105 protein-coding genes and 2 tRNA genes (2 of these 107 cut by a window edge) are annotated in these 113,455 nt (G+C 64.8%); 35 read left to right on the plus strand and 72 right to left on the minus strand.

Translation table 11 applies throughout. From position 1 onward, the window contains the following. Positions 1-1,129: the 3' portion of an oxidoreductase gene (locus tag NDK18_RS12890; RefSeq protein WP_250627980.1), read on the plus strand. 890 nt of this gene lie to the left of the window's left edge; the window shows 1,129 of its 2,019 coding nt (coding positions 891-2,019); its start codon lies beyond the left edge, outside the window; it ends in the stop codon at positions 1,127-1,129. A gap of 13 nt (positions 1,130-1,142) precedes the next feature. Here NDK18_RS12890 and prpC read toward each other — a convergent pair whose 3' ends face one another. Both prpC and prpB read right to left on the minus strand, forming a co-directional pair. Next, a complete protein-coding gene (gene prpC, locus NDK18_RS12895; RefSeq protein WP_250623918.1) occupies positions 1,143-2,291 on the minus strand; it encodes a bifunctional 2-methylcitrate synthase/citrate synthase in 1,149 nt (382 codons plus the stop codon). Positions 2,292-2,321: 30 nt separating this feature from the next. Further along, on the minus strand, positions 2,322-3,209 hold the full coding sequence (gene prpB, locus NDK18_RS12900; protein WP_250623919.1) for a methylisocitrate lyase: 888 nt from the start codon (positions 3,207-3,209) through the stop codon (positions 2,322-2,324). Between the two features lie 115 nt (positions 3,210-3,324). On the opposite strand from prpB, the gene NDK18_RS12905 reads away from it, so the two are divergent. Then, positions 3,325-4,638: a dicarboxylate/amino acid:cation symporter gene (locus tag NDK18_RS12905; protein WP_250627981.1), complete on the plus strand. Its 1,314-nt coding sequence runs from the start codon at positions 3,325-3,327 to the stop codon at positions 4,636-4,638. 56 nt (positions 4,639-4,694) lie between these two features. On the opposite strand, the gene NDK18_RS12910 is transcribed toward NDK18_RS12905, so the two are convergent. Together NDK18_RS12910 and NDK18_RS12915 are read right to left on the minus strand one after the other, a co-directional pair. Then, the gene (locus tag NDK18_RS12910) at positions 4,695-5,678 is read right to left on the minus strand and encodes a malate dehydrogenase (RefSeq protein WP_250627982.1); all 984 of its coding nucleotides are present in this window, start codon (positions 5,676-5,678) and stop codon (positions 4,695-4,697) included. Between the two features lie 26 nt (positions 5,679-5,704). Next, positions 5,705-6,904: an aminotransferase class I/II-fold pyridoxal phosphate-dependent enzyme gene (locus NDK18_RS12915; protein WP_250627983.1), complete on the minus strand. Its 1,200-nt coding sequence runs from the start codon at positions 6,902-6,904 to the stop codon at positions 5,705-5,707. Positions 6,905-7,020: 116 nt separating this feature from the next. Here NDK18_RS12915 and NDK18_RS12920 point away from each other — a divergent pair, with 116 nt between their 5' ends. Continuing rightward, a complete protein-coding gene (locus tag NDK18_RS12920; RefSeq protein WP_250623923.1) occupies positions 7,021-7,272 on the plus strand; it encodes a GlsB/YeaQ/YmgE family stress response membrane protein in 252 nt (83 codons plus the stop codon). Positions 7,273-7,335: 63 nt separating this feature from the next. Here the strand turns inward: NDK18_RS12920 and NDK18_RS12925 are convergent, their stop codons facing one another. From NDK18_RS12925 to NDK18_RS12935, 3 genes are all read right to left on the minus strand, one after another. Further along, positions 7,336-7,788, minus strand: coding sequence for a YidB family protein (locus NDK18_RS12925; protein ID WP_250627984.1), 453 nt, complete (start codon positions 7,786-7,788; stop codon positions 7,336-7,338). A gap of 96 nt (positions 7,789-7,884) precedes the next feature. Next, a complete protein-coding gene (locus tag NDK18_RS12930) occupies positions 7,885-8,394 on the minus strand; it encodes a peptidylprolyl isomerase (protein WP_250623925.1) in 510 nt (169 codons plus the stop codon). A gap of 103 nt (positions 8,395-8,497) precedes the next feature. Then, positions 8,498-10,207: a D-(-)-3-hydroxybutyrate oligomer hydrolase gene (locus NDK18_RS12935; protein WP_250627985.1), complete on the minus strand. Its 1,710-nt coding sequence runs from the start codon at positions 10,205-10,207 to the stop codon at positions 8,498-8,500. Between the two features lie 163 nt (positions 10,208-10,370). Between NDK18_RS12935 and typA the strand changes: the two genes are divergently transcribed. The 3 genes from typA (at position 10,371) to NDK18_RS12950 (ending at position 13,459) form a co-directional block, all read left to right on the plus strand. Beyond that, positions 10,371-12,200 carry a translational GTPase TypA gene (gene typA, locus NDK18_RS12940; protein ID WP_250623927.1) on the plus strand — a complete coding sequence of 610 codons (1,830 nt, stop codon included), beginning with the start codon at positions 10,371-10,373 and terminating at the stop codon, positions 12,198-12,200. A gap of 70 nt (positions 12,201-12,270) precedes the next feature. Then, positions 12,271-12,957 carry a Dph6-related ATP pyrophosphatase gene (locus tag NDK18_RS12945; RefSeq protein ID WP_284691718.1) on the plus strand — a complete coding sequence of 229 codons (687 nt, stop codon included), beginning with the start codon at positions 12,271-12,273 and terminating at the stop codon, positions 12,955-12,957. Beyond that, on the plus strand, positions 12,950-13,459 hold the full coding sequence (locus NDK18_RS12950) for a mismatch-specific DNA-glycosylase (RefSeq protein ID WP_250627987.1): 510 nt from the start codon (positions 12,950-12,952) through the stop codon (positions 13,457-13,459). Before NDK18_RS12945 ends, NDK18_RS12950 begins: the two co-directional genes overlap by 8 nt. Position 13,460: 1 nt before the next feature. Here NDK18_RS12950 and NDK18_RS12955 read toward each other — a convergent pair whose 3' ends face one another. Then, positions 13,461-14,693 carry a c-type cytochrome gene (locus NDK18_RS12955; RefSeq protein WP_250627988.1) on the minus strand — a complete coding sequence of 411 codons (1,233 nt, stop codon included), beginning with the start codon at positions 14,691-14,693 and terminating at the stop codon, positions 13,461-13,463. 4 nt (positions 14,694-14,697) lie between these two features. Further along, positions 14,698-15,411 (minus strand): c-type cytochrome, encoded by a 714-nt coding sequence (locus NDK18_RS12960; protein WP_250627989.1) that lies wholly within the window; start codon positions 15,409-15,411, stop codon positions 14,698-14,700. A gap of 101 nt (positions 15,412-15,512) precedes the next feature. Here NDK18_RS12960 and NDK18_RS12965 point away from each other — a divergent pair, with 101 nt between their 5' ends. Further along, a complete protein-coding gene (locus NDK18_RS12965) occupies positions 15,513-17,099 on the plus strand; it encodes an amidase (protein WP_250627990.1) in 1,587 nt (528 codons plus the stop codon). Here NDK18_RS12965 and NDK18_RS12970 read toward each other — a convergent pair. The 7 genes from NDK18_RS12970 to NDK18_RS13000 all read right to left on the minus strand — a co-directional run bounded on the left by NDK18_RS12970 (position 17,021) and on the right by NDK18_RS13000 (position 24,742). Beyond that, a complete protein-coding gene (locus NDK18_RS12970) occupies positions 17,021-18,826 on the minus strand; it encodes a hypothetical protein (RefSeq protein ID WP_250627991.1) in 1,806 nt (601 codons plus the stop codon). The genes NDK18_RS12965 and NDK18_RS12970 overlap by 79 nt on opposite strands. An 88-nt stretch (positions 18,827-18,914) precedes the next feature. Further along, positions 18,915-19,559 (minus strand): rhomboid family intramembrane serine protease, encoded by a 645-nt coding sequence (locus tag NDK18_RS12975; RefSeq protein ID WP_250623935.1) that lies wholly within the window; start codon positions 19,557-19,559, stop codon positions 18,915-18,917. 24 nt (positions 19,560-19,583) lie between these two features. After that, positions 19,584-21,236, minus strand: coding sequence for a hypothetical protein (locus NDK18_RS12980; RefSeq protein ID WP_250623936.1), 1,653 nt, complete (start codon positions 21,234-21,236; stop codon positions 19,584-19,586). Then, on the minus strand, positions 21,170-21,598 hold the full coding sequence (locus NDK18_RS12985; protein WP_250623937.1) for a DUF3574 domain-containing protein: 429 nt from the start codon (positions 21,596-21,598) through the stop codon (positions 21,170-21,172). The genes NDK18_RS12980 and NDK18_RS12985 overlap by 67 nt, the downstream gene beginning before the upstream one ends. A gap of 92 nt (positions 21,599-21,690) precedes the next feature. Further along, a complete protein-coding gene (locus NDK18_RS12990; RefSeq protein ID WP_250623938.1) occupies positions 21,691-22,395 on the minus strand; it encodes a C40 family peptidase in 705 nt (234 codons plus the stop codon). 227 nt (positions 22,396-22,622) lie between these two features. Continuing rightward, positions 22,623-23,321 (minus strand): YggS family pyridoxal phosphate-dependent enzyme, encoded by a 699-nt coding sequence (locus tag NDK18_RS12995; protein WP_250627992.1) that lies wholly within the window; start codon positions 23,319-23,321, stop codon positions 22,623-22,625. Next, positions 23,318-24,742, minus strand: a complete 1,425-nt coding sequence (locus NDK18_RS13000; protein ID WP_250623941.1) for a M20 family metallopeptidase — start codon at positions 24,740-24,742, stop codon at positions 23,318-23,320. The genes NDK18_RS12995 and NDK18_RS13000 overlap by 4 nt, the downstream gene beginning before the upstream one ends. Positions 24,743-24,913: 171 nt before the next feature. Between NDK18_RS13000 and NDK18_RS13005 the strand changes: the two genes are divergently transcribed. The 4 genes from NDK18_RS13005 to NDK18_RS13020 all read left to right on the plus strand — a co-directional run bounded on the left by NDK18_RS13005 (position 24,914) and on the right by NDK18_RS13020 (position 26,863). Continuing rightward, the gene (locus NDK18_RS13005; protein WP_250627993.1) at positions 24,914-25,201 is read left to right on the plus strand and encodes a ComEA family DNA-binding protein; all 288 of its coding nucleotides are present in this window, start codon (positions 24,914-24,916) and stop codon (positions 25,199-25,201) included. Between the two features lie 105 nt (positions 25,202-25,306). Next, positions 25,307-25,768 (plus strand): SET domain-containing protein, encoded by a 462-nt coding sequence (locus NDK18_RS13010; protein ID WP_250623945.1) that lies wholly within the window; start codon positions 25,307-25,309, stop codon positions 25,766-25,768. A gap of 19 nt (positions 25,769-25,787) precedes the next feature. Next, a complete protein-coding gene (locus NDK18_RS13015) occupies positions 25,788-26,324 on the plus strand; it encodes a GNAT family N-acetyltransferase (protein WP_250623946.1) in 537 nt (178 codons plus the stop codon). After that, positions 26,321-26,863, plus strand: a complete 543-nt coding sequence (locus NDK18_RS13020; protein WP_250627994.1) for a HutD/Ves family protein — start codon at positions 26,321-26,323, stop codon at positions 26,861-26,863. Before NDK18_RS13015 ends, NDK18_RS13020 begins: the two co-directional genes overlap by 4 nt. Before the next feature lie 6 nt (positions 26,864-26,869). Here NDK18_RS13020 and NDK18_RS13025 read toward each other — a convergent pair whose 3' ends face one another. The 6 genes from NDK18_RS13025 to NDK18_RS13050 form a co-directional block, all read right to left on the minus strand. Then, positions 26,870-27,766, minus strand: a complete 897-nt coding sequence (locus NDK18_RS13025; RefSeq protein ID WP_250627995.1) for a hypothetical protein — start codon at positions 27,764-27,766, stop codon at positions 26,870-26,872. Then, positions 27,763-29,985, minus strand: a complete 2,223-nt coding sequence (locus NDK18_RS13030; protein ID WP_250627996.1) for a M1 family metallopeptidase — start codon at positions 29,983-29,985, stop codon at positions 27,763-27,765. The genes NDK18_RS13025 and NDK18_RS13030 overlap by 4 nt, the downstream gene beginning before the upstream one ends. 78 nt (positions 29,986-30,063) lie before the next feature. Further along, positions 30,064-31,041: an FAD:protein FMN transferase gene (locus NDK18_RS13035; RefSeq protein WP_425600644.1), complete on the minus strand. Its 978-nt coding sequence runs from the start codon at positions 31,039-31,041 to the stop codon at positions 30,064-30,066. 68 nt (positions 31,042-31,109) lie between these two features. Beyond that, positions 31,110-31,919: a DUF4198 domain-containing protein gene (locus NDK18_RS13040; protein ID WP_250628043.1), complete on the minus strand. Its 810-nt coding sequence runs from the start codon at positions 31,917-31,919 to the stop codon at positions 31,110-31,112. 18 nt (positions 31,920-31,937) lie between these two features. Further along, a complete protein-coding gene (locus NDK18_RS13045) occupies positions 31,938-32,450 on the minus strand; it encodes a DUF2271 domain-containing protein (RefSeq protein WP_250627998.1) in 513 nt (170 codons plus the stop codon). A 17-nt stretch (positions 32,451-32,467) separates the two neighbouring features. Beyond that, complete coding sequence (locus tag NDK18_RS13050; RefSeq protein WP_250623954.1) at positions 32,468-33,091, minus strand: PepSY-associated TM helix domain-containing protein; 624 nt, start codon at positions 33,089-33,091, stop codon at positions 32,468-32,470. A 150-nt stretch (positions 33,092-33,241) separates the two neighbouring features. Between NDK18_RS13050 and NDK18_RS13055 the strand changes: the two genes are divergently transcribed. The 6 genes from NDK18_RS13055 (at position 33,242) to NDK18_RS13080 (ending at position 38,156) form a co-directional block, all read left to right on the plus strand. Further along, positions 33,242-33,928, plus strand: a complete 687-nt coding sequence (locus NDK18_RS13055; protein ID WP_250623956.1) for a response regulator — start codon at positions 33,242-33,244, stop codon at positions 33,926-33,928. A 4-nt stretch (positions 33,929-33,932) separates the two neighbouring features. Next, on the plus strand, positions 33,933-35,336 hold the full coding sequence (locus NDK18_RS13060; RefSeq protein WP_250623958.1) for a sensor histidine kinase: 1,404 nt from the start codon (positions 33,933-33,935) through the stop codon (positions 35,334-35,336). A gap of 63 nt (positions 35,337-35,399) precedes the next feature. After that, a complete protein-coding gene (locus NDK18_RS13065; protein ID WP_250623959.1) occupies positions 35,400-36,227 on the plus strand; it encodes an alpha/beta hydrolase in 828 nt (275 codons plus the stop codon). 9 nt (positions 36,228-36,236) lie between these two features. Next, positions 36,237-36,593, plus strand: a complete 357-nt coding sequence (locus NDK18_RS13070; protein WP_250623961.1) for an EamA family transporter — start codon at positions 36,237-36,239, stop codon at positions 36,591-36,593. Further along, positions 36,593-36,973 carry a DMT family transporter gene (locus NDK18_RS13075; protein ID WP_250623962.1) on the plus strand — a complete coding sequence of 127 codons (381 nt, stop codon included), beginning with the start codon at positions 36,593-36,595 and terminating at the stop codon, positions 36,971-36,973. The genes NDK18_RS13070 and NDK18_RS13075 overlap by 1 nt, the downstream gene beginning before the upstream one ends. Beyond that, entirely contained in the window at positions 36,957-38,156 is a 1,200-nt protein-coding gene (locus tag NDK18_RS13080; RefSeq protein ID WP_250627999.1) for a DegT/DnrJ/EryC1/StrS family aminotransferase, read from the plus strand. Before NDK18_RS13075 ends, NDK18_RS13080 begins: the two co-directional genes overlap by 17 nt. On the opposite strand, the gene NDK18_RS13085 is transcribed toward NDK18_RS13080, so the two are convergent. The 4 genes from NDK18_RS13085 to NDK18_RS13100 are packed head-to-tail and all read right to left on the minus strand — an operon-like array spanning position 38,153 to position 42,181. Further along, positions 38,153-39,010 carry an arginase family protein gene (locus NDK18_RS13085; protein ID WP_250624440.1) on the minus strand — a complete coding sequence of 286 codons (858 nt, stop codon included), beginning with the start codon at positions 39,008-39,010 and terminating at the stop codon, positions 38,153-38,155. The two genes, NDK18_RS13080 and NDK18_RS13085, sit on opposite strands and share 4 nt — an antisense overlap. Further along, positions 39,010-40,041, minus strand: a complete 1,032-nt coding sequence (locus NDK18_RS13090) for a GNAT family N-acetyltransferase (RefSeq protein ID WP_250628000.1) — start codon at positions 40,039-40,041, stop codon at positions 39,010-39,012. Before NDK18_RS13090 ends, NDK18_RS13085 begins: the two co-directional genes overlap by 1 nt. Positions 40,042-40,064: 23 nt before the next feature. Then, the gene (locus NDK18_RS13095; protein ID WP_250623965.1) at positions 40,065-41,468 is read right to left on the minus strand and encodes an aspartate aminotransferase family protein; all 1,404 of its coding nucleotides are present in this window, start codon (positions 41,466-41,468) and stop codon (positions 40,065-40,067) included. Further along, positions 41,465-42,181, minus strand: coding sequence for an HAD-IB family phosphatase (locus NDK18_RS13100; protein ID WP_250623966.1), 717 nt, complete (start codon positions 42,179-42,181; stop codon positions 41,465-41,467). The genes NDK18_RS13095 and NDK18_RS13100 overlap by 4 nt, the downstream gene beginning before the upstream one ends. Positions 42,182-42,312: 131 nt before the next feature. Here NDK18_RS13100 and NDK18_RS13105 point away from each other — a divergent pair, with 131 nt between their 5' ends. Continuing rightward, positions 42,313-43,083, plus strand: coding sequence for a MipA/OmpV family protein (locus NDK18_RS13105; RefSeq protein WP_250628001.1), 771 nt, complete (start codon positions 42,313-42,315; stop codon positions 43,081-43,083). On the opposite strand, the gene NDK18_RS13110 is transcribed toward NDK18_RS13105, so the two are convergent. From NDK18_RS13110 to NDK18_RS13140, 7 genes are read right to left on the minus strand one after another with little or no spacing between them, the layout of a single operon-like run. Then, a complete protein-coding gene (locus tag NDK18_RS13110) occupies positions 43,057-43,830 on the minus strand; it encodes a CPBP family intramembrane glutamic endopeptidase (RefSeq protein ID WP_250628002.1) in 774 nt (257 codons plus the stop codon). The two genes, NDK18_RS13105 and NDK18_RS13110, sit on opposite strands and share 27 nt — an antisense overlap. A gap of 52 nt (positions 43,831-43,882) precedes the next feature. Then, positions 43,883-44,197: a non-heme iron oxygenase ferredoxin subunit gene (locus NDK18_RS13115; protein ID WP_250623969.1), complete on the minus strand. Its 315-nt coding sequence runs from the start codon at positions 44,195-44,197 to the stop codon at positions 43,883-43,885. Then, positions 44,194-45,447 (minus strand): aminotransferase class V-fold PLP-dependent enzyme, encoded by a 1,254-nt coding sequence (locus NDK18_RS13120; protein WP_250628003.1) that lies wholly within the window; start codon positions 45,445-45,447, stop codon positions 44,194-44,196. Before NDK18_RS13120 ends, NDK18_RS13115 begins: the two co-directional genes overlap by 4 nt. A 9-nt stretch (positions 45,448-45,456) precedes the next feature. Further along, positions 45,457-46,785 (minus strand): Fe-S cluster assembly protein SufD, encoded by a 1,329-nt coding sequence (sufD, locus tag NDK18_RS13125; protein WP_250628004.1) that lies wholly within the window; start codon positions 46,783-46,785, stop codon positions 45,457-45,459. Then, entirely contained in the window at positions 46,782-47,567 is a 786-nt protein-coding gene (gene sufC, locus NDK18_RS13130) for a Fe-S cluster assembly ATPase SufC (protein WP_250623972.1), read from the minus strand. Before sufC ends, sufD begins: the two co-directional genes overlap by 4 nt. Positions 47,568-47,585: 18 nt before the next feature. Beyond that, positions 47,586-49,046 carry a Fe-S cluster assembly protein SufB gene (sufB, locus tag NDK18_RS13135; RefSeq protein WP_250623973.1) on the minus strand — a complete coding sequence of 487 codons (1,461 nt, stop codon included), beginning with the start codon at positions 49,044-49,046 and terminating at the stop codon, positions 47,586-47,588. A 27-nt stretch (positions 49,047-49,073) separates the two neighbouring features. Next, a complete protein-coding gene (locus NDK18_RS13140; RefSeq protein WP_250623974.1) occupies positions 49,074-49,508 on the minus strand; it encodes an SUF system Fe-S cluster assembly regulator in 435 nt (144 codons plus the stop codon). A gap of 237 nt (positions 49,509-49,745) precedes the next feature. Between NDK18_RS13140 and NDK18_RS13145 the strand changes: the two genes are divergently transcribed. Both NDK18_RS13145 and NDK18_RS13150 read left to right on the plus strand, forming a co-directional pair. After that, positions 49,746-50,087: a P-II family nitrogen regulator gene (locus NDK18_RS13145; RefSeq protein ID WP_250623975.1), complete on the plus strand. Its 342-nt coding sequence runs from the start codon at positions 49,746-49,748 to the stop codon at positions 50,085-50,087. Next, positions 50,074-51,390 (plus strand): ammonium transporter, encoded by a 1,317-nt coding sequence (locus NDK18_RS13150; protein ID WP_250623976.1) that lies wholly within the window; start codon positions 50,074-50,076, stop codon positions 51,388-51,390. Before NDK18_RS13145 ends, NDK18_RS13150 begins: the two co-directional genes overlap by 14 nt. Before the next feature lie 77 nt (positions 51,391-51,467). Here the strand turns inward: NDK18_RS13150 and NDK18_RS13155 are convergent, their stop codons facing one another. The 3 genes from NDK18_RS13155 to NDK18_RS13165 are packed head-to-tail and all read right to left on the minus strand — an operon-like array spanning position 51,468 to position 53,967. After that, the gene (locus tag NDK18_RS13155) at positions 51,468-51,959 is read right to left on the minus strand and encodes a RidA family protein (protein WP_250623977.1); all 492 of its coding nucleotides are present in this window, start codon (positions 51,957-51,959) and stop codon (positions 51,468-51,470) included. Then, complete coding sequence (locus tag NDK18_RS13160; protein WP_250623978.1) at positions 51,956-52,393, minus strand: c-type cytochrome; 438 nt, start codon at positions 52,391-52,393, stop codon at positions 51,956-51,958. The genes NDK18_RS13155 and NDK18_RS13160 overlap by 4 nt, the downstream gene beginning before the upstream one ends. After that, positions 52,390-53,967 (minus strand): flavin monoamine oxidase family protein, encoded by a 1,578-nt coding sequence (locus NDK18_RS13165; RefSeq protein WP_250624441.1) that lies wholly within the window; start codon positions 53,965-53,967, stop codon positions 52,390-52,392. The genes NDK18_RS13160 and NDK18_RS13165 overlap by 4 nt, the downstream gene beginning before the upstream one ends. A 162-nt stretch (positions 53,968-54,129) precedes the next feature. Between NDK18_RS13165 and NDK18_RS13170 the strand changes: the two genes are divergently transcribed. The 3 genes from NDK18_RS13170 to NDK18_RS13180 all read left to right on the plus strand — a co-directional run bounded on the left by NDK18_RS13170 (position 54,130) and on the right by NDK18_RS13180 (position 56,254). Further along, positions 54,130-55,140 (plus strand): aminoglycoside phosphotransferase family protein, encoded by a 1,011-nt coding sequence (locus NDK18_RS13170; protein ID WP_250623979.1) that lies wholly within the window; start codon positions 54,130-54,132, stop codon positions 55,138-55,140. Next, positions 55,137-55,802, plus strand: a complete 666-nt coding sequence (gene murU, locus NDK18_RS13175) for an N-acetylmuramate alpha-1-phosphate uridylyltransferase MurU (RefSeq protein WP_250628005.1) — start codon at positions 55,137-55,139, stop codon at positions 55,800-55,802. Before NDK18_RS13170 ends, murU begins: the two co-directional genes overlap by 4 nt. Positions 55,803-55,885: 83 nt before the next feature. Further along, a complete protein-coding gene (locus tag NDK18_RS13180) occupies positions 55,886-56,254 on the plus strand; it encodes a response regulator (protein WP_250633270.1) in 369 nt (122 codons plus the stop codon). On the opposite strand, the gene NDK18_RS13185 is transcribed toward NDK18_RS13180, so the two are convergent. From NDK18_RS13185 to NDK18_RS13250, 14 genes are all read right to left on the minus strand, one after another. After that, the gene (locus NDK18_RS13185; RefSeq protein ID WP_250623982.1) at positions 56,251-56,604 is read right to left on the minus strand and encodes a response regulator; all 354 of its coding nucleotides are present in this window, start codon (positions 56,602-56,604) and stop codon (positions 56,251-56,253) included. The two genes, NDK18_RS13180 and NDK18_RS13185, sit on opposite strands and share 4 nt — an antisense overlap. Before the next feature lie 115 nt (positions 56,605-56,719). After that, complete coding sequence (gene motB, locus NDK18_RS13190) at positions 56,720-57,757, minus strand: flagellar motor protein MotB (protein WP_250623983.1); 1,038 nt, start codon at positions 57,755-57,757, stop codon at positions 56,720-56,722. Then, positions 57,757-58,611 carry a flagellar motor stator protein MotA gene (gene motA / locus NDK18_RS13195; protein ID WP_250623984.1) on the minus strand — a complete coding sequence of 285 codons (855 nt, stop codon included), beginning with the start codon at positions 58,609-58,611 and terminating at the stop codon, positions 57,757-57,759. The genes motB and motA overlap by 1 nt, the downstream gene beginning before the upstream one ends. Before the next feature lie 89 nt (positions 58,612-58,700). Further along, on the minus strand, positions 58,701-58,916 hold the full coding sequence (locus tag NDK18_RS13200; RefSeq protein ID WP_250628006.1) for a hypothetical protein: 216 nt from the start codon (positions 58,914-58,916) through the stop codon (positions 58,701-58,703). A gap of 186 nt (positions 58,917-59,102) precedes the next feature. Further along, a complete protein-coding gene (gene secF, locus NDK18_RS13205; RefSeq protein ID WP_250623986.1) occupies positions 59,103-60,068 on the minus strand; it encodes a protein translocase subunit SecF in 966 nt (321 codons plus the stop codon). A 12-nt stretch (positions 60,069-60,080) separates the two neighbouring features. Next, positions 60,081-61,961: a protein translocase subunit SecD gene (gene secD, locus NDK18_RS13210; RefSeq protein WP_250623987.1), complete on the minus strand. Its 1,881-nt coding sequence runs from the start codon at positions 61,959-61,961 to the stop codon at positions 60,081-60,083. Between the two features lie 57 nt (positions 61,962-62,018). Beyond that, positions 62,019-62,357: a preprotein translocase subunit YajC gene (yajC, locus tag NDK18_RS13215; protein WP_250624442.1), complete on the minus strand. Its 339-nt coding sequence runs from the start codon at positions 62,355-62,357 to the stop codon at positions 62,019-62,021. Positions 62,358-62,482: 125 nt separating this feature from the next. Further along, on the minus strand, positions 62,483-63,610 hold the full coding sequence (tgt, locus tag NDK18_RS13220; RefSeq protein WP_250628007.1) for a tRNA guanosine(34) transglycosylase Tgt: 1,128 nt from the start codon (positions 63,608-63,610) through the stop codon (positions 62,483-62,485). Between the two features lie 37 nt (positions 63,611-63,647). Next, a complete protein-coding gene (gene queA / locus NDK18_RS13225) occupies positions 63,648-64,682 on the minus strand; it encodes a tRNA preQ1(34) S-adenosylmethionine ribosyltransferase-isomerase QueA (RefSeq protein WP_250623989.1) in 1,035 nt (344 codons plus the stop codon). A gap of 63 nt (positions 64,683-64,745) precedes the next feature. Next, positions 64,746-65,348 (minus strand): response regulator transcription factor, encoded by a 603-nt coding sequence (locus NDK18_RS13230; protein ID WP_250623990.1) that lies wholly within the window; start codon positions 65,346-65,348, stop codon positions 64,746-64,748. Then, positions 65,345-66,517, minus strand: a complete 1,173-nt coding sequence (locus tag NDK18_RS13235) for a sensor histidine kinase (protein ID WP_250623991.1) — start codon at positions 66,515-66,517, stop codon at positions 65,345-65,347. The genes NDK18_RS13230 and NDK18_RS13235 overlap by 4 nt, the downstream gene beginning before the upstream one ends. Beyond that, the gene (locus NDK18_RS13240; RefSeq protein WP_250623992.1) at positions 66,514-67,698 is read right to left on the minus strand and encodes a sensor histidine kinase; all 1,185 of its coding nucleotides are present in this window, start codon (positions 67,696-67,698) and stop codon (positions 66,514-66,516) included. Before NDK18_RS13240 ends, NDK18_RS13235 begins: the two co-directional genes overlap by 4 nt. A gap of 38 nt (positions 67,699-67,736) precedes the next feature. Next, positions 67,737-68,528, minus strand: coding sequence for an ABC transporter permease (locus NDK18_RS13245; RefSeq protein ID WP_250628008.1), 792 nt, complete (start codon positions 68,526-68,528; stop codon positions 67,737-67,739). Then, positions 68,528-69,457 carry an ABC transporter ATP-binding protein gene (locus NDK18_RS13250; protein WP_250628009.1) on the minus strand — a complete coding sequence of 310 codons (930 nt, stop codon included), beginning with the start codon at positions 69,455-69,457 and terminating at the stop codon, positions 68,528-68,530. Before NDK18_RS13250 ends, NDK18_RS13245 begins: the two co-directional genes overlap by 1 nt. Positions 69,458-69,702: 245 nt before the next feature. Between NDK18_RS13250 and NDK18_RS13255 the strand changes: the two genes are divergently transcribed. The 7 genes from NDK18_RS13255 to NDK18_RS13285 all read left to right on the plus strand — a co-directional run bounded on the left by NDK18_RS13255 (position 69,703) and on the right by NDK18_RS13285 (position 79,093). Next, complete coding sequence (locus NDK18_RS13255) at positions 69,703-71,199, plus strand: aminotransferase class III-fold pyridoxal phosphate-dependent enzyme (RefSeq protein ID WP_250623995.1); 1,497 nt, start codon at positions 69,703-69,705, stop codon at positions 71,197-71,199. A gap of 119 nt (positions 71,200-71,318) precedes the next feature. Next, entirely contained in the window at positions 71,319-71,630 is a 312-nt protein-coding gene (locus tag NDK18_RS13260; RefSeq protein WP_250623996.1) for a PsiF family protein, read from the plus strand. A gap of 117 nt (positions 71,631-71,747) precedes the next feature. Then, positions 71,748-72,377, plus strand: coding sequence for a uracil phosphoribosyltransferase (gene upp / locus NDK18_RS13265; RefSeq protein WP_250623997.1), 630 nt, complete (start codon positions 71,748-71,750; stop codon positions 72,375-72,377). 106 nt (positions 72,378-72,483) lie between these two features. Beyond that, complete coding sequence (locus tag NDK18_RS13270) at positions 72,484-74,388, plus strand: ATP-binding response regulator (protein WP_250623998.1); 1,905 nt, start codon at positions 72,484-72,486, stop codon at positions 74,386-74,388. Positions 74,389-74,500: 112 nt separating this feature from the next. Beyond that, complete coding sequence (locus tag NDK18_RS13275; protein WP_250628010.1) at positions 74,501-75,160, plus strand: LuxR C-terminal-related transcriptional regulator; 660 nt, start codon at positions 74,501-74,503, stop codon at positions 75,158-75,160. Positions 75,161-75,189: 29 nt separating this feature from the next. After that, the gene (phnD, locus tag NDK18_RS13280; RefSeq protein WP_250624000.1) at positions 75,190-76,197 is read left to right on the plus strand and encodes a phosphate/phosphite/phosphonate ABC transporter substrate-binding protein; all 1,008 of its coding nucleotides are present in this window, start codon (positions 75,190-75,192) and stop codon (positions 76,195-76,197) included. A 76-nt stretch (positions 76,198-76,273) separates the two neighbouring features. Further along, on the plus strand, positions 76,274-79,093 hold the full coding sequence (locus NDK18_RS13285; RefSeq protein ID WP_250624001.1) for a lamin tail domain-containing protein: 2,820 nt from the start codon (positions 76,274-76,276) through the stop codon (positions 79,091-79,093). Between the two features lie 56 nt (positions 79,094-79,149). Here the strand turns inward: NDK18_RS13285 and dsbG are convergent, their stop codons facing one another. The 3 genes from dsbG to NDK18_RS13300 form a co-directional block, all read right to left on the minus strand. Next, positions 79,150-79,689, minus strand: a complete 540-nt coding sequence (dsbG, locus tag NDK18_RS13290; protein ID WP_250628011.1) for a thiol:disulfide interchange protein DsbG — start codon at positions 79,687-79,689, stop codon at positions 79,150-79,152. A 69-nt stretch (positions 79,690-79,758) separates the two neighbouring features. Next, a complete protein-coding gene (gene pip / locus NDK18_RS13295; RefSeq protein ID WP_250628012.1) occupies positions 79,759-80,715 on the minus strand; it encodes a prolyl aminopeptidase in 957 nt (318 codons plus the stop codon). 106 nt (positions 80,716-80,821) lie between these two features. Continuing rightward, positions 80,822-82,204 (minus strand): FAD-binding oxidoreductase, encoded by a 1,383-nt coding sequence (locus tag NDK18_RS13300; RefSeq protein WP_250628013.1) that lies wholly within the window; start codon positions 82,202-82,204, stop codon positions 80,822-80,824. A 121-nt stretch (positions 82,205-82,325) separates the two neighbouring features. On the opposite strand from NDK18_RS13300, the gene serA reads away from it, so the two are divergent. Both serA and NDK18_RS13310 read left to right on the plus strand, forming a co-directional pair. Further along, positions 82,326-83,561: a phosphoglycerate dehydrogenase gene (serA, locus tag NDK18_RS13305; RefSeq protein WP_250624005.1), complete on the plus strand. Its 1,236-nt coding sequence runs from the start codon at positions 82,326-82,328 to the stop codon at positions 83,559-83,561. A 237-nt stretch (positions 83,562-83,798) separates the two neighbouring features. After that, complete coding sequence (locus tag NDK18_RS13310; protein ID WP_250628014.1) at positions 83,799-85,340, plus strand: N-acetylmuramoyl-L-alanine amidase; 1,542 nt, start codon at positions 83,799-83,801, stop codon at positions 85,338-85,340. A gap of 8 nt (positions 85,341-85,348) precedes the next feature. On the opposite strand, the gene NDK18_RS13315 is transcribed toward NDK18_RS13310, so the two are convergent. Both NDK18_RS13315 and NDK18_RS13320 read right to left on the minus strand, forming a co-directional pair. Continuing rightward, complete coding sequence (locus NDK18_RS13315; RefSeq protein WP_250628015.1) at positions 85,349-86,608, minus strand: cation:proton antiporter; 1,260 nt, start codon at positions 86,606-86,608, stop codon at positions 85,349-85,351. 103 nt (positions 86,609-86,711) lie between these two features. After that, on the minus strand, positions 86,712-87,416 hold the full coding sequence (locus tag NDK18_RS13320; protein ID WP_250628016.1) for an NAD-dependent epimerase/dehydratase family protein: 705 nt from the start codon (positions 87,414-87,416) through the stop codon (positions 86,712-86,714). Positions 87,417-87,658: 242 nt separating this feature from the next. On the opposite strand from NDK18_RS13320, the gene hmpA reads away from it, so the two are divergent. After that, positions 87,659-88,867 (plus strand): NO-inducible flavohemoprotein, encoded by a 1,209-nt coding sequence (gene hmpA, locus NDK18_RS13325; protein WP_250624009.1) that lies wholly within the window; start codon positions 87,659-87,661, stop codon positions 88,865-88,867. A 9-nt stretch (positions 88,868-88,876) separates the two neighbouring features. On the opposite strand, the gene NDK18_RS13330 is transcribed toward hmpA, so the two are convergent. From NDK18_RS13330 to NDK18_RS13400, 15 genes are all read right to left on the minus strand, one after another. Beyond that, positions 88,877-89,269 carry an Rrf2 family transcriptional regulator gene (locus tag NDK18_RS13330; RefSeq protein WP_284692132.1) on the minus strand — a complete coding sequence of 131 codons (393 nt, stop codon included), beginning with the start codon at positions 89,267-89,269 and terminating at the stop codon, positions 88,877-88,879. Then, entirely contained in the window at positions 89,226-90,143 is a 918-nt protein-coding gene (locus NDK18_RS13335) for an alpha/beta hydrolase (RefSeq protein ID WP_250628017.1), read from the minus strand. The genes NDK18_RS13330 and NDK18_RS13335 overlap by 44 nt, the downstream gene beginning before the upstream one ends. A gap of 265 nt (positions 90,144-90,408) precedes the next feature. Next, a tRNA-Pro gene (locus NDK18_RS13340) sits at positions 90,409-90,485 on the minus strand. Between the two features lie 46 nt (positions 90,486-90,531). Next, positions 90,532-90,888, minus strand: a complete 357-nt coding sequence (locus NDK18_RS13345; RefSeq protein WP_250624012.1) for a MerR family transcriptional regulator — start codon at positions 90,886-90,888, stop codon at positions 90,532-90,534. After that, on the minus strand, positions 90,869-91,168 hold the full coding sequence (gene ihfA / locus NDK18_RS13350) for an integration host factor subunit alpha (RefSeq protein WP_036140472.1): 300 nt from the start codon (positions 91,166-91,168) through the stop codon (positions 90,869-90,871). The genes NDK18_RS13345 and ihfA overlap by 20 nt, the downstream gene beginning before the upstream one ends. Position 91,169: 1 nt before the next feature. After that, a complete protein-coding gene (gene pheT, locus NDK18_RS13355; protein WP_250628018.1) occupies positions 91,170-93,539 on the minus strand; it encodes a phenylalanine--tRNA ligase subunit beta in 2,370 nt (789 codons plus the stop codon). A gap of 22 nt (positions 93,540-93,561) precedes the next feature. Next, positions 93,562-94,545 carry a phenylalanine--tRNA ligase subunit alpha gene (gene pheS / locus NDK18_RS13360; RefSeq protein ID WP_250624014.1) on the minus strand — a complete coding sequence of 328 codons (984 nt, stop codon included), beginning with the start codon at positions 94,543-94,545 and terminating at the stop codon, positions 93,562-93,564. 128 nt (positions 94,546-94,673) lie between these two features. After that, positions 94,674-95,033, minus strand: coding sequence for a 50S ribosomal protein L20 (rplT, locus tag NDK18_RS13365; protein ID WP_250624015.1), 360 nt, complete (start codon positions 95,031-95,033; stop codon positions 94,674-94,676). 15 nt (positions 95,034-95,048) lie between these two features. Then, positions 95,049-95,246: a 50S ribosomal protein L35 gene (gene rpmI / locus NDK18_RS13370; RefSeq protein WP_250624016.1), complete on the minus strand. Its 198-nt coding sequence runs from the start codon at positions 95,244-95,246 to the stop codon at positions 95,049-95,051. A 228-nt stretch (positions 95,247-95,474) separates the two neighbouring features. Next, positions 95,475-96,017, minus strand: coding sequence for a translation initiation factor IF-3 (gene infC, locus NDK18_RS13375; RefSeq protein ID WP_250624443.1), 543 nt, complete (start codon positions 96,015-96,017; stop codon positions 95,475-95,477). A gap of 29 nt (positions 96,018-96,046) precedes the next feature. Then, positions 96,047-97,948 carry a threonine--tRNA ligase gene (thrS, locus tag NDK18_RS13380; RefSeq protein WP_250624017.1) on the minus strand — a complete coding sequence of 634 codons (1,902 nt, stop codon included), beginning with the start codon at positions 97,946-97,948 and terminating at the stop codon, positions 96,047-96,049. A 317-nt stretch (positions 97,949-98,265) separates the two neighbouring features. Continuing rightward, positions 98,266-100,161: an exodeoxyribonuclease V subunit alpha gene (recD, locus tag NDK18_RS13385; RefSeq protein ID WP_250628019.1), complete on the minus strand. Its 1,896-nt coding sequence runs from the start codon at positions 100,159-100,161 to the stop codon at positions 98,266-98,268. Next, positions 100,158-103,811, minus strand: coding sequence for an exodeoxyribonuclease V subunit beta (gene recB, locus NDK18_RS13390; RefSeq protein ID WP_250628020.1), 3,654 nt, complete (start codon positions 103,809-103,811; stop codon positions 100,158-100,160). Before recB ends, recD begins: the two co-directional genes overlap by 4 nt. After that, the gene (gene recC, locus NDK18_RS13395) at positions 103,808-107,257 is read right to left on the minus strand and encodes an exodeoxyribonuclease V subunit gamma (protein WP_250628021.1); all 3,450 of its coding nucleotides are present in this window, start codon (positions 107,255-107,257) and stop codon (positions 103,808-103,810) included. The genes recB and recC overlap by 4 nt, the downstream gene beginning before the upstream one ends. Positions 107,258-107,328: 71 nt before the next feature. Continuing rightward, entirely contained in the window at positions 107,329-107,772 is a 444-nt protein-coding gene (locus tag NDK18_RS13400) for a CopD family protein (protein WP_250624021.1), read from the minus strand. Between the two features lie 111 nt (positions 107,773-107,883). Between NDK18_RS13400 and ligD the strand changes: the two genes are divergently transcribed. After that, complete coding sequence (gene ligD / locus NDK18_RS13405) at positions 107,884-110,451, plus strand: DNA ligase D (RefSeq protein ID WP_250628022.1); 2,568 nt, start codon at positions 107,884-107,886, stop codon at positions 110,449-110,451. Positions 110,452-110,539: 88 nt separating this feature from the next. Next, a complete protein-coding gene (locus NDK18_RS13410) occupies positions 110,540-111,445 on the plus strand; it encodes a hypothetical protein (protein ID WP_250628023.1) in 906 nt (301 codons plus the stop codon). Positions 111,446-111,526: 81 nt separating this feature from the next. Here the strand turns inward: NDK18_RS13410 and NDK18_RS13415 are convergent. Continuing rightward, a tRNA-Val gene (locus tag NDK18_RS13415) sits at positions 111,527-111,601 on the minus strand. A gap of 56 nt (positions 111,602-111,657) precedes the next feature. Further along, positions 111,658-113,455, minus strand: partial view of an excinuclease ABC subunit UvrB gene (gene uvrB / locus NDK18_RS13420; protein ID WP_250624024.1) — the 3' portion only. Its footprint extends 227 nt past the window's final position; the window shows 1,798 of its 2,025 coding nt (coding positions 228-2,025); the start codon falls outside the window, past its right edge; its stop codon occupies positions 111,658-111,660.

The raw sequence follows: 113,455 nt of genomic DNA on the forward strand, positions 1-113,455 counted from the left end.
ACGCGTGCTGGCCGCGGGTGATGCCGATATGGTGTCGATGGCACGGCCGCTGCTGGCCGACGCGGACTGGGTGAACAAGGCCGCCGCCGGACGCACGCAGGCGATCAACACCTGCATCGCCTGCAACCAGGCATGCCTGGACCACGTGTTCGTCAATCGCCGGGCATCGTGCCTGGTCAATCCACGCGCCTGCCACGAGACCGAATTGGTGATCCGGCCGGCCAGCGTGAGCAAGCGCTACGCCGTGGTCGGGGCCGGCCCCGCGGGCCTGGCCTGCGCCACCACGCTTGCCGAACGCGGCCACGCGGTCACCCTCTTCGATCGCGCATCGGCGATCGGCGGTCAGTTCAACATGGCCCGACGAATTCCCGGCAAGGAAGAATTCGACGAGACGATTCGTTATTTCGAACATCGCCTGGGTGAAACGGGCGTCACCCTCGCGCTGGGCCAGGTCGCCACGGTAGAGGCACTACAGGCAGGCCGCTTTGACGCCGTGATCCTTGCCACCGGCGTTACACCGCGTGCGGCAGGCATCGAAGGCCGCGATCATCCGAAGGTATTGAGCTACGTCGACGTCCTGGCAGGCAACGCCGATGTCGGCAAGACGGTAGCGGTGATTGGCGCCGGCGGCATCGGATTCGACGTCGCCGAATTCCTGGTGCAGTCGCGCCCGTCGCCAAGCTTGGATATCGCGCGCTGGACGGGTGAATGGGGCGTGGACACAACGCTTGCCCATCGTGGCGGACTGGGGCAGGCAAAAGCCGAGGCACCCGATCGCGAGGTATGGCTGCTGCAGCGCAGCCCAGGCACACCGGGCAAGCGGCTGAACAAGACTTCCGGCTGGGTGCACCGGGCAACCCTGAAGCACAAGAAGGTACGCATGCTTGGCGGCGTGGCCTACCAGAGGATCGACGATGAAGGCCTGCATGTGGTGATCGACGGTACGCCGCAGATATTGGCGGTGGACAACGTGGTGATCTGCGCCGGCCAGGAACCCAACCGCACGCTGCACGACCCCCTGTCAGCAGCGGGCGTGCCGGTATACCTCATCGGCGGCGCGGATGTGGCCGCCGAACTCGATGCCAAGCGAGCGATCGCCCAGGCGACGCGGCTGGCCGCGTCGCTCTGAGCCTTACCGATTATCAGGAACGCTTTTCGATCGGCGTGTAGCTTAAGTCTTCCGGCCCGATGTAGTTCGCACTGGGGCGGATGATCTTGCCGTCCTCGCGCTGCTCGATGATGTGCGCGCTCCAGCCCGAGGTACGCGAGATCACGAACAGCGGCGTAAACATCGCGGTGGGCACGCCCATCATGTGGTAGGCAGAAGCGGAGTACCAGTCGAGGTTGGGGAACATCTTCTTCTGGTCCCACATCAGCTTCTCGATGCGCTCGGAAACTTCGAACAGCTTCGGGTTGCCGCCATCGGTGCAGAGCTTGCGCGCGATCTCCTTGATGATCTCGTTGCGCGGATCGGACACCGTGTACACCGGGTGGCCGAAACCGATGATGATTTCCTTGCGCTCCACGCGGGCGCGGATGTCGGCTTCGGCTTCATCGCCATTGCGGTACCGCGCGATGATCTCCATCGCCACTTCGTTGGCGCCACCGTGCTTGGGGCCGCGCAGGGCGCCGATGCCACCGGTGATGGCCGAATACATGTCCGAACCGGTACCGGCGATCACGCGCGAGGCGAAGGTGCTGGCGTTGAATTCGTGCTCGGCATACAGGATGAGCGATTTATCCAGTGCATGGGCATGCAGCTCGCTGGGCTTCTTGCCGTGCAGCACGTGCAGGAAATGGCCGGCGATGGAATCGTCGTCGGTCTCCACTTCCACGCGCTTGCCGTTGTGGCTGAAGTGGAACCAGTACAGCAGCATCGAACCGAAGCTCGCCATCAGGCGGTCGGCGATCGCGACGGCGCCGGTGCGATTGTGGTCGTCCTTCTCCGGCAGCACCGTGCCCAGCACCGAGCAGCCGGTGCGCAGCACGTCCATCGGATGGGTTGCCGCCGGCAGCAGCTCAAGGGCGCTCTTCACTGGTGCGGGCAGGCCGCGCAGGCGGCGCAGGCGTGCCTTGTAGGCATTCAATTCCTGCCATGTGGGCAGCACGCCATGTACCAGCAGGTGCGCCACTTCCTCGAAGCAGCCCTTGGCGGCTAGGTCGTGGATGTCGTAGCCGCGGTAGTGCAGGTCGTTGCCGCTGCGGCCGACCGTGCACAACGCCGTGTTGCCGGCGGCGACGCCGGATAGGGCCACCGATTTCTTGGGCTTGGGAAGGGTTTGTTCGCTCATGCGCTTGGGTTCCTTCGAGGGGGCGTACGATCAGGATTTGCGTGAGAACAGCTCGTCGAGACGGCGTTCGTAGTCGTGGTAGCCGATGCGGTCATAGAGTTCTTCGCGCGTCTGCATGGTGTCCACCACGTTGCGCTGGTGTCCGTCGCGGCGGATCGCCTGGTAGACGTTTTCGGCGGCCTTGTTCATGGCGCGGAAGGCGGAGAGCGGGTACAGCACGATGCCCACGCCAACACTGCGCAGTTCATCGACGCTGAAGAGCGGCGTGCTGCCGAACTCGGTGATGTTGGCCAGTACCGGCACCTTGAGCACATCGGTGAACCGCTTGTACGTTGCCAGGTCGTAGGCGGCCTCGGCAAAGATGCCATCGGCGCCAGCCTCGACACAGGCGATCGCGCGCTCGATGGCGGCGTCCACGCCATCAACGGCGATCGCGTCGGTGCGGGCGATCAGGAAGAAGTCGGAATCGGTCTTCGCATCAGCCGCGGCCTTGACGCGATCGGCCATCTCGCCGGCACTGACGATCTCCTTGCCCGGGCGATGACCGCAGCGCTTGGCGCCTACCTGGTCCTCGATATGGCAGGCCGCGGCACCGGCCTTGATCAGGCTGCGCACGGTACGGGCAATATTGAATGCGCTGGGGCCGAAGCCGGTGTCGATATCCACCATCAGCGGCAGGTCGCACACGTCGGTGATCCGCCGGACGTCGGTCAGGACGTCGTCAAGCGTGTTGATGCCCAGGTCCGGGAGGCCGAGCGAACCCGCTGCCACGCCACCACCGGAAAGGTAGATGGCGCGGTATCCCGCGCGGTGCGCCAGCAGCGCATGGTTGGCGTTGATGGCGCCGATCACCTGCAAGGGCGATTCAGCGGCAAGAGCGTCGCGGAAGCGCGCGCCGGGAGAAGGAAGCTGTGCCATGTCTGCTCCGGGAAAACGTCGATTTTAGCGCATTCGGCGTACCCACCTCGTGCTGCAGTACAACAAGGTTATTTCCCGAAAGACGGAGTTCCCTCCGCGACGCTAGGGTTTCGCCATGAACCAAGCCACTCCCCTCGCCCGCCGCATCCTCGTCGGCCTCCTTGCCGGCATCGTTGCTGGCCTCGCCACCCTTGCCCTGGGCCACTTCCATCCCCCGGCGCTTACCTTCATGCAGCGGGTGGCGACGGAAGTGCTCGACCCCTTTGGCCAGGTCTTCCTGCGGCTGCTGTTCTTCGTCATCGTGCCCCTGGTATTCGCTTCGCTGGCCTCGGGGGTCGCCCAGTTGGGACGGCTTGACCGCTTAGGTCCCCTGGCCGGGCGCACCTTCGGCCTGTTCGTGGCCAACATGGGCATCGCGGTATTGCTGGGCCTGTTGATGATGAACCTGCTCGAGCCCGGGCATTTCCTCGACGCCGATACCCGCGCCAGCCTGGTACGCCAATACAGCGGCACCTCGGCGGGCCTGCTGCAGACCCGCGCGGCGCAGCCAGCGCTTAACGCCGCCACCCTGGTGGACATGTTCATGCCGCGCAACCTGCTTGGCGCGGTGGTGGGCAACGACCGCAACCGCCTTGGCGACGTGTTGCCGTTGATCGTCTTCGCCATCCTGGTCGGCGCGGCAGCCACGCAGCTGGTGGCCGGTGCACGCACCCAGGTGCTGGGTGCCCTGGAAACGGTGGCCGCCCTCATGACCCGCGTGGTCGACTTCGCCCTGAAACTTGCACCCTATGCGGTGCCGGCGATGATCTACAGCGTGGTGGTGAAGGTCGGTGTGGACATCCTTGTCACGCTATCGCTATTCGTCGCCGGGTGCGCGGCGGCCCTGCTGTTGCATCTGTTCGGCACCATGTCGCTCTGGCTGAAATTTTTTTCAGGTCGATCGCCGCTGGGCTTCTTCCGGCAGATCCGGCCCGTGTTGATCACGGCGTTTTCCACCAGTTCCAGCAGTGCGTGTCTTCCCGCATCGCTGGCCGTGGCCCGCGAGGAACTGAAACTTCCACCTAGCGTGGCTGGCTTCGTGCTGCCGCTTGGCGCCACCATGAACATGAGCGGCACTGCCTTGTTCGAAGGCTGCGTGGTGCTGTTCGTGGCCCAGGCCTTCGGCGTTGAACTGTCGCTGGGCCAACAAGCCGTGCTGATGGTCCTGGCGGTTATCTCTGCCGTGGCTGTGGCCGGCATTCCCGGAGGTTCGCTGCCGCTGATTGCAGGCCTCCTGGTGAGCTTCGGTATCCCCGCCGAGGGCATCGGCATCGTGCTTGGCGTCGACCGACTGCTCGACATGCTGCGAACCACGGTCAACGTCGGCAGCGACCTGGTCACCGCCAGTGTCGTGGCCGGACGCCCGGCCGATGCCGAAGGATCGACATGAAAAAAGGCCGCGCATCTTAAAAAATGCGCGGCCTTCTTTTGTCGCCATGCAGCGTTTTACTTCTTGAACAGGTGTTCCACGCCGGCGCGCTCTTCGCGCAGTTCCTTGTTGGTCGCATCGATGCGGCCCTGCGAGAACGCATTGACCGGCAAGCCCTGCACGATCGAATACTTGCCGCCCTTAACCGTCACCGGGTAGCCGAAGATCACGCCCGGCTCGATACCGTAGGAGCCGTCCGACGGGATACCCATGGAAACCCAGTCGCCATCGGCTGTGCCCAGTGCCCAGTCACGCATGTGGTCGATGGCGGCCGAGGCGGCGGACGCCGCGGACGACGCGCCGCGCGCCTTGATGATGGCCGCGCCACGCTGCTGCACGGTGGGAATGAAGTCGCTTTCGTACCAGGCCTGGTCGACCTGTTCGAGCGCCGGCTTGCCGCCGACGGTGGTCTGGTGCAGGTCCGGGTACTGGGTGGAGCTGTGATTGCCCCAGATGGTGACCTTCTTGATGTCGGTGGTGTGCTTGCCGGTCTTCTCGGCCAACTGCGACAGGGCGCGGTTGTGATCCAGGCGCACCATGGCGGTGAAGCACTTCGGATCCAGGTCCGGGGCGTTCTGCTGGGCGATCAACGCATTGGTGTTGGCGGGGTTGCCCACCACCAGCACACGCACATCGCGCTTGGCGTGATCGTTCAGGGCCTTGCCCTGCGGACCGAAGATGGCGCCGTTGGCTTCCAGCAGATCCTTGCGCTCCATGCCGGGGCCGCGCGGGCGCGCACCCACCAGCAGGGCATAGTCGACGTCCTTGAAGGCGACGTTGAGGTCATCGGTGGCCACGACCCCTGCAAGCGTCGGGAACGCGCAGTCGTTGAGCTCCATCACCACGCCCTGCAGCGAAGGCAGCGCCGGGGTGATTTCCAACAGGTGCAGGATCACCGGCTGGTCGGGACCCAGCATGTCGCCGGCGGCGATGCGGAAAAGGAGGGCATAACCGATCTGGCCGGCAGCGCCGGTCACGGCAACACGTACGGGAGCTTTCATGGGGGATGACTCCTACAGTCGAATATTCAGTGAAGTTCGGCAAAGAACTCGGCGATCCGGGCCATGCCCTTGTCGAGCTGATCGTCGGGACAGGAATAGGAAATGCGTAGCGCGCGCGGCTCGCCGAACGCCGACCCAGGCACGCAAGCAACGCCCTTGGCATCGAGCAGTGCCGCGCAGAACTCCACATCGTTGTCGATGCGGGTGCTGCCGTGGCTCTTGCCGAAGGCAACGGAGATATCGGGGAACGCATAGAACGCACCCTGCGGGCGCGGGCAATGCACACCGGGGATGGCCACCAGCGCCGCATGCACGCGATCGCACTTGGCGGCGAACTCGCGGGCTTTCTGCCGTGGGACGTCCTGCGGACCGGAAAGGGCCGCTACGGCCGCGGCCGACACTACTTCGGGCAGGTTGGTGATGTGGTTGGAGTTCATCGTGGTGACGGCGCGCGCCACCACTTCAGGAGCGGCAATGAAGCCTACGCGCCAGCCCGGCATGCCGTAGGTCTTGGACAGCGAATCGACGAAGATCACGCGGTCTTTCAGTTCCGGCCTGACGTGGATGAAGTTGTGGTAGCCCACATCGCCGAACACCATGGTGTTGTAGATGTCGTCGGTGATCACCCAGGTGTCGGGGTAGTTGGCAATGACATCGGCCAGCGCTGCGATTTCGTCTTTCGTGTACACCATGCCCGTCGGGTTGGACGGGTTGTTGAACAGGAACACGCGCGGCTTGCGGGCCAGGGCTTCGTCCAGCTGGGCCGGGGTGAGCTTGTAGTTCTGCTCCGGCGGGCATGGCAGCAGGTTGATCTTCGCGCCGACGATCTCGGCGATGTCGACGTAGCTGGTCCAGTAGGGCGTGGCGAAGGTGATCTCGTCGCCTTCGTCCAGCAGGGCCTCGGCCAGGTTGTACAGGATGTGCTTGGCGCCGACGCCGGTGCAGATGTTGGCGCGGGTATAGCCTGAGAACCCAAGCGCCTGGATATGGCCCAGGAAGGCATCGAGCACGGCGTCCGCGCCGCGGTTGCTGCCGTACTGGCCCGAATCGGTGTCCAGCGCCTTGTGGGCGGCGTCATAGACATGCGCCCCCGGCAGGAAATTGGGTACGCCGATCGAGAAGTTGACGATGTCATGGCCCTCGGCCTTGAGCTTCTTCGCCTTTTCGGCGATGACCATGATGGCGCTGGGTTTGGCGCGTCCGATTCGCTGGGCAAGCTGCGGCATGCGGGTACTCGTCGTGGGCAACGGAAGGGCAAAGCCTGAAAATTTTACCACGGGTGGCAGACTTCCCGCCCCGGCCGGGTGCATGATGCGCCTACACCAACCAACGGGGAGCGGCTATGCACTGGCTTTGGGCATTCCTGATCGGCCTTGTCGTGGGCATCATTGCCAAGTTTCTGGTGCCGGGGAAAGATCCGGGTGGCTTCATCATCACCGGCCTCCTGGGCATCGCCGGCTCCCTGCTGGCCAGCTGGGCGGGACAGCAACTGGGCTGGTATGGACCGGAGGATTCGGCTGGCTTCATCGCCTCGGTGGTCGGCGCCATCGTGCTGCTGCTGATCTGGCGGATGTTCCGGCGCCGCTCGGCCTGACCGGGCGTTGGCCTGGTAAAGGAAAAGGGGCCGCGCCATGCGCGGCCCCTTTTGGTTTTATCGCTAGCCGAAGACCTTCCCCGCCAGCCCGCTCAAAGCCGAAGCATCAAAGCCACCCGCCGGGTGCTCAGGCACTTGACCCTGCGGGGTGAGGTGATCCACCGCTTGTGGCAAGACGCCCGAAAGCTTCGCCATCAGGTCGTCGGGGCTGGTGCCCATCTTGGCCGCAGCTTCCTGCACCAGGTCGCCCAGCCCTCCGCCCTGCAGGGCCTGGGAAAGTTGAGCCGGTGCCACGGGCTGGTTCTCACCCGTACCCACCCAGGATTGGACGGCGCCACCCAGACCATGCTGCTGGAGCATATTGACCAGCCCGCCGACACCGCCGGCCCGGCTAAGCAAGGCGGCGGCCACGGCCATCAGACCACCACCACCTAACGCCGACCCTAGGCCGCCGCCGTTGGCGGCATTGTTCGCGGCTCCCTGGCCGCCACCAAGCAACTCATCGAGCAGACCCATCTCGTTTCTCCCGTGAAAGCCCCCCGGCCTTGGGAGCGTATACCCGACAGATGACGGCTAGCCACCGCTTTCGATGGGTCCATCCGGCAGCACTTTTCAGCCAGCGTCGTCGAGCACCTTGTTCCACTCGCCCACCTGGAAGGCCTGGGCAGCCAGCAGGGCGTCGACGTCGCCCTCCACCTCGACCTTCTCGATGATGTCGTCCTGGCGGATCTGGTTCACCACGGCCATGTCCTCGGGCGAGATCACTTCGCCGAACACGCTGTGCTTGCCGTCCAGCCACGGCGTGGCACCGTGGGTGATGAAGAACTGGCTACCGTTGGTGCCTGGGCCGGCGTTGGCCATGGAGAGCACGCCCGGCTTGTCGTGGCGCAGGGAGGGGTCGAACTCGTCGCCAAAGCGGTAACCCGGACCACCGCGGCCGCTGCCTTCGGGACAACCGCCCTGGACCATGAAATCGTTGATCACGCGATGGAAGGTCAGGCCGTCGTAGTAGCCGCGCCGAGCCAGGTTGACGAAATTGGCCACGGTGAGCGGCGTCTTGTCGTCGTGCATGCGGATATGGATCGGGCCTTTGGTCGTGCGCAGGGTAACGGTGATCGGCATGGGGAATCCTTCGGTGTCCTGGAAATGACCGCCACGGGGCATGGCGGGCGGCAATGGGGGCAAGAGCATACCCGACCCCAAGTGGGGGGGCTGTCCACGCGATTCAACCGGACGTGAGCACCAGGTGGCTGGCGGTGAGTTTCCCCGATCCCCGCGGCCGGGCACCCGCCGGCACCGCATCCTCCGGCAGGGACCTGCCCACGGACAGGTGAGCCCACAGTCGATCCAGCGCTGCATAACCGTATGGGAGAAGCGGCACGTGGCGATCACCGAAATCCGGGAAGGCCAGGAAGGCATCGAAATGCTGGGCGTGGGGCACGCGCCAGTACACCGGCGAGCGGCCCGAGGCGCGCAACCATGCCACGTAAGGGTCGGCAGTGAACGTGGCCGGGACCAGCCCGTCGGCGGCGCCGTGGACCACGACCACCGGCAAGCCTTCGGCGGGAAGGTTCGCCCGGGTGGCATCGACCGAGCGGCGCAGCTTTGCAGCGTCCGACGACGTGCCGTCCCACAGCGCGCGAAGCCCCTGCTCGCCCGGCAGGTTCACGTCCACGCCGAGCGTGGTGCCGCCGGGCATGGCCACGCCAGGGCCGGGCGGAACGCCACTGGCGTCGGCCCACCAGGTGGGCCGCAAGGCCGGCATCGTGTTGCGGTAAACGAAACCGCAGGGCATGCGATCGGGCGGGCAGCGCAGGTAAGACGACGCGTACGTCGCGCCCAACGCGCGCCAGAGGTCGAGCGATGTGGATGATGCCGCCGTGGCCAGCGATTCATCGCGCCAGCCGTTGGCCCGCAGCCGCGCCAGTGCATCGGCCGCCTGCGCCGCCGGGGTGGCTCCGTCGACCAGGCCAAGCGCGCGCAGGCTGGCGCCGCGGGCGATCCATGGCAACGGCGAGCCGCCCATCGACTGCGCGAATGGTGCACCGGCGAAATGTGGCGAGGTAAGCGCGCAAGGTAACAACAGCGCAGCTTCCGTGGCGTAGTCGTACAGCGGCCGGCCGCGCCCGGGCATATGGATGTTGGGCTCCAGGGCAACCACGCCGGCGAGGACGCCTTCGGCATCGTCGCCCGCGGCACGCAGCACCGCGCCACCGCCGTTGGAGAGGCCCGTGGCGATGATCCGGGTGTTGGCCGGCGTGAACGGGGCGAGCTGCGGATAGGCGCGGTCGAGCATCGCCAGGCCAAAGCGTGCCGCCGCCAGTACGTGACGCCCCCAGTCGGCCTCGGGGTTGTCCTGCGAGTGGGCATGCTTGACGCCCAGGCCATCGAGCGGGCCCAGTCCTTCCACGGCAAATTCCAGCGGCGCTTCGCCCATGCGCGCACGGCGCCCGTCCAGCGCCACGCCGCTCATGTCCGAGGGGTCGAAATACCCTGCCCCGGTGCCCTTGTCGGTATAGGCCACGGCGAAGCCACGCGGCAGCGCCCAACCTCCGGCCAGGGCAATCGCTCCATAGACGCCACGCGACCCGGACGAAGGCGCCACCACCAGGCAGCGGGCCTTCTCGTCGAAGGCATCGGGCGCCTGCAGCAGCACGCGATGCGGAAAACGTGCTCCCTCGAGGGTGTCGAAGGTGGTGAATTCACGCCCGGGCACATCCGGCACCGCGCCATAGACCTCGCCGAAGCCGCCAAGCACGCCGAAGTCGGCAATGCCTTTCCAGCTCGACTGGATGGCGCGGCGGCGAAGTTCTTTCGATGTGGGGTCGAAGGGATTAAGGCATGAAGGCACCAGGCCCGCCAGGCCCGCCAGGCCCAGGCCGGCACTGAGCAGGTCGTCGCCGTGCCGGTGATCGGTGACTCGGACCTCCGGCATGGGCCATCCTTCGCTTACGGGAAGGCAACGATAGCCGGTGGGCCCGGTGGCCGCGATAGGGCCGCCATGTTAACGATTCATGCGGATGCCACCGATTGGCCGTATACTAGGCGGCTTCCTTAACCACGAAAGGTGCTCCGGCCTTGAGCCGGGGGGTCCGGGCATGTCCATCGAAAAACTGCGCAATATCGCCATCGTCGCCCACGTCGACCATGGCAAGACAACCCTCGTCGACCAGCTGCTCAAGCAGTCCGGCACGCTCGCCGAGCGCACCGTGCTTGCCGAGCGCGCGATGGACTCCAACGACCAGGAAAAGGAACGTGGCATCACGATCCTTGCCAAGAACACCGCCATCAGGTGGCGCGACAACCGCATCAACATCGTCGACACCCCAGGCCATGCCGACTTCGGCGGCGAGGTCGAGCGCGTGCTGTCGATGGTCGACTCGGTGCTGATCCTGGTCGATGCCCTGGACGGCCCGATGCCGCAGACGCGCTTCGTCACCAGCAAGGCCTTCGCCATGGGCTTCAAGCCCATCGTGGTGGTGAACAAGGTCGATCGTCCCGGCGCCCGCCCGGACTGGGTGGTCGACCAGGTGTTCGACCTGTTCGATAAGCTCGGCGCCACCAATGAGCAGCTGGACTTCCCCATCGTCTACGCCTCTGCCCTGAACGGCTATGCCAGCCTCGATTCGGAAACCCGCGAAGGCGACATGACCCCGCTGTACGAAGCGATCATGCAGCACGTGTCCAAGCCGGACGTCGATCCGGACGGTCCGTTCCAGATGCGCATCAGCCAGCTCGACTACAACAGCTTCGTCGGCCTGATCGGCATCGGCCGCATCCAGCGCGGCAAGATCAAGAAGAACATGCCCGTCAGCATCGTCGGCCCGGATGGCAAGAAGCGCCAGGGCAAGGTGCTGCAGGTGCTCGGCTTCATGGGCCTGGAACGCATCGAAGCGGAGGAAGCCGAGGCCGGCGACATCGTGGCCATTTCCGGCGTCCAGGAACTGGGCATTTCCGATACCGTCTGCGCCCTCGACTCCCCCGAGGCCCTGCCGGCCCTCACGGTGGACCAGCCGACCATCAGCATGACCTTCCAGGTGAACAATTCCCCGTTCGCCGGCAACAAGGACCTCTCCGGCGGCAAGTTCATCACCAGCCGCCAGCTGCGCGAGCGCCTGGAGCGCGAGACGCTGCACAACGTGGCGCTGAAGGTGGAAGAAGGTTCCGATCCGGATAAGTTCCTGGTCTCCGGCCGCGGCGAACTGCACCTGTCGGTGCTGATCGAAAACATGCGCCGCGAAGGCTACGAACTGGCCGTGTCCCGTCCCGAGGTGATCATCAAGGAAATCGACGGCGAGCTGAAGGAGCCGGTCGAGCAGTTGGTGATCGACATCGAAGAGCAGCACCAGGGCGGCGTGATGGAGAAGCTCGGCGTGCGCAAGGGCCAGCTGAAGAACATGGAGTCCGACGGCAAGGGCCGCGTGCGCCTGGACTACATGATCCCGGCGCGGGGCCTGATCGGCTTCCAGAACGAGTTCAAGACCCTCACCCAGGGCTCAGGACTGCTCTCGCACGTGTTCGACCATTACGGCCCGAAGGAAACCGGCGCCATCGCCAAGCGCCTGAATGGCGTGATGATCGCCAACGCCCCCGGCGCCACCCCGGCCTATGCACTTGGCCCGCTGGAAGAGCGCGGCAAGCTGTTCGCCGCCGAAGGCGACAACGTATACGAAGGCCAGCTGATCGGCATCCACGCCAAGGACAACGACCTCACCGTCAATGCCATCAAGACCAAGCCGCTGACCAACATGCGCGCCTCGGGCAAGGACGATGCCATCAAGCTCACCCCGGCGATCAAGTTCTCGCTGGAGCAGGCGCTCGATTTCATCGAGGATGATGAGCTGGTGGAAGTGACTCCGAAGGAAATCCGCCTGCGCAAGAAGTACCTGACGGAAAACGACCGCAAGCAGGCATCGCGCAAGGGTTGATTCGAACTCTGGTGCGGCAGAAAAAAGCCCGGCATTGCCGGGCTTTTTTTATTCCCGCTACCATGGGGGAATGCCAACCTCCCCCACCGAAGTATTGCTGTCATGGAGTGGCGGCAAGGATTGCCTGATGACCCTGCAGCGCCTGCGGGAGGATGCGTCATGGCGCGTGGTGGGGTTGCTCACCACCGTCAACCAACATTTCCAGCGCATCGCCATGCACGGCGTGCGGCGGGATATCCTCCAGGCGCAGGCCCGGGCACTGGGCCTTCCTCTCGTGGTGGCCGAACTGGAATGGCCTTCGAGCAACGATGCCTACGAAGCTGCCTTCGCCGCGGCGCTGGACGAGGCCCAGGCGCGCTGGCCGGGCCTTCGGCACATCGCCTTCGGCGATCTGTTCCTTGAGGATGTCCGGGCGTATCGCCAGAAGCAGCTTGCGCAACTGGACTGGGAGGGCATCTTCCCGCTGTGGGGCGAAGACACTACCGCACTTGCCCATCGCTTCGTCGCCGAGGGCCACCTCGCCCGGCTTTGTTGCGTGGATACGCAACAACTGCACGGCCGTTTCGCCGGCCACGCCTTCGATGCAAGCCTGCTGGCGTCGTTGCCCGGCAGCGCCGACCCCTGCGGCGAGAGGGGTGAGTTCCACACCTTGAGCTTTGGCGGACCGCTTTTCGAGCACGATCTGCCGTTGCGCCAGGGGGAACTGGTCACGCGCGACGAGCGCTTCCGCTACTGCGATTTTCTCCTCGATGACTGACGACACGGTCGAACACGTCTTGCCGGACGTGATGCTGCCAGGGCTGCGCCTGGTGTTCTGCGGTACCGCCGCGGGAACGCGCTCGGCCCAGGAGCGGGCGTATTACGCCCACCCCGGCAACATGTTCTGGCGCACCGTACACGGCGTGGGCCTGACGCCGCGTCTTCTTCGTCCCGAGGAATTCCTGTTGCTGCCGACCTTCGGCATCGGCCTCACCGACCTTGCCAAGCACCACCACGGCAACGATGACGAACTTCCCCGCGATGCCTTCGACGCCGCATCGCTTCGCCTGAAGATCGAGCGTTTCTCACCACACGTGCTGGCCTTCACCAGCAAGAATGCAGCCCGTGCCTTCTACGGCCGCGACGTGGCCTTCGGCGAACAGCCCATCGCGCTTGGTACTACGCGCTGCTTCGTGCTGCCTTCACCGTCGGGCCAGGCGCGCGCTTCATGGCGGATCGAACCCTGGGCGGACGCGGCATCGGCCGCGCTCAGTCATTAAATCAATACGTAGGCGTCGAACGGTACTTGCGCACGTCGTCGATCTGCACCGGTGGCGCGTTGTTGCCCCACGAGCGGCGGATGTAGGTGGTGACGTCGGCCACCTCCTGGTCGCTGAGCTTCTGGGCGAATGGCGGCATCGAATACGGACGGCGGTTGCCGGCCGTGACCGGGGCGAATCCACCGGAGAGCACGATGCGGATGGCGTTGACGCCGACCGGCTCCGCCACCGACGAATTGGCATCCAGCGGGGGATAGACACCGGCAACACCGGTGCCTGAGACGCCATGGCAATCGGCGCAGCTGTCGGCGTAGATCTTCTGCCCGCGCGCCATCGATGCACTGGCGTCGATGTCGTTGCCCTGATCGGGCGCGGGGCGCGGCGGCAGCGATTGCAGGTAGGTGGCAATGGCGGCAAGGTCGTCGTCGGACAGGTACTGCGTGCTCATCTGCACCACTTCGGCCATCGGGCCAAATGCGGTGCCACGTGCCGAACGACCGGTCTTGAGAAGGTCGACGATGTCCTGCTGGCGGAAGTTGGCCAGGCCTCCCCCTTTGGCCATACTGAGGTCGGATGCGTACCAGTCCTGCACCGGAATCAGGCCTCCGGCCAGGCGCGGTGAACTCACCGTGGCGCCCAGCGAATTGCGCGCCGTGTGGCAATCGTTGCAGTGGCCAGGCCCCTGCACCAGGTAGGCGCCCCGGTTCCATGCCGCGGACTTCGACGGGTCGGGGACATATTCGCCCTTGTCGAAATAAAGCAGGCGCCAGGCGCTCATCAACGAGCGCATGCTGTATGGCCAGCTCAGCTGCGGCTCGTCGTTCTTGCGCGATACCCTCGCCACCGTGCCCAGGAAATCGTAAACGGCGTCGACGTCCGCGCGCGTCATCCTGGTGTACGAGGTGAACGGGAACGCCGGGTACAGCAAGGTGCCATCCCGCGATACGCCCTCGTGCATCGCAAGGTAGAACTCGTCCTTTGTCCAAGCGCCAATGCCAGTGGCGCGATCGAAGGTAATGTTGGGCGTGGGGATGCCGCCGAACGGCGTGCCCACGACGCGGCCGCCTGCAAAGGGCGCACCGTTGAGGGCGGTATGGCATGAGGCGCAATCACCGGCGGTGGCGAGGTAGCGGCCACGCTCTACCGACGCCGGATCCGCATGGGCCACGGCAAACCCCGCCAACACCATGCCCAGGGCGAGCGCGGCGCGGAACGCGATGTTCGATGCGCGCATGGTGTTAGCTCCCTACGCTGCCGCAACGAAGCGGCATGGTGACCGAACCCGCCGCCTGGGGGCGCGGGTCATCTGGAATCGGATGCGATGCAAGGTAGGCCGCGGCAGCGCTGATGTCGGCATCGGAAAGATGGCTGACGATGGTGGCCATGCAATCGGGCGCGGCGGCGCGGCGCGTGTCGGTGCGCCAGGAACCCAGCTGGGCGCTGAGGTAGTCGTATGGCAGGCCTATCAGCCCGGGAATGTCCGGCTGCACACCGGTTAGGTTGCTGCCGTGGCATGCGGTGCACGCCGGCACGCCGCGGGCCTTGTCGCCTTGCGTCACCAGTTGCTCGCCACGTGCTTTCTGCGCCGCCGTCATGGAGGGCACCGGATGGGTTCGGTAGGGCACGTCCTGGGCGGCGAAGTAACCAGCGATCTCGCGCAGGTAGTCGTCATCCAGCGGACGCACGGTGTATTCCATGATCGCGTAGTGGCGCAGGCCGTTGCGGAAGTCCTGCAGCTGCCGCACCAGATAGCCTTGCGGCTTGCCCGCCAGGCGCGGGAAGAACGCATTGTCGGAGCCCTCGCCGGACTCGCCATGGCAGGCCGTGCAGCTGGCGATGCGTTGCTTGAGCGTGTCGGGCACCTTGGGCGCGTCGGTCGGCGCGGCATGCGCGGCCATGCCCGTACTGAGCAGCGCCAACAACATCGCAGCGCAACACAACAAGCGGCTCATGGCTTTTCCTTGAGTGGCAGCGACTGCTTGGGCTTCAGTAGATTGTAAACGCCGCCCGTAGTGCTAACGTGAGACAGATCGCCGCATAGGGGAATCCAACGATGACACGTCGCGTCTTGCCGCTGCTCCTGGCCATGGCCTGGACCCTCCCCGCACTCGCCGCCCCGCCGGCACCGCTTCCCGACGACACAGCCTTTGCCTCCATCGCACAATTGAAGGAGCGCTTTGCCCGGGGCGAGCTCACACCCGCGCAGCTGACCGAGCTTTTCCTCACCCGCATCGCCACGCTCGACCAGGCCGGCCCGCGCGTCAATGCCGTACTCGAACAGAACCCCGATGCACTGGCCATCGCGCGCGCCACCAAGCCCGGCAAGGGATCCCTGGCCGGCATCCCGATCCTGCTGAAGGACAACCTGGACACCGGCGACCGCATGCAGACCACCGCAGGCTCCCTGGCCCTGGCCGGTCCCCCGGCGCCTGCCGATTCCACGGTGGCTGCGAAGCTTCGCAAGGCCGGCGCCGTGATCCTGGGCAAGACCAACCTGTCCGAGTGGGCGAACATGCGCTCCAACCACGCCACCAGCGGCTGGAGCGGCCGGGGCGGCCTTACCCGCAGTCCCTACGCCCTGGACCGCAATCCCTGTGGCTCGAGCGCCGGTTCCGGCGCCGCGGTGGCGGCAGGCTTCGCCACCGTCGCTATCGGTACCGAGACCGACGGCTCGATCATCTGCCCGGCCTCGGCCAATGGCATCGTGGGTATCAAGCCCACGTTGGGGCTGGTCAGCCGCGCCGGCATCGTGCCCATCGCGCATAGCCAGGACACCGCCGGTCCCATGGCGCGCAGCGTGGCCGACGCCGCCGCGGTGCTCGGCGCCATCGCCGGCAGCGACCCGCGCGACCCGGCCACCGTGGATGCCAACAAGCACGCCACCGACTACACGAAATTCCTCGACCCGAACGCCCTGCGCGGCAAGCGCATCGGCGTGGTCCGTGCACTGGCCGGCATCGAACCCAACGCCGACCGCGAACTGGATGCCACCATCGAAGTGCTGCGCCAGCAAGGCGCGACCATCGTCGATCCCGTGGTCATTCCGCATTTGAATGAGCTGAGCAACTACGAGTTGCCGATCCTGCTTACCGAGTTCAAGCACGACATCAAGGCCTATCTTGATACGCGCAAGGGTCTGGCCGTCCACGACCTGGCCGACCTCATCGCTTTCAATAACAAGGAAGCCGCCCGCGAGATGCCCTGGTTCGGGCAGGAACTGTTCGAACAGGCACAGGCCAAGCCACCGCTCACCGACCCTGGGTACCTCAAGCAACAGGCCGACGCCAAGCGCCTGGCCGGCCCCGAAGGCATCGATGCAGCACTCGCCGCCGACAAGCTCGATGCCCTGCTCGCCCCCACCTGGGGCCCGACCTTCGTCAACGACCTGGTGCTGGGCGACCATGTAGTAAGCGGCGATCCCACCGTCGGCGGCCCTTCCGCCCCCGCCGCCATCGCCGGCTACCCGTCGATCACCGTGCCGTCCGGCTTCGCCCACGGTCTGCCGGTGGGGATCATGTTCTTCGGCACCAAGTGGTCCGAACCCACCCTGATCGGCATCGCCTACAGCTTTGAGATACACCGCCCGGCGTACCAGCGTCCGAAATTCCTCGATACGGTGGGTGGTACGCCTGTCAGGTGACAACGCACGGCGTTACCAGGCTCTCCATCCGGGGCAGCGATCCAACCGGTGCTCCCAATGTCGCCTCGCTGCACCAGCTTGAGATAGGGAGAGAGATAGCCCGCCACATCGCCCCTGGAGAAGTCGTACACCAGGGGCGCTGAAGTGAGATAGCGGATCCACATACCGTAGTAGAACGGTTGCGGCGTCGGGCCGATGAGAAAGCTATCCACGTCGTCGTTCTGGTCAAGCCATTTGCCAAGCGCTATCAGGTCCGCCGACACGTGCCGCTGTTTGGCAACACGCCATGATTTTTCGATCATCAAGCCCGTCTTGAGCGTGACGACGGCAACGACCACCACTAGTCCACACCTGACCATCCTGTAGAAGCACGCGGAAGTTTCCGCCGCCAACGCGTGGGTCGCGCTTCCTACAAGGACACCAAGGTGCAAGGTCACGAAGTATCCCGCGAGGCGAAACCCTCCGTAGTCGAAACCCTTGATCAGCATTGCTACCTGGGCTGCCGCAAATACAATGAGTACCGCCGCATACAACGCGCGGGCATCTGGAAGACTGGTGTGAATGCGTCGCCGATGTCTCAGGCATAGAGCAAACGCGACCAATGCCAACAGGAACAACGGAACGCCTTCGGCGATATCGCCATGCAGGGAACCGTCGTTCGACCCTCCAATGCCTAGCGTCGTGGCATAGACGACGAAAGCCGCCTTCGCTGCCCATGGAACGACGAGACATCCAAGCAGCAACTCCATTCCGATGGTGCCGATCTTTCGTACGAAGTCCGTCGCTCCTGCAAGCATTTCGATAACGATGGCAAGTACGCGACACGCCATCACGAACACCAGGAGTTCCGGGTAACCGCCCAGGAGGCTCGCAACGAACAACGCACCCAGGACCATTCTGACCCGCGTGTTGCGAACCAGGACCAGCGCCACGTAGGCCGTGGCGGGTGCAAGATTCAAGTTATTGGCGAAATTGGAATTGATCGCCACATATGCCAGCGCGGGACATGCAAACACCATGATCGCCATCGCCCATGGCGATGCCTTCGCTTCATTGCGTCGCCGGTGCCGCACCATGGCGAGCACGGACAGTCCCGCCAACAGCAATCCGGCCCCTTGCACGGCGTTATAGAGATAGAGGGGATCCTTTCCTGAAAGCGCCGAAAGCCATGCCAGGTAGCCTTCGGCAGCAGGGCGCGGTTGCGTGGCTTCGGCACCAAAATAGCTGCGCGAAATGCTGTAGACGGGATCGTCCGGCGAGAAATCTGGCTCGCCGAAAAATGCATGTCCGATCATGTAGCGGGCATTGGAGGTGAAGGTGAAACTGTCCGCGTTTCGCGATCCTTCGAACTGAAGCGCGCCTCCGGCAAGGATCGGAACATTGATCAGGACGACGATCATCATGCCCGTGCCAAGGAAGGCGGCCACGGCACGCCGCTGCGCGCATAGAAGGCGCCAGATGTTACGTCGTATCTTCGCAGGCGCCCACAATGCGGTGAGGGCGAACCCCGTTCCCACGGCCATCCAGGGCGCCGCGATGCCGATGGGGAGCCACATCTGCACAGCCCGGCAAGCGATCAGGATGACCCCCATCCCGATGGCGGCGGCGAATCCCAACCGGCCCACGCCCTGCCCCACACCCAGCCTCACGGCAACCGGCAAACCCAGCGCAAGCGGCAGCGCGCACGCCACGCATAGCGTGGCGAGAAAAAACAGCGATGTATCCACGATCCTCCGGCCCATTCCGTGGGCTGTGCAATGTCCTTATCCGAGGGTCCTTCGCGCACCCCAATCTTTGGGGCTGAAGGACAGTGTCTTAACGCATCAACCGCCGACGTGGCTTGATCGGAAACTTCCCGCGCCAGTATTCGATCAGCAGGTAGCCGCCCAGCATGCCGCCCAGGTGAGCGAAATGGGCCACGCCTGCCTGCGTGCCGGTGATGCCGAAGAAAAGTTCGACCGCGGCATAGCCGGTGACGAAAAGCCAGGCGGGCATCGGTATGGGGATCAGCATCAGCATGATCTTCTCGTGCGGATACATCATGCCGAAGGCCAGCAGCAGGCCGAAGATGGCCCCTGATGCACCGACCGTCGGGAACATCTGGCCGTTCTCGAAGAAGTACATGAATGCGAGTTGGCACAGCCCCGCGGTGAGCAGGCACACGAAGTAGTACAGCAGGAACTGCTTTTCGCCGAACAGGCGCTCGATCTGGCCACCAAACATGAAAAGCGCCAGCATGTTGAACAACAGGTGCATCGCATTGCCGTGCATGAACGCGTAGGTCACCACCTGCCATATCTGAAACAGACCCGGCCCGACCATACCGTCGCTCAAGTCCGGACCCAACGGCCACAGGGCGAAATAGACGACCATGAATTCGCTTGCCAGCTGCTGCAGCAGGAAAACGGCGATATTGGCAATCAACAGGGCGCGGGTAATCGGCGGCAGGTCAAACGGCATGGCAAATCCAGCGTAAGCGATGGCCTAGGGTAACCGAGAACCCTTGGGCGGCGCGGGCACGAAGGACAACCCCGCCAGCACCAGGGCAAGCACCACATAGGCCAGGGTGAAAGGATGGACCAGGGCGCGCAGGTCCCCGGTGAGCGCCCATGGCAGGTACACGCCGCCGGCAAGCTGGGCTGAGTGGATCACGCCGAAGGCAGTAAGCAAGGACCCGAGCAGGGCGATCGCCGCGGCCCGCCGTGGCCGGCCGTCGATCATCGCCACCACCAGGCTGGCCCACAGCATCGAGGTGATGATGAAGCCGTTGCCAAGCATCGTCACCACGGCCAGGTCCGGCAAGCCGTGCGCCGCCGAGGCGTAAAGCTCGGCGAAATGCGCCGGGGGCACCAAGGCCGGATCGCTCAGCTTGATCGTGAGCAGGCGCGCAATGGCCGGAAAGAACGCCACCACCACCGCCGGCCAGTGGCGTTGCGGCGTGGCCTGGAAGGCCTGGGTGCTGATGCTCATCGCCACGTACACGAGGATCGGTGCCAGCACGCATAGCGGCAGCCACTGCACCAGCCCCGAGAGCACGCCCAGGGCGCCGCCGATGCCCACCAGCAGTCCCGTGACCAGCGTGTAGCCGCTGCCCGCACCCATCCCCTTGTAGGCGGGCTGGCCGATGTACGGCGTGGTTTGCGCCACGCCGCCGCAAATGCCTGCCACCAGCGTCGCCAGGGCCTCCACCAGCAGGATGTCCCGTGTGCGGTAATCGTCACCCGCGGCGCGGGCACTCTCGCTGACGTTGATGCCGCCGACGACCATCAGCAGGCCGAAAGGAAGCAGCAGCGGAAGGTACGGCACGGTTGCAGGCAATCCCGCGACGAATCCCAGCGATGGCCAGGGCAGCGCGGGCTGCCACTGCCAGGCCACCGGCGGCTGGTAACCCGTCCCGAGCAGTCCCGCCGGCCCAAGTCCGTAATACAGCGCCACACCCACCACGAACGCCACCAGTACTCCGGGCATGCGCCCGGGCATCGGCCCATGCGCCACCAGCGCATAGAGCACCACGCCAAGACCCGCCAGGCCGACCACCGGCACCTTCATGATTTCCACCAGCGGCAGGAAGCCCATCAGCATGAGCGCGATGCCCGCGATGGAGCCAAGCAGGCCCGCGCGCGGCACCCAGCGCTGGACGGTATCGCCGGGGAACGACAAGACGAACTTGAGCACGCCCATCACCACCAGGCCCGCCATGCCCAGCTGCCACGTGGCGATACCGGCATCATGAGGAGCCATGCCCGCGTGCAGGTAGCCCTGGTAGGCCGGCCCCAGCACCACCAGGGGCATGGCGATGCTGGTGGGAGCGTCCAGGCCCAATGGCATCGCAGTGACATCATCGCGCCCGGTTCGCGCGGCCAGGCGCCGGGCCATCACGGTATAGGCCAGGTTCCCCAGCAACACCCCCAGCGCCGTACCCGGAAACATCCGTTCGAAGACGATATCCGCAGGAAACTGGAAGATCACGATCAAGGCGGTGGAAAGAAAAGCCAGGATCGACAGGTTGTCGACGATCAGCCCGAGCACCCCGTTGAGGTCGCCGGCACGGAACCAGGCGCGCGGCGCGCTCAGAACGATACCTGGGCGGGTGTGGTCACGCGAAGTACCGATTTGTCGCCGGTCCTGGTCTTCCATGCGCTGCGGATCGCCTCGATCTTCGCCCGGTTGTCCGCGGTGTCGGGGTAGTCGATCACCAGCATTTTCGAACGCAGGCGCTCTGGCGCGGCAGCGCCCGTATCCTGCCATTGCCCATACACGTCGAGCACCGACAGCCCATCGGGGAAGCGCGGCGTCACTTCGGTATCAAGGAAGGCGCGCCAGGCATCTTCGCCCACGCCGGTGTTGCCGCCCTCGTCACCCAGGCCGAAATAGAGCCGCGTATCCACCCAGCCCGCCGTCGCCGCCGGGTGCGCCGGGTCCCCATGAAAGGTGGAAGGCGTGGCGCAGCCCGCGAGGGCGGCCAGGGCAAGCATGGGCAGGAATGCGCGAAGGCTCATGCCTCAAGTATCGACAGGCGCGTGCTGCAAGGCAACAAAAAAAACGGTCCGCGAGCGGACCGTTTCGGAACATCCAAGACAACGGATTTCAATCAGATGCGGGCGATGCCGTCCGGGCGCTTGGCGCCGGCGAAACGACGCGACCAGTAAGCTTCCTGCAGGCTGTCCACGCGTACGGTCTTGCCGGTGGATGGCGAGTGGATGAACTGCCCGTTGGCGATGTAAATGCCCACGTGGGACACGCGCTTGCCACGGATGCGGAAGAAGACGAGGTCGCCCGGCTTCATGTCGCTACGGTCGACCTTCAGGCCGGCGGCGAACTGTGAACCGGAATTGGCGGGAAGATCCAGGCCCAGGCTACGGCTGAACACGTAACGGACGAAGCCGGAGCAGTCGAAGCCGGTGGACGGCGTGTCGCCGCCGCGGCGGTAGCGGATGTCGCGCAGCTTCATGGCCAGCTGCAGCAGGACGTGGCGCGGATCGTTGCCGGTGACCGAGGACGAATCGAAGGCGACGCCTTCGGCGGGCATGTCTTCGTCTTCATCGAGCATGGCCAGGGCTTCGACCGTGCCGGGCTTCACATCGCCCTTCGCGGCGGCAGCCGGTGCGCTATCGGTAGTGCCGAAAGCAGCCTGGGCGAGGGCAGGACCGGGCGCATACACCGAAAGGCCGGACATCAGCGCGGCGGCGGGACGAGCAAGGGAGGTGTCAACGGAGTCGGTGGCAAAGACGGAAGCGGCAGGCAGGCAAAGCAGCAGCGCGAACCCTAATTTGCGGTGTATATGCTTGTCTGCCAAGGGCTTTTCCTGCCTTCTGTTGAGGGCGCCGGGAGGCGCGCGACCGTGAAAGAGCAGTGAAAGTACCAAAGCATTTTTGTGAATATGTTCGAAACGAGTTAATTCTTCACAACATTTACGAAGTTTTTTCAGTAGTTGCGATTCATCACACTTTGAGACGGTGCTAGGCCAAGGGATATAGCAAATAGCCCGGGCAATATTAATTTTATGGATGAAAGGAAGCCGATTCAGCTTCGGACGCCGAAGATGGCGCTGCCGATCCGGACTTCCGTGGCGCCTTCGGCAATGGCCAGGGCGAAGTCGCCGCTCATCCCCATCGAGAGCCGGTCCAGGTCGTGTCCTGACTGGCGGCAGGCCTCGCGCAGCTGGTGCAGCTGGCGGAAGCAGCCTCGGACGGCCGCTGGGTCTTCCGAGGCGATGGCCATGGTCATCAGGCCACGCAGGCGCAGGCTGGCGCAGGCATTGAGCTCGTGCAGCAGCCCGGGCAGCGCTTCGGGCGACACGCCGGATTTCGCTTCCTCCGGTGAGGTCTTCACCTGCACCAGCACATCGATGCCGCGCCCTTCCGCCTGCAGGCGACGGTCGAGTTCGTGCGCCAGCTCCATGCGATCGAGCGACTGCACCTCGGAGGCCAGCCTGGCGACATCGCGCGCCTTGTTGGTCTGCAGGTGACCGATCACCACCCATTCCAGCGGAAGGTCGCCAAGGTCGGCGGCCTTGGCGCGGATCTCCTGCACCTTGTTCTCGCCGAAGCGCTTCAATCCCAGGGCCGCCGCCTGGCGAACCACGGCGGCATCGAAGGTCTTGCTTACCGGCAGGATGTTCACCTCGCCGGGCGATCGCCCGGCATCCCGGCAGGCCTGGTCCACGCGCCCGCGCACCGCTTGCCAGCGTGCGGCAAGGTCCGGGGGCGCCGGATCGGTCATCCCTTGGCACCCTCGGCGTAATGGCGTGCCACCACGTCCGCCACCACCATGCTCACCCGCTTGCCGGTGGGAATGTGCAGGAACTCGTTGGGGCCATGGGCGTTGGAGTGCGGACCGAGCACGCCGGTGATCAGGAACTGTGCCTTGGGGAATTTCTCGCCCAGCATGCCCATGAAGGGAATGCTGCCGCCCTCGCCCATGTAGGCCGCGGGAGCGCCGAAGTAGCTTTCCGATGCCTTCGACACCGCGTCGGTAAGCCATGGCGAAAGCTGCGGGGCGTTCCAGCCGCTGCCGTCTTTCTCCAGCGCAAAGGTGACGCGTGCGCCGTAGGGCGGGTCTTTTTCCAGCAACTGCTTGAGGAATGCACCCGCCTTGGCGCCGGAAAGCGTCGGCGGCACGCGCAGGCTCAACTTGACCGACGTCTTGGGCCGCAGCACGTTGCCGGCGCTGTCGAGCGCCGGCAGGCCACCGGCGCCGGTCACCGCCAACTGCGGGCGCCATGAGCGGTTGAGCACTAGCTCGGTAAGGTCGCCGGTCACCGGTTTCATACCTTCGACGAACGGGAACTTGTCGAAGATGTCGTTGCCCAGCACTTCGGCCGAACGACGCGCTTGCTCGCGGCGCTCTTCGGGGATGTCGACGTAGAGCTCATCGGGGATGATGCGGCCGGTGTCCTGGTCTTCCAGGCGCGAGAGCAGCTGGCGCAGGATGCGGAAGCTTGAAGGCACCACGCCCGAGGCATCGCCTGAGTGCACGCCTTCTTCGAGTACCTGCACGGTGAGGTTGCCGCCGGTCATGCCACGCAGGCTGGTGGTGAGCCACAACTGATCGTAGTTGCCGCAGCCGGAATCCAGGCACACCACCAACGACGGGTTGCCGATCCGTGGAGCCAGGTGATCGACGTAGTAAGGAAGATCGTAGCTGCCTGATTCCTCGCAGGCCTCGATCATGATCACGCAACGCGCATGCGGCACGCCCTGCTCGTGCAGCGCCAGCAAGGCGGCGAGCGAGCCGAAGATGGCGTAGCCGTCGTCGGCGCCACCGCGGCCGTACAGGCGATCGCCGCGCAGTACCGGCTCCCAGGGCCCAAGGCCCTCCGACCAGCCAGTCATTTCCGGCTGCTTGTCCAGGTGGCCGTAGAGCACGACGGTGTCGTCGCCCTGCCCCGGCACCTCGATGTAGATCAGCGGCGTGCGGCCTTCCAGGCGCACCACTTCCAGCGTGGCGCCCGGCAAAGCGGCAAGTTTGCCGCGCGCCCAGGTCTCCATCAGGCGCACGGCGTCGTCCATGTAGCCGTGCTCGGCCCACTTTGCGTCGAACATCGGCGACTTGTTGGGGATGCGGATGTACTGCACCAGTTGCGGGACGATTTCGGCGTCCCACAGGTCACCGATGAAGGAACTGATGCGCGAGGTATCCACTGAGGCAGGCCATGCAAAAAGAAGACGGTCATTGTAACCGAGGCATGGGACCACACCGGAAGCGACCTCTGGACCACCCTTTCGCACGCCCTTCACGGCTGCTCGGGACAAGCCGCGGCCACGCATAGTGATCGCGCACCAATCCGGTGCCTGCCCATGGGTCCTTCAACGATGCAACGCACCATCCTTGCCAGCCTTCTGCTGTTTTCCCCGGCTGTATTCGCCGGCACCTCCGTGGATATCAACAAGGCCGACGCCGCCACGCTTGCGCAGTCGCTGGACGGCGTCGGTATCGCGCGTGCCCAGGCCATCGTCGAATGGCGCGAGCAGCACGGCCCGTTCCGCGCCGCGGACGACCTCATCTCGGTCAAGGGCATCGGCAAGGCCATGGTGGAAAAGAACCGTGAATTCATCCAGGTCGAAGCGCCATCGAAGAAAGGCAGCGCCAAGGGGGGCTGACGGCCGACCCGGGGGGCGGCTTGCGCGGCGCGGCGCGGGGGACCACACTCCGCCCGCGCCGCGGCTTTTTCCTGCGGTCAGGCCGACAAGGAGCCGAGGGGCCCGATGATTTCCGTGCGTTACCGGGTGGCACCGTCGTCCATCGAGGGCGCCGGACAGGGGATTTTCCTCGACGAGGACGTCACAGCCGGCAGGATCATGCTGGCGCCCGACGCTATTGATACGACCTATGCCCTGGGGCAAATCGACGCGTCGGAAGAACTTGCGGCCCAGCGCCACGCCATGGCTCGCTGGTTCGAGGATCGCTACACGCTAAGCGCCGACTGGCCCGACGAATGTTTTGTAAATCACAGCTTTACGCCAACGGGGTTATGGCACCTGGGCTTCGTTTTCGCCCTTGAAAACTTGCCCTCCGGGACGGAGATAACCGTGGACTACCGCCATCTCCTGCCACCGGGCGAGGAAGAGGCCTTTATCGACAGCGCCACTGGTGGGAAAATTGTCGGCTTGCCCTGGCCGGCGAGCCTTGCTGAAACCACCCACGCCCTGGCCCGCCTGCTCGGCTGATCCATCCATCGACACTCTCATGCTCATTCCCACCTTAGAAACTGCCCGCCTGCGCCTGACCGCGCTCACCGAGGCGCACTTCAACGACTACGCCGCGATGCTTGCCGATCCGGAAAGCACCCGCTGGGTGGGCGATGGCCAACCATTGGACCGCATGAATGCCTGGCGCTCGATGGCGATGCTGCTCGGCCACTGGACCTTGCGCGGTTGCGGCATGTGGGCGATGGAACTGAAAGACACCGGGCAGTTCGTCGGCCGCGCGGGCCTGATGTGTCCGGAAGGCTGGCCCGACCTCGAGCTTGGCTGGATGCTCAAACCCGAATTCCGCCACCATGGCTATGCCACGGAGGCCGGCGAGGCAGCACTGCAGTTCGCCTTCAACCAGATGCACGTGCAGCGGGTGATCAGCCTGGTGCGCATCGGCAACGAAGCCAGCGACCACGTCGCCGAACGCCTGGGCGCCGAGCTGGTGGACAACATCGAATTCCTCGGCGGCCATACGCACCTGTTCGCCTACTACGCCCCGCATCGAATGAGCCGGCAAGCCGCCGGATGATCTTCGCCGCCCCGCGCCACCTCAACGAGCTTGAATCCATCCCCTGGAGCAATGGCGGGGGCAGCACGACGGAAGTCGCCACCGACGCTACGCCCTGGAACTGGCGGCTGAGCGTTGCCGACATCCGCGTCGAAGGTCCGTTCTCGAATTTCCAGGGCGTGCGCCGGGAGTTCACCGTGCTCGATGCACCGGTGATACTCGCCTTCGACGAGCGGGAGGTGGAAGCCCGGCGGCTGGAGGTGGTTCGCTTCGATGGCGGCACGCCGCCCCATTGCCGACTGCCGGAAAACCCCACGCGCGCGGTCAACCTGATGTTGCGCGGCGATACCGAGGGGATGCTGGTGGCACGCCCGCTGGCGGGATCGATGATGCTGCCCGGCGGTTTCGGCTGGATCGTGCTGTGCATTACCGGCCAGACCACGGTGCAGCGGGGCGCGGACATCTTCAGCCTTGAAGCGGGCATGTTCATGCAGCTGGCGAGCGAGGGCGAACGCGCCCTGCTCGAAGGCGCGGGCGAGGTTGTCCTCGCCCGCCTTTGACGCTGGCTAAGGACGGCGCCGGCGAAACACCATCGAACGCGCCACCATGGCCAGCGAGTAGATCCGCGCAACGTGCATCCAGGCGGTGGCCATCACGCCCACCTGCACCAGTACGAAGGCCAGGATGAAACTCCACGCGCCCAGCGCCGGCGTGCGGATGCGCACATAGGCAATGAGCGCGGCCAGGCCCAGGCCAATGGCGGTGATCACCAGGTACACCAGCAAGGTGGTCAACGGCCGGCGCACGATCTGGCGCAATGAACGCCCGAACGCACGCGTGGCCGAGCGCAGGCCCAGGTCCGCCACGTACTGCGCGCGCATCGATTCGACGATGGCCTGCATGATGGCGAAGACCACCAGCGATACGATCAGGGCCGTGCGGTCGGCACTGTCGGCCACGGATTGAAGCACGGCGTCATCACCGCGGTTCTCCGCGTAGTGGCTCATGGCCATGTGCACGGCAATGGCCACCGCATAGGGAACCAGGCTCCACAACGCCACGCGGAACATGCGGCCGTACTCGACGAAACCGCCCTGGATCAGGCCGCCGAACGACAGCGGACGCGCGGCGCGACCGCTGGCCACGGCCATGCCGGTAAGCCATGGCGCGATCAGCAAGGTCAGGCCCACCGCCACGATGCCCGACGATGCCAATGCGCCCTTTGCGCTGGCGAAGGTGTCCCACAGATCGTGCACCACCGGCATGCTGAACTGCTGGGCCAGGGCACTGTTGTACATCCAGTGGCCCAGTTGACCATGCAGCAGGCCGAACACCGGCAGCGCCACGATCGCGGTGGGGACCAGCAGCGCCAGTGCCCAGAGGATCAACAGCCGCCACTGCAGGGCGGATACCGCCGCCCCGGCGTAGGCCCCGAAACCGACCCTTCCTGTAAAGCCGTTCATAGCGTCACCAGCATGGCGTAGATTCCCTGCAACACGGCCCCGATGTCGGACGTCCAACGGCGCGCGGCCGCGCCACTGGTCTTGGTGGTGTAGCTGTCGTTGATCTTGTTGGTGTCCAGGTTGAACTTGTGATCCGGATCGAGCTCCGCCGATACCACCTTCACCGGCCGTTCGAACTCGAACCTCGCCCAGCGCCGCTCATCGTTCCAGGCCACGCGCTGCTTCACGCCATCGGCGAAGGTCACCTCCAGCACCTGCGGCGCCGGATTGCCATCGCGCGCCACGGTGACCGTGCTGTGCCATGGATAGGGGCCCTCATCATCCTTGGCATCGGCGTGTGAATCCTTCCACGCCTTGCGCGCATCGGCGATCCGCTTGGTGTTCTCTTCTTCGGTGACCTCCACGCGCTTGCCGTCCTTGAGCTCAAGGCCGACCAATGGAAGCACTTCCGACGAGCTGACGCGTACGACGCGGTCGTCGATGAAACCGGTCCCGTAGACGTACTGGTTGAAGATGGTGTTCACCGTGTCCGCATCGCCGGTGGACTCGATCAGGGACTGGCGCAGGTCCGCCGCCGATGGGTGGCGGAAGTGCCAGCGCGCGTAGTACGCCTTGAACGCCTTCTCCATGGCGTCGTGGCCCAGGCGTTCTTCCAGGTCGTGCATCGCGGTAGCCGTGCGCGAGTACACCGTGCCGTAACTACCGCTGGAAAAACGATCCCAGGCGTTCTGGCCCAGCGGATCGGGCGGAGAGGAAAGCCCCGCGGTGATGCGCTCGACATCAAAGCCGCTGACCTGGTTGGTGATGCCCCACCATTTCATCAGCGGATTACCGATGATGAACAGCTGCTTGCGCGCCCGCAGCATGCGCTGGTCCCAATACTCGTTCAGGCCTTCGTCCAGCATGGGTTCTTCGAACTCGTTCGTTGCCAGCAGTCCATAGAAATAACCGTGGCCGAACTCATGGATGGTGACGAAATCAAGCTCGAAGACGTTACCCGTGCCTGGCTCGACCTTGTCGTAGCCTTCGGCGGTAAAGAACGTGGGGTATTCCATGCCGCCGGCTTCATCCGCATTGAACGGCGGGATCACCGCGGTGACCGTACGATACGGGTACGCGCCGAGGGTGTCGGAAAAATACGTGAGTGAATCGACGGTGGCTTTCAGCGCCGGCTGCGCGGATGCTTCGAATTCCGGCGGGTACACCACCTTGACCTTCACGTGGGGGCTGCCCGGATGGTCCCATTCGCCGTCGATGGTCTTGAAGCCCGGCGCCGCCATGAAGGCGAAGTCGTGCACGTCATCCTGCTTGAAACGCCAGGTGAGGTCGTTGCCCTTGGCTACCGGCTCACCCTGCTGCTCGCCCACCGCCGCCACCACATAATCCTTCGGGGCAGTGACACTGACGTCGTAGCTGCCGAAGTCGGCATAGAACTCGCTGGAGAAATGGAACTCATGCACGTTCCAGCGCGGCGCCGTGGCCCCGCGCTCGCCGGCAAGTTCCATCACGCCGATCTTCGGGAACCACTGGCCGACCATGTTGAAGTCGCCCACATGGCCGGTGCGCTCGATCACCTTTGGCAGCTGGCTATGGAAATCGATGTCCAGATCCAGCGTACCGCCCGCCGGTACCGGCTGCGCCAGGTCGATGCGGGCCACCGTGTGGTCGGTGGCCGGCCCGTCGTCCGGATGCACGAACGACCACTTCAGCTCAGTGCCGCCCTGGGCAACGTTCTTCAGGTCGATGTAACCCCAGTCACCCTTCTCGATCGTGCCCACGCCGCGTGCGTGACCCTGCGCCGTCATCACCTTGCGCTCGGTCATGAACGTGCTGCCAGAGCTTTCGAAGGCGTTGAGGTACAGATGCACGTAGATCGCACTGACCGGCTGGTCGCTGCGGTTGCGCCAGGTGAGCTTCTCCTTGGCATCCACGGCGTGCTTGGGTGCATCGAGCGTGGCCTCGATGGTGTAACCCACCACGCGATCGGACAGCGTGGCCTCCTTGCCCGTGCGCGCGCCGCCCCAGGCTTCGGGACTGCTGGGCACCAGGGCGGCGGAGGCGTGCGGCGAGGTGAAGCCTATGCCTGCCGGCAGCGCGGTGGCCGCTGCGGTGGAGGTTGGTGGTGTGGAAGCAGGCGGCACCGATGGCGCGGATTGCGCGAACGAAGCGGTCGAAACCAGCAAACCTGAGGCAAGTAACCCGCCCCAACTCTTGGCCATGCACAGCATGCAGCCCCCTCCCCGTAGTTGATCAGGCAGAGTGCGCTGGGCGCCGGCTCCAGTGGTATAGGCCAGAGGTCACGGTTGGATCAATGCAATAAACTGCGGCGTAGCGTGTTCGACGAAACCATTGCCGCGGCGTTCGACGATCAGCATCGGCATGTGGCGGCGGCGTGCGAAGGCCAGCGAGCGCTCCACGCCCATGACGGAAAATGCCGTGCCCCAGGCATCGGCCTGCATGCAGTCGATGGCGATCATGCTGACCGAGGCCAGGTCGCCACGCACCGGCCGGCCGGTGGCCGGATCGATATGGTGCGACTGGCGTCCCTCGGGTCCGGCGCGGAAACGACGGTAATCGCCGGAGGTGGCGATGGACATGCCCTCGAGCAGCACGCTTGCGCCGATGTCGCCGGCGCTCGCGGCAGCCGTTGCAGCGTCCGGGCGTTCCACCCCCACGCGCCAGGGCGAACCATCCACCTTGCGTCCCCGGGCACGCAGTTCTCCACCCACTTCCACCAGATACGAAGCGATGCCCGCGCGTTCGAGCGCGCGTCCGGCTTCGTCCACGCCAAAGCCCTTGGCCACGGCCGAAAGATCGAGCGCCACGCCACCGGGTTGTAGCGCGCGGCGCGTGGCGGTATCCAGGCGCAGGCGCTGCCAACCCACTCGCGCCCGGGCGGCATTGATGGAAGAGGACGATGGAGGCATGGACGAAGGCGCCACCGGGCCGAACCCCCACAGGTCGACCAGCGGGCCCACCGTCGGGTCGTAAGCGCCTTCACTGTCGCGGGCCACAGACAGCGCATGGGCCAGCACGGTAAAGAACTCAGGCTCGAGCTGCTGCCAAGTACCCGCAGGTGCCCGGTTGAAGCGACTGAGCGACGAATCGGGTTTGTAGGTGCTCATTTGGGCATCCACGCGGTCCAGCGCTGCCTGCACCACTGCCTGCAGGGTTGGCAGATCCGATGATGACGGCACCACCACCGTCGCCGTCCAGCTGGTGCCCATGGTCAGGCCCTTGAGACTGCCCGTGCGTGTGGATGGCGCCGCCGACACCGTGGCTGACGCCAGCACCAGGTACGCGCACGACGCGTACGCCGCGAAGCGATGCACCCAGCTCGCCATTACTGCGGCAGCACTTCCAGCGTGGCGGTGTATGCCAGCCTGCGCTCCGTAGCCGGCTTCACCGAGACCTTGTTGTCTTCAGCCGAAGCACTCATCCAGTACATGCCGGCCGCGGGCCAGGTAAAACTGAAGCTGCCATCGGCTGCCGTTGTGGCGCTGAGCTCGCCGGCAGCGTCGCGATAGCGCGTGGCACCAGCGATCGCGGTCATCTTGATGCCCGATGCAGGCTTGCCATCGAGCAGCAGGCGGAAGGTGGCTTTCTCGCCGCTGGCAAGATCGTTCGGGTGTGTTACCGGCGCCAGTTCCAGGCCCCGGTTAGTGGGTTTGAACACGCCGTGGGTGGTTGCGCCGGCGGTGACGAAGCTCTCCACCCGCGATACCGACTCCGATACCTTGACCTCGGTCGCCGCGGCGGGAATCGCGGTGGCGAGTTCACCCGCCGTGCCCCGCCAGCGCTTCTTCTCGCCGGCCAGCGTGTAGGTGGCAAACACGCCATCGTTGCGCAAGGCAATGCGATACGTACCAGGCCGGGACAGGTGCACGTCGAACGTGCTGCGGAACTTGCCGGTGGCGGCGTTCTCCGGCGCAACGGCGGCGCCATCGGGCGCGGTGACCTCGATGCGGTCCATCGGTGCGGGGAAATGATCGGGATAGTAAAGATCGTTGGAGATGGCGGCATCGACCGTCACCCAGGCATCGTCGCCGCTAAGCACCGTGGCCGAAGGCACGATCCACATCTTGTGCGCATCTGCCGCCTGCGGCAGCGCGCAGGCAATGGCAAGAGCTAGGGCCGTAACGGCATGGATCATCTTCATGGCAATGCTTCCTTAAGGAATGATGTCGAGGGTGACCAGGCCAAGCTCATCCTTGCCGTGTACCGATAGTGGAGTACGCGGATCGACCGGCCAGGCGAAGGGCAAGCGCAGCACCTCGCGGCCACCCACTTCACGGGCAGCCTCGACGACCAGTTCGTAACGGCCCGGCGGCAGGTTGCCCAGCGGCGGCGATCCTGAGGCAAGATTCAACCGATGCTGGCCGGCGGGCCGCGTTGCACCACTGACGCCGTCGACGGGCATCGGTGTATCGCGGCCGGAACGTCGCCACCACTGGCGAAGATCCTTCAACCATTTGGTGCCTTCGTTGTCGGCCTTGCGCACGTCGTACCAGACCGCCAGGTTCGCAGCGACGGTGTGATCCTTATCCTCGATCCAGGCGGCGACATAGGGCCGGTGGTATTCGGCCACCTTCAGTGGCGGGATGGCCACCGAGATGGCCAGTTGCGTAGCCAGGGCAGGCCATGGCAACACGATGGCGATGAACACGACAAGCCACTTGTGCATCGGTTATTTCCCTTTGGTCAGTGGATCAGGAACAGCACGATCAGCAAGGGCAGCAGCAGGCCAAAACCCACCATCGGCCAGGTCGCGGCGCGGCGAGAGGCGTGCAGTTTCAAAAGGAGCAGGCCGCTGACGGCGAACACCAGGCATGCCACGGCGAACACGTCCAGGAATACCGACCAGGCCAGGCCTGCGTTGCGGCCCTTGTGCAGGTCGTTGGCCCAGGCCACCCAGCCGCGGTCGGTGGCTTCGTAGGTGATGGCGCCATCGGCGCGGTCGACGGTGAGCCAGGCGTCACCGCCGGGCCGAGGCAGGCCCAGGTAGGCCTCATCGTCGCTCCACTCAGGCACTGCCTGCCCCACCTTTATGCCGATCGCGCGGCGGATGTCCCACGCCACTGCTTCGGGAAGTGCACCGCGGCCGCCTGTGGCCTTAAGTGCTGCCAGGGCTTCAGCGCCAAGCGTTCCGGAACGATGTTCCGTCGACGCTGTCGATTCGATACTACGGGCGTGGTTGAGCGTGATGCCGGTGATGGCGAACAGCAGCAAGCCAGCCAGGCAAACCGCGGAACTGACCCAATGCCAGGTGTGCAGCTGCTTCAGCCACCAAGCGCGGCGCTTGCGGTCGGCGTGGGCGTCGGCCATGGGCGGGTCTACGTTCCTTCAGTCGGTTCGTGGTCGAATAGACGCGTCCGGCAGACCCGGGGCGGGTTACAGCCGCCATTCCTGGCTGCCGTCGCAAGAAATTACGATTTTGACACAAATGAGAATCACTAGCAAAGAGGTGGAACCACCATGCGCATTCTCGTAGCCGAAGACGACAGCTCAATCTCGGCAGGCATCTGCGCTTCGCTGCGCCAGGGCGGCCACGCCGTGGACCATGTCGCCGACGGACAACGCGCAGACCACGCGCTCCGCGACCACACATATGACCTGCTCGTGCTGGATCTCGGCCTGCCACTCCTGGACGGCAGCGATGTGCTCACGCGCCTGCGCCGCCGCGGCACGGAGTTGCCGGTGATCGTGGTGACGGCGCGCGAGGGCCTGCGCGAGCGCGTCCGCGTACTGGACCTCGGCGCCGACGACTATCTGGTCAAGCCCTTCGCCCTGGCCGAGCTTGATGCCCGCGTACGTGCGCAACTGCGCCGGCGGACCAGCAACGGCACACCCGAATGGACCATGGGCAAGCTCCGCCTGGATCTGCCGGGCCATCGGGCCTGGGTGGAGGAAAGCCCGCTGGAACTCACTGCACGCGAATTCGGCCTTCTCGAAGCCCTGGCCGCACGTCCCGATCGTGTCACCAGCCGCGCGCAGCTGATCGAGGCGCTTTGCAACTGGGACCAGGATCTCACCGACAACGGGCTGGACATCGCCCTGCACCGGCTGCGGCGCAAGCTCAAGGGTTCGGGTACCAGCGTGCGTACGGTACGCGGCCTGGGCTACCTGCTCGAGGAAGCCGAAGCTACCGCCGCCGAGCATTAAGGGCGTGTCCAGCCGATCCCGCGCCCCTGGCGCCACGCCGAGCCTGCGCGGGCGGCTGCTGACCTTCCTGCTGGTACCGGTGTTGCTGGTGCTGGTGGGAGATGCCTTGCTCACCTATGCCGGCGCGCTGGCCTATTCGAACTCGATCCACGACAAGGATCTGTCCGATTCGGCGGTGACGCTCGCCACCATGGAAAGCAGCCATGGACTGGCCGGCGACATCGCGCCGCAGGCGCGCTTCCTCCTGGAATTCGATCCGGACGGACGCACTTTCTTCACCATCGACAGCAGCAAGCGCGGGCGCCTGGACCAGAACGAGGACATTCCGCCCAATGCCACCGTGCCCGCGGTAGGCGCGGCGCCACGGCTCTACGACACCATGCACCGGCGCCGTCCCTTGCGCGCGGCGGTGATGCGCGTACCAAGCGCGGACGATCCTTCGGACATCCTGACCATCCAGGTCGCCGAGACGCTCAAGGGCCGGCGCCAGCGTGCGGGGGAAATCCTGCTGCTTACCGTGCCGCTGCAATCGCTGCTGATCCTGGCCATCCTGTGCCTGGTGTGGTTCGGCGTGACCCACGGGCTGCGCGTACTGGACCCCCTGACCGCACGCCTGGCGCGGCGCGAACACGACCTGGGACCGATTGGCGAGACCGACGTGCCGGTGGAGATCCTGCCGCTGACGCGCACCATCGACGGCTTGTTCGCCCGCCTGCGCGGCGTGTTCGTGCTGCAGGAGCGTTTCATTGCCGACGCCGCGCACCAGCTTCGCACGCCGCTGGCGGGACTTCGCATGCACGTGGAACGGGCGCTGGCCAACCGCAGCCCGGAGGCGATGGCCGATGCCTTCGAACACATCGAACGACTCACCGCGCGCGCCTCGCGCGCCTCCACCCAGCTGCTGTCACTCACCCGCGCCCAATCGCCCAACAGCGACCACACGCCGCTGGTGGACATCGATCTGCAGAAGGCCGTGCCCGGCATGGTCGGCCAGCGTATCCACGATGCGATCGCCGCGGGCGTGGACCTCGGCTTCGAAGGCGGCGACCAACCACGCGTGGTGCGCGGCGACGCATTGATGCTCCAGGAAATGCTCGACAACCTGATCGACAACGCCATCGCCCATGCCGGACGCGGAAGCTCGGTGACCGTGGGCGTGGCCGCGGACCCGGCGGGCGGCTCGCAGCTGATCGTGGAAGACAACGGCCCGGGCGTGCCCGACGAATGGCTCTCCCGGCTGGGCGAGCGGTTTTTCCGTGCGCCCTCCGCGCGCGAAGGCGGCACTGGCCTTGGCCTTGCCATCGTCGAGCGGATCGCCGACGTGCATGCGGCAAACGTGCGTTTTTCCCACGCCCGCGGCGGCGGCCTGCGGGTGGAAATCGTCTTTCCCGTGGCCATCGAAAGGTGACTGAAACCACCAGGCCGCAACCTTTTGCCATGGCTGGACTACCCATGCCACGGACTGACATTGATGATCGCGCCAGCTGAATTCACCTTCCCCGGCGACCGCACGGGTGTGTTGCTTGTCCACGGATTGACCGGCACTCCCACCGAGATGCGCCTGGTCGGCAAGGGCCTGAGCCGTGCCGGCTTCACCGTGCATGGCGTGCAACTGGCCGGCCACTGCGGAAGCGAGGACGACCTCCTGGCCACCACCTGGCAGGATTGGTACGCAAGCGTCGAGGCCGCCGCGACGCGGATGCGCCAGACATGCGACCACGTATTCGTCGCCGGCCTTTCGATGGGCGCGCTGCTGGCGCTGAAGCTTGCCGCCGAGCGGCCGGACCTGGTGAGCGGCGTAGGCGTGTTCGGCGCCACGTTCCGCTACGACGGCTGGAGCATCCCCTGGAAGGCGAAGCTTTCCTTCCTGCTGCCGATGTTCAAGAAGCTCGGCATTGGCCGCAACCGCAGTTTCATGGAAGAGCCTCCCTATGGCATCCGCGATGAGCGCCTGCGTGCGCAGGTCAGCAAGCAGATGTTGCAGGGCGACAGCGCCGCCGCCGGCTTGCCGGGCAACCCATGGCACGCTCTGGCCGAAATGTTCGTGCTCTCAAAGCAGGTCGAGCGCGACCTGCCGCGGGTGACAGCGCCCTGCCTGATAGCCCATGCCGTCGAGGACGACATAGCGAGCCTTGGTAACGCCTACCTGGTGCGCGACCGTGTCGCCGGGCGCGTGAAGATGCTTCTGCTGCGCGATAGCTACCACATGATCACCATTGACCGCGAACGCAACGTGCTGGTGGAAGCGGCAGCGGCATTCTTCCGTGATGTCGCCGGCACCATGCGCGCGGCGGCTTAAAGTTCGCTGATGAACACGCTGGCGCTGGGCCTGTGGCTGGCCAACATCACGCTGGACACGGTAGGCCAGCTTTCATTCAAGGCCGCGGCAGGTGATCCGGATGCCGGTGAGGGCCTGGCGCGATGGAAGTACATGCTGGCCCGTCCCTGGTTGTGGCTCGGTGGCGCCTGTTATGTGGTGGAGTTCCTGGTGTGGATCGCCTTCCTTTCACTGGTACCGCTGTCCGATGGCGTCTTGCTGGGTTCCATCAACATCGTGGTGGTGATGCTGGCCGGCCGCTGGCTGTTCGGCGAACGGCTCACGCCCCTGCGCGTGACCGGCATGGCCTTGGTGAGCCTGGGCGTGGCCATCGTGGGAGCCACCTGATGCGCCGCTTCTACGTGGTTGGCTTCCTGTGCCTCATGGCTTTCGACACGCTGGCGCAGCTTTCCTTCAAGATGGCCGGGAGCCATGCGCTGCCGGTGGAAGCGAATATCGCCTGGCTATGGCGCGTGTTCTCCCATCCGTGGATCTATGGCGCCATCATCGGTTACCTCGGTGCGTTCTTCAGCTGGATGACCTTGCTGCAGCGTGCACCGATCGGCCCGGCGTTCGCCGCCTCGCATCTTGAAGTGGTGAGCGTATTGCTGCTTTCGGCATGGTTGTTCAACGAGGCACTGACACCGGGGCGCGTCACCGGCGCCCTGGCCATCATCGCCGGCATCGTTTGCCTGGCGCTGGCCGAACGCGATGCAGCGCCGGACTGAAATCCCGCCGACAGCGGGCCTGCCACTGCGCTGGCGCGATCTTTTGCCACGCCCGCCCCGCCTGGCCAAGCGCGCGGCGAGCTTCCTCGGTAGTGACGATGCCCTCCTTACCTGCTCAGGCTCAGCTGCGCTGGTGATCGCGCTTCGCGCCTTGCACGCCATGGCGCCATCGCGCCGCGAAGTGGTGATGCCTGGCTACACCTGTCCGCTGGTGGGCCTGGCGGTGCGCCGCGCCGGCCTTGAACCGAAGCTTTGCGACACCGAGCACGGCGGCTTCGGCTTCGATCCGCGGCAGCTGGAAGCCACGTGCAACGAACGCACGCTGGCGGTGTTGCCCACCCACCTGGCCGGACGCGTCGTGGACGTGGCCACCATCTCGCACATCGCCGGCAACGCCGGAGCCTTCGTCGTCGAGGACGCAGCGCAGGCCCTGGGTGCACGCGTGGGCGATGACAGCGTGGGCATGCAGGGGGACGTGGGATTCTTCAGCCTTGCCGCCGGCAAAGGCCTTTCGATTTTCGAAGGCGGCCTGCTGGTAAGCCGCCGTCCGGACGTCCGCCGGGCAATGGGCGATGTACAGCAGCCATGGCGCCTGGACTGGGAGCTGCGGCGCAGCGCCGAACTGCTCGGCTATGCCGCGCTGTACCATCCGCACGGGTTGCGCCGCGCCTATGGCGATCCCTTACGTCGCGCCCTGGCCCGTGGCGAACTGGTGCAGGCGGTGGGCGACGACATGCCCGATGGCCTGCCCTTCCATCGCGTGGGTCGTTGGCGCAATGGCGTGGGCAGTGCCGCGATCGGCCGCCTGCCCGCCTTCCTTGCCGCCGGCAACCACCGCGCTGCGCGCCGCCTGCCGCGGCTACGCGCGATCCACGGCGTGCACGTGTTCGGCGATGGCCCGGGCCAGCACGGCACCTGGCCGTATTTCCTGCTGCGCCTGTGTGACCGTGCCACCCGCGACCTGGCGATGGATGCCCTGTGGACAGGGGGCCAAGGCGTCAGCCGCCTGTTCATCCACGCCATGGCCGACTACCCGGCGCTGGGACCGATTCCCGGCGACGTGCCCAACGCGCGCGATTTCGCCGCGCGCAGCATGACCATCAGCAACAGCCCGTGGCTGGATGATGTGACGTTCGAATCGATCTGCCGCGTGCTCGAGCGCGTGGCGCGGGCACGGCCCTAGGCGCGCAGGGCTTCGAGCAGCCGAAGGTTCAATGCGTGCTGCCCGGACTGCCAGCCAGCCAGTTCCGCCCCGCCGACGAGCGGCTGGTCGTCCAGTGCACTCAGCCAGCGTTTGACCGGGTTGCGGTAACGATAGGCGGAAATCTCACCGGTAACATCGCTTCCCACCAGATTCCCTTGCAAGGCCTTGATCACCGCCAGCGCGTGGTCTTCGCAAAACACGCCCTGGTCCCAGTTGGTCCGGGCGACGCCGGGGGCGAACACGTCCTTGTCGATCGACAGGTACGTCGGTTCCTGCGCGTACTCGCGGCCGAAGGCATCGACCAGTTCATCGGGCGTGGCGAACGGCCGGAAGCGCGCGGCCAGCCCCAGGCGCCTGGCCCAGGAAACATCAACCCCGAGGCTCCAGTAAGTGAGCTTGCCGCGGCGCAACGGCGCCAGGTAGTTCTCCCAGGCATGCCGCGCTCCTATGTCGCTGGAGGTGATGCCCAGCACATGCACGTGGCTTACTTGTTCCAGCGCCGCCACGCGCCGCACCCACGAGCCGCAATGCACGCCCCAGGCAAAACGCATGTTGTCCGGATGATTGTCCAGCACCACCACCTGGAAACGCCCTTCCCGGCCGCGACGTTCGATCAGGGGCAGCGACAAGTGATGGAAGTCGCCGCTACCCATGAACACCGTGCCGTGCCGCTCGGGAAGCATGGCGTCGAGCGCGGCGCCGAAACGCCGCATGGCGCGCCAAGTAGCGGCAAAGCGCAGGGATTCCTCCCATTCGCGCAGGGGCAACACCAATCGCGCCGGTAAGCTGCCGAGCGAGCCGTCCAGGTCCAGCACCACCGGTGCGCTGGCGATCACGAGGCGGCCTCGGCTTCGAAACGGCCGGCCATGCGGCGCAGTACGGCACGCAGCAGGCGGTTGCGCGCGAACACCGCGTGTCGCGTCGGGGTAAACCGTGCGCCCAGCGATGCCTTCACCTCGGCGTCCGTCCAGCCGGCAACGTACGCCGACAATCCGCGCTCGCGCGCATGGGCAAGATTGTGCATCCAGCTCACCGCATAAAGGTTATGCGTGCGTGCTTCCGGGTAAGCCAGGCCAATGTATTTGTCGACCAGGCGGCCGCGATACTCGTAACAGAGGTTCCAGCCGATCAGGCGTCCGGCATGGCGGTAGAGGAACACCGTGCCGCCGCTGTCGGCATCGGTGAAGAGTCCCCGCAGGTAGGCCGGTTGCAGGCGGTCGAAGTGGATCTCGCTCTGCGCATAGACGTTTTCGTACAGCGCGATCATCTCATCCAGTTGCGCGGGCACCGCCAGCGCCGGCCCGGTCGCCACGGCCTGGATGTCCAGGTCCGCGCGGCTGCGCAGCTTGCGGCGGATGTTTTTTCGCCGCGACGCCGACAACCGCGCCAGGTAAGCGTCTTCGTCGGCGAAGTCGATCGGTACCCACGCCAGCGCCTGGCCGTCGAGCAGGACGAATCCTTCAGCCATGCAAGCCTGGGCGAAGGCCGCGGTCCAGGCGTTCTCCTCCGCCGATAACAACGGCGACTGGGCGGGAAGGTCCTTGACGATCAACAACGCACGGGCGCCGCCTTGCTCAACGCGCAGCTGGCGGGCCATCGCCAGCGGATCCGCGCCCGGCGGAAACAGCGCGTATTCACTCACCGTGGAACCCACGAAACGCGTGCGCCAGCGCAACAGGCGCGACAAGCCCGGCACGCGGCGCAACGATGCACGCATGGAGTCATCGGCGGTGGTCAGGAGGTCGAACGGCGTGTCGAACATCGGCACGCCATCGACGGAGGTTAGGCTGCGGAAGCCCGCCGGTGGCGCCAGGCTGAACTCGCGCAACAGGCCCCAGGGCTCGAGCTGGTTGATGAACGCCATGCCCGGCCCCGGCTGCCTTGGCTTCAGGCTTTCTTCGCGCGCGTCAGCAGCTGGTCGAGCAGCGAGATCGCAAGGTCGATCTCCTCAAAGCTGATATCCAGCGACGGGGCGAAGGTGATCACGTTCTTGTACCAGCCACCCACATCCAGCACCAGGCCGATCTTCCGGCCCTGGTGATCCAGGTCGCCGGCAAGCCCGATGTCGACCATGCGGTCGAGCAGCGCCTTGTTGGGCGTGAAGCCGTCCTCGGTGCAGATCTCCGCGCGCAAGGCCAGGCCCAGGCCGTCGACGTCGCCGATTTCCTTGTGCCTCTTCTGCAGGTCACGCAGGCCGGCGAGGAAATGCGCGCCCTTGGCAGGCACCGTGGTTTCGTAATCGAGTTCATAACCCATCTTGATCACTTCCAGTCCCAGCGAGGTGCCCAGCGGGTTGGAATTGAAGGTCGAATGGGTGGACCCCGGCGGGAAGATCTCTGGATTGATCAGCTCCTCGCGGGCCCACAGGCCCGAGAGGGGGTTCAGGCCGTTGGTGAGCGCCTTGCCGAAGACGATCACGTCGGGCGTTACGCCGAAATGCTCGATCGACCACAGCTTGCCGGTGCGCCAGAAACCCATCTGGATCTCATCGACCACCATCAGGATGCCGTGCTTGTCCAGCACCTTCTTCATGCCCTGGAAGAAGCCCATCGGCGGCACCACATAGCCGCCGGTGCCCTGGATCGGCTCGACATAAAACGCAGCGTATTCGCTCTGGCCGGTCTTGGTGTCAAGCACACCGTTGTATTCGGATTCGAACAGGCGCGCGAACTGGTGCACGCAATGGTCGGAGTACTCTTCCGGCGTCATGCCCTTGGGACGGCGGAACGGATACGGGAACGGCAGGAACATCGCCCGATCACCGAAATGGCCGAAACGTCGGCGATAACGATAACTGGATGTGATGGCCGAGGCAGCGAGCGTGCGCCCGTGGTAACCGCCTTCGAAGGCGAACATCAGCTGCTTGCCGTTGCAGGCATTGCGCACGATTTTCAGGGAGTCTTCCACCGCCTGCGCGCCGCCCACATTGAAATGGCAGCGCCCCTTCAGGCCGAACTTCTTCTCCGCATCCTGCGCGATGGTCCTGGCGAGTTCGATCTTGGTCGGATGCAGGTACTGGCTTGCCACTTGCGGAAGCAGATCGATCTGCTCCTTCAGCTTGTCGTTCAGCCGCTTGTTGCCGTAACCGAAGTTGACCGCCGAGTACCACATCTGCAGGTCGAGGAAGGGTACGTTGGCGCTGTCGTAGATGAAACTTCCCTCGGCATGGCGGAAGATCTTCGGCGGATCGACATAGTGCACGGTGTCGCCGAACGAGCAGTACTTCGCTTCGTCGGCAAGCAGCTGCGCGTCGTCGTTGGCAATGATGGTGTCTTTGGGGAAGAGGGTCATGCGGGTAATTTCTCGGTGTGCAGCGGACGCGCGGTATGGGTGTCGGTAAGGCTGCCGTCCAGCAGCGAGGGCAACAGCGCGATGGCCTCCTCGAAGCTGGCGATCGGCGCATAGGGAATGCCCGCCGAACGGCAGTGTTCGATCAGGCGATGCTTGGCGAAGACGAAGTCCACGCGGTCGGCGGCGCAGAAGTCGGACGCGCCATCGCCGATCAGCAGGGTGCGCGCCGGAGCCAGGGCCGCGCGCGATGCCACCGCGCATTTACAGGTGCCCGCGCCGCAGTCTGCGCTGCTGGAGGGGGATTGCAGCGTCCATTGCCTGGCACCTGCAGGCTGCAGGCGGTTGGCGGACACGGGCAGGTGGCCCAGGCCGTACCGGCCCAGGATGCGTGCGATGGCGTAGTCCAGGCCGTCGCTGACAATGCGCAGGCCCACGCGGCAATCGTGGGCTAGCTCGACAAAAGCCGCGAAGCCGTGGTCGATGCCCAGGGAGTCCAGGTGCGCGTCCAATTCGTCGCGCGAGACATCGAGCAAGCCCACCTGGCCTTGCATGCATTCGCGCGAACCGATGCGACCGGCGCGCCAGTCGTCTTCGAGTGCTTCCCAGCCGGGACGGCCGAAGCGCACCAACATCGAATCGATGACATCTTCCACCGCGACGGTGCCATCGAAGTCGCAGAGGATGGTCCACGGCGTGGACGGGGTGATCAGCACGCTGCGCTCCTGCGCACTAGGTTGACGCAAGGCTAGGTACGCAAGCTTTCGAGCCCCTTTCCATGTTCCTGCGATTTATAAACTATGATCGCCGCACCGCTGAGGGGCGGCTGTTTTCTTATGGAATGCTTATGAAATGCAGTGTGGCCGGCCTGCTTGGAGCCGGCATGGCGTTGGCCATTTTTGCCACGGAAAGCCTGGCGCAGGAAACGTCCACCTATGCCCTTGGCGTGGGTGTCGAGCGCATGCCTGGATGGGTGGGATCAAGCGACCATCGCAGCCAGGTGGTGCCCTACATCGACATCGACGTGCCACACCTGGGTTCCATTTCCACCACCGACGGCCTGGAGCTCGACCTGATCGACGGCGAGGCCTGGCATGGCGGCATCTATGGCAACTACCTGTGGGGACGCACGCGCGATTCGCTGGGCCAGCTTGGTGGGAAGATTCCCCCGTTGTCGCCGCGCATCCACGGCGGCGGTTACCTGGAATACCGTTTCGACAAGACCTTCAGCATGGGCGCGCAGCTGTCGCACGATACGCAGGGAGCGGGCGTTTATACGGCCATTTACGGCGACGTCACCCTGCCCGGCTTCTGGTATGTCGAGCATTCGGTCGAAGTGCAGTGGAACGGCATGAACGGCGCGGCCATGCGCCGCTTCTTCGGCGTCACGCCGGACCAGGCGCGGGCCATCGGCACATCGCCCTGGCAACCGGGTGCCGGCGCGGAAAGCGCCACGATCGAATACGACGCCTTCATTCCCACCAGCCAGAAGACCGGCTTTGCGCTGGCCATCAACGTGGGCCGTTTGCAGGGTGACGCCGCGCGCAGCCCGCTGGTGCGCAGCTACGGTTCGGCCACGCAGGTCACCACGTCACTGGCGTGGCTGGTGCATTTCTGACGGCAACTTCGGCACGGCCAGCAGCATCGCCGCCAGCGCCAGGTGCACGGCGGCGGAAAGGTAGGGCGCGGCAGCCTCGTTCACCACTTCCACCGGCAACACGCGGTCGAGCAAGGCATTGGCAAGGTTCCATCCCCAGTGCAACCCCACCGCCAGCCATAGCGAACCGCTGCGCCACAGCGCCATGGCATAGGCCAGGCCGAAGCTTGCGAGCATCAGGCAATGGGACAACCCATCGCCAAGGCGATAAATGTGGTTGAGCATGAACATCAAGGCCGAGAACGGCACGAACCACGCACCGCGCCAGCCAATGCGCGCAGCCCGGTACCAGAAGCCACGGGTAAGGATGTCCTCGGCGAACGATGGAATGAACGTGAACACCACCGCCGTGCCCAGGGCCATGGCCAGTTCCATGGACGTTGTTTCCTCAAACGCGATTCGTGCCGGGCGATACACGCCCAGGGCAAGCCCCAGGCACGCCGCCACGTATTTGGCCAGGAGCGCCATCACCAGGCCGCCACCGAGCCAGGCCAGGTTGAACGGCCGCCATTCCAGCGCATAGGCCTGCCAGCCGCGAAAGCCCATCCAGTGGCCAAGCGGCCACGCCAGCGCCACGGCGATCATCATCAGGCTGCCTTGCATGGCAAAGCTGCCGAACAGGCGCGCGCCCACGCCTTCGGCGGCCTGGTAGCAGGCGAACAGCAGGGCAAAGGCCAGCAATGTGCGCCGGCGCTCGCGGGAGAGCATGGATGACCCCTGTAACGGTGTGGTTCGGCGTTTCAAAGCCGCTAGCGTAATTTCAGCGATCGTCGCGCGTCCAGATGGCGCCGTCTTCTTCGCGGACGGGGAACACCGCGACCGGCTCCCAGGCCGGCGGACAGGTCACTTCGCCGGTGCGCAGGTCAAAGCGCGCGCCATGGCGAATGCACTCCACCTCGTATCCGATCACCGGCCCCCCGGCCAGCTCCCCGCCGTCATGGGTACAGGTGTCCTCGATGGCATGCAGGTCGCCGTCGACGTTGTAGACGGCGATCGGGGTGTCCCCGTCGAAGACCACGCGGAACTCACCCGGCAGCAATTCGCTGCGCGTCCCCACTCGGATCCAGCCGTTCACGGGGCCACCAGCAGCCTGGATACCTTGCGCAGCGCGGCGACGAAGGCGTCGATTTCCTCGTGGGTGTTGTAGAACGCCAGCGAAGCCCGCAGGGTGGCCGGCACGCCGAAGAACTGCATCAACGGATGGGCGCAATGGTGCCCCGAGCGCACCGCCACCCCTTCCAGGTCGAGCAAGGTAGCCAGGTCGTTGGCATGCGCGCCGTCCAGCAGGAAGGAGATCACCGGCTCCTTGCCGGCCGCCGTACCGAACAGGCGGATGCCCGGCAATTCGCTTAAGGCACTGGTGGCGTGGTCAAGGAGCGATTGCTCATGCGTCCCGATGGCGTCGAAGCCGACGCCTTCGAGGTAGTCGATAGCAGCGGCCACGCCGGCAAAACCGGCGATATTGGGCGTGCCGGCCTCGAAACGGTGTGGCGGCTCGGCGAACGTGGTGCCGTCGAAGCGGACCTCGCGGATCATCTCGCCACCACCAAAGAACGGCGGCATGGCCTCGAGGAGTTCACGCCGGGCCCAGAGGGCGCCCGTTCCCGTGGGCGCCAGCATCTTGTGGCCGGTGATGGCATAGAAATCACATCCCAGCCCTTGCACGTCGATGCGCCGGTGCGGCGCCGCCTGGGAGCCATCCACCAGCAGGGGAATGCCACGGCGACGGCACTCGCGTGCGATCTCGCGCACCGGGTTCACCGTGCCAAGCACGTTCGAGACATGCGCGACGCAGGCAAGCTTCACCTCCGGGGTGAGCAGCTCGAAGAATTTCTCCACGATGAGCTCGCCATTGGCATCGATCGGCGCTGCTTTTACCGTGGCGCCCGCACGGGCGGCCACCAGCTGCCAGGGCACGATGTTGGCGTGGTGTTCCATCACCGTGGTGAGGATCGCATCGCCGGCCTTTAGCCGCGGCAAGGCATAGCTGTAGGCCACCAGGTTGATCGACTGCGTGGTGCCTGAGGTAAGGATCACCTCATCGCGCGAGGGGGCATTGATGAAGCGGGCAAGGCGGTCGCGCGCGCCTTCGTAGGCGGATGTGGCTTCCTCGCCCAGTTGGTGCACGGCGCGGGCGACATTGGCGTTGTGTTCGCGGTAATGGCGATCCACCGCTTCGATCACGCTGCGCGGCTTCTGCGAGGTATTGGCGTTGTCGAAGTACACCAGCGGCTTGCCGTGCACCGTGCGCGAGAGCAACGGGAAGTCCGCACGGATGCGCACGATGTCGAAGGGTGGAGCCGGATCGTGTAGCTTGGCGTTCATACGGAATCCTTAAGCGTCAGCCATGCGCGGCAGGCGCTTGTCCAGCAGCTCGCCCAGGTGCTCACGCAGGCGCTCATCGCTGATGTCGGCCAGGGCCACACGGCAGAAGGCCAGGGTAAGCAGGCTGCGCGCCTGCGCAAGGCCGATGCCGCGCGACCGCAGATAGAACAGCGCGCGCTCGTCGAGCTGGCCGATGGTGGCGCCATGGGCAGCCTTCACTTCGTCGGCGTAGATCTCAAGCTCCGGCTTGGTGTCGATCTCGGCGTCGGCGGAGAGCAGGAGATTCTTGTTGCTGAGCGCGGCGTCGCTACCGTCAGCGCCCTCGGCCACCACGATGGCACCGCGGAACACGCCGCGCGCACGGCCGTCGGCCACGCCGCGCCACAGGGCGTCGGAGGTGGTGTCGCGGCCGCCGTGGCGGATGCTGAGTTGTGTATCGACGTGCTGCCGCCGGCCGATCACGAACACACCGCGGGTCTCCAGGTGCGCGCCTTGGCCTGCCAGGTCGCAGGCCAGGTCGTGGCGCACCAGGGCGCCGCCCAGTTCCAGCGCATGTACCGTGGCCGATGCCCGCGCGCCGAGCTGGGCGCGGGTCCTGCGCACCAGGGTGGCAGCGACGCCAGCGTCCTGCACGATCAGCCAGCCCAGGCGGGCATCGTCGTGCACGGCAATATCGGTGACCAGCGTTGCCAGGTGGCTGGCCTCGCCCACGGCCACGTGGTGCTCGACCACGTCGACTGCAGCTTCGGCGCCGACATCGACGACGACGCGCAGGTGGCTACCGGCCTCGGCCTGGGTGCCGCCGGCGAACACCATGTGCAGCGGGGACGAAAGCTTGGCACCGGGTGCCACACGCACCACCACGCCATCGAAACCCAGCGCCGCATTGAGCTGGGCGAAAGCATCCGCCCGTTCGCGGTAATGCCGCGACAGCGCGAAACGCAAGGATTCAGGTTGCTCGCGCAGGGCGCGGGAAAGCGGCATCACCTGGAGTCCGGCGACATCCTGCGCAGTGGAGAGATCGGCGCGGAAGACGCCATCGACGAATACCAGCCGCGGCCCGTCGACACCCGGTAGCACGAAGCCCGTGCTATCAACGGTGGCGCGGAGGGCCGCGTCCACGTCGACCGGGCCGATGCGGCGCTGGCCGAGCGCACGCAGCGCCGTGTACTTCCAGGCTTCGATGCGTGTGTCCGGAAGCCCCCCGGCAGTGAATGCCGCCAGGTTTTCCGAGCGCGCCTGGGCGAGCCACGCGGGCTCGTCGCCCGGCGGGCGTGCCGCCGCGGCCTGGATCTGCGACTCGACCAGCGGCGTGCGCAGGGCAGTCGCCTCGCTCATGCCTTGGCTCCGGCAAGCTCGGCGCGCGCGATATCAGGATGGATATCGGCAAGCCAGGCGTAGCCTTGTTCCTCGAGCTTCACCGCCAGCGACTTGTCGCCGCTTTCCACGATGCGGCCACCGGCCAGCACATGGACGAAGTCAGGCTCGATGTAATCGAGCAGGCGCTGGTAATGCGTGACCACGATGAAGGAGCGATCGGGCGAGCGCAGCGCGTTGACGCCGCCGGCCACCTGCTTCAACGCATCGATGTCCAGACCCGAATCGGTTTCGTCAAGGATGGCGAGCTTCGGCTCGAGCACGGCCATCTGGAAGATCTCGTTGCGCTTTTTCTCGCCACCGGAGAACCCTTCGTTCACCGCACGGTGCAGCAGTTCATCGGAGATCTGCATGACCTTGAGCTTTTCGCGCACCAGCTTCAGGAAGCGCATGGAGTCGAGCTCTTCCTCGCCGCGGCGCTTGCGCTGGGCGTTCAATGCGGCACGCAGGAAATACGTGTTGTTCACCCCGGGAATTTCCACCGGGTACTGGAAGGCCAGGAACACGCCGGCGGCGGCACGCTCTTCAGGCTCCAGGTCCAGCAGGTTGGTGCCGTTGTAGATGACGCTGCCGGCTGTCACCTCATAGCCTTCGCGCCCGCTCAGCACATTGCCCAGGGTGGACTTGCCCGCCCCGTTCGGCCCCATGATGGCGTGCACCTCACCGGCGTTGACGGTGAGCGAGAGGCCCTTGAGGATTTCCCTGCCCTCGACGCGGGCATGGAGGTTGTCGATCTTCAGCATGTTGTTGTCCATGTTCGTTCAGCCGACCGCGCCTTCAAGCGACACTTCCAGCAATTTCTTGGCCTCGACGGCGAATTCCATCGGCAACTCGCGAAACACCTGCTTGCAGAAGCCATCGACGATCAACGACACGGCGTCTTCTTCGCCGATGCCACGCGAGCGGCAATAGAACATCTGGTCGTCGGAAATCTTCGAGGTGGTGGCCTCGTGTTCGACGATCGCCGTGGGGTTCTTTACTTCCATATAAGGAAAGGTGTGCGCGCCGCAACGCTTGCCGATCAGGAGCGAATCGCACTGGGTATAGTTGCGTGCGCCATCGGCACCCTTCTCTATCTTCACCAGCCCGCGGTAGCTGTTCTGGCCGCGGCCGGCGCTGATGCCCTTGGAGACGATCTTGGATTTCGTCTGCTTGCCGATGTGGATCATCTTGGTGCCGGTATCGGCCTGCTGGTGGTGATGGGTAAGCGCCACCGAATAGAACTCGCCCACCGAACGATCCCCGCGCAGGATGCAGCTGGGATACTTCCAGGTGATGGCGGAGCCTGTTTCCACCTGCGTCCAGGAGATTTTCGAATCAGCGCCCCGGCAATCGCCGCGCTTGGTGACGAAGTTGTAGATACCGCCGACGCCGTTTTCGTCGCCCGGGTACCAGTTCTGCACGGTGGAGTACTTGATCTGGGCACGCTCGAGCGCCACCAGCTCCACCACCGCGGCGTGCAACTGGTTTTCGTCGCGCATGGGTGCGGTGCAGCCTTCCAGGTACGACACGTAGGCGTCATCCTCGCAGATGATCAGCGTGCGCTCGAACTGCCCGGTGTTGATCGCGTTGATGCGGAAATAGGTGGAGAGCTCCATCGGGCAGCGCACGCCCTTCGGGATGAAGACGAAGCTGCCGTCGGAGAACACGGCGGAGTTCAGCGCCGCGAAATAATTATCGCCCGTGGGAACCACCGAGCCCAGGTATTGGCGCACCAGATCGCCGTGCTCGCGGATGGCTTCGGACATCGAGCAGAAGATCACGCCGGCCTCGGCCAGCTCCTTGCGGAAGGTGGTGCCCACCGATACCGAGTCAAACACCGCGTCCACCGCCACGCCTGCCAGGCGCGCGCGCTCATGCAGCGGTACGCCGAGCTTCTCGTAGGTTTCCAGCAGCTTCGGATCCACTTCGTCGAGCGACTTCAGGCCCGCCTTGGGCGCGGAGTAGTAGCTCAACGCCTGGTAGTCGATGGGATCGATCTTGAGCTTGGCCCAGTCGGGCGTGGGCATGGTGAGCCAATGGCGGTAAGCGGCCAGGCGCCAGTCGGTCATCCACTCAGGTTCGTTCTTCAGCGCCGAAAGCTGGCGCACGATGTCCTCGGACAAACCCGGCGGCAGGCTGACCGATTCAATGTCGGTGACGAAGCCGGCCTCGTAGCGCCGGTTCAGCGCCGCCTCGACCTCGGCGTTGTCACGGACGGGCGAGAGGGTTTCAGGAGTCATGGGACGAAAGTCCTAGGTCATGCATGTTCATGGGTGGACGGCTTCACGGATGGCCGGCGGCACCTGGGCCACCATGGTGGCGAGGCTGACGCCGCGCATGGCCATCTCGACCATGCCGCTGACCTGCTTCCAGCTGCCGCTGACGCCGCAGGTGGCCTCGCGCTCGCACTGGCCGCCGGCGACGCTGCATTCGGTCATGCCGATCGGGCCTTCCATCGCCTGGACGATGTCGGCCAGGGTGATCTCGGTGGCGGGCCGGCCCAGCCGGTAACCGCCGTTGACTCCGCGGAACGACGCCACCAGCCCGGCATGGGCCAGCAGCTTCATCAGCTTGCTCACCGTGGGCGCCTCCAGGCGCGCGCCATCGGCGATCTGCGCCGTGGTGAACACGTCGTCCGGGTGGGCGGCGATGAAGGTCATCACCACCGTGGCGTAATCGGTGAGCCGGCTGACGCGGAGCATGTGGTCGGGGAACCAGGGAAGCGTAATCAGGACCGAAATGGTACTGATTCCTGCCCCGTGCGACAAGTGCCGCGGCGCACCACGACGGTGCAAAGGGCTTTCGCGCACGCTCTTCGACCGGGCTCCATATCAGCCGCGCTGGAACGCAAGCCACGGTTTCATAGCGCATTTGTGCACTCGCAGCATATGGCACGGTCCCTGCTCTGCCTGGTTTCGACACCATGCGAGGGCAACGCCATGAAATGGATCACCGCGGTCATCAAACCGTTCACCCTCGACGACGTCCGCGAGGCCCTGGCCGAGGTCGGGGTCCAGGGCATGACCGTCACCGAGGTCAAGGGCTTCGGCCGCCAGCACGGCCACACCGAGCTCTACCGCGGCGCCGAATACGTCGTGGACTTCCTGCCCAAGCTCAAGGTGGAGCTGGCGGTAACCGAGGAACAGCTCGAGCGCGCCATCGAGGCGATTTCCAAAGCCGCGCGCACGGGGAAGATCGGCGACGGCAAGATCTTCGTGCTGGAACTCGAACAGGCCGTCCGTATCCGCACCCAGGAGATCGACGCCGATGCGCTTTCCTAAAGCCGCTTTCCTCGCCCCCTTCGTGCTGGCCCCGGCCAGCGCCTTCGCGCAGGCCGCCGTGGTCAAAGCCGACAGCGGCGACACCGCCTGGATGCTCACCGCCACCATGCTGGTGCTGCTGATGACCATCCCGGGGCTGGCGTTGTTCTACGGCGGCATGGTGCGCGCGAAGAACCTGTTGTCGGTGCTGATGCAATGTTTCGCCATCACCGCCGTGGTCACCGTGGCGTGGTTCGTCTACGGCTACAGCCTGGCGTTCGACACCACCGGCATGCAGGCGGGTGTCACCAACATCCACTCGTTCATCGGCGGCTTCGGCCACGCGATGCTTTCGGGCGTAACGCCTGCCTCGCTCTACCAGACGGTGCCTGAGAGCGTGTTCGTGATGTTCCAGATGACCTTCGCCATCATCACCCCGGCGCTGATCGTCGGCGCCATCGCCGAGCGGATGAAGTTCTCATCCTTGCTGGTTTTCACCCTGCTTTGGCTCACCGTGGTGTACCTGCCGATCGCGCACATGGTGTGGTCGGGCCCGGGCTCGTGGCTGGGCGACCTTGGCGTGCTGGACTTCGCCGGCGGCACCGTGGTGCACATCAACGCCGGCATCGCGGGCCTGGTCGCGTGCCTGGTGCTGGGCAAGCGACGCGGCTACCCAACGACGCCGATGCCGCCGCACAACCTGGGCTACACGCTGATGGGCGCCAGCATGCTGTGGCTGGGCTGGTTCGGCTTCAATGCGGGCTCCGCGGTCGCTGCCAACGGCAGCGCCGGCATGGCCATGCTGGTGACGCAGATCGCCACGGCAGGCGCGGCGATCGGCTGGATGGCGGTGGAGTGGGCGATCCACAAGCGGCCCAGCGTGCTCGGCATCGCTTCGGGCGCGGTGGCGGGGCTTGTAGCCATCACGCCAGCGGCAGGTACCGCGGGCCCCGGGGGCGCACTCATCCTTGGCCTGTTGGCGGGCGTAGTCTGTTTCTTTGCCGCCACCCGCCTGAAGCACGTACTCAAGTACGACGATTCGCTCGATGTGTTCGGCGTGCACGCAGTGGCCGGCATCATCGGCGCGATCCTTACCGGTTTGTTCGCTGCGCCGGCGATGGGCGGCTTCGGCACGGTGACCGATATCGGCCACCAGCTGTGGATCCAGTGCAAGGGCGTGGGCTTTACCGTGGCCTACACCGCGGTGTGCAGTTACGTATTGCTGAAGCTGGTGGATATCACCATGGGACTGCGGGTGGATGCCGAGGCCGAGCAGGTGGGCCTGGACCTGGCCCTGCACGAAGAGCGCGCGTACAACCTGTAGCGGTCGGTGATCGCCATCGTCATGCCAGGTGCATGACGATGGCGATCACCGCGATAGTTATGCAGGAAGCAACAACGCTACGGCCTGACAGCGGTAACTTCGATCTCGACGAGGAAACCGGGGTTGGCCAGGGACGCCACCTGCATCGCCGAACGCGAAGGCAGCAGGGGTTGGTCAGGCGTACCGAAGAATTGCGTATAGCCTTCCATGAAGCCTGGGAAATCCATCTTGCCGCCCTTGGCCGGATCGCCGGCCAGGAACACCTGCATCTTCACGATGTCGCCCATCTTCAGGTGCATGCCGGCCAGCTGCGCCTGGATCGACTTCAGCACCGATACCGTTTGCGCCTTGGTATCGCCGTAGGCGGCGACGCTGTCCTTGGCGGCCTTGGCATCGATAGCGGTGGGTACCACGCCGCTCAGGAACACCAGGGTGGAACCGGCGGGCACTTCCACCGCCGCGCTGATCGGGAACTTGCTGTTGGGAATGGGATGGCGGGTAACGTCCACGGCGGCGGCCTGTGTACAAAGGACAAGGGCGATGATTCCGGGAATGAGCTTGCGCATCATGGCGTGGGTTCCTTGGGAGTAGGACGCATCGCCTTGACCTGCGCGGCCGTGACGTCGTCGTGGTAGTCGTTGCCGAAATGGGTGCGGATGTAGTTGACCACGCCGGCCACCTGGTCGTCTGTCAGTCCCTGGCCGATCGCCGGCATGGCGCCGCGGCCGTTGAGCAGCATCACGATGGGATAGGCGCTGCTGGCAAGCTTGCCGTCGTGGGCCAGCGCCGGATACGCACCGGCGCCCTGCGCGCCCTGCCCCTGCGGCATGTGGCAGCCCTGGCAGATGTGGGTGAAGATCGCTTCGCCAGTGACGGCCTCCGGATGCCGCATGTCGATGAAGGCCGGATCCTGGGTCGCCCCCGTCGACGGAGTCAGGCCCTGCACCTGGGCATGGGCAACGCCGGCTACCCCCGCAAGGAAAATGAAGATCATCTTCTTCATGCGTGGCTCCCGTCGCGCACGCGCGCATGCAGGCGCTCGATGGCATCCAGTGAGGAAAGCACCGCACCTTCCTGCCAGGCCGGAAGATACGAAGCGTGCTCGCCCGCCAGCGCGATGCGTCCGTCCACCTGGCACAGGTTGTCGTAGTGCTCCTGGCGAGCCTCGTCCGACCAAAGGCCGAAGCAGCCCAGGGTGAATGGCGCACGTTGCCAGCCCACGGCCATGCCGTTTTCAAACTCCCGGCTATAGGCCGGGTGCAGCTGCTGGCCGTATTGGACCGCTTTGCGCACACGCTCGGCGGCCGATAAGGCCGTCCATTCGAATGCCTGCGTGCCGAAGGTATAGGAACCCAGCAGCACGCCCTTCGAGCCGCCGAAGCCGTGGCTGGGGTACGAAACGATGCCCAGCGGCGAATCGGTGTAGCTGATGCCACCGTAGATGTACTCGTCTTCCTCCCAGAACCGGCGCTTGAACTGCAGGCCGACCTTGGAGCTGGCGAGGTAGGGGACCGCGGAAATTGCAGCCGCCATCGGCGCGCCGACCTGGATCGGGATCTGGCTGAGGATGGAGAGCGGGATGGTGCAAAGGCACCAGTCGGCCTTGGCCACCTGCGGGGCGCCGGGCTTCAAGGTGTCTTGGTAGGTGACCGTGACCCCGTGGTCATCCTGCTCGATGTTGGTGACCTTCGCGTTGTAACGGATCGCCTGCCCCACTTCCCGCACGAAGGCCTTGCCGATCATGTCCATGCCGCCTACCGGCTGCATCAGCGAGGTCTGGTATTCGTAGGCACCGTCGACGATCAGGTTCTGCCACACGTTGGAAGCGAGCAGGTCGTGCAATTGCATAGGCTGGGAATATTCAGGCTTGGCATTCAGGCCGCCACCGGCCTCCTTGGCATAACCGCGGCGATCGCCCGATTGCGGGCCCATCGTGTAACGGAAGTCCTTGTCGAGGCCACCCCAATAACGCAGCGATTCAAGCAGGATTTCCTTGTCTTCCTTGCTTACTTCCTTGTCCAGGTTGCCCTGGCTGGTGGCCTTGGCCAACAGTTCCGCCACGTGGCCGTGGTAGTCGGACTTCACCGAACGGAAGCGCTGCGGCTTGCCGTCGAAGTAGCCGGTAGCCTGCACCAGGGCGTTGTAGTTGACCTGGACGAAGGGCTCCAGCTGCACGCCAAGTTCGCGGCAGTACCCCAGGAGCGCTGTGTGGTGGTAGGGAATGCGCCATGGACCGGGATTGAAATACTGCCCCTGGTCGAACTGGCAATGCTGCGTCTCGCCGCCGAGTTCGGTGTAGCTATCGCCGCCACGCAAGGTCCAGTTGCGGCCTCCGGCGCGGGCGTTGTACTCGAGTACCTGCACCTTGTAACCGGCCTTGCGCAGCTCATAGGCGGCCACCAGGCCGGCCAGGCCCGCACCCAGTATCAGCACCGAGCTGCCGTGCACGCTGCCCTCGAGCTTCGTGGCTGCGCGTTTGGGCGGTGTCTTGATTGCCCCCATGCCCGCCATGGCCTGGTACATCACCGCGCTCCCGGCGGTTATCCCGATCATGCGCAGCAGGTCGCGCCGGGTCATGGCCATTTCAGGTGTCGCCATATTCATTTCCTCGCCCCGGGATGGCCCAGTCTGCATCGATATCACACACGTTGCAGCGCAACAAGATCCAATAGCCAGTTGTATTGGCGACCACCGCCGGTCAGACGCTAAGCTTACGGGCATCACCCTTTCGGTCATGCCATGGACCCCCACGACGATCGCGCCGCCGCCCGGCTTGCCTGGGCCCGTGCGGCCACGAAGGAACCTGCCCTTACGCTTGCGCCCGCGTCCGCCGATGCAAGCTTCCGCAGCTACTGGCGTGGGCACACATCCGAAGGATCGGTGATCGTGATGGACTCGCCGCCCGACCGCGAAGACCCGCGTCCGTGGCTTGAGATCGGCCAACGGCTGGCCGGCGCCGGTTTGCACGTACCGGCCGTGATCGCCGCCGACGCCAACGCCGGCCTGCTGCTGATCGAGGACCTTGGCAACCGCACCTACCTTCCGGAATTGAACGCCGATACCGTCGACGCACTGTATGGCGATGCATTGGATGCGCTTTTGCGTATGCAACGGTACGTCGATCCCGCCGGGCTGCCTGCGTTCGACCGCGCCTGGCAGACGATGGAAATGGAACTGATGCCCACCTGGTTCCTGACCCGCCACCTCGGGGTGGCGTTGGGCTGCGATGGCTGGGACGAACTGGAGCTCGCCTTCACCGTGGTGCTGGCGAACATCGCCGCCCAGCCGCGGGGTTTCATGCACCGCGACTTCCACAGCAGAAACTTGCTGGTCTGCCCCGGCCGCAACCCGGGCATCATCGATTTCCAGGGTGCGATGACGGGCCCGGTCACCTACGACCTGGCCTCGCTGCTGCGCGATTGCTACATCGCCTGGGACGATGAACGCGTGGCTGGTTGGGTGGAAAGCCATCGCCTGCGCCTGCTGCACGCGCACGTGATCGGCGACGACGTAGACACCGACACCTTCATGCGCTGGTTCGATTTCGCGGGACTGCAGCGACACATCAAGGTGCTGGGCATCTTCTGCCGGCTGATGTACCGCGACGGCAAGGCTTCGTATCTGGCCGATCTTCCACTGGTACTCAACTACGTGATGAAGGTAGCGCGCCGCCACCACGAACTGGAAGGCTTCGCCGCGTTCCTGGCCACGCATACCGAAGGGGTGGACCTCACCCATCCGCGTCCATGAGGCACGCACTGATCCTGGCTGCCGGACGTGGTGAACGCATGCGTCCGCTGACCGACCACACGCCCAAGCCACTGCTCATGGCAGGGGGCAAGCCGTTGATCGTGTGGCACCTGGAAAAACTCGCCGCCGCCGGCATCCGCTACGTGGTGATCAACACCTCGCACCTGGCCGACCGGTTCGAGCCGCTCCTGGGCAGCGGTGATCGCTGGGGCGTACGCATCCGTTATTCCTATGAAGGCCCCGAGCCGCTGGAAACCGGCGGCGGCATGCTGCGCGCGCTGCCGCTGCTTGGGCCTGAACCCTTCGTGGCGCTAAGCGCCGACATCAACACCGACCATGACTATGCCCAGCTGCCCGCCGAACCGAAGGGACTGGTGCACCTGGTGATGGTGCCCAATCCCGACTGGCATGCAGGCGGCGACTTCTTCCTCGATGGCGACCGCCTGCACGAGGCAGGCCCGGGCGAGCGGCTGACCTTCGGCAACATCGGCATCTACCGGCCTGCGCTGGTCGAAGGCCAGTCGCCCGGCACTTTCAAGCTCGGACCGCTCTATCGCCAGGCCATGGCCGCGGGTCAGGCCAGCGGTGAGCGTTTCGACGGGCGCTGGGCCAATGTGGGCACGCCGGCGCAACTGGCCGCGCTGGATGAATTCCTGCGATGAAAAGTATCCACATCCCCTGCACATGCACTCGCCCATCGTAATGCCCAAGCGGCGGAGGGAAGCCGGTGGCGGGATCCGAATAGATGGCTAATTCCTTGCAGGGATGTCGAGTCCTCATCGTCGAGGACGAGCCCATGGTTGGCATGATGATCGAGGACATGCTCCGCGATCGCGGCTATGACATCGTCGGCGTGGCACCCAACCTGCCGGTGGCCCTGGAGCTTGCAAGTTCGCTGGAACTGGATGTGGCCATGCTGGATGTGAACCTGGCCGGCGAGCGCTCCTTCGCGGTGGCCGACGTGCTGCGCCAACGGCGCATCCCCTTCATCTTCGCCACCGGTTACGGCTCGCCCGGAGTGGATCCGTCGTTCGCCGGGGTGAAGGTTCTGCACAAGCCGTTCGCCGGTGCGGATCTGGACGCTGCCTTGCACGATGCCTTGCGAGCCGCTTAGCCGGCCGAAATGATTGCCCGTTCCAGCTCGCGCATGTCGTAGGGCTTGCTGACGATCACCGACTTGTCGTACGGCGCGGGAATTTCATCGTGCGGCAGGCCGGTGGCCAGCACGAAACGAATGCCGCGCTCGTGCAACACGTCGACGATGGGGAAGGCATCGCGCCCATGCAGGTCCACGTCGACCACGGCGAAGTCCATGTCGGCGTCGCGTGCCAGCCTGACACCCTCGTCCAGGCTCTGCGCCGTGCCCGCAATGGCGTGCCCCAGGTGCAGGAGGGTTTCCTCCAGCGCCACGGCCAGGATGCTGTTGTCTTCAATGACGAGGACGCGCTTGCGCGAGGGTTCCACGTGCCTTGTGTCCTGCGAAAGGGTGCTGGATTCGAATGTAACTGAACGCGGGCGAGCCAGCACCTGATTTTTTCCTTCGGACAGGAAATACCCCCGGGGCCTGGCGTACCCGTTGCTAGGGCATGCCCGCGCCGGGACCCGACGAAGGCGGGTGCGGCAGCTTCGGAGCGGGGGGTGTGGTCAATGCCATGGCGTTGCCCGGTTGCGTAGCCGCCACCGCAGCCGCAGCCATCGGGAGGGCAGCGGGCTCGGCCGGACCCAGAGCCTGGGCCATCTCGGGCTCTGCAGCGGCCTGGGCGGCAGCCTCGGTCATGACCACGATGCTGATGCGGCGGTTCTTCGGGCTGGTTGGATCGGCCTTGTCGAAGGGCACGGCCTCGGCCAGGCCCACCACGCGCGTCACCTTCTCCACTGGCATGCCGCCGTCCAGCAGGGCGCGGCGCGCGGCATTGGCGCGATCGGCCGAGAGCTCCCAGTTGCCGTAATGAGCCGTGCCATCGGTGCCTGAGTACGGCGTGGCGTCGGTATGGCCGGAGATGCTGATGCGGTTGGGCACCTGGTCGACGAAGCCCGCCAGTTCGTGGAGGATCTGCACGGTATAGGGCTTGAGCGTGGCGCTGCCGGTATCGAACATGGCCCGGTTCTGCTTGTCGATGATCTGGATGCGCAGGCCTTCGGAGGTGATGTCCAGCAGTAGCTGGTCCTTGAACGGCGCCAGCGCCTGGCTGCGTTCGAGCGCTGCATTCAAATCCTTGCGCAGGGCATCCAGGCGGGCCTTGTCGAGCTCCTTGGCAAACTTGGTTTCATCGCCGGGCGCCTGCTTGCCCGGGGGCGCCTGGCGGTAGTCCTTGCCCTGGCCATGGTTGATGTCCATGGCTCCGCCAAGCTTGATCATGCTGTTGCTGGCGCCGCCCGGGCCCATGCTGCCCGGCGTCGCGGACATGGAACTGCCGGGCGTCATCGACGGATTCTTGAAGTAGTCGCTGATCGCCGCCTTCTGCTCGCGCGTGCCCACGCCCATGATCCACATGACCAGGAAGAAGGCCATCATCGCGGTGACGAAGTCGGCATAGGCGACCTTCCAGGCACCGCCGTGGTGGCCGTGCCGTGCCTTCTTCCGTCGCCTGACGATGATGATCTCAGGCTCGGACATCAGCGTGCGCCCTTGAGGTGGCCTTCAAGATTGACGAACGTCGGTCGGGTCAGCGAGGACAGCGTCTTGCGTCCGAACTCCACCGCGACCATCGGGTTGTAGCCGCGCAGGCTAGACAGCAAAGCCACCTTCACGCACTCGAAGGCCTTGCCGTCTTCCTGTGCGCGAGCCTCCATGGCCGCGGCGAGCGGCCCAACGAAACCATAGCTGAGCAGGATGCCAAGGAATGTCCCCACCAGCGCGCCGGCGATGTGCTCACCGATGCGGGAGGTATCGCCGCCCAGCTGCGACATGGTGGTGACGATACCCAGCACCGCGGCGACGATACCGAAGCCCGGCAGGGCGTCGGCCACCTTGGCCACCGCCAGGCCCGGCGCCTCGGCCTGGGCATGGTGGGTTTCCAGCTCCACGTCCAGCAGGGCTTCGAGCTCGTGCGGATTCATGTTTCCGCCAACGATCAGGCGCAGGCAGTCGGTGGTGAAATCGATCAGGTGATGCTCGCGGATCAGCCGGGGATACGCCGAAAAAATCGGACTGCTGGCGGGATCTTCGATGTGTGCCTCGAGCGCCAACAGGCCTTCCTTGCGCATGGCGCTGAAAAGGTCGTACAGCATGGACAACAGGTCGATGTAGTCTTGCTTGCCGTAGGCAGGACCCTTGAACAGGCCCGTCAGGCCACGCAGGGAACCCTTCACCACCGACGGTGGATTGGCCACGATGAAGGCGCCGATGGCGCCGCCAAAAATGATCAGGAACTCGTAGGGTTGCCACAGCGCCATCAGATTGCCGTGCGAGAGCAGATACCCGCCCAGCACGCTGATCATGACGACGATGGTTCCGATGATGACAAACATGAGCCCTGCCCTTGGGTCGCTACCCACGGCTTATCGGCTCCAGGCATGAAAAGTTGAGGCTGCGCTTGTGCGCTGCGGCACGCCCGGGGTCAGTCCTCGGCGGCGATGCGCTCGAGCGACGAATTCAGCCACTGGGCGTGGTTGAAGCCGCGGGCCATGGCCCGCTCAATGGCCACTTCGCGATCGTCGAAAGTTTCCAGCAGGGAAATCATCACGAAGTACTTTTTGCCTGCCGCAGGCAGGCGCTCGACGATATAGGCGCTTTTGAAGCACCCCGCCGATACTTCGTTGCAGCGGATTTGCACTGCGTAATTTCCAACGATGCGCCGTCTCATGATCTGCCTTCAAAGCGGCCCGTTGGGCTCAGTTATAACGCCGCTTCCCGCAGCCATGCAATGCCAGCCTTCCGCCATAGGCAAAGCGGCCGGTATGCGCGTTATCGGCACGAGGTGCCGATCGCTTGAACACCCGCACCGCCCTGGTACTTACGCTCAAGGCCGGCGGGCGAGCTCCGGATTGTCCTTGGTGACGGGCATGAGGTCTTTCTTGGAAACCCCAAGCCACAGCAGGATGGGGCTGGCAATGAAGATCGACGACAGCGTACCCACCACGATGCCGATCAGCATGGTGATGGCAAAGCCGTGGACGACCGGGCCGCCGATGAAGTACAGCGCCGCCATGGTGATGCCGGTGAACAGGGAGGTGATGATGGTTCTGGACAGCGTGCTGTTGATCGAACGGTTGAGCACTTCTTCCGGGGTAGCATTGCGGCTGGCCCGGAACAGCTCGCGGACGCGGTCGAACACCACCACCTTGTCGTTGATCGAATAACCCACCACCGCCAGCACCGAGGCGAGCACGGTGAGGTCGAACTCGCGCCGGGTGAGCGCGAAGATGCCCAGGGTAAGCAGCACGTCGTGTACTTCGGTGGCGAGCGCAGCGATGGCGAAGCGCCGTTCGAAGCGGATCCACAGGTAGCCCATGATGCCGATGATGACGAAGATCATCGCGATGTAACCGTCGTTGCGCAGTTCCTCGCCCACCTGGGCACCGACGAAGGAGCGATCCTTCACCGTGGCATCGGGGCGCGAGGCTTTCAGCGCCGCCAGGATCTCATCGCGCACCTTGTCCGCGCGCTTGTCGGCCGGGAGGTTCGCACCGGCTTCGTCCACCACGCGGATGGGCAGCTTGATCTGCAGGCCGTTGGCACCGCCCACCGGCACCACCACCGCATCGTCGAAGTGCGCGTTCACCAATGCCTGGCGAACATCGGATACTTCCACGGGGCTGCTATAGGCCACCTGCACGGAAAGTCCGCCGGTGAAGTCCAGGCCGTAGTTGAAGCCGCGCACGGCGACCAGGATGACGGACGCGATGACCAGCACTACTCCCAGGCCTACCGTGAACTTGCGCAGGCCCAGGAAGTTGAAGTTCGAATTGTGGTTGAAGATTTCCATGTGTGTCTCCCCTTAGACCGACAGCGTCTTGAGCTTGCGGCCGCCGTGGATCAGGGCAGTGATCGCGTGGGTCACCGTGACGGAGGTGAACATTGACGTGAGGATGCCGATGAACAGCGTGACGCCGAAGCCGCGGATGGGACCGGAGCCCATGGTCATCAGGCCAAGCGCCGCCAGCAGATGGGTGACGTTGGCGTCCAGGATGGTGGCCCAGGCTTTCTCGTAGCCGGCGCGAATCGAGGCCAGCGGCGTGGAGCCGTTGCGCAGTTCCTCGCGGATGCGTTCGCAGATCAGCACGTTGGCGTCGATCGCCATGCCCAGGGTAAGCACGATACCGGCGATGCCCGGCATGGTCAGGGTGACCCCGATCAGCGACATCACGGCCATAAGCAGGATCAGGTTGAAGAACAAGGCCACGTCGGCGACCAGACCGAACAACTTGTAATAGAAGGCCGCCGCCAGCAGCACCAGGCCCAGGCCGATCAGCACCGCCTGCACGCCCTTCTGGATGTTGTCGGCGCCAAGGCTCGCACCGATCACGCCTTCTTCGACGATATCGGTGGGGGCCGCCAGCGCGCCACCCTTGAGCAGCAGCGCAAGGTCGCTGGCCTCGGTGGGACTGGCAAGGCCGGTGGTCTGGAAATTCTTGCCCAGGGTGGAATTGATCGTGGCGTAGTTGATCACACGCTCGGAGGTACGCGCGGTGCGCACTTCCTTGCCATCGACCACCTTGGTATCGGTGACGCGCTCGGCGTAGACCACCGCCATCGGCTTACCCACGTGGGCGGAGCTGAAGTCGGTCATCTTGCGGGCGCCGGCGGAGTTAAGCACCACGTCGACCTTGGGCGTGCCGGTCTGCTGGTCGAAACCGGAGGCGGCGTCGCTAAGTTCATCGCCGGTGACGATGATCTTCTTCGACACCAGGTACGGCTCGCCGTGATTGCCCAGCACCAGGTTGGCATCGGGCGGGATGTTGCCGGTGCGCTGGGCGTCCTGCGCACGCGGGTCGGAAGGATTTGCCAGGCCCTCGCGGTACTGCAGGGTTGCCACTGCGCCGAGCAGTTTCTTCGCTTCCGCGGTGTCCTGGACGCCTGCCAGTTCCACCACGATGCGGTTATCGCCCTGCTGCTGGATCAACGGCTCGCTCACGCCCAGCGCGTTGACGCGGTTGCGCAAGGTGGTGAGGTTCTGGCGGATGGTCGACTGCGCCAGCTCGCGCAGTTTGTCGGGCTTCACCGTGGCGTTGAGCACGAAGCGGTCGCCGGTGTTGTTGCCGTTGACGAGGATCAGATCGGGGTGGTCCAGCGCGATGGCGCTGCTGGCCGCGTCGCGGTCGGCATCGCTCTTCAGGATGATGCCGATGCCGGCGCCACGGCCATTGCGGGCGACCGACTCGTAACGGATGTTCTTGTCACGCAGCAGGCTGCGGACATCGTCCGCGTAGGTGGTTTCGAGCTTGTCCTGCACGCTGTTCTGGTCCACTTCCATCAGGAAGTGCACACCGCCTTGCAGGTCCAGGCCCAGCGGCATGGCGCCGGCATGGATCGCGCCCAGCCACGAAGGCACGTTGGAGGCAAGGTTCAGCGCCACGATGTAGCCATCGCCCAGCACCGGACGCACGGCATCGGCTGCCTTGTCGCGGCTTTCGGCATCGGGGAATTTCATCAGCATGCGCTGGGCGACCAGGTCGACCTGGACGTCGGTCACGGCGAGCTTGTTCTGGTCCAGGATGCCCTGCACCTTCGACTTCAGCGCATCGTCGACCACCTGACCGCGGTTGGGCGCGATCTGCAACGCGGGCGAAGGCTTGAACACGTTCGGCAGCGCATAGATCACGCCGAAGATCAGGACCAACACCACCAACGCGTACTTCCAGCGTGGAAAATCACTCATGCCTTGCAATTCCCTGTAGGCCGGGGCCCAGGCCCCGGCTGGATCTGGACGGGTGGATCAGAGGCCTTTCAGCGTGCCCTTGGGCAGCACCTGGGACACGGCGCCCTTCTGCAGCTTGACCTTCACATTGGGGGCCACTTCGACCGACAGGTACTGCTCGCCGACTTCGTCGATACGGCCGGCAATGCCGCCGTTGGTGACCACTTCATCGCCCTTGGCCAGGTTCGACAGCAGGTTGCGATGCTCCTTCTGGCGCTTCTGCTGCGGACGGATCATGAAGAAATACATGAAGCCGAACATCAGCACGATCAGCACCAGCGGGGACAGACCCAGCGCGCTGCCCGCGCCAGCGGCGGGAGCGGCGGCCTGGGCCACGACGGAAGTCAGGAAATTCATCATCAGTACTCGCAAGTTGCGGCGGCAACAGGAAAAACTGCCACCGACAGGTAAAAGGCCGGTGATTATGCCATGCGGGTGAGTCAAACGTGATGTTTGGACGCCGCAACAGCCGGCCAGTTCCGCTAGATGGCGGCCGACCCTGCCCGGCGGGCATAGAACCCGGCCACGAAATCGTCCAGGGAGCCTGCTTCGATGGCCCCGCGCAGGCCCGTCATCAGGCGCTGGTAGTGCCGCAGGTTATGCATGGTGGCCAGCATGCTGCCCAGGATCTCGTTGCAGCGGTCCAGATGCCGCAGATACGCCCGGCTGAAGCCGTTGGCGCAGGCGTGGCAGTCGCAACCTTCCTCGATCACGCCGGTATCTGTTGCGTACTTCGCGTTACGGATACGCAACGTGCCGGTATCGGTAAACAGGAAGCCGTTCCGGGCGTTCCGCGTGGGCATCACGCAATCGAACATGTCGATGCCCCGGCGCACCGCCTCGACGATGTCCTCGGGGCGGCCCACGCCCATCAGGTAGCGCGGCCGGTCGGTCGGCAGCATCGGCAAGGTGAGGTCCAGGGTGTGGTTGCGCTCGGCTTCCGGCTCGCCCACGGCCAGGCCGCCCACGGCATAACCGTCGAAACCGATCTCCACCAGGCGCCGGGCCGAACGGTGGCGCAATCCTTCGAAGGTGCTGCCCTGGACGATGCCGAACAGTGCGTTGGGGTTTTTAGCCTCGTCGAAGGCCCGGCGCGACCGCTCCGCCCAGCGCAGGCTCAGTTCCATCGAGGCTGCGGCCACCGGCTCGGTGGCCGGGTATGGGGTGCACTCGTCGAAGATCATCGCGATGTCAGAGTCGAGCACGGTCTGGATCCGCATCGATTCTTCGGGCGACAGGAACACCTTCGAACCGTCCACCGGCGAGGCAAAAGTCACGCCTTCCTCGGTGATCTTTCGCTTGTGGGCCAGCGAAAACACCTGGAAGCCGCCCGAATCGGTGAGGATCGGGCCATCCCAGCCGATGAACCGATGCAGGCCGCCGAAACGCTCGACGATATCGAGCCCCGGCCGCAGGAACAGGTGGAAGGTATTGCCCAAGATGATCTGAGCGCCGGTCTCGCGGACGTCGCGCGGGGTCATCGCCTTGACCGAGCCGTACGTGCCCACGGGCATGAACGCCGGGGTTTCAACGGTGCCGCGGGGGAAGGACAGCCGGCCGCGCCGGGCGGTGCCATCGGTCGCCAGCAGATCGAAAGTGAGTTTGGACATCCGCCCAGTTTATCAGGCGCAGGCCCGGCCCAAGGATCTAAGCGCCCTTGCCGGGCCAGACCAGCATGGCGTCGCCATAGGAGAAGAAGCGGTAACGCTCCTGCACGGCATACCGGTACGCATCGAGGATGAACTCGCGGCTGGTCAGGGCGGACACCAGCATCAGCAGGGTCGACTGCGGCAGGTGGAAATTGGTGATGAGCCCGTCGATGCTGGTGATGCGGTAGCCCGGGAAGATGAAGATCTGCGTCTCGCCGGCAAAGGGATGCAGGCGACCTTCAACCGTGGCGCTTTCCAGCGCCCGGACCACGGTGGTGCCCACCGCGACCACGCGGCCCCCGGCGGCGCGGGTGCGGCGGATCTTCTCCACCAGTTCGGCACCGACATTGAGCCATTCGCGGTGCATCACGTGGTCGGTAATGTCTTCCGCGCGCATCGGCTGGAAGGTGCCGGCGCCCACGTGCAAGGTGACATAGCCGAAGTCCACGCCACGTTCGGCCAGACGGCCCAGCAGGCCTTCATCAAAATGCAGGCCCGCGGTGGGCGCCGCAACGGCGCCGGGCTCGCGGGCGAAAACCGTCTGGTAGCGGGTGGTGTCTTCCTGCCCGGGCCTGCGCTCGATATACGGCGGCAGGGGCATTTCCCCCAGGCGCAGCAGGATCTTCTCCAGCGGTTCGTGGCTCTCAAAGCGTAGGCGAAAGAACTCGCCCTCGCGACCGAGCACGGTCACCGCGCTGCCGTCGGCCAGGACGATGCGGCCGCCTTCCTTCGGCTTCTTGCTTACCCCCAGTTGCGCCCGAGCCTCGTGCGTGCCGGTAACGCGCTCGATCAGGATCTCCACCGCGCCTCCGGATTCCTTATGGCCGAAGAGGCGGGCCGGCAACACGCGGGTGTCGTTGAAGACCAGCAGGTCGCCCGGCTGGAGCATGCCGGGCAGTTCCCGGAACTGGCGGTTCTGCCGCGTACCCGCGCCGCGGTCGAGCACCAGCAACCGGCTGGCCGAGCGTTCGGCCAGGGGCGATTGCGCGATCAGCGCGTTGGGCAGGTCGAAATCGAAATCGGATTTCTTCAAAGGAGGACTAAACCGCGGGGACTGGACGCGATTATCGCCTGTCCATGCGATACCTGCGCGTGATCAGAGCCAGCCTTTTTGCCGCGCCAGGCGATAGGCCTCGATCCGGTTGGCCACGCCCAGCTTGCCGATCGCCTCGGACAGGTAGTTGCGTACCGTGCCATGGGACAGGTTCAGTTGCTGGGCGATATCGCTGGCCGCCTGCCCTTCCCCGGCCAGGCGCAATACCTGCCTTTCGCGGTCGTTGAGCGGATCGGCATCGGACCACGCCTCCAGCGCAAGCTCAGGGTCGATCGCCCGGCCGCCGCGGTGCACCGTACGCAGGGCCTCTGCGAGTTTCTCGGCAGGGGAGTCCTTCAGCAGGTAGCCGCCGACACCGGCATCGAGCGCCCGGCGCAGGAAGCCCGGCCGGGCGAAGGTCGTGACGATCACCACCTTCATCGGCAATTCGTGGCGACGCACGCGCTGGGCCAGTTCCAGGCCGGTGAGGCCGGGCATTTCGATGTCGGTCACCAGCACATCCGGCTTCAGGCGCTGCAACTCGCGCCAGGCCGCTTCGCCATCGGCCACGGAGCCGAGCACTTCGATGTCTGACTCAAGGTTCAAGAGCGCGGTCAACGCGCCACGCACCATGGCCTGGTCTTCGGCCAGCAGCACGCGGATCACGCAGCCACCGCCAGCGGTACGCTCACCACGATCGCCGTGCCGCGGCGCGGCGGCGAGTCGATCTGCATCAGACCGCCCAGGCCCTGCACGCGTTCGCGCATGCCGGCCAGGCCATTGCCGTGCGCACCCAGGCCACCTCGACCATCGTCGTGGATCTGCATGCAAAATCTCCCGGGTTCATGACTGACCACCACGCGCGCATTACGTGCCTTGGCGTGGCGGTGGATGTTGGTGACCGCCTCGCGCAACACCAGGGCCAGCGTGGCTTCGATGTCGGGCGGCAGGCCAAGCGAAACAGGAAGCGACGCTTCGAAGGCCACGTCCGATGCCTCGAGCATCAGCCGCGCGGAAATGATCTCTGCGGCAAGGTCGCCGCGGCGCATGCCGGTGACCGCGGCGCGCACCTCGGCCAGGGCATGGCGGGACACGCGCTCGACTTCCTCCATCTCACGCTGCGCCCGCGGCGGATCGGCAATCGCCAGCCGACGCGCCAGCTCGGACTTCAATGTCACCAGCGACAAGGTATGGCCCAGGAGGTCGTGCAGGTCGCGGCCAATGCGTTCGCGCTCAGCCAGGGTGGCCAGCCGCCGCACTTCCACCTGCGACAGGCGCAGCTCCACGTCCTTGCGCACGTTGCGCAGGTAAAGCACGTTGCCGAAGCCGCCAACCACGCCACCGGCCAGCACGATCTCAAGCGCAGGCTTCACGCCACCGAACATCGGCCATGCCGCCGCCAGCAGCGTAAGCAGCAAGGTGCCGCCCAGCCACACGCGCGGACGCTCAAGATAGGAAAGCGTAAGACTCGCGGTAAGCAGATAGCCCTCGGCGATACCGTTGAACGGCGCCAGCGCCATGCTGATCACCGCCATGCCCACGGCGATCCAGGGCAGGTATCGACGCGGCCCGATGAAGACCATGACGTAGATCGGCAGGTACACGGCGATCGACGCCAATGTCGGTGCGAACCAATGCCACGCGAAGCCGTTGGCGGCCAGGGGCACCTGCAGCAGTGCGATCAGCCAGAACACCGATACGCCTGCCTGCCAACGCAGGTACAACGGCGAATTGAGCTGTGCGAGGACCGAATCAGGCCGTGGCGAGAACACGCTCGCATACCATGCGTTGAACCGACCCGGGCATGGCGTGGACTGCATCGCCGTGGCCGTCATGAAGCTTGCCGCGTCGCCGCCGGCGTGGACGGCACCACGCTTAACGCCGGCACCGTACGCGCGACAGGCATCGGCACGCGCAGCGATACGCGCGTACCGTGGCCGCGCCGCGACTCGATTTCAAGCACGCCGCCCAATGCCTTGGCGCGTTCGCGCATCCCGCAAAGCCCATTGCCATGATCGCCCACGCCCCCGCGTCCGTTGTCGGAGATGCAGAACTTCAATACGCCGTCCTCGACGTGAAGGCTGGCGTCCGCACGCGAGGCGCCAGCATGGCGATGGACGTTGGTGACCGCCTCGCGCAGGATCAACGCCAGCGCCGCCTCCACGTTCGGCGGCAAGTCGCCGACCTCGCTGGTGTAACTGAAAAACACTCCTGAAGCGTTGAGCAGCAACTTGCACGAAGCAAATTCGGCGGCGATACCCGTGGTACGAATGCCTGTGACCGCCGAGCGCACCTCGGCCAGGGCATGCCGCGCCACGCGCTCGGCCTCTTCCACTTCCACCCTTGCCGCTGCGGGATCACGGTCGAACAGGCGCCGCGAGAGTTCGAGTTTCAAGGTGATAAGCGACAGCGTATGGCCCAGCAGATCGTGCAGGTCGCGGCCGATGCGCTCGCGCTCGGCGGTGGCCGCCAGGCGGCGTACTTCTTCGTGCGACAGCTTCAGCTCCGCTTCGCGCTGCCAGTTCAGGCGATAGAACGAATTGCCCAGGCCCACGGTGATAGCGATGAAACACATGGTGACGGTGACCGCCACGGGCCAGTGCTTGAGCTGTGTGGCAATGGAAAAACACGCGACGGTTACCAGGACATAGGCCATCGCCCGTCGCGCCGTCGGTGCAAAACCCAGGTACGCACAGCAGAAAATCATGTACGTGCTGGCACCGGAATTGTTGAACCACAACAGCAAGAAAGCCAGCGCCGCCATGCCCAGGGCATAGCGCACGATCTCGCGGGCGGGACGGCAATAACAAAGCCAGTAGCAGGCCAGGAAAAATGGCAGCGTGCAGAACGTGGAATACCACCAGGAAGCCGGGAGCGTCTCGTTGGAGAAGATGAGGTCGCCGAACAGCCAACCTATCCACACCAGGTTCATCAGCATCAACGCCTTGACCTTTCCCGCACCCATATGGCGTCCGGCAATCGAATCAGGCGCTGGCTTGAGCCAATCGACGTTCATGACATGCGCTCCCATTCCCCAGCTTCGTGCATGTTACTTCACCCGTTCCTGCGCAAGCGCCGCGCCGCCAGGGCGAGGAAAATTCCCGTATAGGCGGCCAGCACCAGCACATGGACGGCATGGGCGCCCTGGCCAAGTCCCACCGCCGACAGGGCGAGCTGGTCCAGGTGATAGGCCGGCCAGATCGGGGCGATCGCCTGGATCGGCCCGGGCAGAAGGTTCAGCGGGAACCACAGTCCCGACAGAAAAGCCATCGGCAGGTAGATAAGGTTTACCAGGCCCGGAGCGCCCTGGCCCTTGATCAAGGTGCCAATGAACAGCCCCAACGCACAGAACGGCAGCACTCCCAGTACCTCGATACCGAAGAGGCTGGCGCCCTGCTCGAAAGTAAGGCCCGCGTGGGCCAGGAAGCCAGCCATCGCCAGCAGGATCAACGCCACCACGGCCGCCACCAGCAAGGCCATCACCATCTTGCCGATCAGGTACGCGCCCGGCGGCATGGGCATGGCGCGCTTGAGGGTAAGCAGGCCCGTGTCGCGTTCGAGCGCCAGCGATACGCCGAAGCCGAACAGGCCCGGCGCCATCACGCCGAACGTAGCGTAGCTGGCCAACAGGAAGCGCGAGGCATCCGCTCCGTTGGCGCGACCGAGGAAAATGCCGAACATCAGGTAGAAGACCGACGGGAACAGCAACGTCGGCAGCAGGAATCCGGGCGCACGCAGGTAACGCAGGCATTCAGCGCGCGCTTCCATCAGGTAGGCACGAACCAAACGGCTGCGCGGCATGACGGCATCGGCCGGCGCGAGGGCCGGCATCGGGATCGCATTCATCACGCAGCCTCCTTGATCGATGCGTCCGGCGTATCGCCGGGTTCGCGGGTGAGTTCAGTAAACGCGTCGGCAAGGCCGCCGCGCTGGACTTCCAGTTCCGAAAGCGTCGCGTCGTCGGCGAGCATGCGGCGGACCACGACCTCGGCGTTGGTGGTCACTACCACCAGGCGTCCGTTCTCCTCGCGCACTTCCTGTACGTGCTCCCAGTTGGCGAGGGTGGCCCAGTCGAGCGTGGTGATGCAGCGGATGCGCTTGCGGTCGACGGTGGCGCGAAGCTCATCGACCGAGCCCTCGCTGATGGCGCGCCCGCGCGCCATCACGCAAACGCGGTCGGCCAGGGCCTCGGCTTCTTCCAGGTAATGCGTGGTAAGCACCACCGAGACGCCATTGGCCACCTGCTGTCGCACGGCGGCCCACAGCGCCTGCCGCGCCTGCAGGTCCATGCCGACGGTGGGTTCGTCCAGGAACAGCAGTTCAGGGCGGCCGACGGTGGCCATGGCAAATTGCACGCGCCGTTGCTGGCCGCCGGAGAGGGCGCCGTAGCGGCGGCCGAGCAAGTCCTGCACACCGGCGAAACCCGCGGCCTCGGCCACCGAATACGGATGAGGGTAATAGCTGGCGGTGAGTGCGATGAGTTCACCCACCTTCAGCGTCTGCTGCAGAACGGCCGATTGCAGCATCACGCCCACTTTCCGGCGCGCTTCGATCCGCTGCGGATCGCGACCGAACAGTTCCACCGTGCCGCCGTCGGCGCGAAACAGGCCAAGCAGCAGGCCGATGGCGGTGGTCTTGCCCGCGCCATTGGGGCCGAGCAGGGCCAGCAATTGACCGCGACGCAACTCCAGGTCGAAACCCTGCAGGGCCACCTGTTTCCCATACGCCTTCTTTGCCCCGGCAAGCCGGGCGACGACCTGGTCTGGATGGGTCATGTCAGCACCTCCCTAAGTTGCGATCAGCTTAGGAACGGCAAGGCAGCCGTATCAGTCCGGCTCGTCACCGCGTACGAGTGACAGCCGTCATCCGCTGCTGCGGTGCGGCATCGAAAAACGCCCGCCGGGGGTACCGGCGGCGCGGGGGCCATGGTATCCTTGGGTCAGAAAACCTATATGGTTTAGCTACTTAGAGCCGGCCTTAACGCACCGTGGTAGGCGCTCGACCTTATCAGGAGACCCCCATGACCGTCATCGAGCAGCTCCGCGAGCTTCGCGACTTCGGCGGCCAGCCGCGTACCCGTGGCCTGGACGACGCCACCATCGAGCGTTTCGCTGCCCGCGATCCGGCCCTGGTTTCCGCCGTGGAACAGGCGGTGGCCTACCACCGTGCACTGCGCCCGGAGATGTCGGACATCCTGGCCATGGACGAGGACGCTCAGATCCAGGTGCTGCAGCACGATTTCATCAATTTCTATCCCGACGACGGGGTCAACCCGTTCGTGCCTGCCGCCGCCCAGGGCCCCTGGCTGGTCACGCTCAAGGGCGCCGTGATGCACGATAACGGCGGCTACGGCATGCTCGGTTTCGGCCACAATCCCGCCCCGATCGCCGCCGCCATGGCGCGTCCGCAGGTCATGGCCAACGTGATGACGCCGAACGTGGCGCAGTTGCGCCTGACCCGCGCACTGCGCCAGGAACTGGGGCATACGCGCGGCGCCTGTCCGTTCTCGCATTTCATGATGCTCAACTCCGGCTCCGAGGCGGTCACGCTTGCCGCGCGCATCGCCGACGTCAACGCCCGGCTGATGACCGATACCGGCGGCAGGCATGCCGGCCGCGTCATCAAGCGCCTGGCCGTGAAGGGCGCCTTCCATGGCCGTACCGACGGCCCGGCGCTGTATTCGGACTCCTCGCGCAAAACATACAAGCAGTACCTGGCGAGCTTCCGTGACGAAGACACCCTGATCACGGTGGAGCCCTACGACGTGGCCCAGCTGAAGGCCGCATTTGCCGAGGCCGACCGCCAGGGCTGGTTCATCCAGGCGATGTTCCTGGAACCGGTGATGGGCGAAGGCGATCCGGGCCGCGCCGTCACGCCCGAGTTCTACCAGGCTGCTCGCGAACTCACCCTCGCCCACGGCTCGTTGCTGCTGGTGGATTCCATCCAGGCCGGCCTGCGCGCCCATGGTGTGTTGTCGATCGTCGATTACCCGGGCTTCGAGAAACTCGCAGCTCCCGACTTCGAAACCTATTCCAAGGCGCTCAACGCCGGCCAGTACCCGATGTCGGTGCTGGCGGTGACCGACCGTGCCGCGGCGCTTTACCGCAAGGGCATCTACGGCAACACGATGACGGCCAACCCGCGTGCCATCGACGTCGCCCTGGCTACGCTTGGCGAACTGAATCCGGCGCTCCGCCAGAACATCCGCGACAAGGGTCGCGAGTTCCTGGACAAGCTCGAGGCACTGAAGAACGAACTCGGTGGCCTGATCACCCGCGTACAAGGCACTGGCCTGTTGTTTTCGTGCGAGCTGGCGCCTGCATTCAAGTGCTTCGGCGCCGGTTCCACCGAGGAATTCATGCGTGAGCGTGGCATCGGCGTGATCCACGGTGGCGCCAACTCGTTGCGCTTCACCCCGCACTTCGCTGTCACCAGCGAGGAAATCGACCTCATCGTCGACGAAGTACGCGTCGCCCTGCGCCAGGGCCCCCGCCGCCAGGAACAGGCCGCAGCCTGACCCTTCGCACCCTTCCTGCCGGCCTTCAAAAACCGGCGGGAATCGGCGCCATAGTGCGCACGCCAGGCGTATAGTCCCCTCGCCGGCCGCCGGCCGGAATTCTCAACGGGAGGAATAGCATGTCCAAGTACCTGCGCCTGGTTTCCGCCGTTTCCGCCTTCACCATCGCCGCCGCCTTCGCCCTGCCCGCCATGGCCAAGGACCCGACCCCGCAGCAACAACGCATGTCCACCTGCAACACGCAGGCGACGGGAAAGAAGGGCGACGAACGCAAGGCTTTCATGTCCAGCTGCCTGAAGGGCAGCGCCGCCGCGTCCCCTGCGAAAATCACCCAGCAACAGAAGATGGTCAACTGCAACCATGACGCCACCGCCAAGTCGCTCAAGGGCGACGCCCGCAAGAGCTTCATGTCCACCTGCCTGAAAGGCTGACGTCCAATTCCACTAGGGGTCAGAGTCATAGTGGGGCTGTGCTATGACTCTGACCCCTAGTGTCTTTGACCCCTGCTGACCTGCGAGACTGGGCGCCTGCCTTTGCCAGGACTACCCATGCCGATCGTCGAAGTTCGCCACCCCCTGATCGCCCACAAGCTCGGCCTGATGCGCCGTGCCGGCATCAGCACCAAGGAATTCCGTGAACTGGCCAGCGAGGTTGCATCGCTGTTGACCTACGAGGCCACGGCCGACCTTGAAACGGAAACGAAGACGATCGAGGGCTGGGCGGGGCCGGTGGAAGTCACCCGCATCAAGGGCAAGAAGGTCACCATCGTGCCCATCCTGCGCGCTGGCCTTGGCATGCTTCCCGGCGTGCTGGAACTGATCCCCTCGGCGAAGGTGAGCGTGGTCGGGTTGCAGCGCGACGAGGAAACGCTCAAGCCCATCGCCTATTACGAAAAGCTCACCGGACGCATGGACGAGCGCATCGCGCTGATCGTCGACCCGATGCTCGCGACCGCCGGCACCCTGGTGGCTACCGTTCAGATGCTCAAGGCGGCCGGCTGCAAGCGCATCAAGGGGTTATTCCTGGTGGCGGCGCCCGAGGGCCTGGCCCATGTCCAGGCTACCCACCCGGACGTGGAGATATTCACCGCCTCGATCGACGAGAGGCTCAACCCGGTGGGATACATCCTTCCGGGCCTGGGTGATGCCGGCGACAAGATCTTCGGTACCAAGGTCTGATCAGCCCAGGGCAACCCATCGCAAGTCCTATGCCATCAGGCGAGTGCCGCTTCCGGGGGTTGGCTGTAGGCTAGTGATGGCCCCGCAGCAGGGCGGCAGGGGATTTATGCGCGACCCATCAAGCTCATGGCTGGGCAATCTGTGGCGGCGGACCACGCTGGTACAGCGCCTTACTTGCCTGGCGGCTGCCCCGGCAACCGTCATCGCACTGCTATTGGTCACCCTGCTCACCCGGCACCAACTCGAATCGTTCAACGAGCTGGGCCAGCGCAGCGCCCAGGCCATCGCCACGCAGACCGCCGCCATGGCGGCCGAACCACTGCGCGCCGGCCAGCGCCGCGACATCGTCCGCATCGCAGCCTCCGTGGAATCGTTGCCCAACGTGGTGCACGTGCAGATTCGCGCCGCCGATGGCGAGATCCTCGCCGATACCGCGAACGATCACCGTGATGCTGGCGCCGTGACCGTGCAACGGGACATCGGCGACGCCAACGAGCCACCCCTGGGCTCGGTACTGGTGGAAGTATCCGTCGCCGATGCCGTGGCCGCGCAACGCGCCGCCCTGCGCAACGCCATCATCTGGCTGGCCATCAGCCTGCCGGCAGCCGGCATCATCGGCTGGCAGGCCGCGCGCTGGATAAGCTGGCCCCTGCGCCGCCTGGTGAACGGCGTGCAGTGGCTGGCCAGCGGCAACCGCAGCGTGACAGTGAAGGTTACCGACGATACTGAAATCGGCGAGCTGCAACGGGGCTTCAATGCCGCCGCCGCGGCCCTGCTCGATGTCCAGCGCCGCATGGAAAGCGACATCGAGCGCGCCACCACCGAACTTGCCCACAAGAACATGGCACTGGAAGCGGCAAGTGTCGCCCGCTCTCGGTTCCTTGCCGCCGCTTCCCACGACCTTCGCCAGCCGCTCTACGCCCTGACGCTGTTTTCCTCGGGCCTGGCGGTGGACGAGCTGGATCCGGCACGCCTGGATCGCATCGCCCATATCCAGGAATGCGTGCAGGCGCTGGACAGCCTCTTCAGCGAATTGCTCGACCTTTCGCGCCTTGAGACTGGCGCGATGACGGTGGACCGCCGTTCGTTCTCACTGGACGATGTCTTCGACGAAGTCAGCCGCAACTTCCGCATGCTGGCCGAGCAGCACGACCTTCGCCTGGTGGTACGTCCCACCACCGCATGGGTGATGAGCGACCGCACCATGGTGGCGCGCATGCTCAACAACCTGGTGAGCAACGCGCTGCGCTACACACCAGCCGGTGGCGTGCTGGTAGGTGCCCGGCGGTGCGGGGATCGCGTCCGCGTGGATGTATGGGATACCGGCACCGGCATCGGCGAGGAACACCGGCATCGCGTGTTCGACGAGTTCTACCGTATCGAAGGCCAGCCGGGCCATGAAGGCGAGGACGGCCCCCAACGCGGCCTGGGCCTGGGCCTGGCCACGGTGCGTCGCCTGGGCGACCTGATCGGCTCGCCGATCGGGCTGAAGTCGCGGGTGGGCAAGGGCAGCCTGTTCAGCTTCGAACTGCCCGTCACCGCCAACCCCGGCGTGCTCGCCGCCCCCACGCCACCTGCACCATCCCGGGACGTCGCCGGGCTGCGCATCATGGTGATCGACGATGAAGCGGCCATCCTCTCGGGCATCAAATTCCTCCTTACCAGCTGGGGCTGCGAGGTGTTCATCGCCGAGGACCGCGCACAGGCCCTGGCCATCGCCTCGGAGTCGCCGCGTCCACCGGATCTTGTCATCTCGGACCTGCGCCTTGCCGGCGACCGCAGCGGGCTGGACGTGCTGGCAGCGCTCGACCGCCACTACGGCCGCGGCCTGGATCGCCGGCCACCCTTCGCCCGTTTGCTCATCACCGGCGAGACACGGGCTGAGCGCCTGCGCGAGATCGGCATGGCCGATATCGACGTCCTCTACAAGCCCGTCTCGCCCGAAGACCTCCGCGAAGCCATTTCGACACTGACCGGGCATGCTGCCCGCGAATCCATGCGGGTGACATGATCATGACACTCTTCTTTTCGGTCCTTGCTCCGGACACGGCGATGGTTGCCGCGACGCGCGGCGAGGACTATGTTGCCAACAGGCCGCCTAAGTGCAGGCCAGGGGAAAGACCATGCACGTGCTGATTGCCGACGATCACCGCCTGATTGTCGAAGGCGTGAAGCTCAAGCTCGCCGAACTCGATCCGGCGATCGAATTCACCGTGGCTCTCAATGTCGAGGAACTGCGCGCCGCACTCGATGCCGGGGTCAGGCCTACCCTCGCCCTGGTGGATCTGACCATGCCCGGCGCGCGCGGCCGCAGCCATTTGCGCGAGACCATCGATCGCCTGCCCGGCATACCTGTGATCGTGCTCTCCGGCAGCGAGGAACCCTCGCTGATCCGTGAGCTTCTGGACATGGGTGTGCACGGCTTCGTGCCAAAGAGCTATTCGCCCGACGTCATGCTCTCTGCGGTGCGCCTGGTGCTCTCAGGCGGCGTCTATGTACCGCCGATGATGCTCAACCCGGCCACCGGCAACGCTCCGACGTGGCCGCAGGACATACCGGCGGCCGAAGCCAACATCGAGGACCGCCTGCGCGGCCTGCTCACCGACCGCCAGATCGACGTATTGCGGCTGCTTGCACTGGGCAAGCCGAACAAGGTGATCGCCCGGGACCTTGGGATAAGCGAGGGCACGGTGAAGATCCACCTGGCAGCCATTTTCCGCGCCCTCTCGGTGCGAAATCGCGTCGAGGCCGTGGTAGCCTCGCGAAGGGTTAGCGGGCTGTAGATCTCTTCGACAAGGGTGGTTGCACGCTCATGCGTCGGCTGGCAGGGGTACTTATCGTCTGGCTCGCGTTGAGCCTCACCGTATCGGCGCGCCAGAGCGAACCGCCGCCAGGCAACACCGTGCCGCTGACCTTCGGCATCCTTCCCATCGGCGGCCCATCGGAGTCGCTCGAGTCGTGGAAGCCGATGCTCGACGACCTCGGCCGTTACCTGCAACGGCCGGTGCGAAGCATCTCGGTAAGCACCTACGAGGGTATCTCCGAGGCGATCGGCGAGCAGCGGGTGGACATCGCTTTCCTCTCCGGCCGCCTGGCGCTCGGCGCCGTGACGCACCAGAGCATGCAGGTGGTGGCGCAGCTCACCCGCGGCGACGGTTCGAAGGGTTATTACGCCGTGCTGCTGGTGCGCAACGACTCTCCCCTGCGCACGCTCAACGACCTCTACGCCAAGCCTGGCCACTGGCGTTACGCCCGGGGGGAAGCGTTGTCCGTTTCGGGTTACCTGGTCCCGGAAACGCAGCTCTTCGCCGGCCGGGGCCTTGATTCGGACACGTTCTTCGCCAACGTGCACATCGACAACCACCAGAACAACGCCCTGGCGGTAGCCAATGGCGAGGTGGACGTGGGTACCAACAATACCGCCGACCTCGAACGCTTCGCCCAGCACTTCCCCGAGCAAGCCGCCAGGCTTCGCGAACTGTGGCGGTCGACCCTGGTGCCGCATGCGGTGATCGTGGTGCGCAGCGACCTGCCCGCCCCCCTGCGCCAGCGCATTGCCGAATTCATCACCACGTACGGCAAGGGCAAGGACGGCGCGCGCGAAACCGCCAACCTGAAGCTGATCCACGATATCAGCGGCTTCGCCCCGGTCGGCAACGATGCACTGGTGCCCTTCGCCGATATTGAATACACCCTTGAGCGCCGGCGTGCGATGACGGCCCAATGGGTGAACGAGGCTGCCCGCAAGGCCCGGCTGGACAAGATCGACGAGGATCACCGCCAGTTGGTGAATCAGTTGCGGGCGCATGCGGTGCCCTAGGGACGGCTGTCACGAAAAGTGACGATTTCTTGCGGCAGACTTGCCGGCGGGGAATCCGTTGCCTGGGGAAAAATCGATGCGCAAGTATGCGAAGCCGCGCGGCCTGATCGTGCTGGCCGGCCTTATCGGGTGTCTGTCGGTGCAGGCTGCCGACGTTGTGGTGAACCAGTTCCGCGTCCGGGGACCGGCGGGGGGCAACGATGAATTCGTCGAGCTCTACAACAGCGGCAGCGCCGCGGTGGATGTCTCCGGATACAAATTCAATGCATCCAACGTCAGCGGCACCACCGGCACGCGCCTGACCTTGCCCGCGGGCACGTCGATCGGGCCGGGCTGCTACCTGCTGCTTACCAACAAGGCCGCCAGCGGCTATTCCGGCAGCGTGCCCGGTGACCTCACCTACAGCACGGGCGTCACCGACGATGGTGGCCTGGCCCTGCTGGACGCCGCCGGCAACATCACCGACCAGGTCGGCCTTTCCTCAGGCTCCGCCTATAAGGCGGGTACGCCGCTGGCGACACTGGGCACCACCAATGCCGACCAGGGCTACGGCCGGGTCACCTCGGGAGCGGGCATCCCGCAGCAGAGCGGTGACAACAGCAAAGATTTCGTCAAGGTAGCGCCCACCGCGCCGCACAATGCGGCAAGCCTTTGCGTGGCGCAGGGTCCGTCGCTGAGCATCGCCGATTCGTCGGTGAGCGTGGCCGGTGCCGGCGATGTGCCGATGCCTTTCACCATCACCCTGAGCAAGCCGGTCGACGGCGATGTCACCGTGCACGTAGCTACCAGTGACGACACAGCCACCGTCGCCGCCGGCGATTACGACGCGCTGGACACCACGCTGACCATCGCCGCCGGTGCCACCACCGCAGCGTTCAACGTCAATGTCCATGGCACCACCACGGCAGGTCCGGACAAGGCGTTCCATGTCACCCTGAACCAGCCCACGGGCAATGCCTCCCTCGCGCGTGCCACGGCCATCGGCGCCATCCTGAACCAGGTTCCAGTGCCGCTGGAAGTGTGGCAGATCCAGGGCCATGACCAGCTCTCGCCCTTCCAGGGCCGGGCGGTGACCACGCACGCCAACATTGTCACCGGCGTGGGTCCCCAGGGCTTCACGGTACAGACGCCGGACGCACGCGCCGACGATGACAAGCAAACCTCCAACGGCGTCTACGTGTTCACCAGCAGCACGCCCACCGTGACTGTCGGCGACGAGGTCGACGTCACCGGCAAGGTGGACAACTTCTTCTCGCTCACCGAGATCACGAACCCGGTGGTAAACGTCACCCGTCGCGGCATCGCGCTGCCCACGGCCGTGGTGCTCGACGACAAGATTCCTTCGCCGGATCCGGCCAATCTTTACTGCGGCGCCACCAACTTCCAGTGCCTGATCAGCATGCGTGTGGTGGTACCCAACGGCATGATCAACACCGGCAACCTGCGCTTCTCCGACGAGCCCTTCGCCGAAGTGTCGATCACCACCAGCGGCAAGCGCTCGCTGCGCCTGCCCGGCGTGCGCTACACCGTACCAGTGCCCGACGGGGTGAACCTGCCCAACTGGAGCGGCAACCCGGAAGTGTTCAAGATGAACACCGCCGACTTCGGCGCGGTGCCGGTGAATACGCCTTTCAACGGTGGCAGCACCTTCCGCGCCGAGGGCGTGATCTCGTACGACTTCGGCGCCTATACGCTGATCCCGACGAAGTTCGCGCTGAAGACCGCAGTGAACCTGCCGCGCCCGGTAACGCCGCGTCCGTTCAACGCCCTGCGCGTAGGCGGCTTCAACATGGAGCGCTTCTGCGACACGGAATTCAACACCGTGTTCACCTGCAGCGGCGGCGATACGGAGCCCACAGCCGATCAAGTGGCGCTGAAGACGCGTCGCCTGTCGGCCTATGTCGGCAGCGTGCTTCGCCTGCCGGATATCCTGTCCGTGGAAGAGGTCAAGAGCCTGCCGATCTTGCAGGGCCTGGCCAAGCAGCTGGGCGACGACTACCCGGTGCGCTACGACGCCTACCTGATCCCCGGGCACGACCCCAGCGGTATCAACGTCGGCTTCCTGGTGCGCAGCGACCGCGTCCGGGTGCTTTCCACGCGCCAGCTCGGTGCCGATGAAACTTGGGTGGACGGCGGCCAGACGGTGTTCCTGCACGATCACCCACCGCTGTTGCTCACCGCCGTGGTGCCGTGGGCCAACAACATGCGCATCAACGTGATCGCCGTGCATCCGAAGGCCCGCCAGAACGTCGATAAATCCGGCACGGCCGACGCCGATCGTGATCGCGAGAAGCGCTTCCTGCAGGCCAAGTCACTCGCCACCCAAGTGCAGGCCCTGCAATCGAACCCGACGGACGGACGTTCTCCGCTGATGGTGGTGGGGGATTTCAATTCCTACCAGTTCAGCGATGGCTTCACCGATGTGGTGGGCCTGATTTCCGGCACTTATGACGACTCGCAGAACCTGCTCAAGCTCGGCACGGCGAACATCGTGCAGCCGGCGCTGTGGAATGCCGTGAACTCGGTACCGGCGAACGACCGCTATTCGTTCCTGTTCACCGAGAATTTCGGCAAGATCCAGGGTTACACCACGCGCTCGGTACCCACCGTGCAAGTGCTCGACCATGCCCTGCTGAACGTGGCCGCGAAACAGCGCTTCATCCAGATGCAGTATGGCCGCGCCGATCTGGATGCCCCGGTGCAGACGCAGGATGACGCCGCCAGTGCACCGGACGCCACCAAGGCGATCGGCGCATCGGACCATGATGGCTTCGTGGTGGACCTTGCCGCCCCGGTGGCCGTGGGTGGCCCGATCCCGCCGAAGACGCAGCAAACGCTGGATGAACTGTTGAAGGAACTGGACAAGCTGCTGAGCGGCCTGTTCGGTCGCCACTGATGCAACCTGCGGCGGCCTGCCTGTTGGCAGGTCGCCGCTTCATCCACGTTTGAGCGTTAGCGTGCCTGCTCGAAAATGCTGCGCAGCTTCGCTTCATCGGGAACGCCCGATACGCGGTGGATGAGCCCGTCGGAGGTCCGATACAACATGCCCGGCGTGCCTCGCAGGTTGTAGGACATCATCACGGTGGTATTTGCCTCGATCTTTTGGGCCAGCGCAGGGTGGCCGGTTTTCGTCATCGGCAGCCCGTTGCCTTCGAACAGCGCCTGGTGCCGTGCGAACGCCCGCTTCGGGTTGGAAGCGGACAGGATCGTTTCGGCCCTTGGCTGGCTGTCGTCGCTGATCACGGCCACCAGCACGTTGCGAACCTGCAGGTCCGGGTAGGCGGCGAGCATCGGCTGCATGGCCTTCCACAGCTTGTGGCAGTACCGGCATTCGGTATCGGTGAACACGTAGACCTGGCGGGCCGGCTTGTTGCTCCCTTCCGCGACCCAGGTGGTCTTGGCCAGGGAATCCCAGGCACCGGAGGACGGCGCCGGCTGCGCGGGAGCCAGCGTGGAAAAGGCCAGCAGGCCAAGGGCAATCCATCGCAACATGGCTTTTCTCCGTGACGCGGCCAGACGCCGCGTCTTCAGTTCATGGACCGGCACAACTGCCAGAAGCTTTCATCGAGCGAAGCGATCGGTGGCGGCCACCAACGCACTGATGATCCCCGGTTCGAAGGCCGAATGCCCGGCATCAGGCACGATCTGCAGTGTCGCTTCGGGGAAGGCGCGGTGCAGGTCCCAGGCGCTGCGTACCGGGCAGACCACGTCGTAACGGCCCTGCACGATGATGGTGGGGATCTGGCGGATGCGGTCGACATCCCGCAGGAGCTGCCCATCGACCTCGAAGAAACCGGCGTTGACGAAGTAATGGCATTCGATGCGCGAAAAAGCCAGGGCAAAGTCGTCCTTGCCACTGGACACGATATGCGAGGTGTCCTGGTACAGGTAACTCGTGGCAGCTTCCCAGATCGACCAGGCGCGCGCAGCATCCATGCGCACCTGCGCATCGTCGCTAGTGAGGCGGCGGTGGTAGGCGCTGATCAGGTCGCCATGTTCGGCTTGGGGAATCGCCGCCAGGTAGTGCTCCCATGCATCGGGAAACAGGGCGTCGCACCCCTTCTGGTAGAACCATTCCAGTTCCCAGCGGCGAAGCATGAAAATGCCGCGCAGCACCAGTTCGCTTACATGGTCCGGATGCTTCTGCGCATAGGCCAGCGCAAGCGTTGAACCCCACGAGCCACCGAATACCTGCCAGCGATCGATGCCAAGCTTCTTGCGGATGGCCTCCATGTCCTCGACCAGCGTCCAGGTGGTGTTCTCGCGCAATTCCGCATGCGGCGTGGACTTGCCGCAACCACGCTGGTCGAACAGCACGATGCGATATTTGGCCGGATCGAAGAAACGGCGGCAGCGCGGGTTGGTGCCGCCACCGGGGCCGCCATGCAGGAATACCACCGGCTTGCCATTCGGGTTGCCGCTCTGCTCGTAGTACACGTTGTGCAGGGGTGAAACCTGAAGGAAGCCTTCGTCGTACGGCGTAACCTCGGGGTACAACTGGCGATGACTGTCCTGCATTTATGTCAACCGGCTAAAGGTGAAAGCCGTGAGGCTAGCGTGGCATGGCGGCGAATGCCAGCCCAACGCTTTCGCGCAGCTGGCTCTGCCTGCCGCCGCCGGGCACCTAAAACACCTTGCCCGGGTTCATGATCCCGTCGGGATCAAGCACCGCCTTGATCCCGCGCATCAAGGCGATCTCTTCGTGGCTTCGGGTGCCTTCAAGGTAAGGCTTCTTCACCAGGCCGATGCCGTGCTCGGCGGAGATGCTGCCGCCATGTTTATGCAGCATCGCAGCCAGGTGTTTGGTCACCACCTCGCACTGCGCCACGAAGCTTTCCTGGTCCAGTTCGTCGGGCTTGAGCACGTTGATGTGCAGGTTGCCGTCGCCGATGTGGCCGAACCAGACGACATCGAACGTGGGGTACTCGCGCGCCAGCAACCCGTGCATGTCGGCCATGAATGCAGGCACTGCGCCGATGCGCACGGAGATGTCGTTCTTGTACGGCTTGTAGCGGGCAAGGCTTTCGGTGATGCCCTCGCGAAGGCGCCACAGTGACGCGGCTTGTGCGTCGCTACTGCTGATCACGCCGTCGGTGACCCAGCCGGCTTCAAGGCACGCTTCGAACATGTCCAGCGCAGCGGCTTGGCTGGCCTCGTCGCCTGCATCGAATTCCGCCACCACGTAATAAGGTGACAGCACGTCGAACGGCGCCTGCGCGCCGTGGGCCAGCACGTGTTCCAGTGCGCGGTCGGTAAAGAACTCGAACGCCTCCAGTTGCAGCTTCACCCTCGCCACGGCGAAAACCCGCATCAAGGCATCCATGGCAGGCACTGCCAGCAGCATCACTTGCGTGGGCGGCGGCGGCGGCGCCAGCCACAGCGTGGCTTCCACTACCATGCCCAGCGTACCTTCCGAGCCGATCACCAGATGGCGCAGGTCGTAACCGGAGGCGTTCTTTACCAGCCCGCGGTTGAGTTCGAGGAGCTCACCCGTACCGGTAACGAATTTCAGTCCCGCCACCCATTGGCGAGTCAGGCCATAGCGGATCACCCGGATGCCGCCGGCATTGGTGGCGATGTTGCCGCCGATCGAACAGGATCCGCGTGCCGCGAAATCCACCGGGTACGCCAGGCCATGCTCGCGCGCGGCGTTCTGCACGGCCTCAAGCGCGATCCCTGGCCCCACGGTAAGCGTGGCATCCACCGGATCGAATCCCAGTACCTGGTTCATCCGATCGAACGCCACCACCAGTTCGCCATGCGCCGCCACGGCGCCGCCGGAGAGTCCGGTGCGTCCACCGGAGGGCACGATGGTCACCTGGTGTTCGCGGGCCCAGCGGACGATGGCTTGAACGTCGCCTGCGGTCGACGGCAAGGCGATGGCCAGCGGTGCCGGCGTCCACCGGCGCGTCCAGTCCCGGCCGTAGTGTTCCAGATCGGAAGGCTCGGTCAGCAGGCGGGTCTCGGGGGCGCGACGGGCAAGGTCGGCCAGGCGCGGGTCGGTCATGGTGGCTCCGTGGCAGGCTTCCCAGCGTGCCAGCCGCGCGGCGGCCCGTCTACTGTTGCGCTGCGGCAAATAGCTGCCGCCATCTGGCATAGTGGGAGCTTAAGGACCGTGGACGGCATCGATGAAGAAAACTTCCTATCCCCGCTCGGACATCAGGGTGCTGCTGCTCGAAGGCGTCAGCCCCAGCGCCGTGGACGTGTTCCGCCAGGCCGGCTATTCGCAGATCGAGCTCCATGAGAAATCATTGGGCCGCGATTTGCTGAAAAAGGCCATTGCCGACGCACACATCGTGGGCATCCGCTCGCGCACGCAACTCACGGCGGAGGTTCTCGCCGAAGCGCGCCGTTTGCTGGCCGTGGGCTGCTTCTGCATCGGCACCAACCAGGTGGACCTGGACGCCGCCGAAAGCGCTGGCGTGCCGGTATTCAACGCGCCCTACTCCAACACCCGCAGCGTGGCGGAACTGGTGATCGCCGAGACGATCATGCTGGTGCGGCGCATTCCCCAGAAGAACGCCCAATGCCACCGGGGTGGCTGGTCCAAGAGCGCAGCCGGAAGTTTCGAAGTCCGCGACAAGGTGCTGGGCATCGTCGGCTACGGCCACATCGGAACGCAGGTGGGCGTACTGGCCGAAGGCTTGGGGATGCGCGTGATCTTCCATGACATCGAGCCAAAGCTGTCCCTGGGCAACGCGCGCGCCGCCGCCGGCCTGGACGACCTGCTGGCCCGGTCGGATGTCGTTACCCTGCACGTGCCCGAAACCCCGCAAACGAAAGATATGATCGGCGCCAAGGAGCTTGCAAAGATGAAACCGGGCGCGATGCTGATCAATGCATCGCGCGGCACCGTGGTGGACATCGATGCCCTGGCCCAGGCGCTGAATTCAGGCCATCTTTCCGGCGCAGCCATCGATGTCTTCCCGGTGGAACCGAAGGGCAACGACGATGCTTTTGTGTCGCCGCTCGTGGGCATGGACAATGTGATCCTGACCCCCCACATCGGTGGCAGCACGCTGGAAGCGCAAGACAATATCGGTATCGAGGTGGCATCAAAGCTCGTGCGTTACAGCGACAACGGCAGCACGCTCTCGGCCGTGAACTTCCCCGAGGTGTCGCTGCCCGGCCATCCCAACAGCCGTCGCCTGCTTCATATCCACCGCAACGTGCCCGGCATCCTCTCGCGCATCAACGAGATCTTCTCCCGCCACAGCATCAACATCGACGGCCAGTACCTGCAGACCGATCCGAATGTGGGCTACGTGGTGATTGATGTGTCGACCAGCGAGGAGCTGGCGGTGGTGCTTAAGGATGAGCTGGCGGCGATTCCGGATACGTTGCGGGCGCGGGTTCTTTATTGAGCGCATCACCGCTGTCAAAAGGATTTGTCTGATCTAGTCAGTCAAACGCCACGACCCCGCACTCCCCACGCCGTGCCCTGACGATCCGGAGTCCGATTTCGCACCTCGGCGGTCAGGAGCAAGCTCGCTATTCCAGCGTAATCTGTTCGATTGTCCAAAAAATTGGACAGGCCGCGACGATGGCGCTCCACGCGAGAGGGGAAGACAGTGATACAAGGAAGTGCATACGGTAAATACTTGGCCGCCGCCATTTCGTTGCTGATCGGTTATCAAGATGCCGTTCATGCGGGCAACGACGTCCCACCGCTGACACCAGCCCAGCAGAGCCTGCTAAAAGGCACGCTCGAGCGCGAATTAGCACCACTGGTCAAGGGCGCTCGAGTCTTCGAAGGACAGTCGAAGGACTTTCCGCTCAAGGTCTCGGTTTCTCCGGATCGACGCATCACGCTTGAACTTGGCGCGGAAGCGGGGCCGCACGCAGAGGAGGAACTGGAGGATTACCAGACCAGGCTATACAACCGGGTAATGTTCAACGCCGACAAACTGGGGGAAGGATCGAATGTCGACTTTTTGTACGGCGGCCGGACCATAGAGTACTACTCCAAACGACAACCCCCTCAACAGGAACAAGATAGTTCCAAGCCGTCACGCGAAGCTAACCAGGCAGAGGCAGTCATGGTTAGCCCGTCACATGGCTACTACTATCACCACACGCTCCTGAAATGGACGACGCAGCGCCCGGAGCGCAACGGCATAATCGAAGACTTCCTGACCCCGGCTTACGCTCGTGAACTGGCATTCTGGCTGTCTCGACGGAGTGGCGTCGAGACTGTCATACCTCGCTCGTATTCTGACGAAGTTCACGAAGAAAGTGCCCATGCCTGGAGCGCCATGGGTGCGAGATATCATCTGAAGCGGGTTCTTCCTGACAATCAGGAAATATGGAACTCCGATTCCAGCAAGGTGAACGGCTTGGTTGAGTATCGACAGGACATCAAGAGCCGCCCGCTTCTTGCAAACTATATAAATGCAGCTGCGGCCATCCATCTGCATACGAATGCGACTGACGACGACCCGGCGGCGAATGGGACGCGCGTCATTTACCACACAGGTCGAATTCCTGACGAGCAACTCGCCAACAGCGTGGTTTGCTCCATGGGAGAAATCATACGCGCGACCGAAAGTTACGCCTCGTTTCGTGTGCCAGCGAAAGCCGCATTTCGCTCGGACCTCGCCGAGAACGCGCTGGCAAACATGCCCTCAGTCCTGGTTGAGATGGGATTCCACACGAACGTTGGCGACGCTGCAGCCCTGAAGGATGCTGTTTTTCGCACCGCATCCATGAAAGGCGTTGAAAAAGGCTACCGTCTTTTCACCGAAGGCAAGAAATGCGAGCCCTTCACCCTGACGAAGGTTGTCGATGATCCGGTTCCCCTCGGGACTTTCATTCCGGTAGACGCCCACTACGAAGGCAACCCTGAATTCGAGGCCACGCTGGTGACCGAATACGTCGAGTGCCCTGACGACATGCAATGTTGGACTGCTGAGATCCCCTTCGACAAACGGCCATCGCCCGTTAGGTTTTTTATTGACTGCGGAAGCAGCCCTGCGCCTCGCGAACATCGGATGCAAGTCAAGATTATAGATACCGACAATGTCGATACCGGATGGGAACCTTACACGGTGAGCTGCCCAGGAAATCGGGATAGAAATGCTCGGTCGGCATTCAACGAACGAACCTACGTAGCACCCGTCGGGGACCTCATCGGTATCCCCTGAGCCCCACGTCAATGTTTCACCACCAGCCGCTCCGGCACCGCATCGTCCAGCGGCTGGCCCTTCGTGAAATAAAGCACCATTGGCGTCGTCATCATCGTGGTGACGATCGCCATGATCAGCAGCAGGGTGAACATGCGCTGGTCGATCACGCCGGCATCCAGACCCACCTTCATCACGATCAATTCCATCATGCCGCGCGCATTCATCAGCGAGCCGACGGCGAAGCTGTCGCGCCAGCCCAGGCCCGAGATGCGCGCGCCGGCCGTGCCGCCAAGCAATTTGCCGGCGATGGCCACGCCAAGCACGATCACCAGAGCAAGGCCGGCGCTGTCGTTGAACAGGTTGGCGGTGGTGGAAAGCCCCGACAGCACGAAGAACACCGGCAACAAGGCAACGATGGCCACGTACTCAATGCGCTCCACCAGGGCTTTCAGCAGGCGGTCGTCGCGCGGCAGACACAGGCCGAAGACGAAGGCGCCGAACACCGCGTGCAGGTTCAGCCACTCGGTGACCGCGGCGCAGGCGAAGGCGCCGATCAGCAGGAACGCCAGCACTGCGCGATCGGGCTTGCCGTCGGGGGCATGCCGGCGCAGTAGGTAGTTGCATAGCGGACGCAGCAAGCCGAACGCCACCGCGAGCAGCACGACCAGGCCAGCTGCCGTACGCCAGAACGGCGCCCAGTTTCCGTGGGCACTGATCAGGGCGACCACGAAGGCCAGCATCAGCCAGGCCAGGGCGTCAGCCAATGCCGCCGCGGCAATGGCAAGGCGGCCCGGCATGCTGTGCGTGAGCTTCCGGTCTTTCAGGATGCGTGCCATCACTGGCAGCGCAGTGATCGCACCGGCCGTGGCCATGAATGTTGCGAACGGCCAGAAGCCCACGCCCTGGGGTGCGAAATCGTCGTAGAGCCAGGGCGTGGCGCCAAGTCCCAGTGCCATCGGAAGCAGCACGGCAAGGCCACCGATCCAGCCCGCCGTACCCAGCTGTTTGCGGAAGCCGCCGGGTAGCCGAAGCTCAGCGCCCACGACCATCATGAACAACACAAGCCCCAGCGTACTGAGGCTGGTCAGCGCACCGAGGCTTTCTTTCGGGAACAGGCTCGCCTGCCATTCCGGTGCAAGTGCGCCGAACACCATCGGTCCCAGCATCAGCCCGGCGATCATCTCGCCGATCACCGGCGGCTGCCCCAACCAGCGCAGGCACCATGACAGGGCGCGCGAAGCCAGGAGAATAACCAGGAGCTGCACCAGCAGGAGCGGATGACCCATGTTCAATTCCCCAGGGCGAGAAAGTAGGGCGACCCGTCGATGGTGGCCCGGCTCCCGGGATGGGTCAACCGGGACCCATGCCCTTCTCCCGCTCTCGCTCCTATCACCCCAAGAAGCGATGCGCCTTGTCGCCGGATACCGAATCATTCGGCTCCACGATGTTGTAGATGCCCGCAGGCACGTCGCCAATTGCCAGAAGCGCCGCTCGCGCTGCGTCGTCGACATGCAGCGGCAGCGAATTCCCTGCCGGTGAATCACTTCCGGTACCCGGGCCCCAGATGCGCCCGTAACGCAACACCACGCCCACCATCCCCTGCGCCGAAAGCACCGCCTGCTCCAATGCGCTGATACCGCCAACACTGACCTGACGGCTGCCGGTGGCGGCCGTATCCAGGGGGTCATCCTCGCCATGCGGTTCGGTGCCCGGGGCATAGAGCCATGCCACGCTCTGCGCCACCATGCGTTGCACGCCAGCCTCGCGGGCGGCAGCGACAAGGTTGGCCGTGCCCTCGCTGCGAATGCGCGCGTTACGAAGGATCGCCTCGTCCATCTGCGAAGGGTCCAGCCCCGTGGGGAGGTCCGTCAGCTGGTGGATCACCACATCGGGCCGAGTGGCACGCACGGCCTTGGCGAGGCCATCGGCATCGAAGACGTCGGCGATGACCGGAATGGCGCCAGCATCCAGCAGCGCATCGGCGCGGGGACCTTGCGCGCGCGTCGTGCCAAACACGCGATGTCCGGCAGCTACCAGCATCGGTACGAGGCGAACACCTATGGCACCGGTGGCGCCAGCCACAAACACTGTCATGCGTAGAGTCATCGCGTGCCTCGAACAGTAGCCTGGAAATAGAGACGGATCGTTGAGAAGGCAGCCAAAGGCCGCCGATCGGCACGAGCCATGATGATCCTTCTCGAAACGTACCGCGAGGCTCGTTAGTCACGGTTTCTCCGCGCGCTTCGACACGGGATGGTTGCGGCATCCAGTCGCATACCGTCCCCAACATCCCTTTTGTAGATGCATACTAGATGCATCTTATCCGAGGTGATCCCATGCTTAGCCCAAATCAACGCGACATTGTCACTGCCTGCGTCCCTGCGCTGCGCGCGCACGGGCAGGTTCTGACCCGGAACTTCTACGATCGTTTGTTTACGGCCCACCCCGCCCTGCGCAACGTGTTCAACATGAGCCACCAAGCCACCGGTGAGCAGCAGCAGGCACTGGCCATGGCGGTCCTGGCTTACGCGCAGAACATCAACGATCCGAGTGTCCTGGGCGGGGCACTGGGCGTGATCGCGGCCAAGCACGCGAGCATGGGCATCCGCGCCGAACATTACCCCTTGGTCGGCACGCATCTGTTGGCCGCCATAGAAGAGGTCATGGGCGAGGCCGCGACGCAAGAGCTTCTCGATGCATGGGCCGCGGCCTACGACCAGCTCGCCGCCCTCCTCATCGATGCCGAATCCACGCTCTACCGTGAAGCGGCAGCGGCGCCTGGCGGTTGGTCGGGATGGCGGCCATTTCGCGCGACCAGGCTGGAGCGGGAAAGCGCAACGATCCTTTCGATCTATCTTCAGCCCACCGACGGCGGTCCCTTGCCGCCCTTCAAGCCGGGTCAGTTTGTCTCCGTGCGTCGGATCGATGAATCCGGCATGGCTCAGGTGCGGCAATACAGCCTGTCCGATGCCCCCGGGCGGAGCCATCTGCGAATCACGGTGAAGCGGGAGGACGCGCTGACCGACGCACCGGCGGGGATCATGTCCAATATTCTCCACGAGGTGACGTTCACGGACGACATCCTCGAACTGTCCTTCCCCCAGGGCGACTTTACCGCCGACACCAGCGTCAGCACCCCGATCGTCCTGCTAAGCGCGGGCGTCGGCATCACCCCCATGCTGGGCATCGCCGAACACGTCCTGGATACCCAGCCGGAACGCCGCGTGTACTTCTACCACGCGACACGCGACCGGCATTCGCATGCCATGGGCAGTTGGCTTCGCGCCAAGGCGATGGCCCACGGCTCGCTCCGCGCCCGGATCTTCTATGAAGCGGTGACCGAGGGCGACGTACAAGGCGTGCACTACGACGAGGAAGGCCGGATGGATGCGAAGCTGTTAGGGCGCTTGCCAGAACTGGCCGACGCCGACTACTACGTATGCGGCCCCCGAGGCTTCATGGCGGCGCAGATCCAGGCGCTCAAGGGCGTCGGCGTCGATGCGCGCCGGATTCAAGCCGAAGTCTTCGGCTCCACGCTGGCCTAGGATCGGGCCTCAGGTACTGATCGCCAGGGCCGTGCGCAGTCGCCGCGGCTGGGCCACGAGGCTCGCCACGGTATATTGATCCAGGACAGCCAGAAAAGCCTTGCGCGCCTCGTCGAGGGCACGCTTGAGCACGCAGGCGGGCGTGATCGGACATTGGTTTGACGCTCCGAAACACTCGACCAGCGCGAAATCCGGCTCGACCTCCCGAACAACCTCCCCCACGCGGATCGAAGCCGCTTCTCGACCCAGGCGAAGGCCGCCGTTGCGACCCCTGAGCGCATCGATGTAGCCGGCGGCAGCCAGGCGCTGGGTAATCTTCATGAGGTGGTTTTCCGAAATCCCGTAGGCTGTGGAAATCTCACGGATGGAAGATCGGCCCTCGCCCTGGATGGCCAGGAACATCAGCATCCGCAGCGCATAATCGGTTTGGATGGTCAGTCGCATAGTGCCGCGATTGTATAGCGGTGCCAGCGCAGCGGTGGTGGCGGCAACCCCGCGAACATTGGGAAATGTACCCTTTACGCACGGGCACGGAATCCTCGTCGTTGTTGCGCAGGTTCCTTTGAAGAAACCCGCCTACCTGCGTTCGCCACTCCTGGGTGTCGAAAGCATAAAGATCCACATGCCGCGCGCCGGGAACAACCCAAAGCTCCTTTTTCCCACCAGCCCTGGCGTAGAGCGCCATCGACTGCGCCAATGTCACGTGCTTATCCTTCTCGCCAGCGACAAAGAGGGTTGGCCCTATAAGCCCATCCACATGGTCGATCGGCCGCAACGCCTCCGGACCAAAGCCAAGGTGCCACGACATCGTCCGCAGGAGTACCGGGGCCAGGAATGAGAATGCGTGACCTAAGTGCAGGTCGATACGGTCACGCACCGCTTCGTCGATGGTGGGATAGACCTGCTCGATGACCAGCGCTTCGGCACGGAGCGGTGGCCGGGCCAAGAGGATGGCTGCCCCGCCCATCGACGTCCCCGCCACTGCGATCCGCTCGTGGGGAAGCCTCTGCCGTATCCACGACAGTGCTCGCACCGCGTCGTCGGCTTCCCGGTAGCCAAGCGTGATGGCATCGCCTTCGCTTTCGCCCGCAGACTGGAAATCGATCAACATGACCGAGTAGCCCTGCGAATGCAGCCAGCGTGCCCGCCCCAGCATCGCCGTCCTGTCGGCACGAACGCCATGCAACAACAACACGGCGCCCTCCCCCGGCACTCCCTGCGCGAACCAGCCGCGGATCGTCCGCCCACCGGCGTCGTTGAACGCGAGTGCCGTCACTGGCAAGTCGAGCGGCGGTTCCCCCACTGGCTCGCGTCGCGGGGCTAACAGGAGTGCTCCACATGTCCATACCGCCCCTCCGCAGGCGAGCAGGCATACGGTGGCGGCCACGATCCATCTGCGTTTCATCTTCCATGCCCCTGCATGCCGAAGCAGGCAGGATGCGCGGGAGTTCGGGCCTTCGTCAGTCGGAAACCTGACCAGGCGCTGGCTTGGGCTGGCAGGCAAAAAAAAACGCCCCCAATGGGGGCGTTTCTTGAAGAGTTGGTCGGGGTGGCGAGATTCGAACTCGCGACCACTACACCCCCAGCGTAGTGCGCTACCAGGCTGCGCTACACCCCGACTAAGAAAGCAATTGTACCAGTTGCGAAGGCCCGGGCGGAAGCCGTCAGCGGCGCAGCAGGGTGAGCACTTCTTCCAGTTCCAGGCGCACCTGGCGGACGATCTGGTGGGACATGCTGGACTCCATGCGGGCCTGGGGGCCATCCAGGCGCGCACGCGCACCGGTGATGGTGAAGCCCTCGTCGTACAGCAGCGAGCGGATCTGCCGGATCATGAGCACGTCGTGGCGCTGGTAATAGCGACGGTTACCGCGGCGCTTGACCGGATTCAGTGCAGGGAATTCCTGCTCCCAATAACGAAGCACGTGGGGTTTCACGCCACACAGTTCGCTGACTTCACCAATGGTGAAATAGCGCTTCGCCGGAATGGCTGGAAGCTCGGTGTTATTCCCTTGGTCCAGCATACCCCTCCACTCTCACCTTGAGTTTCTGCCCTGGACGGAACGTCACCACCCTGCGCGCGGAGATGGGAATCTCCTCGCCGGTCTTGGGGTTCCGCCCGGGACGCTGGTTTTTCTGGCGCAGGTCGAAATTGCCGAATCCGGACAATTTAACCTGCTCCCCCCTTTCAAGCGCTTCGCGGACCACCTCGAAATAGGCGTCTACGAATTCTTTGGCCTCGCGTTTATTGAGGCCCACGTCGAGGAAAAGCCGCTCGGCCATTTCCGCCTTGGTCAGCGCCATTTCATCCTCGCAATCTTGCCTTGCATGTGTTCTCCAACGCCAGTACCGCATTACGTACGCAGGCATCGGCGTCGTCGTCAGTAAGCGTGCGTGAATCGTCCTGCAAAATCAAGCCCATAGCGAGACTTTTGCGTCCGGCCTCCACGCCCTTGCCGACGTACCGGTCGAACAGCCGTACCTCGCGCAGGGTCGGGCCCAGCGCTGCCCGTACGGCGGCCTCTGCGGAGGCCCAGGCCACGTCCTCGGGCATATCCACGGCGATATCCCTTCGAACCTGCGGGAATTTACCGATGGAAGTGGCCTTGGGCAGGCGTCGCTGGCCCAGGGCGAGCATGTCCAGTTCGGCCACCTGGATGTCGTCGCCGGCATCGAGCGCCCGGGCGAGCGAGGGGTGCAGGCTGCCCAGGAAGCCGGCGGGCTTGCCGTCGCGAAGTACCCTGGCCGAACGGCCAGGGTGCAGGAAGGCGGGAAGGCCCTCCGCATCGAAGCTCCAGCGCCCAGGTTCGCCTCCCTGGGCGATCAAGGCTTCGATGTCACCCTTCAAGTCATAAAGGTCCATCGGCCGTGCGGGCACGCCCCATTGTTCGGGGATGGCCGGGCCACAAGCCACCAGCCCTAAGCGTGGCGTCTCCGCGTCGCTGGCATAGGTACGGGCCAGTTCGTACAGGCGGATGCGATCCTGCTGACGCGCGCGATTGTACGAGAGCGCCTGCAACAGGCCGGGCAACAGCGAGGGCCGCATCACGGCCAATTCCGCCGAAAGGGGATTAGCCAATGCCACGCCCTGCCCGCCCATGCCCCAGCGCTCGAGCAGTTCTGCGTCGACGAAGGCCAGCGTGACCGCTTCGAACCAGCCGCGCGACGCCAGCTGTCCGCGCACGGCCATGTCGCCCAGGCGTTCTTCAGGATCGGGCACCAGCGCCAGCGCGCCGGACGGGCGATGGGTGGGAATATTGTCGTAGCCGTGGATGCGCGCGACCTCTTCGACCAGGTCTTCTTCGCGTTCGATGTCGAAGCGGCTGGAGGGAGCGGTCACGCGCCATCCGTCGGTCAGCGACTGAACCTGCATGCCCAGCGCGGTGAGCATGCGCGACACGGCCGCATCGGCCACTTCCAGGCCCAGCAGGCGGTGCAGGCGCGCGCGGCGCAACACCACGGGCCTGGGCTCGGGGATGTCCTGGAGGCGCTCGGCCACGGTGACCGGGCCCGGCGTACCGCCGGCAATTTCCAGAAGCAGCGCCGTGGCACGGTCCAGTGCCCGGACCGGCAAGGCCGGGTCCACGCCGCGCTCGTAGCGGTGCGAGGCATCGGTATGCAGGCCGAGCTTGCGCGCCCGGCCCATGATGGCCGCCGGTGCGAAGTGGGCGGACTCCAGGAATACGCTGGTGGTGGTGTCGGTCACGCGCGTGTCGAACCCGCCCATCACGCCGGCGGCGGCAACGGCCCTGGCCTCGTCGGCAATCACCAGGAAGCCCGGGGCGAGCTTCGGCTCGCTGCCGTCGAGCAGCTTCAACGATTCGCCTTCGCGTGCATGGCGCACTACGACGTCGCCAACGAGCTTGTCGTTGTCGAAGGCGTGCATCGGCTGGCCGAGTTCGAGCATGACGTAGGCGGTCACGTCGACCACGGCACTGATCGGGCGAATGCCGCCGCGGCGCAGGCGCTCGGCCATCCACAACGGCGTGCGTGCGGAAGGATCGATGCCCGAGACCACGCGACCGAGGTAACGCGGCGCATCGGCCCCGGCTTCAAGGCGCACCGCACGACGTGCATCACCGGATCCCGCGACTGACTGCGCCTGCACCGGCTTCACATGGCCGCCGAACAGCGCCGCAACGTCATGCGCCAGGCCATGCACGCTCAGGCAATCGGGGCGGTTCGGGGTGATCTTCAACTCGATGCTGGCATCGGGCAGGCCAAGGTAGCTGGCCAGCGACTGACCGACCGGCGCATCGGCCGGAAGCTCCAGCAGGCCCGAAGCATCGGCGTCGATGCCCAGCTCCTTCGCCGAGCACAGCATGCCGTTGGATTCCACGCCACGCAGTTTGGCTGCCTTGATGGCGATGCCACCGGGCAGGTTTGCACCCACCATGGCCAGCGGCACCTTGATGCCGACGCGCGCGTTGGGGGCACCGCAGACGATCTGCAGCGGCTCGGGGAGACCAGCATCGACGCGGCAAACCTGCAGGCGATCGGCCTCGGGATGTTTTTCCGCCGACACGATGGTGGCCACCACCACGTGGTCCAGGCTTTCGCCCAGGGCCGTGACGTCTTCGACTTCCAGGCCCGCCATGGTCAGCGCATGCACCAGCGCGTCACGATCGACGGGGACGTCGACAACCTCGCGCAGCCAGTTTTCGGAGAATTTCATGCTTCGAATCCTTGACGACGGATCAGGCGAACTGGCGCAGGAAGCGCAGGTCGTTGTCGAAGAAGGCGCGCAGGTCGCCCACGCCATAACGCAGCATGGCGAAACGCTCTACGCCCAGGCCAAAGGCGAAGCCGCTGTAGCGCTCCGGATCGATGCCGCAATTGGCCAGCACCGTGGGATGCACCATGCCGCAGCCGAGCACCTCCAGCCAACGGGTGGCACCATCGGCGGCATCCCAACGGATGTCCACTTCGGCCGAGGGCTCGGTGAAGGGGAAATAGCTGGGGCGGAAGCGCATTTCAAAGTCGCGCTCGAAGAAAGCCCGCACGAATTCCGCCAGCGTGCCCTTAAGGTCCGCGAAGCTGGAAGTTTCATCCACCAGCAAGCCTTCGATCTGGTGGAACATCGGCGAATGGGTCTGGTCCGAATCGCTGCGGTACACCTTGCCCGGTGCGATCACGCGGATCGGCGGCTGCCGCCCCATCATCGAGCGGATCTGCACCGGCGAGGTATGCGTGCGCAGCAGTCGCCCGTCAGGGAAATAGAACGTGTCGTGCATGGCGCGTGCCGGATGGTGCGGCGGGAAATTCAGCGCCTCGAAGTTGTGCCAGTCGTCCTCGATCTCCGGACCGTCGGCACGCTGGTAACCGAGCCGGCCGAAGATGTCGGCGATGCGCTCGAGCGTACGGGTGATCGGGTGGATGCCGCCGAAGTCGGCGCTGCGTCCGGGCAGTGTTACATCGAGCCGCTCCGAAGCCAGGCGGCGGTCGAGGTCGGCTGAGTCGAGGGCGTCCTTGCGGGCGGCAATGGCGTCGGTGAGCTGCTGCTTGGCGCGGTTGACTTCGGCGCCACGCGCCTTGCGCTCGTCACCCTGCAGCTGGCCCAGGGCCTTCAACTGGGCGGTAATGCTGCCGTTCTTGCCGAGCAGGGCCACGCGCAGGTTTTCCAGCGCATCGAGCGATGCGGCGGTTTCGATCTCGCGCAGGGATGCGTCGATCTGGTCCATCTTTCTTCCCGCCGTAGGTTCTTTAGTCCCCAGAAACGAAAAAGGGGAAAGGGCCAGGCCCCTTCCCCTTACGTGATCCTTGGTTGAAGGTCACGCCACCTTGCAGGCGGTGTGACCTTGCGTTTGGATCAAGCAGCCAGGCTGGCCTTGGCCTTCTCCGCGATCGCACCAAAAGCCTTGATGTCGTGCACGGCCAGATCGGCAAGGACCTTGCGGTCGACTTCGATCTGGGCCTTGGACAGGCCATTGATGAGGCGGCTGTAGGACAGGCCGAACTGACGGGCTGCTGCATTGATACGGACGATCCACAGCGCGCGGAACTGACGCTTGCGCTGCTTGCGGCCGATGTACGCGTACTGGCCAGCCTTGATGACGGCCTGGTTGGCTACGCGGAAGACCTTGCGGCGGGCGTTGTAATAGCCCTTGGCACGGCCGATGACTTTCTTGTGACGACGACGGGCGGTAACACCGCGCTTAACACGAGCCATGGTTCTTTCCCTCCCTTAGAGATACGGCAACATGCGAGCTACACCCTTGGTGTCGCAAGCTTTGACGTGGTTGGGAGCGCGCAGGCCGCGCTTACGCTTGGTCGACTTCTTGGTCAGGATGTGTGACTTGAAGGCGTGACCGCACTTGAACTTGCCCGAGGCGGTTTTGCTAAAACGCTTAGCAGCCGCACGGTTGGTCTTGATCTTGGGCATCGGAATGCTCCGTATTCAATGGTTGACTGATCCGGCGGCTGGGCCTTGCGGCCAGCGCTTTCCTTCCTGCCGGGAACGGTGCTCACCCCAATCCAGAGGGGGTGAACCGGCGAGTTTACAGTAAGTTGCGGACGGTTTGCCAGCCCTTCGGACGCCCTGATACACAAAACGGCGGCCCTTGGGCCGCCGCTCCTGCCTGCCTTGGGCTCGAAGGAGCCCGTGGAGGGGTCAGATCTTCTTCTTCGGGCCGATCATCATCACCATCTGGCGCCCTTCCAGGCGCGGGAACTGCTCGACGGTGCCGTTCTCGCCGACATCTTCCTGGATCTTGCGGGCCAGGTTCTGGCCGAGGTCCTGGTGGGACATCTCGCGGCCACGGAAGCGGATGGTGACCTTGACCTTGTCGCCTTCCTCGAGGAAACGCAGCATGTTCCGCATCTTGATCTGGTAGTCGCCCACGTCCGTCACCGGCCGGAACTTCACTTCCTTGATCTCGACCTGCTTCTGCTTCTTCTTGGCAGCCTGGGCTTTCTTCTGCGCTTCGAACTTGAACTTGCCGAAATCCATGATGCGGCAGACCGGTGGGTCGCCGTTTGGCTGGATTTCCACTAGATCCATGCCGGCTTCTTCAGCCAGGCGCATGGCATCGGGTGTGGCCAGGATACCCAGCTGCTCACCCTCGACGCCCAACACGCGGACGCGTGGCACGCGGATGTCGTTGTTCTTGCGATTGCCCTTGTTATCGGTCGTAGCGATACCGCTATCCTCCAGGAGATTTCAAAAAGAACCGGACACGCGCCTTAGCGGCGTGTCTCGGCTTCCAGCCGGGCAACGAAGTCGGCCAGCGGCATGCTGCCCAGATCCTCGCCTCCGCGACTACGCACGGAGACAGACCCCGTTTCTTTCTCGCGGTCACCAACCACGATCAGATAGGGAACCTTCTGCAGCGCATGCTCGCGGATTTTATATCCGACCTTTTCGTTGCGCAAATCCGCTTCTATGCGGAAGCCTTTACCGACAAGGGTTTGCGTGACCTCTCGCACATAGTCGGCCTGTGCGTCGGTAATGGAGAAGACTACACCCTGGACGGGTGCCAGCCACGCCGGAAGGTTGCCGGCGTGGTGTTCGATCAGGATGCCGATGAAGCGCTCCATCGAGCCCACGATCGCCCGATGCAACATAACCGGATGTTTTCTCTGGGAATGTTCGTCCACATATTCGGCGCCCAGGCGCTCGGGCATCATGAAATCGACCTGCATGGTACCCACCTGCCAGCCGCGGCCGATGGAGTCGCGCATGTGGTATTCGATCTTCGGACCGTAGAAAGCACCCTCGCCGGGGAGTTCTTCCCAGGCCACGCCGGCTGCCGCCAGAGCCGCCCGCAGGGCACCCTCGGCACGGTCCCAGGTGGCGTCGTCGCCCAGGCGCTTTTCCGGCCGAAGGGCGATTTTGAGCCCGATGTCTTCGAATCCGAAGTCGGCGTACACCTTCATCGCCTGCAGGTGGAAGGCTTTGACTTCCGCCTCGATCTGCTCGGCGGTGCAGAAGATATGGCCGTCATCCTGGGTGAAGGCGCGCACGCGCATGATGCCGTGCAGGGCACCGGAGGGCTCGTTGCGATGGCAGCCGCCGAACTCGCCGTAACGGATGGGCAGGTCGCGGTAGCTCTTCAGGTCGGTGTTGTAGATCTGCACGTGGCCGGGGCAATTCATCGGCTTCAGCGCGTAGGTGCGCTTTTCCGATTCGGTGAAGAACATGTTCTCGGCATAGTTATCCCAGTGGCCGGATTTCTTCCACAAGGAAACGTCCATGATTTGCGGGCCACGCACCTCCTTATAGCCGCTGTCGCGGTACACGCGGCGCACGTACTGCTCTACCGCTTGCCAGATGGCCCAGCCCTTCGGGTGCCAGAAGATCATGCCCGGCGCTTCTTCCTGCATGTGGAAGAGGTCCAGTTGCTTGCCAATGCGGCGGTGGTCGCGTTTTTCGGCTTCTTCGAGCTGGAACAGGTAGGCCTTGAGCTCCTTGTCGTTGAGCCAGGACGTACCGTAGATGCGCGTGAGCATCTGGTTGTTCGAGTCGCCGCGCCAGTAGGCGCCGGCTACTTTCATCAGCTTGAACGCGCGCAGCTTGCCGGTGTTGGGCACGTGCGGGCCACGGCACAGATCCGTGAACTCACCCTGCGAATACAGCGACAGTTCCTCGTTGGCGGGGATCGATTCGATGATCTCCGCCTTGTACTCCTCACCCAGCCCGCGGAAGAAAGCCACCGCTTCGTCGCGGGACTTCACCGAGCGGGTGACAGGCAGTGCCTCGGCGACAATGCGAGTCATCTCCGCTTCGATCTTCTCCAGGTCGTCCGGGGTAAAGGGACGTTCGTAGGCAAAGTCGTAAAAAAAGCCGTTGTCGATCACCGGGCCAATGGTGACCTGCGCGCCGGGATACAGCCGCTGCACGGCCTGCGCCAAGAGGTGCGCCGTGGAATGGCGAAGGATATCCAGCGCCTCGGGGCTTTTCTCGGTGACGATCTCGAGTGAGGCGTCGTGATCGACCAGGAAACTGGCATCGACCAGGCGCCCGTCGACCTTGCCGGCAAGCGTGGCCTTGGCAAGCCCCGCGCCAATGGAGGCGGCGACGTCCTGGACGGTGACGGGGTGGTCGAAGGGACGCTGGCTGCCGTCGGGGAGGGTGATCTGGACCATGGATATGTTCTTCTTGGATCTAAGGCATAAAAAAAGAGCGCCGGGCGCCCTTTGCGTTCAAACACTCAAGGAGGCGTGGCGAAGGCTTAAGCTGGGAAGCTCGTAGTTTGCATGTCGCACACTCGGCCGGCGTTGCCGCGGCCACCTCGATGAAGGAAATATCTCGCGCGAAAGCTAAGTCAGCGCTGGCGTATTGTCAATGAAAACCGGCTGGTCACGGCTTGGTCACATCAAGGCAAGTGCTTGCCCGCAAAGCATGAATATGGGGTTGTCCACAGGTTTGCCCAAGGGGAGTCCACAGTCGATGTGGATAACCTTTAGGCGAAGTGGCTGCGGAGCCCCGAAGCGCGCCGGGTCCGCCGCTGTACGGCGGCATCGACGATGTCGGGTGTCGCAAGCAACGTGAACCAGTCGCGTGCACGGGTGACCCCCGTGTAAAGAAGCTCACGCGTCAGAACCGGCGAGGCGATGTCAGGCAATACCAGGGCCGTGTGGGCAAACTCAGACCCCTGCGACTTGTGCACCGTCATCGCAAATACCGTCTGTACGCCCGATAGACGGCTGGGCGTAACGAAACGGATGCGCTCGCCCACGCGGAAGGCCACGCGCAGCGCGCGCCCTCCCTCGCCGTCAGCCAATGCCAGGCACACGCCGACATCGCCGTTCATCAGCCCAAGGCTGTAGTCGTTGCGGTTGACCAACACCGGCCGCCCTTCGAAGAACCCATGGATAGCCGAAACCAGGCCCAGGTCGCGCAGGCGAATGGCGATAGCTTCGTTGAGCGAGTCCACGCCCGCAGGGCCCTGGCGCAAGGCACAGAGCAACTGGAAGCGGCCGAATGCGTCCAGTACCGCGCCCGCCCAGGCTTCCGGTTCCGCGTCGTCGCGACGGGCGTGCATCAACTCAAGGTAAGCGCGATAGCCGGGCGCTCCATTGGGCAAACCATCCACGGCAAGATCAACCGCAGCCGCGGGCGGCATCAAGCCGATGCCCCGCCCCTGCCCGTCCAGTGCACGCCTTACGGCAGCGGTCGATCCCTGGTTGACGGCACGCGCGAGGGCGCCGATGCCGCTATCACCGGCGAACCGGTGGCTGTGACGCAACATCACCACATGCTGGTCCAGGGGACGCGCATCGTCGCGGACGGCGGTGCCCACATCGGCGCCGGTGGCTTCGCGCAACCACGCCGCCGTGGCGGGATCGTAGTGGGCATCCTCGGCGCGCTCGCACAGGTCGCCAAGCACGGCGCCGGCTTCCACGGATGAAAGCTGGTCCTTGTCCCCCAGCAATACCAGCCGGGACTCAGCCGGCAGCGCATCGAGCACGGCCGCCATCATCTCAAGATCCACCATCGACGCTTCGTCGATCACCAGCACGTCCACGTGCAGCGGATTGTCGCGGTGATGCGTGAACCGCCGGGTATCGCCACGGCTGCCCAGCAAGCGGTGCAAGGTGGTGACGTCCGGCGGGATCGCGGCGCGCGTGGCATCGTCCAGCGGAAGCCTGTCCACCTGGGCGGCAATCGACTCATTCAACCGGGCGGCGGCCTTGCCGGTAGGCGCGGCCAGACGGATGCGCAGTCGCGGCGCACCGCTGGACAACCGGCGTGATTGCAGCAACCCCAGGAGCTTGACCACCGTGGTGGTCTTGCCCGTACCAGGGCCGCCGGTGATCACGCAGAAACGGGAACGCGCAGCGAGCGCGCAGGCGATCTTTTGCCAGTCCGCCTCGCCTGCGCCGGCGGCCTGCCCGGCGAAAAGGCGGTTGAGGTCGTCGACGAGTTCGGCGGCGGGTGCCTCGCCGCCTTCAAGCCGGCCCGCGATACCTTCGGCCACGTGTTGCTCGTACCGCCAGTAGCGCCGAAGGTACAGGCGGCCGCCCTCGAGCATCATTGGCGACGATGTGTCGTGCGCGTCCTGGCCCACCAGCCCGGAAGCCTTCAACGCTTCGAGCCACTGGACCGGCTCCGGCCTCACCGGCAACGCCAGGGCCCGGTCGTGATCCATGGCCAGGTCGCCCAGCAGGTCTTCGACGTCCACGCCGATATGGCCATTACCCAGCTCGAAACTTGCCAGCGCACCGGCGGCGATCACCCTGTCGTCGGCCGAAGCATCGAGCGAACGCAGGAACAGGGCAAAGGCACGATCGAGGGCGCGCAAGTGGCCCTGCGCTATCGCGGCATCGAGCCAGGCGTGGATCCGGTCGGCGCTCATGCAGCTTCCCCGCGAAAGAGTGCGTCCATGGCATGGATAAGTTCACTTGGCGGCCGCTCGGCATGCACGCCATGACCCTGTCCATCGATACCTCGCAAATACAGGTATACCGCGCCGCCGATATGGCGGTCGTAATCGTAGTCACGCCCCATGCGCGCGCGCAGCTGACGGTGCAAGGCCAGCACATAAATGGCGTACTGCAAGTCGTAGCGGGAATGTGCGATGGAATCGCGCATCGCCTGGGCGTCGTAGTCGCCCAGCTGGCCGCCGAGCCAGTTGGACTTGTAATCGGCCACGTACCAGCGCCCTTCGTGTTCGAAGGTAAGGTCGATGAAACCCTTGAACATCCCGTTGATGGTTTCCGGCTGCAAGGCCGGGCGCGGCATGCCATCGAGGGTGTGCTTGCGCACCAGGGCATCGAGCGCCAGCGCATCCACGCCATCGGCGGTGAACCAGAATTCAAGTTCCGCGCGGTAGGCACCATCGGCCAGCGATGCCAGTGCTACCGAGCTTCCATCAGGCAGGGCAAGTGGCAACGCCAGCAGTTGCGGCAGGCCCTTGGTGAGCGGTTCGATCAAGTGCGGCCAATGACGGCGCTGGCAACGTCGGGCGACCGCATCGCGCAAACCGGAAGGATCGTCGAGCACGGCGGCAAAACCCTGCTCAGCCATCCATTCGAAGAGATCGTGCAGGAAGGTGCCGGCCTCCGCGCCGCGCGGGAAACCCGGCAGCAACGTGCTGTCGGCAGCGGGGCCTTCCTGGGTACCGGCAGCGACGTATTCAACCACTACGTCTTCGCGCGCCGTGTCGGGCACCGGCATCGCATGGCCTTCTTCGTCGTGGCGCAACGCACTGTAGCTGGCGATCCACCAGCGCGGCGTGCGTGGGGCAAGGTCGTTGCGTGCCGGGCCGAGGGCTTCGGAAGCCCGGCCGTTGGCCGGGACGACATGGCCAGACGTATCGGCCTGTCGCAGCACGATGGCCTCGCTCGATGCCGCCAGCGTTTCCAGTGCCTGGCGAAACTGCATCGCGTCCATTTCCTCCCCACCGGAGAGCAGGTAACCAAACGCTCCCTGGTGTACATGAGGTTTTTTCGCCCGGGCATGGGCGCAGATCGGCGACACGCCCAGCCAGCAGTAATGGCGCGCACGGGTGACCGCGACATACAACAGCCGTAAGTCTTCCTGCAGCCGGGCACGGTCGGTGAGCTCCTGCGCCTGGGCGACGGCGTCACCTGCGCCGTCGGCGGATTTGGCCATCAGCTCCACCACGGGGCCTTGCTCGCCCTGGAACCGGTACCCGCCCGGGCCGCCCTGCGCCGCCTTGAACGAACAGGCAAAAGGCACGTACACCAACGGGTATTCCAGGCCCTTGGATTTATGGATGGTAATCACGCGCACGAGGTCCGCGTCGCTCTCCAGCCGCACGATGTGCTCATCGGCACCCGAGGGCAGGGTGTCGGCGATCTCATCGCCCAGCCAGCGGATCAGCGCCTGCTCTCCGTCGAGGTTGGATGCCGCTTCCTGCAGCAGCTCGGCCAGGTGCAGCACGTTGGTGAGCGCACGCTCGCCGCCATCCATGGCCAGCAGCCGCGAAGGAAGGTCGAACATGTGCAGCAAGCGCTGCACCATCGCCAGCACGCCTTGTCGCCGCCAAAGTTCACGCAGTTCAAGGAACTGGCGGCCGCGCATCTCCCAGTGGCGTTCGTCCGTGTTCAGGCGATCGATGTCCTGCAGCGGCAAGGACAGCGTGGCGGTGGCCAGCGCCGCACGCATTCGCCGGTCGACCGTGGGTTCAGCGCAGCCCCGCAGCCAAAGCAAGACGTCCGCGGCCTCCGGGCTGTCGAACACGGAATCGCGGTCGGAAAGATAGACATTGCGCACGCGCCGCGCACGCAGCGCAGCGCGCACTTCCTCGGCCTCGCCGCGGCTACGGACCAGCACGGCAATATCGCGTGGTGCAAGCGTACGGCCACCTTCAAAACCACAGCGGCCTTGTGCGGCTAGTGCCAACAGCCTGGCTATCTCGTCCGCGCAGGAAAATGCCATGACGTTGCGATAGCGCCTGGCCGCGATCGCGTCATCGCCATCGTCGAGCAGCACCAGTTGCATCGGTGCCGGGACGGCACCATCGATGGAAAAAACGTCAGCGCGGCCGCGTGCCTGCACCGGCACGAAGGGCAACCGGCTTGCGCCGAAGGCGAATGCGCCTTGCGCATGGGCTTCACCACGATGGAACAGCGCGTTCACCGCAGCCACCATGCCGTGGGTGGACCGGTAGTTGGTGTCCAGGCTGAAGGAGGGGCGTTCCGCCTCGTCGCGTGCGCCCAGGTAGGTATGGATGTCCGCGCCGCGAAAGGCGTAGATCGCCTGCTTCGGGTCGCCGATCAGCAACAGGCCCGCCTGGGGCGCCGCCGCGTAGATCGTGCGGAAGATGCGGTACTGCATGGCATCGGTGTCCTGGAACTCATCGATCATCGCCAGCGGATACTGCGCGGCGATGGTCGCGGCCAGCGTTGCAGAGCCTGGGCCCGCCAGCGCGGCATCCAGTCGCAGCAGCAGATCGTCGTAGCCCATCTGCGCGCGCTTGCGCTTTTGTTCATCGAAGCGGCGGCTGACCCAGGCCAGGGCGTGGACAAGGACGGCATGGCGAAGGGTGGGCGCAGCCTGGGCATCGACCATCATCCGCTCAACCGCCTCGAACGCGGGGTGCGCCGGCGTCACCTTGCCTTTGTTGGTCGCCGCCGTGAGCTTGGCCTGCGTGAAGCGGCTGAAGTTCGCTACCACGGCCGCGCCCGCCGCCCAGGTACGCATGTCGGCAAGGTCGGCTTCGGTGGTGGAGCGCCTGAACGAATTACCGTTCAGTTGTTTGTCGTCGATTGCCTTGAGCAGCATGGCTTCGATATCGCCGGCCGCGCCAGACCAAAGCGTGCGCACGTCTTGCTCAAGGACTTCGTGCCGTTGCCGCCAGTTGCCGTAATCGCCAAACAAGTCGTCGAGGGCATCCACCGGCGCAAGCGTCTCGCCGTTGACCTGCAGCACGGCATCCCCGCGCGACAGCAGGGGCCGCAGTTGGCGCATCAGCGCATCGGGGCCGCGGAACTCGTCCAGTACCCCCGCCAGCGCTTCCCGTGGCAGAGGGTAAAAAGTGCTTCGCCAATAGTCACGGACACACTCGGCGAAGAGCTCGCCATCCTGCGGCTCCAGGGTCTGCTCGAACGGATGTCCGCTGCCGAATGCATGCTGCAACAGCATGCGCTGGCTCCAGCCATGGATGGTGAACACCGCCGCCTCGTCCATCCACTCGGCGGCAAGCTCGAGGCGGCGGGCGTGGTGGGCGTGCCGCTGCGCAGGCTCCGCCGCCAGCAAGGCCAGTAGGAAATCGTCGTCAGGTGCCTGTCCGCGAAATGCCCGCGCGGCTTCCACCAGCCGCGCACGGATGCGACTGCGCAACTCCTGGGTGGCGGCCTCGGTGAAGGTCACCACCAGGATTTGCGGCGGGGTCAAAGGTGCCTGCACGCCAAGCCCAAGCACCGCGCGCACGTAGAGGGCTGCGATGGTGAAGGTCTTGCCGGTACCGGCGCTGGCCTCGATCAGGCGCACGCCCGTCAGCGGCATGGCCAGCGGATCGAGCGGGACAATATCCGTCACGCGTCGCCCTCCTCGCGAAAAGCCCGGTACAACGCGCGGTACGACTTCAGGTGGTTGCGGAAACCCGCCGCAAGCAGGCAGTCGAAATCCGGGTAGGCGCGCATCAGATAAGGGTCGCCGGCACTCTCGCCGCGCACGAAGTCGCCTTCGCCGTCGTAGCACCGGCGTGCGGCATCCAGTCCGGCCTCTTCGCTTTCCTGCAGCACGAATGCGAAAGCCGTCTTCGCTGCCATGGGAAGTGGTCGCAGCATGCCCTCGCGCAACGACTGCGAAAGTTCCGCGAGCAACGCGGTAGCATGGGCTTCGGGCATCGGATCGAAAGCCACTGTGACATCGCCACCGACCACGATGGATGTGAGTGCGCATCCGGCCGCATGTGCCAGCAAGTGGATGATCCAGGGGCCGACCAGACGATCGGCGGCTAGGTCTTTGTCGCGTCGCAGGGCCGATGGCGTGGCGGTAACCAGGCCCATGGCGCCGGTGTCGTCGCAATGAATCCCCGACAGCCAGTCCTCGATGCGAAGGTCGCCGAAGTCCAGTTGCACTTCGAGCTTGGGCACCGAATGTGGAAAGCGCGCCGCATGCCGCGCATGACGCAGCAGCGTGGATCGGGCGGCGGCGGTGACCTCGGCGAGCACGGGCTCGGCCAGGCCTGCCATCGGCAGCCGTCCACTGCGGCGCAAGCGCTCGCCTTCATCGGCCAGCACCCGGTCCAGGTCCCCGTGCGGCTGCCCTGCCCCGGCGCGCATCAGCCCTTCGACCAGCTGGTAGCGTTGCAGCGCATCCGGCACGAAGGGCTCCAGGTCGTCATGGCCTGCATCGTCGACGTCGAAGTACACGCCCAGGCGCATGTTGAAAAATGCCCGGACCGGATAACGCAGGAAGGCGCGCAGCTGGGCCGGGCCGATGGCCGCCTCGGGGCGCCACGGAGCCAGATCCGGCGTATCGCTGGCGGCCTGCACCGGATCATGCGCGCGGCGCCATTCCCCGGCATAGGTAAACAATCGAACGTCGCGCGTGCTGTCGTTGGCGAAGTAGCTCTCACTGAACGGCTGCAGCGGATGCACCACGGTAAGCTGGTCGAGCAGGTCGCGGCCCTGTCCCAGCCACCCCGCCGCAAGGTAGTCGCGCAGCTGCCCCACCAGCACCGATGGCGGCCGCTCGCTGTTGTCGCGCACATGACGGCCAACCCAGCCGATATGCAGCGCATCGCGCGCGGATAGCAGTGCTTCGAGGAACAGATAGCGGTCGTCTTCGCGGCGGGAACGATCGCCCGGATGCCAGCCACCGGGCAACGCCATCAGGTCGAAATCCATCGGCGGTCGTGCTCGTGGATAGGCGCCATCGTTCATGCCCAGTAGGCACACCACGCGGAACGGAATGGCACGCATCGGCATCAGCGTGCCGAAACTCACCGCACCGCCCATGAAACGCTGCGACAGCTCGCCATGGTCGAAGCCCTCCAGCCATGCGTCGGCCACGATCGCCACCGGCAATGGTTCGTCGACGGCGGCCTCGGCGCAGGCGTCTTCCCATTGCTCGAGAATTTCCCCCAGCCGTTCCAGGCGCGTGGTGTCCGCGGCATCGGATCGGTCGAAGAAAAGCTGCAGGAGGCGGCGCAGGCGCACGCCCCACTCGGCCGGCGTTGCCGGCTCGCGAAGGAATAGCCACGCCTCTTCCAGGGCCGCCAGGAGGTCCGCCAGGGGACCGACCAATGCCGCATCCAGCCCCGCGACCTCGTCGTAAGGTTCGATGCCATCCAGCGCCTCGCCCTCACCCACGGCATAGCCCAGCAGCATGCGCCGCAGGCCGAAGCGCCAGCTGTTCTGTTCCAGCGGCGGCAAGCCGATCCAGGCACGCTGCTCGCCATGCAGGCCCCAGCGCACACCAGCGCCTTCGATCCAGCGACGCAAGGTGGGCAAGTCGTCGTCGGCCAGGCCGAAGCGGCGGCGCACGGCGGGGACATCGATGAGATCGAGCAGTTCGCTGACCGCGAAGCGCGACTGATCGAGCCCAAGCAGATGCTCCAGCGCCATCACCAGCGGTACGTTGCCACGCGCCTGGCGGTCAGCCACGGTGAATGGGATGAAACGCGGATCATCGACGTCGATGCGCCCGAACACCGCTTCGATGTACGGTGCATAGACACCGATGTCCGGCACCATCACGATCACGTCGCGCGGCTGCAGCGGAGCACCGCGCCGCGCGGCGGCGGCAAAACGCGCCAGCAATGCATCGTGCAGGATCTCCACTTCCCGCAGCGGGCCATGCGCCACATGGAACATGATCGAGTCGTCATCGGTGCGCAGTACCGGCTGTGCGCCGGGAGACGGCAACGGATCGAGATTGAAGATCGCCTGCTGCACCGACGCCAGCAAATTGGCGCAGCCGGGGTCGGTAAAGAGATCAACCCGCTGCTCCCATGCCGTGAAGCGCGCACGGTAGCTTTCCACCTGGTCGAAGGCGTCAAGCATGCGGATGTAATCGCGACCCTGCTTGCCCCAGGCAGCCAGCAAGGGATTGGCATGCAGGTGCAAATCCTGCAGCTCGGGAGTTTCCGGCGCTCCCGGTTTGGCGGCCTGGCGCCGCTGCGCGGCACGCAACAGCTCGCGGTCTTCCACGATATCCGCCCAATAGTGCCGGCATGGATTCATCACCACCAGCAATACCTGGCAGTGCCCGCTTAGCGCAGCCAGCGCCTCGAGCGTCTGCTGAGGCAGGGACGACATGCCGAATACCACGATCCGCCGTGGCAACCGCGGGAATGACGCGCCAGGCGCCATCGCCGCCTGCATGAAGCGCGCATGCACGGCGGCGCGGTGGCCATCGCGTTGCGACGCATCCACGTCGGCCAATACCGCCCGCCAGAGCTCCGCCTGCCACTGCTGGTCATCGGGGAGCGCCCGCTGCGTGCCACGCAGGTCGTCGCGAAGGACGTCGTGCCCGGCGGCCCAGTCGTCGAGCCAGTCGGCGCGATACACCTGGTATTGATCGAATAGATCGGCGAGCCGGCGGGCCAGCTGGTAACGCTTGCTGGTGTCCTTGTCATCGCCCAGGTAACGGCGAAGCGGCGCGAAGGCCTCGCGCTCGAGTTGGGCCGGCAACAAGCGCAGCAGCCGCCAGGTAAGGCGTGATTCGTCGAAGGGCGATTCCGCCGGCACGGCGCCCTGGCCAAGCACCGCGCGATAGGCTGTCCACAGGAACCGTCCCGGCAGCTGCACATTCACCGCCGCACTGATACCCAGGCCCCCATCGGCCCGGTCGCGCGCCAGCGCCATCTTGAACCACTGCGCGATGCCGTTGCTCTGCACCAGCACCGTTTCGTCTTCCAGCGGCCCGAGGGGCTCGCGCTGCAGCCACGCGGAGAGCACGTCGCGCAGTTCTTCCAGGCGATTGCCGTGCAGCACCATGAAGCCGGGCACGATCTGGGTGGTCCGCAGGTTCAATCCTTTTGCCTCCGCTGCCCAGGTGACGTTACATGGTTGCCCTAAGGCGTCTCACCTTCCGCGACCGGGGGTTAGAAAGGCTTGGCCAGCACCAGCAGGATGATGGCGAAAAGCACCAGTACCGGCAGCTCGTTGAACATGCGCAGGGTGCGCGAAGGCGGCAGCGTGCCGCCAGCCTCGCTGCGCTTCAACAGTTTTCCGGTCCAGATGAAATACGCCAGCAGAATCACTACGCCGGTGAGCTTGGCATCGATCCAGTGGCCGACCACCACCTGCGGCAGGATGGGCGTCACCAGGTGGCCCAGCCACAGGGTGAGTCCGAAGAGGAATGCGAAGCCGAACATCATGTGGCCGAACTTGTACAGGCGGCGCCCCATCAGCAGCAGCCGGGCTTGCACGGCGGGTTCCCCGGCCGTCTCGGCCACGTTCACCAGGATCCTGGGCAGGTAGAACACCGCGGCCATCCAGGCCACGACGAAAAGTATGTGCAACGACTTGATCACGAAGTAGGTCATGGTATGCGGCGCCTGCGCTGCCGGGGTGCAGCCTCGCCCATGATAGCCCGGCCGCCGGGCACACCGGGAGCGACGACGCCGCATTCACCGCCGGGGCGGAATATCGGGCGCATGAGCCTCACCGACTACCGACGCAAGCGGAACTTCGCCAGGACGCGCGAGCCTGCGGCCGAGAGCGCGGTGCCGGCAGGCTCCCGGTCGATCTTCGTCGTGCAGTTGCACCACGCCAGCCGCCGTCATTTCGATTTCCGCCTGCAAGTGGGCAACGCCCTTAAGAGTTGGGCCGTCCCCAAGGGCCCGAGCTACGACCCGGCGGTGAAGCGCCTGGCCGTGGAAGTGGAGGACCACCCCGTGGCCTACGCCGATTTCGAGGGTGACATCGAGGAAGGCTACGGCAAGGGACACGTGGACACTTTCGATCGCGGCGTCTGGTCCACCACTGGCGATGTCGAGGCGCAGCTGCGCAAGGGACATCTTCGTTTCGAACTGTTCGGTGAGCGCCTGAAGGGCGGCTGGCACCTGGTTCGCAGCGGCAAACAGGAGCGCCAGCCGTCGTGGTTCCTGATCAAGGAGAAGGATGCCTATGCCGGCGACGTCGAAGCAGATGACCTACTGGATGCAAAGATGGCCTCGAGCACTCGAAAGGCTTCGAAGAAGAAGGTATCGGTCAAGGCCGCGCGCAAGCAGGCACCGAAGACCCGCGCCGCGCCGCGCGCACCACTGATGAAAAAGGCGGCGGCACTCGAAGGCGCACGCAAGGCCCGGCCGTCGGCTGCTTTCTTCAAACCCGAGCTTGCCACGCTTCACGATGCGCCACCGCAGGGCGATGAGTGGCTCCACGAAGTCAAATGGGATGGCTACCGGATACTCACCACGGTGGTGGGTGGCGAGGTCACCCTGTATTCGCGCAATGGGCTGCAGTGGAACGAGCGACTACCCGACATTGTGGCCGCGGTGCGGGCGCTGGGCCTGGAATCCGCGCGCCTCGACGGTGAGCTGATCGCGCTGGTCGACAGCCGCAGCGACTTCAATGCACTGCAAAAAACCCTTTCAGGCGAAGCCCAGGCGCCGCTGGCGTACATGTTGTTCGACCTTCCCTATTTCGAAGGCCTGGATCTGTCCAAAACGGCATTGGTCGAACGCAAGGAAATCCTTGGGAAGCTTCTCGCGCACCCCCCCAAACACCTTTCTTTCAGCACCCACACCGTCGGCAATGGTGATGAGGTGTTCGCCATGGCCATGGAGCAGAAGCTCGAGGGCATCATCAGCAAGCGGGTGGACGGCGGCTACCGATCTGGCCGAGGCAACGACTGGCTGAAGGTGAAGCGGCTGGAAGCAGACGAATTCGCGGTAGTGGGATATACGCCGCCCAAAGGCAGTCGCACCGGTTTTGGCTCGCTGCTGCTGGCAAGGCCCGATGGCAAGAAAGGCTGGATATATGTGGGCCGCGTAGGCACGGGGTTCTCCGATGCCCAGTTGAAGCAATTGACCAAGACGCTGGCAAAGAAAGGCGTTCCCAAACCGACCGTCACCATCGACGCTATCGATCCACTGTTGCGCGGCGCCTTGTGGGTGCCGCCCACCGCCGTGGCCGAGGTGTACTACCGCGGCATCGGCAACAAGAACCTGTTGCGGCAACCCAGCCTGAAGGGGCTTCGCATGGACAAAAGCACCAAGGACCTTACGAACAGCGACCGGGCCGCGCCGAAGAAGTCAGCCGCTACCCGGTCGGCAAAGGTAACCAAGACTGCACCGGCAAAAGCCACACGAACGGGAAGGGAAGCATCGCCGCGCCGAAAAACCGCCGATATCCCGATCACCCACCCCGACCGTGTGGCCTTTCCGGACGACGGCATCACCAAGCAGGACGTGGTGGATTACTACCGCGCCGTGATGGACTGGTTCCTGCCCGGCGTGATCGGCCGACCGACTTCGGTGATCCGTTGCCCGTCCGGCACCGCCAAGGCCTGTTTCTTCCAGAAGCACATGATGGCCGGCCTGCATCACGTAGGGATGGCCAAGCTCAAGGAGGAAAGCGGTGGCAGCGGTGAATACCTGTATCCCGAAGACGCCGACAGCGTGATCGAGCTGGTGCAGTTCAACGCGCTGGAATTCCATCCGTGGGGATCCACGGTCAAGGACCCCGACCGGGCGACGCGCATCGTTTTCGACCTTGACCCCGGCGACGGGGTGGAATGGAAGCGCGTGGTTGCCGGCGCCCGCACCATACGCAAGCTACTGCAGCAGGCGGGGCTTGAATCCTTCGTGCGCACCACCGGCGGCAAGGGCCTGCACGTGGTTGTGCCGCTCAATCCAGGGTGCACGTGGGACGTGGTCAAATCCTTCGCCCATGGCTTTGCCGACGTCATGGCGCAGATGCATCCATTGGAGTTCATTGCCGTGGCCAGCAAGCGCTCGCGGAAAGGCCTGATCTACCTGGACTACCTGCGCAATGGCCGCGGCGCCACGGCCGTGGCCTCCTATTCCCTTCGTGCGCGCCCAGGCGCGCCGGTCGCGGTACCGCTGCGCTGGGAAGAACTGGGAAAGCTCAGATCCGGCCACGATTTCGATATCCACACCACACCCGCCCGCCTTTCCCGGTTGAAGGGCGACCCCTGGGCCGGCATCGACAAGCTCAGGCAGAATCTCGACGACGTCCACGGCAAGCTTGGAAGCTGATCGCGGGCTTACCGCGTTTTCTTGCCCCGTTTGCCCAGGGCGATGCTTTCCCTCAGGCTAGGCGGGCACTGGTCAGTGGAGAGTTGCGATGCGGGGTGGCTGTCGTACGTTCTGGAGCGCCCTGGCGCTGATGCTTATCGCGCCCGCTGTCATGGCCGCCGATGATGGCCTCGCCACGGCTTACTCCCGGTTACAGCAGGCTGCCGCCGCGCCAGGGCCCATCCACGTGCGCAACGAGCAATTGCGCAGGCTCTACGCCGCCTCCGTTGCACCCCAGCAGACTGTCGGCCACGCGGCCACGGCCACTCCGGCGGACCTGGCCACGCTTTACGATGCCGCCGGCTTCATGGCCACCACGGTCCGCGATACGGCCTACCTGCGCGACATGCAGCTGGATCTTTCTGAACTGCAGCGGCGAAAGCTCGATACCGACGCGGTGTACCAGTCGATGTACGGCGCCCTGGTGATCACCCGCCGCTTCCCCGAGGCGACCACCCTCGCCCGCCGCCATCGCAGCGCGAAGCTCGATGTGTTGCCTCGCCTGGTGGAGTCGGCAGACCTGCGCAAGAGCGGTCCCACGGAACTTGCGTTCTCGCCTGATGGAAAAACCCTCACCCGGCAGCACGTGAACCTGGGCAAGGGCACGAGCATGGTGATTATTGGCGGGCCAAGCGATGCCGCGACCACGGCAGCCATCAGCGCGATCGAGGCCGATCCGAAACTCAGCACCGTCCTGCGCGGCAAGATCACCCTTGTAGCCACACCCACCCCGACCCTGGATGCACCGGCTTTCCTGAAATGGAACGCCACGCACCCGACAACGCCGATGACGCTGGTGTACCGCGAATCGGAATGGACGATGATCACCCACTGGACGATCCCGACGTTCTACGTGCTTGACCGTGGGAAAGTGGTGGCGGTGATACAGGACAAGGAGCCTGAGGCTGTGCGCCAGAAGATTGCCGCCGCGCTGGCTGTGCCTCACCCCCGCTAGATAGGCGGGACAACAGGCATAAAAAAAAGACCGTCGCCGGCCTTTTTTTCTTCGAATTCCACGTTTCCCTTCAAGGGAAAGTGGTGGGCGGTACAAGGATCGAACTTGTGACCCCTACCATGTCAAGGTAGTGCTCTACCGCTGAGCTAACCGCCCGTCGAGCCCGAAATTGTAGCAATTGGCTGGGCGGGGGTGCAAGCGGGGCCCGGCGGCTAGCCCAGGAGGGCCTGGTCCCGAAGCCTGCCGATATCGTCGCGAACCCGCGCCGCGTCCTCGAATTCCAGGTTCTGGGCATGCTTGTACATCTTTGCCTCGAGCTTCTTGATCATGGCAGCGGCCTGGGTCGGCGACAGCCTGCTGTAATCGTCGGCCCGCTGCTCGCCGATTTTCACGTCGCCGGCGTTCTTCTTCCGGCCACGGGTACCGAAGTCGCCGCGGGCACCTTCCATGATGTCGGCGATGCGGCGGACGATCGTGGTGGGGGTGATGCCGTTCGCGATGTTGTACTCGACCTGCTTCTCCCGGCGGCGGGATGTCTCGTCGATAGCCGCCTGCATTGAGCGGGTGACCTTGTCGGCGTAAAGGATCGCCCTGCCCCGCACATTGCGGGCGGCACGGCCGATGGTCTGGATCAATGAGCCGGTCGAACGCAGGAAGCCTTCCTTGTCGGCGTCCAGGATCGCCACCAGCGCCACCTCGGGCATGTCCAGACCCTCGCGCAGCAGGTTGATGCCCACCAGTACATCGAAATTCCCCAAGCGAAGATCGCGGATGATCTCAGTGCGCTCCACTGTCTCGATATCCGAATGCAGGTAGCGCACTTTTACGTCGTGCTCGCCGAGGTAATCGGTAAGGTTCTCGGACATGCGTTTGGTAAGCGTGGTTACCAGCACGCGGTCGCCCATGGCCACCACCTTCTTGATCTCGCCGAGCAGGTCGTCCACTTGCGTGCGCACGGGACGAATTTCAACTTCCGGATCGATCAAGCCCGTCGGACGCACCACCAGCTCCACCACCGCATCACCGGAGTGCTGTATTTCGTAGGAAGCAGGCGTGGCCGAGACGTAGATCGCGCGCGGCGCGCGGCGCTCCCACTCATCGAATTTCAGCGGCCGGTTGTCCATCGCCGAAGGCAGGCGGAAACCGAATTCCACCAGGGTTTCCTTGCGCGAGCGGTCGCCCTTGTACATGGCGCCCAGCTGCGGGATGGTGACGTGGGACTCGTCCACCACCAAGAGCGCATCGGGCGGCAGGTAATCGAATAGCGTCGGCGGAGGCTCGCCCGCGGAACGGCGGGTCATGTGGCGGGAATAATTCTCGATGCCCTGGCAGAAACCCACCTCGGCCATCATCTCAAGGTCGAAGCGCGTGCGCTGCTCCAGGCGCTGGGCTTCCACCAGCTTGTTTTCCCGATAGAGGAATTCCAGGCGGTCCTTCAATTCGTCCTTGATCGTCTCGATGGCGTTCAACACGCTCTGCCGGGTGCTGGCGTAATGCGTCTTCGGGTACACCGTGTAGCGCGGCACCTGTCGCACCACTTCGCCGGTGAGTGGATCGAAGATCGACAGCCGCTCCACGTCGCCGTCGAACAGTTCGATGCGCAGGGCTTCGGAATCCGATTCGGCCGGGAACACATCGACGATCTCGCCGCGCACGCGGTACGTGCCGCGCCGGAAATCCATCTCGTTGCGGGTGTACTGCAATTCGGTGAGCTGGCGGATCAGCGCGCGTTGGTCGACATGTTCGCCCTTGGCGATGATCAGGCGCAGCTTCAGGTAATCGTCCGGATCGCCCAGGCCGTAAATGGCCGACACCGTGGCCACGATCAACGCGTCGTCGCGTGAGAGAAGTGCCTTGGTCGCCGCCAGCCGCATCTGTTCGATGTGGTCATTGATGCTCGAATCCTTCTCGATGAAGGTATCGGACGCCACCACATAGGCTTCGGGCTGGTAGTAGTCGTAGTAGCTGACGAAATACTGCACGGAATTGTGCGGGAAGAATTCGCGGAAC

The sequence above is a fragment of the Pinirhizobacter soli genome, assembly GCF_015905305.1.
Lineage (GTDB): Bacteria > Pseudomonadota > Gammaproteobacteria > Xanthomonadales > Rhodanobacteraceae > Pinirhizobacter > Pinirhizobacter soli.

Excerpts from the sequence above, each read along its gene's own strand:
- NDK18_RS12955 (WP_250627988.1), bottom strand. The coding sequence starts at position 14,693 with ATGCGCGCATCGAACATCGCGTTCCGCGCCGCGCTCGCCCTGGGCATG.
- NDK18_RS12960 (WP_250627989.1), bottom strand. The coding sequence starts at position 15,411 with ATGAGCCGCTTGTTGTGTTGCGCTGCGATGTTGTTGGCGCTGCTCAGT.
- NDK18_RS12920 (WP_250623923.1), top strand. The coding sequence starts at position 7,021 with ATGCACTGGCTTTGGGCATTCCTGATCGGCCTTGTCGTGGGCATCATT.
- NDK18_RS12925 (WP_250627984.1), bottom strand. The coding sequence starts at position 7,788 with ATGGGTCTGCTCGATGAGTTGCTTGGTGGCGGCCAGGGAGCCGCGAAC.
- sufB (WP_250623973.1), bottom strand. The coding sequence starts at position 49,046 with ATGACTCCTGAAACCCTCTCGCCCGTCCGTGACAACGCCGAGGTCGAG.
- NDK18_RS13055 (WP_250623956.1), top strand. The coding sequence starts at position 33,242 with ATGCGCATTCTCGTAGCCGAAGACGACAGCTCAATCTCGGCAGGCATC.
- NDK18_RS13045 (WP_250627998.1), bottom strand. The coding sequence starts at position 32,450 with ATGCACAAGTGGCTTGTCGTGTTCATCGCCATCGTGTTGCCATGGCCT.
- NDK18_RS13320 (WP_250628016.1), bottom strand. The coding sequence starts at position 87,416 with ATGACAGTGTTTGTGGCTGGCGCCACCGGTGCCATAGGTGTTCGCCTC.
- secF (WP_250623986.1), bottom strand. The coding sequence starts at position 60,068 with ATGGAAATCTTCAACCACAATTCGAACTTCAACTTCCTGGGCCTGCGC.
- NDK18_RS13260 (WP_250623996.1), top strand. The coding sequence starts at position 71,319 with ATGTCCAAGTACCTGCGCCTGGTTTCCGCCGTTTCCGCCTTCACCATC.
- NDK18_RS12945 (WP_284691718.1), top strand. The coding sequence starts at position 12,271 with ATGCCAACCTCCCCCACCGAAGTATTGCTGTCATGGAGTGGCGGCAAG.
- motB (WP_250623983.1), bottom strand. The coding sequence starts at position 57,757 with ATGTCCGAGCCTGAGATCATCATCGTCAGGCGACGGAAGAAGGCACGG.
- motA (WP_250623984.1), bottom strand. The coding sequence starts at position 58,611 with ATGTTTGTCATCATCGGAACCATCGTCGTCATGATCAGCGTGCTGGGC.
- NDK18_RS13040 (WP_250628043.1), bottom strand. The coding sequence starts at position 31,919 with ATGATCCATGCCGTTACGGCCCTAGCTCTTGCCATTGCCTGCGCGCTG.
- NDK18_RS13120 (WP_250628003.1), bottom strand. The coding sequence starts at position 45,447 with ATGAACGCCAAGCTACACGATCCGGCTCCACCCTTCGACATCGTGCGC.
- typA (WP_250623927.1), top strand. The coding sequence starts at position 10,371 with ATGTCCATCGAAAAACTGCGCAATATCGCCATCGTCGCCCACGTCGAC.
- NDK18_RS13245 (WP_250628008.1), bottom strand. The coding sequence starts at position 68,528 with ATGAATGCGATCCCGATGCCGGCCCTCGCGCCGGCCGATGCCGTCATG.
- prpB (WP_250623919.1), bottom strand. The coding sequence starts at position 3,209 with ATGGCACAGCTTCCTTCTCCCGGCGCGCGCTTCCGCGACGCTCTTGCC.
- NDK18_RS13065 (WP_250623959.1), top strand. The coding sequence starts at position 35,400 with ATGATCGCGCCAGCTGAATTCACCTTCCCCGGCGACCGCACGGGTGTG.
- NDK18_RS12965 (WP_250627990.1), top strand. The coding sequence starts at position 15,513 with ATGACACGTCGCGTCTTGCCGCTGCTCCTGGCCATGGCCTGGACCCTC.
- NDK18_RS13020 (WP_250627994.1), top strand. The coding sequence starts at position 26,321 with ATGATCTTCGCCGCCCCGCGCCACCTCAACGAGCTTGAATCCATCCCC.
- NDK18_RS13075 (WP_250623962.1), top strand. The coding sequence starts at position 36,593 with ATGCGCCGCTTCTACGTGGTTGGCTTCCTGTGCCTCATGGCTTTCGAC.
- NDK18_RS13005 (WP_250627993.1), top strand. The coding sequence starts at position 24,914 with ATGCAACGCACCATCCTTGCCAGCCTTCTGCTGTTTTCCCCGGCTGTA.
- NDK18_RS13025 (WP_250627995.1), bottom strand. The coding sequence starts at position 27,766 with ATGAACGGCTTTACAGGAAGGGTCGGTTTCGGGGCCTACGCCGGGGCG.
- NDK18_RS13160 (WP_250623978.1), bottom strand. The coding sequence starts at position 52,393 with ATGAAGAAGATGATCTTCATTTTCCTTGCGGGGGTAGCCGGCGTTGCC.
- NDK18_RS12935 (WP_250627985.1), bottom strand. The coding sequence starts at position 10,207 with ATGCCGGAGGTCCGAGTCACCGATCACCGGCACGGCGACGACCTGCTC.
- NDK18_RS13180 (WP_250633270.1), top strand. The coding sequence starts at position 55,886 with ATGGCTAATTCCTTGCAGGGATGTCGAGTCCTCATCGTCGAGGACGAG.
- sufC (WP_250623972.1), bottom strand. The coding sequence starts at position 47,567 with ATGCTGAAGATCGACAACCTCCATGCCCGCGTCGAGGGCAGGGAAATC.
- yajC (WP_250624442.1), bottom strand. The coding sequence starts at position 62,357 with ATGAATTTCCTGACTTCCGTCGTGGCCCAGGCCGCCGCTCCCGCCGCT.
- NDK18_RS13255 (WP_250623995.1), top strand. The coding sequence starts at position 69,703 with ATGACCGTCATCGAGCAGCTCCGCGAGCTTCGCGACTTCGGCGGCCAG.
- NDK18_RS13110 (WP_250628002.1), bottom strand. The coding sequence starts at position 43,830 with ATGCTCTCCCGCGAGCGCCGGCGCACATTGCTGGCCTTTGCCCTGCTG.
- NDK18_RS12975 (WP_250623935.1), bottom strand. The coding sequence starts at position 19,559 with ATGCCGTTTGACCTGCCGCCGATTACCCGCGCCCTGTTGATTGCCAAT.
- NDK18_RS13285 (WP_250624001.1), top strand. The coding sequence starts at position 76,274 with ATGCGCAAGTATGCGAAGCCGCGCGGCCTGATCGTGCTGGCCGGCCTT.
- phnD (WP_250624000.1), top strand. The coding sequence starts at position 75,190 with ATGCGTCGGCTGGCAGGGGTACTTATCGTCTGGCTCGCGTTGAGCCTC.
- NDK18_RS13080 (WP_250627999.1), top strand. The coding sequence starts at position 36,957 with ATGCAGCGCCGGACTGAAATCCCGCCGACAGCGGGCCTGCCACTGCGC.
- murU (WP_250628005.1), top strand. The coding sequence starts at position 55,137 with ATGAGGCACGCACTGATCCTGGCTGCCGGACGTGGTGAACGCATGCGT.
- pheT (WP_250628018.1), bottom strand. The coding sequence starts at position 93,539 with ATGAAATTCTCCGAAAACTGGCTGCGCGAGGTTGTCGACGTCCCCGTC.
- NDK18_RS13250 (WP_250628009.1), bottom strand. The coding sequence starts at position 69,457 with ATGACCCATCCAGACCAGGTCGTCGCCCGGCTTGCCGGGGCAAAGAAG.
- NDK18_RS13105 (WP_250628001.1), top strand. The coding sequence starts at position 42,313 with ATGAAATGCAGTGTGGCCGGCCTGCTTGGAGCCGGCATGGCGTTGGCC.
- NDK18_RS13300 (WP_250628013.1), bottom strand. The coding sequence starts at position 82,204 with ATGACCGACCCGCGCCTGGCCGACCTTGCCCGTCGCGCCCCCGAGACC.
- ligD (WP_250628022.1), top strand. The coding sequence starts at position 107,884 with ATGAGCCTCACCGACTACCGACGCAAGCGGAACTTCGCCAGGACGCGC.
- sufD (WP_250628004.1), bottom strand. The coding sequence starts at position 46,785 with ATGAGCGAGGCGACTGCCCTGCGCACGCCGCTGGTCGAGTCGCAGATC.
- NDK18_RS13095 (WP_250623965.1), bottom strand. The coding sequence starts at position 41,468 with ATGACCCTCTTCCCCAAAGACACCATCATTGCCAACGACGACGCGCAG.
- NDK18_RS13165 (WP_250624441.1), bottom strand. The coding sequence starts at position 53,967 with ATGACCCGGCGCGACCTGCTGCGCATGATCGGGATAACCGCCGGGAGC.
- NDK18_RS13050 (WP_250623954.1), bottom strand. The coding sequence starts at position 33,091 with ATGGCCGACGCCCACGCCGACCGCAAGCGCCGCGCTTGGTGGCTGAAG.
- NDK18_RS12930 (WP_250623925.1), bottom strand. The coding sequence starts at position 8,394 with ATGCCGATCACCGTTACCCTGCGCACGACCAAAGGCCCGATCCATATC.
- NDK18_RS12985 (WP_250623937.1), bottom strand. The coding sequence starts at position 21,598 with ATGAGCCTTCGCGCATTCCTGCCCATGCTTGCCCTGGCCGCCCTCGCG.
- pheS (WP_250624014.1), bottom strand. The coding sequence starts at position 94,545 with ATGGACCAGATCGACGCATCCCTGCGCGAGATCGAAACCGCCGCATCG.
- NDK18_RS13030 (WP_250627996.1), bottom strand. The coding sequence starts at position 29,985 with ATGGCCAAGAGTTGGGGCGGGTTACTTGCCTCAGGTTTGCTGGTTTCG.
- NDK18_RS13010 (WP_250623945.1), top strand. The coding sequence starts at position 25,307 with ATGATTTCCGTGCGTTACCGGGTGGCACCGTCGTCCATCGAGGGCGCC.
- NDK18_RS13235 (WP_250623991.1), bottom strand. The coding sequence starts at position 66,517 with ATGACGGCCACGGCGATGCAGTCCACGCCATGCCCGGGTCGGTTCAAC.
- NDK18_RS13170 (WP_250623979.1), top strand. The coding sequence starts at position 54,130 with ATGGACCCCCACGACGATCGCGCCGCCGCCCGGCTTGCCTGGGCCCGT.
- NDK18_RS12915 (WP_250627983.1), bottom strand. The coding sequence starts at position 6,904 with ATGCCGCAGCTTGCCCAGCGAATCGGACGCGCCAAACCCAGCGCCATC.
- upp (WP_250623997.1), top strand. The coding sequence starts at position 71,748 with ATGCCGATCGTCGAAGTTCGCCACCCCCTGATCGCCCACAAGCTCGGC.
- secD (WP_250623987.1), bottom strand. The coding sequence starts at position 61,961 with ATGAGTGATTTTCCACGCTGGAAGTACGCGTTGGTGGTGTTGGTCCTG.
- NDK18_RS12950 (WP_250627987.1), top strand. The coding sequence starts at position 12,950 with ATGACTGACGACACGGTCGAACACGTCTTGCCGGACGTGATGCTGCCA.
- thrS (WP_250624017.1), bottom strand. The coding sequence starts at position 97,948 with ATGGTCCAGATCACCCTCCCCGACGGCAGCCAGCGTCCCTTCGACCAC.
- NDK18_RS13140 (WP_250623974.1), bottom strand. The coding sequence starts at position 49,508 with ATGCTCCGCGTCAGCCGGCTCACCGATTACGCCACGGTGGTGATGACC.
- NDK18_RS13345 (WP_250624012.1), bottom strand. The coding sequence starts at position 90,888 with ATGCTGGACCAAGGGAATAACACCGAGCTTCCAGCCATTCCGGCGAAG.
- rplT (WP_250624015.1), bottom strand. The coding sequence starts at position 95,033 with ATGGCTCGTGTTAAGCGCGGTGTTACCGCCCGTCGTCGTCACAAGAAA.
- NDK18_RS12905 (WP_250627981.1), top strand. The coding sequence starts at position 3,325 with ATGAACCAAGCCACTCCCCTCGCCCGCCGCATCCTCGTCGGCCTCCTT.
- NDK18_RS13090 (WP_250628000.1), bottom strand. The coding sequence starts at position 40,041 with ATGGCGTTCATCAACCAGCTCGAGCCCTGGGGCCTGTTGCGCGAGTTC.
- tgt (WP_250628007.1), bottom strand. The coding sequence starts at position 63,610 with ATGTCCAAACTCACTTTCGATCTGCTGGCGACCGATGGCACCGCCCGG.
- prpC (WP_250623918.1), bottom strand. The coding sequence starts at position 2,291 with ATGAGCGAACAAACCCTTCCCAAGCCCAAGAAATCGGTGGCCCTATCC.
- NDK18_RS12995 (WP_250627992.1), bottom strand. The coding sequence starts at position 23,321 with ATGACCGATCCGGCGCCCCCGGACCTTGCCGCACGCTGGCAAGCGGTG.
- NDK18_RS12980 (WP_250623936.1), bottom strand. The coding sequence starts at position 21,236 with ATGGAAGACCAGGACCGGCGACAAATCGGTACTTCGCGTGACCACACC.
- NDK18_RS13145 (WP_250623975.1), top strand. The coding sequence starts at position 49,746 with ATGAAATGGATCACCGCGGTCATCAAACCGTTCACCCTCGACGACGTC.
- NDK18_RS12910 (WP_250627982.1), bottom strand. The coding sequence starts at position 5,678 with ATGAAAGCTCCCGTACGTGTTGCCGTGACCGGCGCTGCCGGCCAGATC.
- NDK18_RS13410 (WP_250628023.1), top strand. The coding sequence starts at position 110,540 with ATGCGGGGTGGCTGTCGTACGTTCTGGAGCGCCCTGGCGCTGATGCTT.
- hmpA (WP_250624009.1), top strand. The coding sequence starts at position 87,659 with ATGCTTAGCCCAAATCAACGCGACATTGTCACTGCCTGCGTCCCTGCG.
- NDK18_RS13400 (WP_250624021.1), bottom strand. The coding sequence starts at position 107,772 with ATGACCTACTTCGTGATCAAGTCGTTGCACATACTTTTCGTCGTGGCC.
- recD (WP_250628019.1), bottom strand. The coding sequence starts at position 100,161 with ATGAGCGCCGACCGGATCCACGCCTGGCTCGATGCCGCGATAGCGCAG.
- pip (WP_250628012.1), bottom strand. The coding sequence starts at position 80,715 with ATGCAGGACAGTCATCGCCAGTTGTACCCCGAGGTTACGCCGTACGAC.
- NDK18_RS13015 (WP_250623946.1), top strand. The coding sequence starts at position 25,788 with ATGCTCATTCCCACCTTAGAAACTGCCCGCCTGCGCCTGACCGCGCTC.
- NDK18_RS13270 (WP_250623998.1), top strand. The coding sequence starts at position 72,484 with ATGCGCGACCCATCAAGCTCATGGCTGGGCAATCTGTGGCGGCGGACC.
- NDK18_RS13330 (WP_284692132.1), bottom strand. The coding sequence starts at position 89,269 with ATGTTCCTGGCCATCCAGGGCGAGGGCCGATCTTCCATCCGTGAGATT.
- NDK18_RS13275 (WP_250628010.1), top strand. The coding sequence starts at position 74,501 with ATGCACGTGCTGATTGCCGACGATCACCGCCTGATTGTCGAAGGCGTG.
- NDK18_RS13315 (WP_250628015.1), bottom strand. The coding sequence starts at position 86,608 with ATGGGTCATCCGCTCCTGCTGGTGCAGCTCCTGGTTATTCTCCTGGCT.
- dsbG (WP_250628011.1), bottom strand. The coding sequence starts at position 79,689 with ATGTTGCGATGGATTGCCCTTGGCCTGCTGGCCTTTTCCACGCTGGCT.
- serA (WP_250624005.1), top strand. The coding sequence starts at position 82,326 with ATGAAGAAAACTTCCTATCCCCGCTCGGACATCAGGGTGCTGCTGCTC.
- NDK18_RS13150 (WP_250623976.1), top strand. The coding sequence starts at position 50,074 with ATGCGCTTTCCTAAAGCCGCTTTCCTCGCCCCCTTCGTGCTGGCCCCG.
- NDK18_RS13070 (WP_250623961.1), top strand. The coding sequence starts at position 36,237 with ATGAACACGCTGGCGCTGGGCCTGTGGCTGGCCAACATCACGCTGGAC.
- NDK18_RS13155 (WP_250623977.1), bottom strand. The coding sequence starts at position 51,959 with ATGATGCGCAAGCTCATTCCCGGAATCATCGCCCTTGTCCTTTGTACA.
- ihfA (WP_036140472.1), bottom strand. The coding sequence starts at position 91,168 with ATGGCGCTGACCAAGGCGGAAATGGCCGAGCGGCTTTTCCTCGACGTG.
- NDK18_RS13240 (WP_250623992.1), bottom strand. The coding sequence starts at position 67,698 with ATGAACGTCGATTGGCTCAAGCCAGCGCCTGATTCGATTGCCGGACGC.
- rpmI (WP_250624016.1), bottom strand. The coding sequence starts at position 95,246 with ATGCCCAAGATCAAGACCAACCGTGCGGCTGCTAAGCGTTTTAGCAAA.